The 90,049-nt window shown below is 62.7% G+C and carries 90 protein-coding genes, 1 tRNA gene and 1 other RNA gene (1 of these 92 only partly in view); 54 read left to right on the top strand and 38 right to left on the bottom strand.

Features of this window, described 5'->3' with window-relative positions:
* Positions 1-92: 92 nt before the first annotated feature.
* Positions 93-533 carry a YidB family protein gene (locus tag ACDA63_RS03960; protein ID WP_373661875.1) on the bottom strand — a complete coding sequence of 147 codons (441 nt, stop codon included), beginning with the start codon at positions 531-533 and terminating at the stop codon, positions 93-95.
* A gap of 161 nt (positions 534-694) precedes the next feature.
* On the opposite strand from ACDA63_RS03960, the gene rpiA reads away from it, so the two are divergent.
* On the top strand, positions 695-1,357 hold the full coding sequence (gene rpiA / locus ACDA63_RS03955) for a ribose-5-phosphate isomerase RpiA (protein ID WP_373661874.1): 663 nt from the start codon (positions 695-697) through the stop codon (positions 1,355-1,357).
* A 90-nt stretch (positions 1,358-1,447) separates the two neighbouring features.
* Complete coding sequence (gene phoU / locus ACDA63_RS03950; protein ID WP_373661873.1) at positions 1,448-2,158, top strand: phosphate signaling complex protein PhoU; 711 nt, start codon at positions 1,448-1,450, stop codon at positions 2,156-2,158.
* An 85-nt stretch (positions 2,159-2,243) separates the two neighbouring features.
* Here phoU and ACDA63_RS03945 read toward each other — a convergent pair whose 3' ends face one another.
* A complete protein-coding gene (locus ACDA63_RS03945; protein ID WP_373661872.1) occupies positions 2,244-5,339 on the bottom strand; it encodes a PAS domain S-box protein in 3,096 nt (1,031 codons plus the stop codon).
* Positions 5,340-5,873: 534 nt separating this feature from the next.
* Between ACDA63_RS03945 and ACDA63_RS03940 the strand changes: the two genes are divergently transcribed.
* From ACDA63_RS03940 to ACDA63_RS03925, 4 genes are all read left to right on the top strand, one after another.
* The gene (locus tag ACDA63_RS03940; protein WP_373661871.1) at positions 5,874-7,784 is read left to right on the top strand and encodes an ABC transporter substrate-binding protein; all 1,911 of its coding nucleotides are present in this window, start codon (positions 5,874-5,876) and stop codon (positions 7,782-7,784) included.
* Between the two features lie 184 nt (positions 7,785-7,968).
* A complete protein-coding gene (locus tag ACDA63_RS03935; protein WP_373661870.1) occupies positions 7,969-8,961 on the top strand; it encodes an ABC transporter permease in 993 nt (330 codons plus the stop codon).
* Between the two features lie 7 nt (positions 8,962-8,968).
* Complete coding sequence (locus ACDA63_RS03930; protein ID WP_373661869.1) at positions 8,969-10,120, top strand: ABC transporter permease; 1,152 nt, start codon at positions 8,969-8,971, stop codon at positions 10,118-10,120.
* A 22-nt stretch (positions 10,121-10,142) separates the two neighbouring features.
* Positions 10,143-11,906: an ABC transporter ATP-binding protein gene (locus ACDA63_RS03925; RefSeq protein WP_373661868.1), complete on the top strand. Its 1,764-nt coding sequence runs from the start codon at positions 10,143-10,145 to the stop codon at positions 11,904-11,906.
* A 72-nt stretch (positions 11,907-11,978) separates the two neighbouring features.
* On the opposite strand, the gene ACDA63_RS03920 is transcribed toward ACDA63_RS03925, so the two are convergent.
* From ACDA63_RS03920 to rpsU, 5 genes are all read right to left on the bottom strand, one after another.
* Positions 11,979-13,628 carry an ATP-binding domain-containing protein gene (locus tag ACDA63_RS03920; RefSeq protein ID WP_373661867.1) on the bottom strand — a complete coding sequence of 550 codons (1,650 nt, stop codon included), beginning with the start codon at positions 13,626-13,628 and terminating at the stop codon, positions 11,979-11,981.
* Between the two features lie 551 nt (positions 13,629-14,179).
* Positions 14,180-16,159 (bottom strand): RNA polymerase sigma factor RpoD, encoded by a 1,980-nt coding sequence (gene rpoD, locus ACDA63_RS03915; protein WP_373661866.1) that lies wholly within the window; start codon positions 16,157-16,159, stop codon positions 14,180-14,182.
* Between the two features lie 78 nt (positions 16,160-16,237).
* Positions 16,238-18,004 carry a DNA primase gene (gene dnaG / locus ACDA63_RS03910; protein ID WP_373661865.1) on the bottom strand — a complete coding sequence of 589 codons (1,767 nt, stop codon included), beginning with the start codon at positions 18,002-18,004 and terminating at the stop codon, positions 16,238-16,240.
* A gap of 87 nt (positions 18,005-18,091) precedes the next feature.
* The gene (locus tag ACDA63_RS03905; RefSeq protein WP_373661864.1) at positions 18,092-18,538 is read right to left on the bottom strand and encodes a GatB/YqeY domain-containing protein; all 447 of its coding nucleotides are present in this window, start codon (positions 18,536-18,538) and stop codon (positions 18,092-18,094) included.
* Between the two features lie 128 nt (positions 18,539-18,666).
* Positions 18,667-18,879, bottom strand: coding sequence for a 30S ribosomal protein S21 (rpsU, locus tag ACDA63_RS03900; RefSeq protein WP_373661863.1), 213 nt, complete (start codon positions 18,877-18,879; stop codon positions 18,667-18,669).
* A gap of 136 nt (positions 18,880-19,015) precedes the next feature.
* Between rpsU and tsaD the strand changes: the two genes are divergently transcribed.
* Complete coding sequence (gene tsaD, locus ACDA63_RS03895; protein ID WP_373661881.1) at positions 19,016-20,041, top strand: tRNA (adenosine(37)-N6)-threonylcarbamoyltransferase complex transferase subunit TsaD; 1,026 nt, start codon at positions 19,016-19,018, stop codon at positions 20,039-20,041.
* On the opposite strand, the gene plsY is transcribed toward tsaD, so the two are convergent.
* Positions 20,031-20,666, bottom strand: coding sequence for a glycerol-3-phosphate 1-O-acyltransferase PlsY (gene plsY / locus ACDA63_RS03890; protein ID WP_373661862.1), 636 nt, complete (start codon positions 20,664-20,666; stop codon positions 20,031-20,033). The two genes, tsaD and plsY, sit on opposite strands and share 11 nt — an antisense overlap.
* A 53-nt stretch (positions 20,667-20,719) precedes the next feature.
* Between plsY and ACDA63_RS03885 the strand changes: the two genes are divergently transcribed.
* Positions 20,720-21,109, top strand: a complete 390-nt coding sequence (locus ACDA63_RS03885) for a dihydroneopterin aldolase (RefSeq protein WP_373661861.1) — start codon at positions 20,720-20,722, stop codon at positions 21,107-21,109.
* Between the two features lie 169 nt (positions 21,110-21,278).
* Here the strand turns inward: ACDA63_RS03885 and ACDA63_RS03880 are convergent, their stop codons facing one another.
* The 6 genes from ACDA63_RS03880 to ACDA63_RS03855 form a co-directional block, all read right to left on the bottom strand.
* The gene (locus tag ACDA63_RS03880; protein WP_373661860.1) at positions 21,279-21,635 is read right to left on the bottom strand and encodes an H-NS family nucleoid-associated regulatory protein; all 357 of its coding nucleotides are present in this window, start codon (positions 21,633-21,635) and stop codon (positions 21,279-21,281) included.
* A gap of 182 nt (positions 21,636-21,817) precedes the next feature.
* Positions 21,818-22,717 carry a site-specific tyrosine recombinase XerD gene (gene xerD, locus ACDA63_RS03875; protein WP_373661859.1) on the bottom strand — a complete coding sequence of 300 codons (900 nt, stop codon included), beginning with the start codon at positions 22,715-22,717 and terminating at the stop codon, positions 21,818-21,820.
* Entirely contained in the window at positions 22,714-23,208 is a 495-nt protein-coding gene (locus tag ACDA63_RS03870; protein ID WP_373661858.1) for a methylated-DNA--[protein]-cysteine S-methyltransferase, read from the bottom strand. The genes xerD and ACDA63_RS03870 overlap by 4 nt, the downstream gene beginning before the upstream one ends.
* Before the next feature lie 7 nt (positions 23,209-23,215).
* Positions 23,216-23,794, bottom strand: coding sequence for a chalcone isomerase family protein (locus ACDA63_RS03865; protein WP_373661857.1), 579 nt, complete (start codon positions 23,792-23,794; stop codon positions 23,216-23,218).
* 106 nt (positions 23,795-23,900) lie between these two features.
* Positions 23,901-24,110, bottom strand: coding sequence for a hypothetical protein (locus tag ACDA63_RS03860; RefSeq protein ID WP_373661856.1), 210 nt, complete (start codon positions 24,108-24,110; stop codon positions 23,901-23,903).
* On the bottom strand, positions 24,107-25,384 hold the full coding sequence (locus ACDA63_RS03855) for a glutamate-5-semialdehyde dehydrogenase (protein WP_373661855.1): 1,278 nt from the start codon (positions 25,382-25,384) through the stop codon (positions 24,107-24,109). The genes ACDA63_RS03860 and ACDA63_RS03855 overlap by 4 nt, the downstream gene beginning before the upstream one ends.
* A 206-nt stretch (positions 25,385-25,590) precedes the next feature.
* Between ACDA63_RS03855 and ACDA63_RS03850 the strand changes: the two genes are divergently transcribed.
* Positions 25,591-26,841 carry an MFS transporter gene (locus ACDA63_RS03850; protein ID WP_373661854.1) on the top strand — a complete coding sequence of 417 codons (1,251 nt, stop codon included), beginning with the start codon at positions 25,591-25,593 and terminating at the stop codon, positions 26,839-26,841.
* Here ACDA63_RS03850 and ACDA63_RS03845 read toward each other — a convergent pair.
* Positions 26,826-27,314: a dihydrofolate reductase gene (locus tag ACDA63_RS03845; protein WP_373661853.1), complete on the bottom strand. Its 489-nt coding sequence runs from the start codon at positions 27,312-27,314 to the stop codon at positions 26,826-26,828. The genes ACDA63_RS03850 and ACDA63_RS03845 overlap by 16 nt on opposite strands.
* Positions 27,311-28,105, bottom strand: coding sequence for a thymidylate synthase (locus ACDA63_RS03840; RefSeq protein ID WP_373661852.1), 795 nt, complete (start codon positions 28,103-28,105; stop codon positions 27,311-27,313). The genes ACDA63_RS03845 and ACDA63_RS03840 overlap by 4 nt, the downstream gene beginning before the upstream one ends.
* Before the next feature lie 131 nt (positions 28,106-28,236).
* Between ACDA63_RS03840 and ACDA63_RS03835 the strand changes: the two genes are divergently transcribed.
* The 18 genes from ACDA63_RS03835 (at position 28,237) to ACDA63_RS03750 (ending at position 46,123) form a co-directional block, all read left to right on the top strand.
* Positions 28,237-29,202 (top strand): acetyl-CoA carboxylase carboxyltransferase subunit alpha, encoded by a 966-nt coding sequence (locus tag ACDA63_RS03835; RefSeq protein ID WP_373661851.1) that lies wholly within the window; start codon positions 28,237-28,239, stop codon positions 29,200-29,202.
* A gap of 16 nt (positions 29,203-29,218) precedes the next feature.
* Positions 29,219-30,613 (top strand): tRNA lysidine(34) synthetase TilS, encoded by a 1,395-nt coding sequence (gene tilS / locus ACDA63_RS03830; protein ID WP_373661850.1) that lies wholly within the window; start codon positions 29,219-29,221, stop codon positions 30,611-30,613.
* Positions 30,614-30,703: 90 nt separating this feature from the next.
* On the top strand, positions 30,704-31,129 hold the full coding sequence (gene ndk / locus ACDA63_RS03825) for a nucleoside-diphosphate kinase (protein WP_373661848.1): 426 nt from the start codon (positions 30,704-30,706) through the stop codon (positions 31,127-31,129).
* A 46-nt stretch (positions 31,130-31,175) separates the two neighbouring features.
* Positions 31,176-32,267: a 23S rRNA (adenine(2503)-C(2))-methyltransferase RlmN gene (gene rlmN / locus ACDA63_RS03820; RefSeq protein ID WP_373661847.1), complete on the top strand. Its 1,092-nt coding sequence runs from the start codon at positions 31,176-31,178 to the stop codon at positions 32,265-32,267.
* Complete coding sequence (gene pilW, locus ACDA63_RS03815; protein WP_373661846.1) at positions 32,264-33,058, top strand: type IV pilus biogenesis/stability protein PilW; 795 nt, start codon at positions 32,264-32,266, stop codon at positions 33,056-33,058. Before rlmN ends, pilW begins: the two co-directional genes overlap by 4 nt.
* Complete coding sequence (locus tag ACDA63_RS03810) at positions 33,055-33,987, top strand: helix-turn-helix domain-containing protein (RefSeq protein WP_373661845.1); 933 nt, start codon at positions 33,055-33,057, stop codon at positions 33,985-33,987. The genes pilW and ACDA63_RS03810 overlap by 4 nt, the downstream gene beginning before the upstream one ends.
* An 8-nt stretch (positions 33,988-33,995) precedes the next feature.
* On the top strand, positions 33,996-35,255 hold the full coding sequence (gene ispG, locus ACDA63_RS03805; RefSeq protein ID WP_373661844.1) for a flavodoxin-dependent (E)-4-hydroxy-3-methylbut-2-enyl-diphosphate synthase: 1,260 nt from the start codon (positions 33,996-33,998) through the stop codon (positions 35,253-35,255).
* 43 nt (positions 35,256-35,298) lie between these two features.
* On the top strand, positions 35,299-36,582 hold the full coding sequence (gene hisS, locus ACDA63_RS03800; protein WP_373661843.1) for a histidine--tRNA ligase: 1,284 nt from the start codon (positions 35,299-35,301) through the stop codon (positions 36,580-36,582).
* A 34-nt stretch (positions 36,583-36,616) separates the two neighbouring features.
* Positions 36,617-37,261, top strand: a complete 645-nt coding sequence (locus ACDA63_RS03795) for a YfgM family protein (RefSeq protein ID WP_373661842.1) — start codon at positions 36,617-36,619, stop codon at positions 37,259-37,261.
* Positions 37,262-37,263: 2 nt separating this feature from the next.
* A complete protein-coding gene (gene bamB, locus ACDA63_RS03790) occupies positions 37,264-38,403 on the top strand; it encodes an outer membrane protein assembly factor BamB (protein WP_373661841.1) in 1,140 nt (379 codons plus the stop codon).
* Between the two features lie 25 nt (positions 38,404-38,428).
* Positions 38,429-39,754, top strand: coding sequence for a ribosome biogenesis GTPase Der (gene der, locus ACDA63_RS03785; RefSeq protein ID WP_373661840.1), 1,326 nt, complete (start codon positions 38,429-38,431; stop codon positions 39,752-39,754).
* 115 nt (positions 39,755-39,869) lie between these two features.
* On the top strand, positions 39,870-40,118 hold the full coding sequence (hfq, locus tag ACDA63_RS03780; protein WP_373661839.1) for an RNA chaperone Hfq: 249 nt from the start codon (positions 39,870-39,872) through the stop codon (positions 40,116-40,118).
* Positions 40,119-40,174: 56 nt separating this feature from the next.
* Positions 40,175-41,314, top strand: a complete 1,140-nt coding sequence (hflX, locus tag ACDA63_RS03775) for a GTPase HflX (RefSeq protein WP_373661838.1) — start codon at positions 40,175-40,177, stop codon at positions 41,312-41,314.
* Positions 41,315-41,328: 14 nt separating this feature from the next.
* Complete coding sequence (hflK, locus tag ACDA63_RS03770; protein WP_373661880.1) at positions 41,329-42,555, top strand: FtsH protease activity modulator HflK; 1,227 nt, start codon at positions 41,329-41,331, stop codon at positions 42,553-42,555.
* A gap of 11 nt (positions 42,556-42,566) precedes the next feature.
* Entirely contained in the window at positions 42,567-43,451 is an 885-nt protein-coding gene (gene hflC / locus ACDA63_RS03765) for a protease modulator HflC (protein WP_373661837.1), read from the top strand.
* A 1-nt stretch (position 43,452) separates the two neighbouring features.
* Positions 43,453-43,638 carry a DUF2065 domain-containing protein gene (locus ACDA63_RS03760; RefSeq protein WP_373661836.1) on the top strand — a complete coding sequence of 62 codons (186 nt, stop codon included), beginning with the start codon at positions 43,453-43,455 and terminating at the stop codon, positions 43,636-43,638.
* Positions 43,639-43,647: 9 nt separating this feature from the next.
* On the top strand, positions 43,648-44,802 hold the full coding sequence (locus tag ACDA63_RS03755; RefSeq protein ID WP_373661835.1) for an ATP phosphoribosyltransferase regulatory subunit: 1,155 nt from the start codon (positions 43,648-43,650) through the stop codon (positions 44,800-44,802).
* 16 nt (positions 44,803-44,818) lie between these two features.
* Positions 44,819-46,123, top strand: a complete 1,305-nt coding sequence (locus tag ACDA63_RS03750; protein WP_373661834.1) for an adenylosuccinate synthase — start codon at positions 44,819-44,821, stop codon at positions 46,121-46,123.
* A 336-nt stretch (positions 46,124-46,459) separates the two neighbouring features.
* Here ACDA63_RS03750 and ACDA63_RS03745 read toward each other — a convergent pair.
* Positions 46,460-46,544, bottom strand: a tRNA-Leu gene (locus tag ACDA63_RS03745).
* Between the two features lie 56 nt (positions 46,545-46,600).
* Between ACDA63_RS03745 and rnr the strand changes: the two genes are divergently transcribed.
* The 5 genes from rnr (at position 46,601) to ACDA63_RS03720 (ending at position 54,142) form a co-directional block, all read left to right on the top strand.
* Positions 46,601-49,210, top strand: coding sequence for a ribonuclease R (gene rnr, locus ACDA63_RS03740; RefSeq protein WP_373661833.1), 2,610 nt, complete (start codon positions 46,601-46,603; stop codon positions 49,208-49,210).
* Positions 49,203-49,940 (top strand): 23S rRNA (guanosine(2251)-2'-O)-methyltransferase RlmB, encoded by a 738-nt coding sequence (gene rlmB, locus ACDA63_RS03735; protein WP_373661832.1) that lies wholly within the window; start codon positions 49,203-49,205, stop codon positions 49,938-49,940. Before rnr ends, rlmB begins: the two co-directional genes overlap by 8 nt.
* A 119-nt stretch (positions 49,941-50,059) precedes the next feature.
* Complete coding sequence (locus tag ACDA63_RS03730) at positions 50,060-52,546, top strand: hypothetical protein (protein ID WP_373661831.1); 2,487 nt, start codon at positions 50,060-50,062, stop codon at positions 52,544-52,546.
* A 151-nt stretch (positions 52,547-52,697) separates the two neighbouring features.
* A complete protein-coding gene (locus ACDA63_RS03725) occupies positions 52,698-53,525 on the top strand; it encodes a sensor histidine kinase (RefSeq protein ID WP_373661829.1) in 828 nt (275 codons plus the stop codon).
* Complete coding sequence (locus tag ACDA63_RS03720) at positions 53,522-54,142, top strand: response regulator transcription factor (RefSeq protein ID WP_373661828.1); 621 nt, start codon at positions 53,522-53,524, stop codon at positions 54,140-54,142. Before ACDA63_RS03725 ends, ACDA63_RS03720 begins: the two co-directional genes overlap by 4 nt.
* Positions 54,143-54,153: 11 nt before the next feature.
* On the opposite strand, the gene ACDA63_RS03715 is transcribed toward ACDA63_RS03720, so the two are convergent.
* Both ACDA63_RS03715 and ACDA63_RS03710 read right to left on the bottom strand, forming a co-directional pair.
* Positions 54,154-55,692 (bottom strand): MFS transporter, encoded by a 1,539-nt coding sequence (locus ACDA63_RS03715; RefSeq protein WP_373661827.1) that lies wholly within the window; start codon positions 55,690-55,692, stop codon positions 54,154-54,156.
* 11 nt (positions 55,693-55,703) lie between these two features.
* Entirely contained in the window at positions 55,704-56,198 is a 495-nt protein-coding gene (locus ACDA63_RS03710; protein WP_373661826.1) for a MarR family winged helix-turn-helix transcriptional regulator, read from the bottom strand.
* Positions 56,199-56,629: 431 nt separating this feature from the next.
* On the opposite strand from ACDA63_RS03710, the gene ffs reads away from it, so the two are divergent.
* An RNA gene (gene ffs / locus ACDA63_RS03705) (signal recognition particle sRNA small type) lies at positions 56,630-56,727 on the top strand.
* A gap of 17 nt (positions 56,728-56,744) precedes the next feature.
* On the opposite strand, the gene ACDA63_RS03700 is transcribed toward ffs, so the two are convergent.
* Positions 56,745-58,475, bottom strand: coding sequence for an NAD-binding protein (locus tag ACDA63_RS03700; RefSeq protein WP_373661825.1), 1,731 nt, complete (start codon positions 58,473-58,475; stop codon positions 56,745-56,747).
* 6 nt (positions 58,476-58,481) lie between these two features.
* Positions 58,482-58,865: a DUF6394 family protein gene (locus ACDA63_RS03695; RefSeq protein ID WP_373661824.1), complete on the bottom strand. Its 384-nt coding sequence runs from the start codon at positions 58,863-58,865 to the stop codon at positions 58,482-58,484.
* Positions 58,866-59,042: 177 nt separating this feature from the next.
* Here ACDA63_RS03695 and dnaX point away from each other — a divergent pair, with 177 nt between their 5' ends.
* From dnaX to recR, 3 genes are read left to right on the top strand one after another with little or no spacing between them, the layout of a single operon-like run.
* Entirely contained in the window at positions 59,043-60,824 is a 1,782-nt protein-coding gene (dnaX, locus tag ACDA63_RS03690; RefSeq protein WP_373661823.1) for a DNA polymerase III subunit gamma/tau, read from the top strand.
* A gap of 12 nt (positions 60,825-60,836) precedes the next feature.
* On the top strand, positions 60,837-61,160 hold the full coding sequence (locus ACDA63_RS03685; RefSeq protein ID WP_373661822.1) for a YbaB/EbfC family nucleoid-associated protein: 324 nt from the start codon (positions 60,837-60,839) through the stop codon (positions 61,158-61,160).
* 50 nt (positions 61,161-61,210) lie between these two features.
* Positions 61,211-61,798 carry a recombination mediator RecR gene (gene recR / locus ACDA63_RS03680; protein ID WP_373661821.1) on the top strand — a complete coding sequence of 196 codons (588 nt, stop codon included), beginning with the start codon at positions 61,211-61,213 and terminating at the stop codon, positions 61,796-61,798.
* 5 nt (positions 61,799-61,803) lie between these two features.
* Here recR and ACDA63_RS03675 read toward each other — a convergent pair whose 3' ends face one another.
* The 3 genes from ACDA63_RS03675 to ACDA63_RS03665 all read right to left on the bottom strand — a co-directional run bounded on the left by ACDA63_RS03675 (position 61,804) and on the right by ACDA63_RS03665 (position 63,990).
* Positions 61,804-62,301 carry a MaoC/PaaZ C-terminal domain-containing protein gene (locus ACDA63_RS03675; RefSeq protein WP_373661820.1) on the bottom strand — a complete coding sequence of 166 codons (498 nt, stop codon included), beginning with the start codon at positions 62,299-62,301 and terminating at the stop codon, positions 61,804-61,806.
* On the bottom strand, positions 62,301-63,068 hold the full coding sequence (fabI, locus tag ACDA63_RS03670; protein ID WP_373661819.1) for an enoyl-ACP reductase FabI: 768 nt from the start codon (positions 63,066-63,068) through the stop codon (positions 62,301-62,303). The genes ACDA63_RS03675 and fabI overlap by 1 nt, the downstream gene beginning before the upstream one ends.
* Positions 63,069-63,219: 151 nt before the next feature.
* Positions 63,220-63,990, bottom strand: coding sequence for an HAD-IIA family hydrolase (locus ACDA63_RS03665; protein WP_373661818.1), 771 nt, complete (start codon positions 63,988-63,990; stop codon positions 63,220-63,222).
* A gap of 204 nt (positions 63,991-64,194) precedes the next feature.
* Between ACDA63_RS03665 and petA the strand changes: the two genes are divergently transcribed.
* From petA to ACDA63_RS03640, 5 genes are all read left to right on the top strand, one after another.
* The gene (petA, locus tag ACDA63_RS03660; RefSeq protein WP_373661817.1) at positions 64,195-64,830 is read left to right on the top strand and encodes a ubiquinol-cytochrome c reductase iron-sulfur subunit; all 636 of its coding nucleotides are present in this window, start codon (positions 64,195-64,197) and stop codon (positions 64,828-64,830) included.
* A gap of 3 nt (positions 64,831-64,833) precedes the next feature.
* On the top strand, positions 64,834-66,228 hold the full coding sequence (locus ACDA63_RS03655; RefSeq protein ID WP_373661816.1) for a cytochrome bc complex cytochrome b subunit: 1,395 nt from the start codon (positions 64,834-64,836) through the stop codon (positions 66,226-66,228).
* Positions 66,228-66,998, top strand: a complete 771-nt coding sequence (locus tag ACDA63_RS03650; RefSeq protein WP_373661815.1) for a cytochrome c1 — start codon at positions 66,228-66,230, stop codon at positions 66,996-66,998. The genes ACDA63_RS03655 and ACDA63_RS03650 overlap by 1 nt, the downstream gene beginning before the upstream one ends.
* Positions 66,999-67,102: 104 nt before the next feature.
* Positions 67,103-67,699 (top strand): glutathione S-transferase N-terminal domain-containing protein, encoded by a 597-nt coding sequence (locus ACDA63_RS03645; RefSeq protein WP_373661814.1) that lies wholly within the window; start codon positions 67,103-67,105, stop codon positions 67,697-67,699.
* A gap of 103 nt (positions 67,700-67,802) precedes the next feature.
* Entirely contained in the window at positions 67,803-68,261 is a 459-nt protein-coding gene (locus ACDA63_RS03640) for a ClpXP protease specificity-enhancing factor (RefSeq protein ID WP_373661813.1), read from the top strand.
* A 49-nt stretch (positions 68,262-68,310) separates the two neighbouring features.
* Here the strand turns inward: ACDA63_RS03640 and ACDA63_RS03635 are convergent, their stop codons facing one another.
* On the bottom strand, positions 68,311-69,522 hold the full coding sequence (locus ACDA63_RS03635; RefSeq protein ID WP_373661812.1) for a glycosyltransferase: 1,212 nt from the start codon (positions 69,520-69,522) through the stop codon (positions 68,311-68,313).
* 122 nt (positions 69,523-69,644) lie between these two features.
* Here ACDA63_RS03635 and ACDA63_RS03630 point away from each other — a divergent pair, with 122 nt between their 5' ends.
* A complete protein-coding gene (locus tag ACDA63_RS03630; protein WP_373661811.1) occupies positions 69,645-69,914 on the top strand; it encodes a DUF4212 domain-containing protein in 270 nt (89 codons plus the stop codon).
* 8 nt (positions 69,915-69,922) lie between these two features.
* On the opposite strand, the gene ACDA63_RS03625 is transcribed toward ACDA63_RS03630, so the two are convergent.
* The 5 genes from ACDA63_RS03625 to flgM form a co-directional block, all read right to left on the bottom strand.
* Positions 69,923-71,317 (bottom strand): sigma-54-dependent transcriptional regulator, encoded by a 1,395-nt coding sequence (locus ACDA63_RS03625; protein WP_373661810.1) that lies wholly within the window; start codon positions 71,315-71,317, stop codon positions 69,923-69,925.
* Positions 71,314-72,852, bottom strand: coding sequence for a PAS domain-containing sensor histidine kinase (locus ACDA63_RS03620; RefSeq protein WP_373661809.1), 1,539 nt, complete (start codon positions 72,850-72,852; stop codon positions 71,314-71,316). Before ACDA63_RS03620 ends, ACDA63_RS03625 begins: the two co-directional genes overlap by 4 nt.
* Positions 72,849-73,103 carry a PP0621 family protein gene (locus ACDA63_RS03615; protein WP_373661808.1) on the bottom strand — a complete coding sequence of 85 codons (255 nt, stop codon included), beginning with the start codon at positions 73,101-73,103 and terminating at the stop codon, positions 72,849-72,851. The genes ACDA63_RS03620 and ACDA63_RS03615 overlap by 4 nt, the downstream gene beginning before the upstream one ends.
* A gap of 78 nt (positions 73,104-73,181) precedes the next feature.
* Complete coding sequence (locus ACDA63_RS03610; RefSeq protein ID WP_373661807.1) at positions 73,182-73,655, bottom strand: flagella synthesis protein FlgN; 474 nt, start codon at positions 73,653-73,655, stop codon at positions 73,182-73,184.
* Positions 73,655-73,972 carry a flagellar biosynthesis anti-sigma factor FlgM gene (gene flgM, locus ACDA63_RS03605; protein ID WP_373661806.1) on the bottom strand — a complete coding sequence of 106 codons (318 nt, stop codon included), beginning with the start codon at positions 73,970-73,972 and terminating at the stop codon, positions 73,655-73,657. The genes ACDA63_RS03610 and flgM overlap by 1 nt, the downstream gene beginning before the upstream one ends.
* Before the next feature lie 162 nt (positions 73,973-74,134).
* On the opposite strand from flgM, the gene ACDA63_RS03600 reads away from it, so the two are divergent.
* The gene (locus ACDA63_RS03600; protein ID WP_373661805.1) at positions 74,135-75,109 is read left to right on the top strand and encodes an asparaginase; all 975 of its coding nucleotides are present in this window, start codon (positions 74,135-74,137) and stop codon (positions 75,107-75,109) included.
* A 50-nt stretch (positions 75,110-75,159) separates the two neighbouring features.
* On the opposite strand, the gene ACDA63_RS03595 is transcribed toward ACDA63_RS03600, so the two are convergent.
* Both ACDA63_RS03595 and flgA read right to left on the bottom strand, forming a co-directional pair.
* Positions 75,160-75,612: a DUF2127 domain-containing protein gene (locus ACDA63_RS03595; RefSeq protein ID WP_373661804.1), complete on the bottom strand. Its 453-nt coding sequence runs from the start codon at positions 75,610-75,612 to the stop codon at positions 75,160-75,162.
* Positions 75,613-75,682: 70 nt separating this feature from the next.
* Positions 75,683-76,366 carry a flagellar basal body P-ring formation chaperone FlgA gene (flgA, locus tag ACDA63_RS03590; protein ID WP_373661803.1) on the bottom strand — a complete coding sequence of 228 codons (684 nt, stop codon included), beginning with the start codon at positions 76,364-76,366 and terminating at the stop codon, positions 75,683-75,685.
* 305 nt (positions 76,367-76,671) lie between these two features.
* Between flgA and flgB the strand changes: the two genes are divergently transcribed.
* From flgB to flgJ, 9 genes are all read left to right on the top strand, one after another.
* Positions 76,672-77,070: a flagellar basal body rod protein FlgB gene (gene flgB, locus ACDA63_RS03585; RefSeq protein WP_373661802.1), complete on the top strand. Its 399-nt coding sequence runs from the start codon at positions 76,672-76,674 to the stop codon at positions 77,068-77,070.
* Positions 77,071-77,086: 16 nt separating this feature from the next.
* Positions 77,087-77,494, top strand: coding sequence for a flagellar basal body rod protein FlgC (gene flgC / locus ACDA63_RS03580; RefSeq protein ID WP_373661801.1), 408 nt, complete (start codon positions 77,087-77,089; stop codon positions 77,492-77,494).
* A gap of 33 nt (positions 77,495-77,527) precedes the next feature.
* The gene (locus tag ACDA63_RS03575) at positions 77,528-78,229 is read left to right on the top strand and encodes a flagellar hook assembly protein FlgD (protein WP_373661800.1); all 702 of its coding nucleotides are present in this window, start codon (positions 77,528-77,530) and stop codon (positions 78,227-78,229) included.
* Positions 78,230-78,239: 10 nt separating this feature from the next.
* Positions 78,240-79,463: a flagellar hook protein FlgE gene (flgE, locus tag ACDA63_RS03570; protein ID WP_373661799.1), complete on the top strand. Its 1,224-nt coding sequence runs from the start codon at positions 78,240-78,242 to the stop codon at positions 79,461-79,463.
* A gap of 22 nt (positions 79,464-79,485) precedes the next feature.
* Positions 79,486-80,229: a flagellar basal-body rod protein FlgF gene (gene flgF, locus ACDA63_RS03565; protein ID WP_373661798.1), complete on the top strand. Its 744-nt coding sequence runs from the start codon at positions 79,486-79,488 to the stop codon at positions 80,227-80,229.
* A gap of 134 nt (positions 80,230-80,363) precedes the next feature.
* Positions 80,364-81,146, top strand: coding sequence for a flagellar basal-body rod protein FlgG (gene flgG, locus ACDA63_RS03560; protein WP_373661797.1), 783 nt, complete (start codon positions 80,364-80,366; stop codon positions 81,144-81,146).
* 10 nt (positions 81,147-81,156) lie between these two features.
* Positions 81,157-81,822, top strand: coding sequence for a flagellar basal body L-ring protein FlgH (locus ACDA63_RS03555; RefSeq protein ID WP_373661796.1), 666 nt, complete (start codon positions 81,157-81,159; stop codon positions 81,820-81,822).
* Between the two features lie 350 nt (positions 81,823-82,172).
* Positions 82,173-83,327: a flagellar basal body P-ring protein FlgI gene (locus ACDA63_RS03550; RefSeq protein ID WP_373661795.1), complete on the top strand. Its 1,155-nt coding sequence runs from the start codon at positions 82,173-82,175 to the stop codon at positions 83,325-83,327.
* A gap of 13 nt (positions 83,328-83,340) precedes the next feature.
* Positions 83,341-84,237 (top strand): flagellar assembly peptidoglycan hydrolase FlgJ, encoded by an 897-nt coding sequence (gene flgJ, locus ACDA63_RS03545; RefSeq protein ID WP_373661794.1) that lies wholly within the window; start codon positions 83,341-83,343, stop codon positions 84,235-84,237.
* A gap of 45 nt (positions 84,238-84,282) precedes the next feature.
* Here the strand turns inward: flgJ and ACDA63_RS03540 are convergent, their stop codons facing one another.
* Positions 84,283-84,642, bottom strand: a complete 360-nt coding sequence (locus ACDA63_RS03540; RefSeq protein WP_373661793.1) for a hypothetical protein — start codon at positions 84,640-84,642, stop codon at positions 84,283-84,285.
* Between ACDA63_RS03540 and ACDA63_RS03535 the strand changes: the two genes are divergently transcribed.
* A complete protein-coding gene (locus tag ACDA63_RS03535) occupies positions 84,629-85,531 on the top strand; it encodes a ParB/Srx family N-terminal domain-containing protein (protein WP_373661792.1) in 903 nt (300 codons plus the stop codon). The two genes, ACDA63_RS03540 and ACDA63_RS03535, sit on opposite strands and share 14 nt — an antisense overlap.
* A gap of 112 nt (positions 85,532-85,643) precedes the next feature.
* On the opposite strand, the gene bioB is transcribed toward ACDA63_RS03535, so the two are convergent.
* Positions 85,644-86,645, bottom strand: a complete 1,002-nt coding sequence (gene bioB / locus ACDA63_RS03530) for a biotin synthase BioB (protein ID WP_373661791.1) — start codon at positions 86,643-86,645, stop codon at positions 85,644-85,646.
* Positions 86,646-86,787: 142 nt separating this feature from the next.
* Between bioB and ACDA63_RS03525 the strand changes: the two genes are divergently transcribed.
* The gene (locus ACDA63_RS03525; RefSeq protein WP_373661879.1) at positions 86,788-87,504 is read left to right on the top strand and encodes a ComF family protein; all 717 of its coding nucleotides are present in this window, start codon (positions 86,788-86,790) and stop codon (positions 87,502-87,504) included.
* 48 nt (positions 87,505-87,552) lie between these two features.
* On the opposite strand, the gene ACDA63_RS03520 is transcribed toward ACDA63_RS03525, so the two are convergent.
* The 4 genes from ACDA63_RS03520 to ACDA63_RS03505 all read right to left on the bottom strand — a co-directional run.
* On the bottom strand, positions 87,553-88,215 hold the full coding sequence (locus ACDA63_RS03520) for a BON domain-containing protein (protein ID WP_373661790.1): 663 nt from the start codon (positions 88,213-88,215) through the stop codon (positions 87,553-87,555).
* Positions 88,212-88,805: a phosphoheptose isomerase gene (locus ACDA63_RS03515; RefSeq protein ID WP_373661789.1), complete on the bottom strand. Its 594-nt coding sequence runs from the start codon at positions 88,803-88,805 to the stop codon at positions 88,212-88,214. Before ACDA63_RS03515 ends, ACDA63_RS03520 begins: the two co-directional genes overlap by 4 nt.
* Positions 88,806-88,863: 58 nt before the next feature.
* On the bottom strand, positions 88,864-89,823 hold the full coding sequence (gene argC, locus ACDA63_RS03510) for an N-acetyl-gamma-glutamyl-phosphate reductase (RefSeq protein ID WP_373661788.1): 960 nt from the start codon (positions 89,821-89,823) through the stop codon (positions 88,864-88,866).
* 135 nt (positions 89,824-89,958) lie between these two features.
* Positions 89,959-90,049, bottom strand: the 3' end of a protein-coding gene (locus tag ACDA63_RS03505; protein ID WP_373661787.1) for an SDR family oxidoreductase. Its footprint extends 683 nt past the window's final position; only the last 91 of its 774 coding nucleotides appear in the window; its start codon lies off the right edge, out of view; the stop codon is at positions 89,959-89,961.

The following is a 90,049-nucleotide window of genomic DNA, read 5'->3' as shown; positions in this document are numbered from 1 at the left end:
GAGCCTACGGCTACCGCGACGAGGAATACTTCTTCCTAAAAATCAAGGCGGCGTTCCCCGGTATTCCTCGTTGAACCTTTTTCTTTGCGCCGTCAGGCGCGATTGCCGAACATGCCCTGCAGCATGCTCAGCCCCTGCGCGAGGACGTCTTCGCCCTCGGGGGCATTGCCGCTGGGCGTCGCGTGATCGATGAGGGCCGGCAGCGCCGAAGCGAGTCCGCTGGCAACCGCGTCGGTACTCAGGCCGAACCGGCCGGCCAGGTCGGACAGTGTGTCCTGCCCCAGCGCGTTGGCCAGGTGGGCGGGTGAGACGGACTCATTTGCGCCGGTGCCGACCCACGACGCAGCCTGCGAACCAAGGCCGCCCGCCTGCAGCTTGCTCAGCAGGCCGGATAGACCTCCCGACTGCGTCAGCAGCAACATCGCGATTTGCAGGATGGGGCTGGCGCCTTGCTGCCCGTCGTTGCCCTGCTGTTGTTGGCCACCAAGCACGCTGCCCAGTACGCTGGCGCCGAGTTGATCAAGCAGTCCCATAATTTCCTCCAGAGATATGTGGGTGTTCAGATGCGTATTCCGCACTGAGGACGCCACTTTGAAGGCGAATCCGCGTCGATGTCTTGATCGAGATGCGTCAGTCTGGCGCTCGTCCTCTAGAATGCTCGATATAGTCCATATCCCCACAAAAGCGAGTTTTCATGGATCAGAACGAACTCAAGCGCGCCGTGGCCCAGGCCGCGCTGGCCTACGTGCCGGAAGGGCAGATCATCGGGGTTGGTACGGGTTCGACCGCCAATTTCTTCATCGAGGGTCTGGCCAGCATCCGCGATCGCATTCGCGGCGCTGTGGCCAGTTCGGAAGCCAGCGCGCAGCGCTTGCGCGTGCACGGCATTCCGCTGTTCGACCTTAACGATGTCGAAGGGCTGTCCGTGTATGTCGACGGTGCCGATGAAGTCGACGGCGGCCTGTGCATGATCAAAGGGGGCGGCGCCGCCCTGACGCGCGAGAAGATCGTTGCCGCAGCATCCAGCAAGTTCGTGTGCATCTGCGATGCGTCCAAGCGCGTCGACGTGCTGGGGCGCTTTCCGCTGCCGGTGGAAGTCATTCCGATGGCGCGCGAATTGGTCGCACGTGGGCTGGCCGAATTGGGTGGCCGCCCCAAGGTTCGCGAAGGTGTCATCACCGACAATGGCAACGTCATCATCGATGTGCATGGCTTGTCGATCACTGCGCCGGCCGAACTGGAGGCGCGCATCAATAATATGCCGGGCGTGGTGACCAACGGCATCTTCGCTCTGCGCCCTGCCGATGTATTGTTGCTGGGCAGCGAGAGTGGGGTCCAGACCCTGTCACTGCGCTGAAATATTGCCTTCATGTAAGACGGGCACACTGGCAGCATTGCCAATACCTCGCCTCGCGCGAAAGCCATGGAAAATTCCGGAGCACTACAAATGAGCGAACATACTGTCCGCCAGTACGACATCGAGCTGGATAACATCCGCACTCGCGTGCTGCAGATGGGTGGCTACGTCGAACAGCAGGTCGTCCAGGCGCTCGAAGGCCTGCTCGAGGGCGACCTCAACGTGATCGACCGTGTGATCGGCAACGATCACCGCGTCAATGAACTCGAGGTCGAGCTCGACGAAGCGATCGCGCAGATCATCGCCAAGCGTCAGCCGGCGGCAGGCGACCTTCGCTCGATTCTGTCTGTGTCGAAGGTCGTGACCGACCTGGAGCGCATCGGCGACGAGGCCAAGAAAATCAGCAAGGTTGCCAAGCTGGTGTACGAGACGGCGGCCGTCGCGGCCACCCCGCGCGTTCAACTGCGCCACATCGGAGGTCTGGCGATCGACCTGCTGCGCCGTTCGCTGGACGCGTTTGCCCGCCTGGACATCGATTCTGCCGGCGAAGTCTGCAAGCTCGATAAGGAGGTCGATGCCGAATTCAAGGCGGTGATGCGTCAGCTCATCACGTTCATGATGGAAGATCCGCGCACGATATCGCGCGGCATCGATCTGCTGTTCGCCGCCAAAGCCATGGAGCGCGTCGGTGACCACGCCAAGAACATCGCCGAATATGTGATCTTCCAGGTTCGCGGCCGCGACGTCCGGCACGTCGGCCTCGAAGAGCTGCAGCGCGAGATTGCCAGCCCGAAGGCCTGAACTGCCACATGGAGGCAAGCCCGCCGTCGTACGGTCGGCTGCCAAGCAAAAGAAAGCGCCCGGTTTGTGCCGGGCGTTTTTTTTGTTACGTGCCTGAGCTGTTCGCGATCTCGGTCCGGAGCGCCTGTGTGAGCAGGCTGAGTCGTTCAAGCAGCGCCGAGACGAGTGTTTCCAGCGACTCCGCTTCGTGGGCCTTTGCCGCGCGCTCGAGTGCGATGGCCGCAGCTACCGTGCTACGGGCGCCGAAGTTGCCGACCGCGCCTTTCGCGGTGTGTGCGGTAGCGTAGAGCGTGTCGAAATCCGTTTCCGCCAATGCTTTGCGAAGGGTCTTTTCGATGCGTTCGCTGTCCGTGACGAATACCCCGGCGACCTCATGCATGAGGCGCACGTCGCCACCAATCTGTTGCAGCATCCATTCGCGGTCGAATGGTCTGTCGTCCGTCGTTGGCTCATGCGCATGATTCGCTGACATGATCGGTGTCCGCACCGCGCGCGGCACGACACGCGCCAACTCATCCGCGAGTTGCGCGACGAGGATCGGTTTGGCCAGATAACCGTCCATGCCGGCGTCGAGGCAACGCTCGCGGTCGCCGTGCATTGCATGGGCGGTCATGGCAATGATCGGCATGTGAGCCATGCCTTCGTCGTGCTCCAGTTCGCGGATGGCAAGAGTGGCTTCGATGCCGCTCATGATGGGCATCTGCACGTCCATGAGGATGGCGTCGAAGGCCGGGCCGGTACGTCGGGCATCGAGCGCGTCGCGCCCATTGCCGACAATCGTGACTTCGTGCCCGAGCTTGGCGAGCATGCGTTGCGCCAGGGTCTGGTTGACCGGATTGTCCTCCGCCAGCAGGAGCGAGAGCGACACACTTGGCCCTGCGCTGACGGCGGTGTGTGGTGCCGTCTCGGCGGCGACCGAAGAGCCGGTTGCGGTGACGAAACGGGCCGTGAAGTAGAACGTGCTGCCCTGGCCGGGTTCGCTTTCCACCCAGATACGCCCGCCCATCGCACTGACCAATCGTGCGCAGATTGCCAGCCCCAGGCCCGTGCCGCCGAAGCGGCGCGTCGTGGAGCTGTCTGCCTGCGAAAACGCATCGAAAATGATGGTCTGCTTTTCGATCGGAATGCCGATGCCGGTGTCGCTGACGGCAAAGCGCAGTAGTACGTTGTCAGCGCGGTGCTCGAGCATTTCCACCGAAAGATGAACTTCGCCGTGCTCGGTGAACTTAAGCGCGTTGGCGAGCAGGTTGAGCAATACCTGGCGCAGGCGATAGGGGTCGCCACTGATGAGGGGCGGGATCTCGGGCGCGACGCTCAGGTCCATGTCCAGATGCTTTTCCTGGGCGCGAGCCCGCAAGGTATGGACCGTGGCGGTGCAACTGTCTTCAAGATTGAACGGCAGTTGCTCGAAGTGCATGTGGCCGGCTTCGATCTTCGAGAAGTCCAGCACGTCGTTGATGATCGCCAGCAATGCCTCGGCGGAGCTATGCACCAGCGACAGATACTCGCGCTGCTCGGTGGTGAGATCGGTGTCCAGTGTCAGGTGCGTCATGCCGATGATTGCGTTCATCGGGGTGCGGATTTCGTGGCTCATGTTGGCCAGGAAATCGCTCTTGGCCTGGTTGGCCAGTTCGGCCGTCTCCTTGGCCTGCAAGAGTTCTTGCACAAAGCGCTTGCGTTCCGAGATATCCGTGATGCACCCGAGGATGCCCGCTGCGCGGCCGTCGGCCTGGAAGAACAATGACTTCTGGTATAGCGCGTCGATTTCCACGCCCGTATGTGTGGCGATGTGCGATTCAAACGACTGCATGCCACCGGTGGCAAGCAGAGCCATATCCTTGTCGTGATGTTGGCGCGCGACCAGCGGGTCGACGAAGAGCTCGGCGGTGGTCCGGCCGAGCCAGTCGTCGCGCTTGACGTTGAAGAAGCGCTCGTAGGCCCGGTTGAAGGCGATGTATCGGCCAGCCAGGTCTTTCACGTAGATCGGATTGGGAATGGCCTCGATCAGCGATTCCATGAAGTGCAACTGATCGTGCAGCGCACTTTCGGCCTGCTTGCGGACGGTGATGTCGGTGACCGACCCCATGTAGCCCTGAAGATTGCCGCTCTCGTCGTGACGCGCACGCGCGAAGACCTCCAGCCAGCGGATGCTGCCGTCCTTGGTGCGGAAGCGGAAATGCTCGCGCAACTGCTCGACTTCGCCATGCATGAGCGGTCGGAAAGCGCGCACGATCCGGGCGTGCTCGTCCGCCGGGACGAAGTCGAAGGCGTGCTGCCCGATGCCTTCGTCCACTTCGTATTGCGTGATGTCTTTCCAGGCCGGGTTGAGGTAGGTCCAGCGGCCGTCACGGTCGGTCTCAAATACCAGTTCAGACAGAGACTCCACCACCGTCCGGAAGTGAGCCTCGGACCGGGCTAGCGCAGTCTGCTGTTCATACAAGCGCGCCGATGTCTTATTGAGCGCCTGGGCGAGCGCATCGATCTCGCGCGTCCCCGAGTCTGTAGTCAGCACGTCGCCGTAGCTGAATTCCAGGTGTTCGGCAAAACGGGTGGCGCTTCGCAAGCGTTTCATCGGGCGTCGCGCGAAGAGAAACACAGCCAGCGTTGCCACCGCCGAGGCCATCAGGCTGACCAGGATGCTGTCCAGCAAGAGCTTGTGGCGTGCAACTTCGAGCGTCTCGGTATTGAAGCGGCCACGCAACCAGCCCAGATCAGCGCCCGGCCCGATCGGTGCCCATACTTCGAGCATTCCGGGCCGACGGTGAGTGATGGCTTCGATGCCATAAGCCTGTGCGGGCGGGTCCAGTTCCGTTGCAGCAGAATCTGGCGGCGAGAGCAGGGGGCCGTTCTGTTCCCGTTCCAGTTGCGCAAGTACATGGCCGGTCGGCGTGACTACTGCCACTGCGCTAACGTCGGAGAAGACATCGGCCTTGCGCAGGATCTCTTCGATCTGAGGGATATCCCGAATCCGCAGGGCCGGCGTGACAGCCGCTCCCATGCCGGTGCTGAGCGCCTGTGCCTGGAACTGAAGACGTTGCTCGACGCGCTCTGCCTGGTAGTGCGTCGTATAGAGCGCGAAGCAAATGCTCGAGAACGTGAACAGCAGGCCGAACAGTACGGCGAGCTGGGAATGGAGCCGTCCGGGAAGGAGGCACCGCAGAAAGTGAAGTCGATGACTCATTGTCTCGGTTGCACGGCTCGAAAAGTGTTTACTCTGCGGGTTATCCAGAATCCGATATACTGGCGCTCGCCGCTCTTTGCAACACGGCGCCGCGCCTTCTCAAGCCGCTAGCGTTACCCATCCTTCATGGTGCCGGGCTCGGCGAATCCTGTATCTAAAGAAGACGACCTAGACACACAAATTTGCAGGTTTCGCCCCAGACAGCATTTTGCTGCTCTGCACATCGCTTTTTCCGACAGTTCTACCAATACTTACTTGCCGCGCGTTGTGCGGGATTTTCAGAATTGACTTTGCTCAACAGAACATTGACCTGCAATGTCGAAACTGTCGCCCGGAATTTTTCTTACAGGGCGAAAGCCTTGCGGCTCGGGGGTTTCGGCCTTCCGATTAGTCGCTTGTATGATCGCATAATGCACTTGTATGATGGCGGCGCCGAGTAGTACTATCGGCTCAGCTATTCTGGTTTACCTGTACAAGCCGGATGTGACCGGTAAGTCGTTGCCAGAAGTCGTAGTTCATCCCTAGGAGGACAAGATGAGGTTTTACTCTCGCAAGTTTGCGGTGACAGCAGCGTCAGTTGCCGTCGCAGCAATGCTGCCGGCAATCGCTGCTGCGTTCACGCAAGCGCCGATGCTGGATCAGAACAAGCAGCTGCCGCCGGTTGACCAGCGCCTGCCGGAGAAGCCGCTGGTTATCAAGCCGATCGCCAGCAACGGCGTGTACGGCGGGACGCTTCGCACGGTCATGCGCGGCAACGCCGACGGCAACGGCATTCTGCGCACGATCGGCCCGCAAGGCCTGACGCACTGGACGCAAGACATTCAGGGCGTCGAGCCGTACGTTGCCGAGAGCTACACGGTGAGCCCGGACGCTGCGGAATACACCTTCAAGCTGCGCAAGGGCATGAAGTGGTCGGACGGTACGCCGTTTACCGCCGACGACATCGTCTTCGCGATGAACGACGTTGTGCTGAACAAGGAAATGTTCCCGCAGACGCCGAGCGCCTACCTCGTCGGCGGCAAGGCTCCGAAGGTCACGAAGGTTGACGACTACACCGTCAAGTTCGAATTCCCGGCTGCCAACCTGTCCTTCCCGGAAACGCTGGCGACCCCGCTGGGCCAACATCCGACGCTGTACCAGAAGAAGTACTGCTCGCAATTCCATCCGGCGTACAACAAGAACGTCCAGGCCGAATTCGCCAAGGCCAACGTGAAGGATTGGCCGTCGCTGATGCGCGCCAAGTGCTCTGACATCGAGCTGCCCTCGCGCTGGAGCACCACTGAGCGTCCGTCGATCGATCCGTGGCTGATCAAGGAGCCGTACGGCGGCGCCGTGACCCGCGTGGTCATGGAACGCAACCCGTACTACTGGCAGGTCGACCCGGCCGGCAAGCAACTGCCGTACATCGACCGTATTCAGTACGCAGTCGTGTCCGACCTGCAGGCCATCATCCTGGCGGCAACCAATGGTCAATATGACATCGAAGCCCGCCTGCTGGGCAGCGACGTGACCAGCCGTCCGCTGCTGCTGAAGAACCAGCAGAAGGGTGGCTACAAGGTGTTCGGCCAGACCAGCGCGAACGCTAACGCCGCCGGCCTGTGGCTGAACCAGACCACCAAGAACGACAAGCTGCGCAAGCTGATGGTCCAGCACGACTTCCGCCAGGCGCTGTCGCTGGCCATGGATCGTGAAGAGATCAACAAGGTGGCCTGGCTGGGTCAAGCTGCTCCGTGGCAGAGCGGTCCGTTCAAGGAATCGAAGTGGTACAACGAAAAGCTGGCCACTCAGTACCTGAAGCTGGACCTCGCGCAAGCCAACCAGATCCTGGATCGCCTGGGCCTGACCAAGCGTGACGCCGATGGCTATCGCACGTATCCGGACGGCGGCCGCGTGTCGCTCGACGCGATCGTGATGATCGACCGTCAAGCCATGGTGCAAACGCTCGAACTGATCCGCCGTCAATGGCAAAAGGCCGGTATCGAGCTGGTGATCAAGGGTTCGGAACGCTCGCTGTTCTACAACCGCGCGACCGCCAATGAGTACGACATCTCGATCGACGTCTTCCCGGGCGGTCTGGATGCCACGCTCAATCCGCGTACCTACGTTGCGGTCCACCCGCTGGAGTCCCGCATGAGCCTGGAATGGGCCAAGTGGTACCTGTCGGGCGGCAAGCAAGGCATCGAGCCGAACGAAAGCATGAAGAAGCGCATGGCCCTGTACGACCAGTTCGTCGCGGCCAAGACCCAGTCGCAAGCGCTGAGCCTCTTCAAGCAGATCCTGCAGATCTCTGCGGACGAGTTCGAAGTCATCGGCACGGTCCGTCCGGCTGTGATCTCCTCGCTGCGCAGCCTCAAGCTGCAGAACGTCAACGAGAAGATGCCGTTCGGCTGGCCGTATGCCACGCCGAGCCTGTCGCTGCCGCAGCAGTGGTACTTCACCAAGTAATGCCGAAAGCCTAGCTGTTTGAGGCGCCGTCCCCGGAGCGATCCGGGGACGGGTTGCGGGGGACGCAGTAAGTTAAGTCCCGGAATCGCTGTGGCGAGCTGCCGCAGTCGTTACAACCATTCCGGGACTTAATTGGGTCACCGTCAGGTTTTTTATCAGCTTTAATCTTAGCGAGAGCTTAATCGTGCTTTCTTTCATATTCAGGCGCTTTCTGTCGGCCATTCCATTCTTCATCCTGGTATCGCTGACGGTATTTGTGATCATCCAGTTGCCCCCGGGCGACTACGTCGACAGCTGGGCGGCCCAGATGTCGGCCTCGGGCTCCACCGTTGATGCGGTGATGATGGCCAACGAGCGCGCTCGTCTCGGCCTCGATCAGCCGATGATCGTCCAGTATGTTCGCTGGATCTCGGACATCGTCCTGCATGGCGACTTTGGCCGTTCCTTTACCTGGAACCAGGCCGTCTCCGAACTGATCGGCGAAAGCATGGGCTACACCGTTCTGATGACGGTCGGTTCGCTTTTCCTGTCGTGGATGATTGCGCTGCCCATCGGCGTCTATTCCGCCGTCAAGCGTTATTCGGTCGGTGACTACGCTTTCACCTTCATCAGCTTTGTGGGCCTGGCGATTCCGCCGTTCCTGCTGGCGCTGATCCTGATGTACCTGGTGAAGGAGTACACCGGCCAGGTCCTCTCGGGTCTGTTCTCCGAAGAGTTCCAAGGCCAGAACGTGCCCTGGTCGTTCGCCAAGTTCTTCGATCTGTGCAAGCACTTGGTCATCCCCGTGATCATCATCGGTATCTCGGCGTCCGCCAGCCTGATCCGGATCATGCGCGCCAACCTGATCGACCAGCTCTCGCAGCCGTACGTCGTGACCGCGCGCGCCAAGGGCCTGACCGAGAGCCGTCTTCTCTTCAAATACCCGGTGCGCGTGGCGCTGAACCCCTTCGTCAGTACGCTGGGTTCGGTTCTGCCAACGCTGGTGAACGGCGGTACGACGGTGTCGATCGTGCTGTCGATGCCGACCGCGGGCCAGATGCTCTACAACGCACTGCTCGTGCAGGATATTTATTTGTCTGGCGCCTTGCTGCTGTTGATCTGTCTGCTGACCGTGGTCGGTACGCTGATCTCCGACATTCTGCTGGCCATTCTTGACCCCCGCATTCGGATGGATTGATTGAAAAATGAGTGAGACGACAGCTACGACCGCTCAGGTCAATATGAGCAACCTGCGCGGTGGCATTGAGTACGCCTCGCAGTGGAAGCTGATGTGGTATCGCTTCAAGAAGCACCGCCTGGCCCTCATCAGCGCCATCGTTGTGTTGCTCGTGTACATGGTGACGATGTTCGCCGAGTTCTTTGCCCCGACCAATCCAGAAGGGCAAGCGGACGATCCGGCATCCGACATGCGCACGGCCGACTTCGCGGCACACCCGCCGCAGATGCTGCACCTGTGGGACAACGGTTCGTTCCGCCCGCACGTGATCCTGAAGAAGCAGGACCGCGATCCGGAAACGCTCGAACTGAAGTTCGTGCCGTTCAAAAAGGTCGACGTCGGCTTCTTCGTGCGCGGTTCCCAGTCCTACAGACTGCTCGGCATCGAATCGAATCTGCACTTCTTCGGTCCGAAGAACCCGAATGATCGTATGTTCCTGTTGGGCGCCGACGAGTCGGGTCGTGACCTGCTGACGCGTATTCTGTTCGGTGGCCGCTTCACGATGGCGCTGGGTCTGTTCGGCGTGTTCCTGAGCATGGTGCTGGGGATCATCTTCGGCGGTATCTCGGGCTACTACGGCGGCAAGATCGACTGGGCCATCCAGCGTATTGTGGAGTTCATCATCTCGTTGCCGACCATTCCTATCTGGATGGGGATGGCCGCAGCCCTGCCGAAGAACTGGCCGCCGCACATCCAGTACTTCGCCATCACCGTGATCATTTCGCTGATCGGCTGGACCTCCTTGGCGCGCGTGGTGCGCGGTCGCTTCCTGGCGATGCGTACTGAAGTGTTCGTGGTGGCAGCCAAACTGGACGGCTGCAGCGAAGGTCGCGTGATCTTCCGTCACATGCTGCCGTCGCTGGCGAGCCACATCATCGCAGCCGTGACGCTGGCGATCCCGAACATGATCATTGCGGAAACGTCGCTCAGCTTCCTCGGCCTGGGTCTGCAACCGCCGGCGATGAGCTGGGGCGTGCTGCTGCAAAGCGCGCAGAAGATCAATGTGCTCGACAGCATGCCGTGGCTGCTGCTGCCCGGTGCGGCGGTGGTGATTTCCGTGCTGGCGCTGAACTTCATGGGTGATGGCCTGCGTGACGCTGCCGACCCGTACGCCCACTGATCCATTACGCAGAGTCTAGAAAATGGTTGATAACGTGAATACCGTCGCAGCGCCGAACGCCAGCGACATCATCCTGGATGTGCGTAATCTCCAGACGCACTTCGGTACGGGCGACCGCGCCGTGCGCGCAGTCGATGACGTCAGCTTCCGCATGCAGCGCGGCAAGACGCTGTGTATCGTCGGTGAGTCCGGCTCCGGCAAGACCGTGGCCGCTCGCTCGATCCTGCAGATCGTCGACTTTCCGGGCCGCATCATGGGCGGTCAGATGCTCTACAACCCGGGCGAAAAAGGCACGGGCGTGGTCGATCTGGCCAAGCTGCATCCGCGTGGCAAGGAAATCCGCTCCATTCGCGGTCACCAGATCGCGATGATCTTCCAGGAGCCGATGACTTCGCTGTCGCCGATCCACACGATCGGCAATCAGATCACCGAAGCCATCCTGCTGCACCAGAAGGTGGATCACGCCGAAGCACGCGCACGCGCCATCGAACTGTTGCGCCGCGTCGAGATCCCCAACCCGGCCGTCGCGATCGACAAGTACACGTTCGAATATTCGGGCGGTATGCGTCAGCGCGCGATGATCGCCATGGCGCTGGCCTGCAACCCGAACATCCTGATTGCCGACGAACCGACGACGGCGTTGGACGTGACGACGCAGGCCGAAATCCTGGCGCTCATCAAGGAACTGCAACAGGCGTACGGCATGTCGGTTCTGTTCATCACGCACGACATGGGTGTGGTGGCGGAAATCGCCGACGAAATCGGCGTGATGCGCAACGGCAAAATGCTCGAATTCGGGCCGGCGGAGCAGATTTTCTACAACGCGCAGAACGAGTACACCGGCCAGTTGATCGATTCCGTACGCAAGCTCGAAACCTCGGCGCGCAAGGCTCGCAAGAGCACCGTGACGACGACCAAGCTGCTGGAAGTCCGCAACCTGTCCAAGGTCTATCCGGGCCGTAAGTCCTTCATCAAGGGCACGACCAGCGCTCCGTTCAAGGCGCTCGACAACGTGTCGATCGACCTGTACGAAGGCGAAAACCTGGGCGTGGTGGGCGAATCCGGTTCGGGCAAGACGACGCTGGGCAACTGCATCATCCGCGTGCTGTCGACGTCGGGCGGCGAAATGCACTACAACGCCTCGTCGGGTCAGGTCATTGACCTGGCCAAGTCCAGCAAGCACGAAATGCAGCATATCCACCGTGAAATGCGCATGGTCTTCCAGGATCCGTTCGCTTCGCTGAACCCGCGCATGACGATCGGCCAGATTGTTGGCGAGCCGCTGCTGGTCAACGGCCAGCTCAAGGGCAGAGCGCTGCGTGATCGCGTGGCTGAACTGCTGGCCATGGTGGGTATGCCGTCGCTCGCGATGGACCGCTACCCGCACGCGTTCTCGGGCGGTCAGCGTCAGCGCATCGGCGTGGCACGTGCCCTGGCACTGAACCCGCGACTGATCATCGCCGACGAGCCGACCTCCGCACTGGACGTGACGCTGCGTTCGCAAGTTCTGGATCTGCTGCTGGACCTGCAGGAGAAGCTCAAGCTCTCCTTCATCTTCATCAGCCACGACATCGGCGTGATCCGTTACTTCTGCGACCGCGTGGCCGTGATGTACAAGGGCCAGGTGGTAGAAACCGGCCCGGCAGACAAGATCTGCTCGAACCCGGAGCACCCGTACACGAAGGCGCTGATCTCGGCCGTGCCGGGTACGCACCCGCGTGACAAGCGCATCGTCAATCGTCACCGCTACATCGTCGACGGCAAGAACGCGCTGGCAGGTTCTTGATCTGCTTCTGCTGCAATGAAAAAGGGCTGCGAGAAATCGCAGCCCTTTTTTGTGCCCGGCGGTTTCGTATATTCACGCCATGTGTTGTGCGTGCTGTGCCAGGGCTTGGTGCGAGTGTTCGGACATGACAAGCACCAGCTTCTGCGTGGCACGGGTGGCGCCGACAAAGAGCTTGTGAAGGCTGATCTCGTCGGTGGTGTCGAATTCGATCTCGGTCAGGATGACGCACGGACAGCTCTGGCCTTTGAAGCGATAGACCGTCTCCAGCAGCAGCTCACCATCGCTGAATATGGGACTCCCGAGCATGTCGTACTGACCGGTGAATTTCTTCAGGCGATTGGATCCCAATTGCTCGAGGGCCATCAGCGCTGACTTGTCGCGGCCCTTGAAACTGATGATCGCGATCATGTCGCGACGAAAGCCGGCACCCAGGCATTCGGTGACTGCGCGTCGCGTCGCTTCCGAGAGGCCCGTTTCATCAGTGTAAGTCTTCACGCTCATGCCGCCGCTGCGCAGCGGACTGCCACTGTGCGTAATGTGAGTCAAGCCAAGCAACTCAGTGATTTGCGACAGCATGTCGCCCGGCGTACGGTAGTTCGTGTCGGATCGGATGCGTACCCAATCTGCCAATGCCACGCTTTCGCGCTTGTAGAGTCTCTGCATCGGGTCTTCGAGCCACCAGGCCCGGCCTTCCGGCCGCAGCAAGCGAATCAGGTTGTCGAACCACGCAGGTTCAAAATCCTGCCCCTCGTCGACGATCAGCTCGTCGAACTGCCACGCGGAAAGATCCGCCTCTGCAGGGAAGGGCGCTCCGATCCGGTCGAAAGAGTCGGCTGATGAGTAGTCGGGCGTCACACCCAGGCTCCGCGTCACCCTGCTGCAAAGGTGGTGATACGTCGCCACGGTGGCCTCTGGCGGCACGATGGTGGCAATGTGGTCGGCCAATGGCCGGTTGTAGCAGACGTAGAGTACGCGTCGGCCGGCACGGACACCGTCTTCCAGTGCCGCAAGCGCCAACTGTGTCTTACCGGAGCCTGCAGTGCCGACGACGTGCAGCCGATGCGGCATGCATTCGATTTGCCGGGCCCAGTGCGCTAGTCCGCCTGATAGACGCGTGTAGAGCTGGTCAGCCTGGTTGACGAAGGCGCGCACGTCCGGGGCTAGGGATAGTTCGTTGCTGAAGAAACGGCACACCTTTGTGACCGCATCCGGGGATTCGAAATCGGCCGGCAGCAACTGCTGTATCGCGTGGCAGAGCATTTCGCGTCTGGGGGCGTCGACGATCCGCTCCGGCAGGACGCCAACCGTTCCCGGGTCGCGGATCGTGTAGTCAGGGCAGTAGAGCAGGGCGTCTATGCGAACAGAACGCCCCGGCGCGAGCTCGCGCGAGAGGCGTTGTCGAAGTGCATCCGCGGCTTGCGCCATATTGGACACAAGCGATCTGGTGGACTTGTCGAACGGGCCGGGCCCGTTCGCCGGTACTTCGCGCAAGAACCCGTTTTTCTGCTCGATGAGCAGAACATCTCCCGCTGGCGATACAACGACAAAGTCGACGTCTCCCACCATCAACGAGCCCTGCTGGAGGCGAGTCCAGTGCACGCCGTGGAAGACGGTGAACGACGCGGGCAGGTTTTTCTCGAATAGACTCAGCGTTTCGATCTCTCTCGCCGCCGCGCCAACGGCGGTCAGTTCTCGCCAGCCGTCAGGAATGATTCGCGCCACTGCTTCTCTCCGCAATGGATTGGGATGGGGAATCTTATGACATCGTGGCGCGGGAGTGCATTGATCGGCACCCGCTCGGCGCGCGTGCAACAAAAAAGCCGCATCCCCAAGCGAGGATGCGGCTCTTATGCGGCGCCCAAGCGCCGTTGTCTGGTGGGCCCCCCGAGAGTCGAACTCGGCACCAACGGATTCCGGTTTGTGTGACTTTCGCCACTCCCTGGACTATGCCTTCACCATAGCGTGTGCCTTAGGTGGGTGCCGTCTAGTCTCTACACCTTCAACGGCGCGGATGCGCCGAAGCTTGGCTCGGCGTTGCCCTATGCCGGAGAGGCACTTAGGTTTCGCCGAATTTGACACCATCCCGTGCATCGTTTCCGTATGCACGGCACTCTTTGCGGGCATTTGCGACGGATCGCGTCGTGCCCTGCGAATGAGTCCGCTGCTCTAACCAGGCATGAGCTAGAGGCCCTGGAACTGCTTCATGACAAGGGCATGCTGCTGCCTCGTCATGAAAAGCCCGGATCGGCGAACCGGTCCGGGCGGGAAGTGTATCAGCCTTCGCCGTCGAGGAAGCTGCGCAGCTTCTCGGAGCGCGACGGATGGCGGAGCTTGCGCAATGCCTTGGCTTCGATCTGGCGAATACGCTCACGCGTGACGTCGAACTGTTTGCCGACTTCTTCCAACGTGTGGTCGGTATTCATCTCGATACCGAAGCGCATGCGCAGGACCTTGGCTTCACGCGGCGTGAGCGAATCGAGGATCTCGGCGGTGACTCCCTTGAGCGACGAATACATCGCGGCGTCCGCCGGAGCCAGCGTGGCGGTGTCTTCGATGAAGTCGCCCAGGTGCGAATCGTCGTCGTCGCCGATGGGTGTTTCCATCGAGATCGGCTCCTTGGAGATCTTCAGGATCTTGCGGATCTTGTCTTCCGGCATCTCCATCTTGATCGCCAACGTTGCCGGATCCGGCTCTTGCCCCGTCTCTTGCAGGATCTGGCGGGAGATGCGGTTCATCTTGTTGATCGTCTCGATCATGTGAACCGGGATACGGATCGTGCGTGCCTGGTCGGCGATCGAGCGCGTGATGGCCTGGCGGATCCACCACGTGGCGTACGTCGAGAACTTATAGCCACGACGGTATTCGAACTTGTCCACCGCCTTCATCAGGCCGATGTTGCCTTCCTGGATCAGGTCGAGGAACTGCAGGCCGCGGTTGGTGTACTTCTTCGCGATCGAGATCACCAGACGCAGGTTGGCTTCGGTCATCTCACGCTTGGCGCGGCGCATTTTCGCTTCGCCGGTGGACATCTGCTTGTTGATGTCCTTGAGGTCCTTGAGCGAAATCTGGATGCGTTCCTGCAGGTCGATCAGCTTCTGCTGCTCTTCCAGCACTGCCGGCTGCATGCGGATCAGCGTTGCCACGTAAGGTGCGCCGGTAGCGATCTCGCCCTTGAGCCAATCGAGGTTGGTTTCGTTGCCCGGGAAGGTCTTGATGAAGTGCTGGCGCGCCATGCCGGAGCGATCCACGCACAGCTCGAGAATCTTGCGTTCGTGCTTGCGCACGTCTTCCACCATGTGGCGCACCGAGTCGCACAGGCTTTCGGTGATGCGCGCGGTGAAGCGGATGTTCATCAGTTCGCCGCTGATCTGGTCGTGCAGCTTGATGTACGTCTTGTCGTGCGAGCCCTTCTTGGTCAGCGCGGGGATCATCTTCGTGTACAGGCCACGGATGACCTCGAAGCGCTCCAGCGCGTCGGCCTTGAGTTGCAGCAGTGAGGCGGATACGGCGCCACTGCCGCCATCGTCATCCTCGTCTTCTTCTTCGTCGCCGCTGTCGGATTCGACTTCTTCGTCGTCATCGGATTCGGGCATCGAGGCGGCCGCCTCTTCTTCTTCGACCGCGTTGGGGTCGACCAGGCCGTCGACCAGTTCGTCGATGCGCATCTCATCCTTGCTGACCTTGTCGGCCATGGTCAGGATGTCGGCAATAGTGGTCGGGCAGGCAGAAATCGCGATGACCATGTGCTTGAGGCCATCTTCGATGCGCTTGGCGATCTCGATTTCGCCTTCACGGGTCAGCAGTTCGACGGTACCCATTTCGCGCATGTACATGCGAACCGGGTCGGTCGTGCGGCCGAATTCGGAGTCCACCGACGCAAGCGCTTGTTCGGCTTCTTCTTCGACTTCTTCGTCGACCACGGCCGTCGGCACGCTGTCGGACATCAGCAGGTCTTCGGCAGCCGGAGCTTCGTCGAAGATCTTGATGCCCATGTCATTGAATGTCGAGATGATCGTTTCGATCTGCTCGGCATCGACCATCTCGTCTGGGAGATGGTCATTGACTTCGGCGTACGTGAGATAACCGCGCTCCTTGCCGAGCGCAATCAGCGACTTCAGGCGGGTGCGGCGAATTTCGGCGTCGGCTGCGCTCTCGGAGGGCAGCGGATCGATCGGCAGTTCTTTTTTGTCTTTCGCCCGGACGGCTTTCGCTTTGGGAACGTCTTTGCGAACTGTCTCTTTTGCTTTGGCCATTACAATCCTCGGATCACGGGCAGGAACTCTGATTTCCCCGATCGACAAATCGGGGAAACCGGCAATTTTAGCGTGGACTCAGTCTGCCTGTCCAGACTTAAGCTTCTGTTTTTCCTTGAGAAGCGTTTGCAGCTGCTGTAACTCTTCAGGGTTCGGGCCGCGCGACGCCATGCGTTGGTTCAACTCAGCGATGCGCGTTTCCACGGTGTGCAGACGATGCTTCAACAATAGATCGGACAACACCGTTGTGGCAGTGTCTTCCGTGTAATGATTGTTTTCGAGCGCCGACAGGAGGTCTCCGAATACCGCCTCTACTGGCGTATCGCGGAACCTTTCATAGAACATCGCCAGCGACCGTGCCTCCAGCGCGCCGTCATCGAACGCATCGAGCAGGGCGAGCAGGGCGGACTTCTCCGGGGAGTCCTCCAGGGCAAGCGCTACCTCGAACGGAACGTGCCCGCAGAGATTCGGGTATGCCGCCAGCACGCGCAGCAGCTGTCGCAACGGGCTCACGGGGCCGGTGCGGGGCGCCTGTCTTGGCGCAGCCTTGCGAGGTTTTCCCGATGCCGTCTTGAGCCCGAGCGCAGTCTCTATCTGTCCTTCAGGCAGCCCGCTGTCCTCGGCGAGCGCCCGGATCAATTGCAGGCGCAGCACCGGAGCGGCTACGCGGGGTACGAAGTCTTTTGCTACGTGCACGAGTCGTGCCCGTCCTTCGGCGGTCGTCAGATCATTGTCCTGTCGCAGTTCGCGCATCAGGAACTCGGTCAGTGGCATGGCGTCTTCGACGGCGCGGCGGAATGCCTCCAGGCCGTTTTCGCGCACATAGCTGTCCGGGTCGTGCTCTGGTGGCAAGAACAGAAACCGCACCGTCTTGTCGTCCGAGAGTTGTTCAAGGCTGGCGTCGAGTGCCCGGCGCGCGGCTTTGCGGCCTGCCGTATCGCCGTCGAAGCAGAACACGATGCGTTCGGCCTGGCGGAACAGCTTCTGGATATGCGTGGGCGTCGTGGCCGTGCCGAGCGTGGCGACGGCTGCGCCGAAACCGAACTGCGCCAGTGCTACGACATCCATGTAGCCTTCAACGACGACGACGGTGCTGCTTTCACGGATGGCCTGCCGCGCCTGCCACAGACCGTAGAGTTCGCGACCCTTTTCAAATAGCGGTGTTTCGGGCGAATTCAAGTACTTGGGTTCGCCCGCGCCGATGATGCGTCCGCCGAATCCGATGACATTGCCGCGCTGATCGAGGATCGGGAAGGTGATTCGCTCGCGGAAGCGGTCATAGCGCCGGCCTGCATCGTTCTGGATGACCAGGCCTGCCTCGATGAGTGCCGCGTCGTCATAATGGCCCGGGAACGCGTTGCGCAACGACTGCCAGTCTTCACCGGCATAGCCGATGCCGAATCGTGCCGCGATCTCGCCGGTGAGGCCGCGCTTCTTGAGGTACTCGATGGCTGCGGGGGCGGTCTTGAGCTGGCTGCGATAGAAGCGCGCGGCAGTTGCCATCACCTCGATGAGCGACTGACCGTGCGCATGTGCGGCGTGATCGAAGCGCTCTTCGTCCGGCATTTGCATGCCAACCTGGCTGGCCAGTTCCTTGACGGTGTCGCGGAACGAGGTGCCGCCGTATTCCATCAGGAAGCCGATTGCCGTGCCATGCGCCCCGCAGCCGAAGCAGTGGTAGAACTGCTTGCTCGGGCTGACGGTGAACGAAGGTGATTTCTCGTTGTGGAACGGGCAGCACGCCAGATAGTTCGCTCCTCCCTTTTTGAGTGGTACATAGCGCTCGATCACGTCGACGATGTCGACGCGCGCAAGCAACTGTTCCACGAATGAGGGTGGGATCATCGACTGCGGGTTCGTCCGGTGTGCTTGTTGCGAAGCGGGCCGCCGAGCGGCCCCGATTGCTGAATAACGGTTGGTTTCGTCGCGGGTTTACTTGCTCAGCGCGGCCTTGACCTTGGCGGATACGGCCTGCATGTCAGCGCGCCCAGCCAGCCTGCCTTTGAGCAAGCCCATGACTTTACCCATGTCCGCCGGTCCGGCTGCGCCGGTCTCGGAAACCGCGGCCGTCACGGCGGCGTCGATTTCGCCTTCCGATAGTGCGGCCGGCATATAAGCGGTCAGGACTTCCAGTTCGAGTCGTTCCGCATCGACCAGGTCCTGCCGTTTGGCGGCTTCGTACTGGGCGATCGAGTCGCGGCGCTGCTTGATGAGCTTTTCAACGATGGCGACGACAGCCGTGTCATCGAGCGTAATGCGTTCGTCGACTTCCTTCTGCTTCATTGCAGCGAGGAGCAGGCGGATGGCGCCGAGTCGCGCAGTCTCGCGCGCACGCATCGCCGCCTTCATGTCTTCATTGATCTGTTCTTTGAGCGACATTGCTGGCCTTCGAATTCGGTGGGTGTTTTGCGGCAGCGGGCCGCAAAGCGCAAAAACCCGGATACCTGACGGCTCCGGGTCTTCCTGCTCTCATCAGACCGACGCCACTGGGCGCCGGAAGATGGGAATCAGTACAGCTTGGGCGGCAGCGTTTGGCTGCGCAGACGCTTGTGCAGGCGCTTGACCGCGGCGGCCTTCTTGCGCTTGCGTTCCGACGTCGGCTTTTCGTAGAACTCGCGGGCGCGCAGTTCGGTCAGCAGACCGGCTTTTTCGATCGTGCGCTTGAAGCGGCGAATGGCGACTTCAAACGGCTCGTTTTCCTTGAGGCGTACTCCAGGCATTCCTGTTTTCCTTGCTGGCTCTGAAGAGAGTGAGTCGGCGAATATACACCGCCCTGAGCCGAAAGTGAACGTGTTTATTCGTGCCGACCTTCGTTGGCCTGTCCGGGCGGGCGATCAGTCGCGTACACTACGTGGCATGAATCACCTTGTACTCGGCATCGAATCCTCCTGCGACGAAACCGGCATCGGTCTCTATGACTCCCGCGCAGGGCTGCTTGCCCATACCGTCTTTTCGCAGATCGACATGCATGCAGCCTACGGTGGCGTGGTGCCTGAGCTGGCGTCCCGTGATCATGTGCGCCGCATCATTCCTCTGATCCGTGAGGCTATGGCGAAAGGCGGGCGCAGCCTGTCGCAGATCACCGCGATTGCGTACACCACCGGTCCGGGCCTGGCGGGCGCGCTACTGGTTGGCGCCAGCGTGGCGGAGGCGCTCGCGACGTCGTTGTCGGTGCTGGCCTTGCCCGTGCATCACCTCGAAGGGCATTTGCTGTCGCCGATGCTGGCGACTGAGCCGCCGCATTTCCCGTTCGTCGCGCTATTGGTTTCCGGCGGTCACACGCAAGTGATGCGGGTGGACGGCGTGGGCAAGTACGAATTGCTTGGCGAGAGCGTGGATGACGCCGCCGGCGAAGCTTTTGACAAGACGGCCAAACTGCTTGGGTTGCCGTATCCCGGCGGTCCCGTTCTCGCTCGTCTCGCCGCGCAGGGGGTACCGGGGCGATTCAAGCTGCCGCGTCCGATGATTCACTCCGGCGACCTCAACTTCAGCTTCAGTGGCTTGAAGACCGCCGTCCTGACGGCTGCGCGGCAACCAGGCTTTCTGCCAGATCAGCAGGCCGATCTGGCGGCTGAATTCCAGGAGGCAGTCGTCGATGTGCTGTGTGCAAAAGCGATTGCCGCCATTCGCCAAACCGGCCTCAAGCAGCTCGTGGTCGCTGGCGGCGTGGGAGCGAATGTGCGCCTGCGCGAACGGTTGCGTGACGAAATGGCTCGGCGTGGAGGCCGCGTATATTTCCCCGAACTGGAATTCTGTTCCGATAACGGCGCGATGATTGCCTTTGCGGGCGCCATGCATCTCATGGCTGGAAGGCAGCCAGCCGAGCGGGGTGGTTCATTTGCCGTTCGCCCGCGCTGGCCGCTGGCGGAAGTCAGCGGCTGATCGCTTCTTTTTTCTTGCCCAGCTTGCTCTCCGTGCCATTGAGCAAGCGCCGGATATTTTCGGCGTGCCGCCAGATCAGGACGGCGGCTAGCACGATGGTCGTTCCGACCCAGAGCGGGTCTCCCAAGACAAAGTGCGCCAGCGCAGGGGCGGCGACCGCAGCAGTCAGTGCGGCCGCCGACGAATAGCGGGACATCGCCGCGACCGCAATCCATACTGCCAGAGTCCCCAGGCCCACCAGCCAATGGATGCCGAACAAGACGCCCGCTGCCGTGGCCACGCCTTTGCCTCCTTTGAAGCGCAGGAATACCGAAAACACATGGCCGAGGAACGCCGCGATCGCCATGCCCGCGAGCAGTCGTGGCGAAAGCGCGAAGATGCCATGGGCCACCAGCGCCTTGGCGCCCCAGACCACCAGCCAGCCTTTGCCTGCATCACCCACAAGGGTGAGCAGGGCGGCAAACTTATTGCCGCTGCGCAGTACATTGGTCGCGCCGGGATTGCCGGATCCATATGAGCGCGGGTCCGAAATCCCCAGGGCGAGCGATACGATGACCGCAAAAGGGATGGAGCCGATGAGGTACGCGGCGAGCAAGGCTAGAATGCTGGTCGATGTGGCGGTCATGTTGTTGTAGTGCTGATGCGATGCGGGCGCGCGGCGCCCTGAAAGACAGGGAAATGGATTTTATCTTTGTGGAAGGTCTGCAGGTTGATGCGCGGGTAGGAATTTACCCGCGCGAGCAACTGGCTCCGCAAGCCGTGGAGATCAACCTTACTTTCGGCGTGCCCGAATCGGCAGCGGACCGCGACGACATCTCCGATACCATTGATTACGACAAGGTGGTTTCCCGCATTCGCGCTGTGCTTGCGGAACGGCATTTCAATTTGCTGGAAACACTTGGCGAATTTCTCGTAGGACTGATGTTCGAGGAATTCGGCGCGCCCTGGGTGCGGGTTTCGATCGTCAAGCTTGGTGTGCTGCGGGGCGTGCGGCGAGTTGGTGTCTATATTGAGCGCAGTCGCGAGGGCGTCGGCGTTCCACCTGCCCGCGGAAGCGGCGTCGTTTAGCTGCTTGAGTGATGTCCCGCAGAAAGCGCCCACCGCACCGAGTGTCGCTTTTGTTGTTTTTACAATCGGCTGAAAAAAATCCATCGCGCAGTCAAACGAATAAAGGCCATGAGGCGTACGCCCCATGGCCTTTCTTTTACCGGCCGCAACGATATTGCGACCAGTCGTATTACTTGATCAGCAGATCATCCAGCGTTTTGCCTTGTTCAAGTTGCTGCGAAACCCATTGCGGCTTGCGCCCACGGCCTGTCCAGGTTTGCGCGGCGTCACCCGGGTTGCGGTACTTCGGTGCCACCTTGGTTTTGGCTGCAGTGGCCTTCTTCGCCGTGCCGCGTTTGGCGCGAGGCCCTTCGGCAGCAGCCGGCTTGCCGATCACGTCATTAATGGACAGGCCCAGTTCGGCCGTCATTTTCTGGAATTTCTTGAGGAGATCACGCTTCGTGGTATCGGTGCGGCGGCTGATTTCCGTTTCGATGCGCGATTTGAGGCGCTTGAGTTCGCCAAGGGAGAGCTTGCTGAGTTCCATGTCGTCGGGCCCTTTTTGGATGGAGAGTTTGTCTCGACGTTCGCTGGTGGCCGGTGCGGTAAAGAGAATCGCAGCCGAGCGGACGTTTTATTCTGCCATCGAATATGCAGCCGACGCAAAGGGATTTACATTCGCAAATGAACCGCCATTCTTCGGGCCGGGATACCCTTGTGGTTGAATGCTCATCCGCGCGGGTGATGAACCTGATGCAGTTGTTTCAGGCGCTCGCGTGCAACGTGCGTATAAATCTGCGTGGTAGAAATGTCCGCATGGCCGAGCAAAAGCTGTACTACACGCAAATCGGCCCCATGGTTCAGCAGATGAGTCGCAAAGGCGTGGCGCAGCGTATGGGGCGAGATCAGTTCCTGGCGAATCCCCGCATCGATCGCGTAGCGCTTGATGATGTTCCAGAACATTTGCCGACTCATTGCAGTGCCAAAGCGAGTCAGGAATATCGCCTCGTCAGGCAGTTTAGCCAATGCCGGCCGCCCTTCGGCGAGATAGCGGCGCAGCCAGTCCAGGGCCCATTCGCCCAGCGGAACGAGCCTTTCCTTGCTGCCTTTGCCTATCACGCGGATGACGCCCATCGACATATCGACTTCGAAAATCTTCAGACCGACAAGCTCGGAGACCCGCAGCCCCGTGGCATAAAGGACTTCGATCATCGCTCTGTCGCGCAAGCCGAATACGCTGTTCGTATCCGGTGAATCGAGTAGAGCTTCGATCTGAGATTCGCTGAGGGTTTTCGGGAAACGCTGGGTCGCCATCGGTGGATCGATGTCCAGCGTCGGATCCGAAGCGATGCGGTTTTCAGTCAATTGAACGCGGTAATAGCGGCGCAACGCGGCCAGCACGCGGCGCTGCGTGGCCGGCTTCGAATGGCTGCTCAATTCCGTCAGATATGCGGCGATCGCATTCTTATCGGCATGCTGAATATCGCGCTGTTGCCGGCCAAGCCACTGCGCAAACAGTCGCAGATCGGAGCGATAGGCTTCGAGCGTATTTCGCGCAAGGCCATCCTGCAGCCAGACAGAGTCAACGAAATCATCGATGGCGGAAAGACTTGATTCGAATGCGCTCACAAAGCGCCCTCGTGCATGAGCAGCCAGCGCTTGGTATCGAGCAGCCATCCACTGCTGGCATGCGCGAAGCCGCCAATTCCCGATCGCGATATGACGCGATGGCAGGGCACGACGAGCGGGAACGGGTTGGCGCCGCAGGCCTGCCCGACGGCGCGTGCCACGCTGCCAAGATTTGCCGATATTTCGCCGTACGTGGTGACGGCGCCGCATGGGATGTCTGCGATCGCCTGCCATACGCGTCGCTGAAAGGCGCTTCCCCGCATTGCCAGGGGCAGCGAGAAGGGGCTCGTCGGATCGGTCAGGAATGCTTCGATCTGAACGCAGGCCTTGGCCGCCAGTACGTTATCCGGCGCCCGCAGCGGGGTGTCCGGCGGCAGGAAGGAAATCTCTTCGATGCTCTCGCCGCGGCCAGTGGCAACGCCGATCCGGCAGTGTGGTGCAGCGAGAACCGCATCGAAATGTCGAGAATGTTGGAGATTGGCGGGCGTCACTCCGCCATTATCTGCCCAGCAGGCGTTCTTTCAAATCGTCTTGAGCGGGGGTGTCACCGAGCCAGATATGCAGGAGCGCATCGAAAAAGTCTTTGCCGGCAATATCGGCGCCCTTTTGCACGTTATTGACCGTTACACGAGTGGCAGATCCCGTGAAATCGAGCGAAATTCGTGTTTTCGTCGGGGCTTTACCAATGCTCAGCATGGTGCTCTTGAGCGATTCGATGCGCGGAGCGAGCTTTTCGTATTCCGCCTTGGTCAGATTCTTGTGCAGACCGTCTACGAGCGCGTCGCTCAATTGTTCGGCAGTCAGTTCGCGCAAGGTAACCAGTTCAATGCGACGCGGCCCGAGACCCTGGTAAATGGCCGCCGGCGTATCCGCCTTCTGGGGCAAATACAGACCCATTGCATAGACCTTGAAAACGAGCTTTGTCCGCACACCACCGCCATTGAGCAGCAGTGACGAATCGTTGGCACGTATCTGGTCTTCGAACTGAATGCCTCCAATTTCGGCCGCGTGGGCGGCGGGCGTGGCGATTACTGCGCCAAGCGCCAGTGACATTACGATTGCGCGCCGTGCGTGCATGCCTTCTCTCCTTGTTGTGGTCTAGCCATACGGGTGCGTATGGCGCAGCGTACCAAAAACAAACCCTCCACGCAGGAGGGTTTGTCCCGAGTGCACCGATTGGCCGTCAGGTGGAACAGCTCATCACGCCGAAACCCGCGAGCGCGATCCCGATCCAGCACAGAACGACGCCCGGCGTGCGCATGTATTCATGTGCCCGGTTGGCCGGGACGAGTGTCCAGAACTTGTATTGCGGATAGCGGAAAAAGCCCCAGCCGGCCAGCGCCACGGCGATGCCTGCGAGGACCAGCAGAGCGCCCAATTGTCCGTGGCTCATGCGCGCACCTCTCCGTTGCCAAAGACGACCCATTTCTGGCTCGTCAACCCTTCCAGTCCCACTGGGCCGCGCGCGTGAATCTTGTCGGTCGAAATGCCGATCTCGGCCCCCAGGCCGTACTCAAAGCCATCGGCAAAGCGGGTCGAGGCGTTGATCATGACCGAAGCCGAGTCCACTTCGCGCAGGAAGCGCATGGCGTCCGTGTAGTTCTCGGTGATGATGGCGTCGGTGTGTTGCGAGCTGTAGGTGTTGATGTGCGCGATTGCCGCATCTAGTCCATCAACGACGCGCACAGCGATGATCGGTGCCGTGTATTCGGTGTGCCAGTCTTCTTCCGTCGCTGCCTTCAACAGATTGCTGTCGATGCCGGCTTCGCGAAGGACGGCCAGCGATTCAGGGCAGCCGCGCATTTCGACGGACTTGCCGGCGAGCATGCGGCCAACGTCCGGCAGGAACTGCTTGGCCACCGCGCGTGCCACCAGCAACGACTCGATTGTGTTGCACGTGCCGTAACGCTGGGTCTTAGCGTTCTCGACAATGGGCACGACCTTGGCCGGATCGGCCGCGATATCGATATACACGTGGCAATTGCCGTCCAGATGCTTGATGACCGGCACGCGCGCTTCGCGCGAAATGCGCTCGATCAGGCCCTTGCCGCCACGCGGGACGATCACGTCGACGAATTCCGGCATGGTGATCAACTCGCCTACGGCTGCGCGGTCGGTCGTTTCAATGACTTGCACGCCGGCTTCAGGCAAGCCGGCGGCCGCTAGGCCAGCACGCACGCAGGCTGCGATTGCCTGGTTCGATTGAAGCGCTTCCTTGCCGCCCCGCAGGATTGCGGCGTTGCCACTCTTCAGGCACAGGCCCGCGGCGTCGGCCGTCACGTTCGGACGTGCTTCATAGATGATGCCGATCACGCCCAGCGGCACGCGCATGTGTCCGACCTGGATGCCGGAGGGGCGGCGCTTGACATTGGTGATCTCGCCGATCGGGTCGGACAGGGCAGCAATCTGTTCCAGCCCTTGAGCCATGCTTTCAATGCTCTTCGGGGTCAGCGTCAGCCGGTCGACCATCGCAGGCTCGAGGCCATCGGCACGTGCCTGGGCCAGGTCGCGCGCGTTGGCGTCGAGAAGTTGCGGGGCACGTTGGCGGATAAGTGCGGCCATCTCGACGAGAGCCTTGTTCTTGGCGGCCGTGGAGGCTGCCGCCATCTGGCGCGAGGCGGCCCGGGCCTGGCGCCCGACCTGTTGCATATATTCTTTGATGTCCATGGTGAGGCGAACCGCTCGGTACACGGGTAATCCGCAATTAGACCACTGCTCAGGCAATGGTCCAAGAGGCCCGGGAAAGTCGACTGGCGCAAACGAATGAGCCCGTTTGCTTGACCATTTGGCGTGCGCTGGGGACACTTCGGCTCCGCGCGCCCAACCCGGGCGCGTGTCTTCTTGTGTCCGGCAGTGTTTCTGCCGAACTGATCATGCAACCGCGTTCTTCCCTGCTCGATCGCATCGCTCCGCCAGAAAGTCTTTGGCGCGACGGCAATTTCATGTGCGTCTTTTGGGCGACGACTTTGTCCGTGCTCGGCACCGCGGTCACTCAGATGGCACTGCCGCTCACCGCCATCCAGATGCTCAACGCCTCGGCGTCCGATATGGGTGTGCTGGCGGCCTGCAGGCTGTTGCCGTTCATTCTCGGGCTGCCTGCCGGCGCATGGATCGATCGCTCCCGCAAGCGTCACATGGCGATTGCCTTCGATCTGTTCGCAGCAGGCGGGTTGTTGGTGATTCCGCTCGCCTACGAGTTGGGCATGCTGTCGATGCCGATTCTGTACGTGGTGGCGGCCATGGTATCTACCACCGAAGCCATCGGCGGCTCGGCGCTGCAGGTCTTTGTGACGAAGCTGGTCGGTCGCGAGCGTCTGGTGTTGGCCAACAGCCGTCTCTCTGGAGCATCTTCGGCCTCGATGGTGGCTGGGCCCGCCTTGGCCGCGGCGCTGGTGGCATTGGCGGGCGCACCGCTGGCGATCATCGCCGATGCGGCCAGCTTTGTTGTTTCTGCATTCCTGCTGTCGCGTACCCGCTTCGACGAAGTGCCGTCGATTCACAGCGGTGATTTCTGGGCCGAGGTGAAAGAAGGCTTGGTGCTCGTCTGGCGCACGCCGATGCTACGCGCCCTGGTGGCGGTGGTGTTCGTGTGGATTACGCTCGAAGACAGCTTCAAGGCGCTCTACGTGCTCTTTGCCTCGCGCGAATTGGGCTTGCCGGCGGGTGACATTGCCATTCTCAATACGATGGGGGCTTTGGGCGGCCTGCTTGGCGCGGCACTCGCGCATCCGCTGGAGCGGCGCCTGCATATCCGGCGCGCGCTGCCGCTGGGCATTATCGCGGCCGGTTGCGGCTATCTGCTCTATCTGTTGCCGCAGGCCGGTGGCGGTTACACCGCTTGGGCTGCGGGCGCCGCACTATTGGTGGTCGATTGCGGCTCGGCCATCTACGTCGTCAATTATCTGAGCCTGCGCCAACGGGTGACGCCCGATGCGCTGCTGGGCCGCATGGTGACCAGCATGCGTTTCCTGACGATTCTCTTCGCGCCAATCGGCACGATCCTCATCGGTCACGCGGGTGACGTATTCGGGCTGGTCGCGACCTTCACCGGGATCGGCCTGGCCTGTGTGGCGCTCGGGCTGGCGGCGTTCCGCTGGTTGCCAGGAAATCAGGCTCGTACGTAGTCGACGAAGTCGAATGCGTGTTCGTTGCGATCGTCCGCTGCGTGCGGCTCGCGATGTGTTTCGGCGAACCCGGCAATCGCGGGAAAGTGAGCGTCGCCTTCGACCGCGGCGTGTACTTCGGTGATGTGCAGGGCGTTCGCACGCGGCAAGGCTGCGACATAAAGCTGGGCACCGCCAATGACGAACACCTGCGGCACGTCACCGGCGGCGCGCAGCGCTTCATCGAGCGAATGCACGACTGTCGCGCCTTCGAGCTGCAGGCCGTCCTGGCGCGTGATGACGATGTTGTGGCGACCCGGTAGCGGGCGCCCAAGCGAATCCCACGTCTTGCGCCCCATGACGATCGGGTGCCCGAGCGTGAGCGCCTTGAACCGTTTGAGGTCGTCCGACAGTCGCCATGGCAGCGCGTTGTCGCGGCCGATGACGCCGTTGTCGGCCACTGCGGCAATCAACGCAATGCGGGGAGCGCTCATACCGCCACCGGTGCCGGGATATGCGGATGCGGGTCGTAGCCTTCGATGGCGAAGTCTTCGAACTTGAACGAAAAGATGTCGCGAACGTCAGGGTTCATGACCAGGCGCGGCAGCGGGCGTGCTTCGCGCGACAGTTGCAGTTGGGCCTGGTCGAGGTGATTCAGATAGAGGTGTGCGTCACCCAGCGTGTGCACGAAGTCGCCAGCCTTCAGTCCGCAAACCTGGGCGATCATGTGCGTGAGCAGGGCGTAGCTCGCAATATTGAAAGGCACACCGAGGAAGATGTCCGCACTGCGCTGGTAGAGCTGGCATGACAGCTTGCCGTCGGCCACGTAGAACTGGAACAGTGCGTGGCAAGGCGGCAGTGCCATCTTGTCGACCTCCGCCGGGTTCCAGGCGCTGACGATATGCCGACGTGAGTCGGGGTTCTTCTTGAGGCCTTCGACCAATTGCGTGATCTGGTCAACCACGCGGCCGTTGCCGCCTTCCCAGCGGCGCCATTGCTTGCCATAGACCGGGCCCAGTTCGCCACTCTCATCCGCCCATTCGTCCCAGATCGAGACCCCGTTGTCCTTGAGGTACTTGATGTTGGTGTCGCCCTGCAGGAACCACAACAACTCGTGGATGATCGAGCGCTGGTGCAGCTTTTTGGTCGTGACCATCGGAAAACCTTCCGCGAGGTCGAAGCGCATCTGCCAGCCGAACACGGACAACGTGCCGGTGCCGGTGCGGTCGGCCTTGCGATGCCCGTGCTCGAGCACGTGGCGCATGAGTTCGTGGTACTGACGCATGGGGATGAAAAGAGGTCGGCCGGAAGCGGGGCGGTCATTGTACCGGCCGCACATCGCATCGTGTTGCGTTGCCTCCGACCTGACGACGGGATCGGGTACAATCCGCGTTTTGTTTCGTTTCCCGGCGACCTGTGAAGACCACTTTCCTCGATTTTGAGCAGCCGATCGCCGATCTTGAGACCAAGATAGAAGAACTCCGGTTCGTTCAGGATGATTCTGCTGTCGATATCTCCGAAGAGATCGCGCGCCTTGAAGTCAAGCGCCAGGCGCTCACCAAGGACATCTACGGCAAGCTGACCCCGTGGCAGATCGCGCAAGTCGCACGCCACCCGCAGCGGCCGTACACGCTGGATTACGTTCAGCACATCTTTACCGATTTCGAAGAGCTCCACGGCGATCGCGCTTTTGCGGACGACAAAGCCATCGTCGGCGGTCTGGCGCGCTTCAACGGCCAGAGCTGCGTGGTGATCGGCCACCAGAAGGGGCGCGACACCAAGGAAAAAATCCGCCGCAATTTCGGCATGCCGCGCCCCGAGGGCTATCGCAAGGCGCTTCGTCTGATGCGTCTAGCCGAGAAATTCAGCGTTCCGGTCTTTACGTTCGTCGACACGCCGGGCGCCTATCCCGGCATCGATGCCGAAGAGCGCGGCCAGTCGGAAGCCATCGGCCGCAATCTTGCCGTGATGGCCGAACTGCGTGTGCCGGTCATCACCACCATCATCGGCGAAGGCGGCTCGGGTGGTGCGCTGGCAATTGCCGTGGCCGACCAGGTGCTGATGATGCAGTTCTCCACCTATTCGGTGATCTCGCCTGAAGGGTGCGCGTCGATTCTGTGGAAGAGCGCCGACAAGGCTGCCGAAGCGGCCGAGACCATGGGTATCACCTCTGCTCGCCTCAAGTCGCTGGGTTTGATCGACAAGATCGTCAATGAGCCGGTGGGTGGTGCTCACCGCGATCATCGTGCCGTGTCGCAGACGCTCAAGCGCGCTCTGCAGGATGCACTACGCGGCCTGTCCGACCTGTCGACGGACGCGCTTCTCGAAAAGCGCTACGAGCGCCTGATGAGCTACGGCAAGTTCAAGGAAGTCGCAGCCTGACATCCGCGCCGGCGATGTGCCGGCGCGTTTCTCTCAAGACGGGCGTCTGCACTGGCGCCCACTGATCGCGGAGCTTCGAGTGCCGGCGGTCGATTCCATTCCTGACCTGTTGTTGGGTCGCCTGACCGCGCGAGCCGAGGCTTTGCCGGCGCGCGGGCGGCGCCTGCTCGTCGGCCTCAGCGGCGGGCTCGATTCCACCGTGCTGCTGCATCTGCTTGCGCGGATCCACCTCGACGCAGGCTTTGCCCTGGAGGCTGCCCACGTCCACCACGGTCTGAATCCTCGTGCGGACGAATGGCTCGCGCACTGTCGCCATGTCTGTGCGGCACTCGGTGTGCGTCTGCATGAATGCCGCGTAACGGTGACCGCATCCGGCAAGGGGCTGGAGGCGGCCGCGCGCGAAGCGCGTCACTCGGCGCTGGCGGCAATATCGTCCGACTGGATCGTGCTGGCGCACCATCGCGGCGATCAGGCCGAGACGCTGCTGCATCGCCTGGTGCGCGGAGCGGGCGTACATGGGGCTGGCGCCATGCGTGAGCGCGACGCGGAGCGCCGTCTGTGGCGTCCGTTGCTTGATGAGTCTCGGACGGCATTGCTCGTCTGGGCGCAGGCGCAGGGGCTGAGCTGGATCGAAGATGACAGCAATGCGGATGTCACCTTTACGCGCAACCGGCTACGTCACGAAATCCTGCCTTTGCTGGAGACTCATTTCGGAAGCGTCGAAGGCAATCTGGCTCGTGCTGCCCGCCATTTTGGCGAAGGGGCGCAGCTCCTTGATGATCTGGCGGCGATCGATGCCGATGCAGTAATGCCGTCCAAGCCCGGCTCGCGCGGGCGTTTGCGCGCTTTGTCGGCCTCGCGTGCGAGGAACCTCTTGCGTCACCTGCTTGCGTTGGCAGGCGCACGGATGCCGGATTCGGCGCGCCTGGACGACGCGCTGCGTCAATTGCATGGCGATGCCGCCGTGCGGGTGCCTATGGATGCTGTATGGCTGTGCGCCTACCGCGATCGCGTGTGGCTCGAGCAGAACGCTGCGGTCGAGCAGCCGGTTGTCTGGCAGGGCGAGCCTCTGCTGGCCTGGGGTGATGGCCAGGTTCGCTTCCTGAGAGTCGCGACTGGCGGGCTGGCGCTGGCCCCCGGCTGTTTGCTCGGACTGTCGGACGGGCATGACCGGCTGCGACTTCATGTGGGCGGCCCGTCCCGTCCGTTTCGTCTGTTGTGTCAGGAGGTCGGAATCCCTCCGTGGTGGCGGGCCCGGTTGCCGGTTTTGCGGGACGCTGCGGGTGTTCCGATCTGGATTGGCGGGGTCGGCGCGAACGTCGACAGCGCCGCAGCGGAGGGTTGTTCCGGGTGGTCCGTGCGCTGGGAGCCTTCGCGCAATGCGCATGATGCGCTGTGCCTTGACTCGTAACGCTATTTCTTACCGGACCGGGGGTGGTCCTGATAAAATAACAGGTTAATTTTTATACCAACCAACCCCAAAGTCCCTGGAGAAACTCTTATGGCAATCGAACGTACGCTGTCGATCATCAAGCCCGACGCCGTCGCCAAGAACGTGATCGGCAAGATCTACCAGCGTTTCGAAGACGCCGGCCTGAAGGTCGTGGCCGCCCGCATGGCGTACCTGTCCGAGCAGGAAGCCGGCCAGTTCTATGCTGTCCACAAGGAGCGTCCCTTCTACAAGGACCTGGTCAGCTTCATGACCTCCGGCCCGGTGATGATCCAGGTACTCGAAGGTGAAAACGCCATCGCCAAGAACCGCGAGCTGATGGGCGCAACCGATCCCAAGAAGGCCGACAAGGGTACCATTCGCGCCGATTTCGCCGACAGCATCGACGCCAACGCCGTGCACGGTTCCGATGCGCCTGAAACCGCGGCCGTGGAAGTCGCCTTTTTCTTCCCGGCGATGAACGTTTTCAGCCGCTAAGACAGGACAGGGGCGGGCACCGTCGGGCGACGCCCCGCAGAAGCACATGCAGAACCTTCTCGATCTCGATGCCAGCAGTCTGACCGCGTGGTTCGCCGAAATGGGCGAGAAGCCCTTCCGCGCGCGCCAGGTGCTGCGTTGGGTGCATCGGTTCGGCGAGTCCGATTTCGATGCCATGACCGACGTGGCCAAATCCTTGCGCGCGCAGCTCAAGGACACGGCCTGCGTGGTCTCGCCCACGCCAGTGCGTGACTCGGTCTCGTCCGATGGCACCCGCAAGTGGTTGTTGGACGTCGGCAATGGCAATGCGGTGGAAACGGTGTTTATCCCCGAGACCAACCGCGGCACCCTGTGCGTTTCGTCGCAGGCGGGGTGTGCGCTCGATTGCGCCTTCTGTTCGACAGGCAAGCAGGGTTTTAATCGCAACCTGAGCGCAGCCGAGATCATCGGCCAGTTGTGGCTTGCCAACCGTTTGCTCGGCGCCGACAAGGCGGGTGAGCGCGTGGTGAGCAATGTCGTCATGATGGGCATGGGCGAGCCGCTGGCCAACTTCGACAACGTCGTCGCCGCGCTCAACCTCATGCTCGACGACAACGCCTATGGCCTGTCGCGTCGCCGGGTGACCGTATCGACGTCCGGCATCGTGCCGGCTATCGACCGCCTGCGCGAGGCCTGCCCGGTGGCGCTGGCGGTGTCGCTGCATGCACCCAACGACGCGCTGCGCGACGTGCTGGTGCCCATCAACAAGAAATACCCGCTGAAAGAGCTGCTGGCGGCCTGCAACCGTTACCTGGAGCGGGCGCCGCGCGATTTCATCACTTTCGAATACGTCATGCTCGACGGTGTGAACGATTCAGAGGCGCACGCCCGCCAATTGGTGGATATCGCCCACCAGGTGCCGTGCAAGTACAACCTCATTCCGTTCAATCCGTTCCCCAACTCGGGCTTTCGTCGCTCGAGTACGCCTGCTATCCGCCGTTTCGCGCAGATCCTGATGGACGCCGGTATCGTCACTACCATCCGCAAGACACGCGGGGATGACGTGGACGCCGCCTGCGGACAGTTGGCCGGCCAGGTGCAGGACAAGACCCGCAGAACCCGAAACCGAGTGGTACCGATCAGCGAGGTGCGTGAATGAGGAAGTTGGTGATTGCCGGGTGCGCAGTGTTGCTCTCAGCCTGCGCGACGAACAATCCTGTCGGGCCGTCGACCCAATCCATGGCGCGGCCCGAGTCCGACCAGGCAAGTACTTCGGACGCCCGCTCGAAAGCCAAGATCCACGTCGAACTGGGCACGGCATATCTGGAAGGCGCCCGTTTCTCCGTGGCGCTCGATGAGGCCCGGACCGCTCTGGCGTATGACAACAGTTACGCGCCGGCTCACTTGCTGCTGGCGTCGGTTTTCAGCTATCTCGAGCAATACGATCAGGCCTTGCCTGAGTTCGAAACGGCTTCGCGCCTGGCGCCGGGTGACCCCGAAGTCAATAACTCCTACGGTTGGTTCCTGTGCTCTCGCGGACGGGAGAGCGAAGGCCTGCAGCGCCTGCTGCAGGCCGCGCGCAATCCTTACTACAACACGCCGGGCAAGGCCTATACCAATGCCGGGCTCTGCTATGTGCGGATGAAGGATGACGCCAGCGCCGAGGCGCAATTCACCCGCGCCTATCAGCTGGATCAAGGCAATCGCGTCGCGTTGTTCCAGTTGGCGTCCATTTCTTACCGGGCTGGCAAGTACGAGGGGGCCAAGCAGTGGCTGGCGATCCTTCAGCGTCAGATGCCTGCCAGCACGCCGGAAACCCTTTGGCTGGGCCTGCGTATCGAGCGCAAGCTGGGCAATCGCCCCGCCGAATCCACCTATGCCATGCAGTTGCGCCGCGATTTCGCGACCTCCGACGAATACCAGGCTTTCATGCAAGGGAAATACGAGTGACGGATCGTCTTGCCGATACCCATCCCGAAGGGGGGGCGATGGCCGATGGGCAAGTCGTGCCCGAGGCGGCTGCGACTGAGGTGCCTGTGTGGCGCAGTCTGGCTGAAGCACGCGAGGCGCGTGGCTGGTCCGTGCAGGAGGTGGCGAGCCATCTGAAGCTGACCGTACGACAGGTCCACGCGATGGAAGAGGGCGCCATCGAGCAGCTTCCGGGGCTGGCCTTTGCACGAGGCTTCGTACGCAACTACGCGCGGCTGCTTGATCTGGACCCGGCGCGCTATCTTGATGCGCTCGAGCCGATGCAGGCTGCGCCGCAGTCGCTCGAGTCTCCCATGGAAGACCTGGGCCGTCTGCCCGGCGGCAGCGCGATCGGACGCTATCCGGCGCTGCCGGCCGCCGCGCTGACCTTGGCGCTGTTGGTGCTCGTGGTATGCGGTTGGTACTTCGGCTGGTTCGAACCGCGCGAAGAGGCTTCACTGGCAGACGTCGTGGCTCAGTCCGAGGCGCGTGCCAACATGGAAGCCGAGGCTTCGGCTGCGCTGGCGTCGGCTCCGATCGTCGCCAGCGTTGAGTCGGCCCCCGTAGCCGCTCCTGTTGCGAGCGCGCCGGTGGTTGCGCAATCCGTGCCCGTGGTGGTCGCCCAGTCCGCACCTCAGGCTGCGGCTTCGGCCCCCTTGGCAGCGGGCGAGCAGCGCGTGCGCTTCAATTTTTCGGGCGAGTCCTGGGTCGAGGTTCGCGACGGCGGCGGCAAGGTGATTTTTTCGCGCCTGAATCCAGCTGGTTCGGAGACCGAAGTCCAGGGCGCCGGGCCGTTGTCGGTTACCGTCGGCAATGCAGCGCAAGTGAAGGCGACCGTTAATGGCAAGGCGTTCGATATCCAGCCTTTCATTGCAGCCGGCAAGACCGTGGCTCGTTTCAAATTGCAGTAGGCCGCATCATGGATCAGAAAACCAACTCCGCTCCCCAGGCCGCAGGCGCCAGTGCCCGCCGTGCGACGCGTCAGGTCGCCATCGGCAAGGTGCGTGTTGGCGGAGAGGCGCCGATCGTCGTTCAGTCGATGACCAACACCGATACGGCCGATCACATCGCCACGGCCGTTCAGGTGGCCCAGCTGGCTCGTGCCGGATCGGAGATGGTGCGCATCACCGTCAACAATGATGAGTCGGCCAAGGCGGTGCCCAAGATCCGAGAGCAACTGCTGAAGATGAATGTGGATGTTCCCTTGATCGGAGACTTCCACTACAACGGGCATACCTTGCTGGCTGATAATCCGGCCTGTGCCGAGGTGCTCGACAAGTACCGCATCAATCCCGGCAACGTTGGCAAGGGCGCTAAGCGAGGCACGCAGTTCGCGCAGATCGTCGAAATGGCGTGTCGTTACGACAAGCCGGTGCGTATCGGTGTGAACTGGGGCAGCCTTGATCAGGCCGTGCTGGCTCGGATGATGGACGACAACGCGCGCCGTGCGGAGCCCTGGGATGCCGGCGCAGTGATGCGCGAAGCGCTGGTCGTGTCGGCGCTGGAGTCCGCTGCTCAGGCAGAGGATGTCGGCCTGACAGCCGACCGCATCATCCTGTCATGCAAGGTTTCGAGCGTGCAGGATTTGATCGCCACCTATCGTGAACTGTCGCGTCGCAGCGAATACCCGCTGCATCTGGGTTTGACCGAAGCTGGCATGGGCAGCAAGGGCATCGTGGCATCGACCGCGGCGCTGGCCGTGCTGTTGCAGGAAGGTATCGGCGACACCATTCGCATATCGCTCACGCCGGAACCCAACGGCAGTCGCGCGCAGGAAGTCGTCGTCGCACAAGAGATCCTGCAGAGCATGGGCTTGCGCGCCTTCACGCCGATGGTGACCGCATGCCCCGGCTGTGGGCGCACTACCAGCACGTTCTTCCAGGAACTGGCGCAATCGGTGCAGAGCTATGTTCGCGACATGATGCCGACTTGGCGCACCCAGTACGACGGCGTCGAAAATCTCACGCTCGCCGTGATGGGGTGCGTGGTGAACGGCCCGGGCGAAAGCAAGCACGCCAATATCGGCATCTCGTTGCCGGGAACGGGCGAAACGCCTGCAGCGCCTGTATTCATCGACGGCGAGAAGGCCATGACCTTGCGTGGCGACAACATAGCCGAGGAGTTCCGCGGCATTCTCGACAATTACGTCGCAACCAAGTACGTCCGCAAGGCAAGCTAAGAAGACGAGGCGCAGCCGTCCCCTCGGCGGCGCACAACAACATATGGCACAACAGAAACTGCAAGGCATTCGCGGCATGAACGACCTGCTCCCCGATGAGGCGGAGCGCTGGGAGGCGTTTGAAGAGATCGTCCGCGACTGGCTCAAGAGCTACGGCTACCGACCGATCCGCACCCCCATCCTCGAACCGACGGCGCTGTTCGTCCGCGGAGTGGGCGAGCATACGGATATCGTCGAGAAGGAAATGTACTCCTTCGAAGACCGCCTCAACGGCGAACAACTGACCATGCGCCCCGAAGGGACTGCTGCCTGCGTGCGCGCGGTCACCGAGCACAATCTGCTGTACGGTGCTTCGCAGCGCCTGTATTACATGGGCCCGATGTTCCGCCACGAGCGCCCGCAGAAAGGTCGCTACCGCCAATTTCATCAAGTGGGCGTGGAAGCGCTGGGTTTTTCCGGGCCGGATGTCGACGCCGAACTCATCGTCATGTGCCGGCGTCTGTGGGACGATCTCGGACTCGAAGACGTCACGCTCGAGATCAACTCACTCGGCGACGCCGCTGAGCGCGCACAGCACCGTCAAGCGCTGATCGCTTACCTGGAGCAACACCAGGACGTGCTGGACGACGACGGCAAGCGCCGCCTGCACAGCAATCCGCTGCGCGTGCTGGATTCCAAGAACCCTGCCATGCAGGAAGTGATCGAAGCCGCCCCGAAGCTGATGGACTTCCTCGGTGAAGAATCGCTCGAGCATTTCGAAGGCGTCACCGCACTGCTGCGTGAGGCAGCCGTGCCGTACCGCATAAACCCACGGCTTGTCCGGGGGCTGGACTATTACAACCGCACGGTTTTCGAGTGGGTCACCACGCGCCTCGGAGCTCAGGCTACCATCTGTGCCGGCGGCCGCTATGACTCGCTGATCGAGAGCCTCGGCGGCAAGCCTGCGCCCGCAGCGGGTTTCGCCATGGGCATGGAGCGCGTCATGATGATGTGGATGGACGGGCAGGAGTCCGGCCCTGTTTCGCGTCTGGACGCCTATGTCGTGTACCAGGGCGACGCAGCGCAGCGGCTCGGTTTCCGTCTCGGCGAAGAGCTGCGTGCGGCGGGATTCTCGGTAGTGTTCCACTGCGGCGGCGGCAGCTTCAAGGCGCAGATGAAGAAGGCCGATGCTTCCGGTGCGACCTATGCGATCGTCATCGGAGAAGATGAGGTCGCCACGCAGTCAGTGTCGCTCAAGCCCCTGCGCGAGGGTGGCGAGCAAGAGCGCATCGCGGTCGATGCACTGACTGATGAATTGGCTGAGCGTATCTACGGCTCGGAAGAGTAACCGGATTTTTTAGCAATACGGACAAGAGACGAACATGGCGGCTTACGACCTCGAAGAACAAGAGCAACTTGCCTCGATCAAGGCATGGTGGGAGAAGTGGGGCAACATCATCACCGGCGTGCTGGTGGTGTGCGCCGTGGTCGTCATCGGCTGGCGTGGCTGGGGCATGTACCAGGACAGCCGTGCAGGAGACGCCAGCGTGGCGTTCGCATCGCTGACCGATGCCATCCAGAAGAAAGACGTCAACGCAGTCAAGAGTATTTCAGCCAAGCTCGAGTCGGACTATGCCGGCACGGCCCAGGCGGACCTCGGCGCACTGCTGGCGGCCAAGGCCGCACTGGATGCCAACGACACGGCTGCCGCCAAGGTGCAGTTGCAATTCGTGGTGGACAAATCCAAGGACGCGCTGCTGCGTGACACCGCCCGTCTGCGTCTGGCCGCGCTGCAGGCTGACGAAAAGGCATACGACCTCGCGCTCAAGACGCTCGAAGCCGCGCCGGACCCCGCTTTCCTGGTGCGCTTCCTCGACTTGCGCGGTGACATCCTGGTTGCCAAGGGCGCGCTGACCGATGCCCGGACGACCTACCAGGCGGCCATCGACGAAATCAACAAGAGCACAGAGCAAAGCCCGCTCAAGCAGCTGGTGCAGAACAAGCTCGACGCCCTTGGGGGGGCCTGATCATGCGAGCCTTGCGCAGTGCGATTCTCTTCGCCGCCGTTGTCCCCATGTTGAGCGGCTGTTTCCTGTGGTCCAAGTCGGATAAGGGGCCCCAACCGACGCCGCTGGTCGCATTCCAGCAAAGTGCCGACTTGCGCACCGTCTGGCGCAACAACGTTGGCGATCTGGAAGACACCTTGCTGCGCCCCGCAGTGTCTGGCACGTCGGTCTTCGCAGCAGCCCAGAACGGCAATATCGTCCGCATCGACAACGGGCAGGAAAGCTGGCGCATTCGGGCGCCGAGCAAACTTGTCTCCGGCGTGGGCTCCGATGGCAAAGTCGTCGTCGCGGGCAGCGCCACGGGCCAACTGTTTGCCTTCGGGGCGGACAAAGGCGACCTGCTGTGGCGCATTCCGCTGGCTGGCGAATTGACGTCCGAGCCGCTGGTCGCCGACGGCCTCGTCGTGGTTCGGGTGGGTGACAATCAACTGCTGGCCTACGACACCAAGGACGGCAAGCGCCGTTGGGTGTACCAACGCGCGCAGGCTCCGCTGTCGCTTCGCACCCACACGGGCCTGACGCGTCTGGACGACGCAGTGTTGGCGGGCTTCCCGGGTGGCAAGCTGGTCGCACTGTCCGCGGGTTCTGGTTTCCCGCGTTGGGAGGCCTCGATCACTCAGCCCAAGGGTTCGAATGAACTCGAGCGCATGGTCGACGTCGTCGGCAATCCGGCCATCAGCGGCGAGTCAGCCTGCGTTGCCTCTTTCCAGGGGCGGGTCGGCTGCGTCGTGGCGCGTAGCGGCGTGCTTCAGTGGACGCGCGACATTCCGTCCGTCTCGGGCGTGAGTGCTGACGATCGCTTCGTGTACGTGACGGACGAGTCCGGCGCAGTGTACGCACTGGATGTGCGCACGGGGGCGTCGGCCTGGAAGCAGGACAAGCTCATGTATCGGGGGGTCGGTCGTCCGTTGGCGATTGGCAACCAATTCGTCGCGGTGTCCGATCAGCAGGGCTGGATTCACGTGCTGGATCGTACCGATGGCCATTTCGTGGCGCGCACGCAACTGGATAGCTCAGGCATTTTTGCGCCGCTGGTGAAGTACGCCGACAGCTTCGTCGCACAGACGAAGAACGGCGCGGTTTTCATGCTGTCAGTCCGCTGACGGCTCTGTATCTGGTAATGGTTTTGTGAGACCCACTCTCGTTCTCGTCGGTCGTCCCAACGTCGGCAAATCGACCCTGTTCAACCGGCTGACGCGTACGCGCGACGCCTTGGTGGCCGATCTGCCCGGATTGACGCGCGACCGTCACTACGGCGTTGGCCGAGTGGGCGACAAACCCTATCTGCTCGTCGACACAGGCGGTTTTGAGCCCTTGGCAAAAGAGGGCATCGTGGCCGAAATGGCCCGTCAGGCCGAAGCCGCCATCGCCGAAGCGGACGCGCTTTTGTTCATTGTCGATGGCCGTGCCGGCCTGACGCCCCATGACAAACAGATCGCCGATCGCCTTCGTCGAAGTGGCCGGCCCCTATATCTGGTCGTTAACAAGGCCGAAGGGATGAACCGGCCAGTGGTGGCCGCCGAATTCCATGAGCTCGGGTTCGGCGATCCGTTGGTGATTTCCGCTGCACACGGCGACGGCGTCAAGGCGCTGATGGACCTCGTGCTGGAGCGGTTTCCCCAGACCGAGACCGAGCAGGATGCCTCGCACGGTCCTCGCGTGGCGATCGTCGGCCGCCCGAATGTGGGCAAGTCGACCCTCATCAACGCCTTGCTGGGCGAGGATCGTCTGATTGCTTTCGACATGCCTGGCACGACGCGCGACGCCATCGCAGTGCCGTTCGAGCGAAACGGGCGTGAGTACACACTGATCGACACTGCCGGTCTGCGCCGCAAGGGAAAGGTCTTCGAGGCGATCGAGAAGTTCTCGGTCATCAAGACGCTGCAAGCCGTCGAAGAGGCTAACGTGGTCGTGTTGGTGCTCGACGCGAGCCAGGATATTTCTGATCAGGATGCTCACATCGGCGGGTTCGTGCTCGAAACGGGTCGAGCCCTGGTTGTGGCGGTCAACAAGTGGGACGACGTCGACGAGTATCGTCGCGAGCGCATCAAGGCGGATATCGCCAGGAAGCTACAGTTTCTGTCGTTTGCGCGCTTTCATTACATCTCCGCGCTGCAGGCTACCGGTATTGGCCCCCTGCTCAAGTCGGTGGATGGCGCTTACGGCGCGGCAATGGCCAAGTTGTCGACACCCCGTCTGACACGCGTGCTCCAACTGGCCGTCTCCAAGCAAGTCCCGCCTCGGCACGGTATTTTCCGACCGAAATTGCGTTATGCTCACCAAGGCGGTCAGAATCCGCCTGTGGTGGTGATCCACGGGAACGCCCTGGAGCACGTTCCGGCCTCGTATCAGCGCTATCTGGAACATTCGTTCGTCGAGGCGTTCAAATTGCAGGGCACACCGCTCAGGATTCAATTCAAGAGTACGCGCAACCCCTTCGCAGGCGAAGATTGACGCAGCTCAGCCGACTCTTCGGGGAAATCAAAAGTCGGTCGGGTACAATTGGTAGACTGGCAGCTTTTGCCCGTAGCGCGATAACATACATTCATAACAATACCGAGGGCCAACCATGAGCAATAAAGGCCAGCTTCTGCAAGACCCGTTTCTGAACATCCTGCGCCGCGAACATGTTCCGGTGTCGATCTATCTGGTCAATGGCATCAAATTGCAGGGGCACATCGAGTCGTTCGACCAATACGTCGTCCTGCTCAAGAACACAGTCACCCAGATGGTGTACAAGCACGCCATCTCGACGGTCGTGCCGGCACGTGCCGTGTCCATTCCGCACGAAAACGCTGGCGACGCTGCCAAAGAGTAATTCCCTGTTGTCCTGCATCCGGTGGGCCTCGCGCCCACTTCTCTCTGTCCTGTTCCATGTTTGAGCGTCCGGCCGCCGGCAATCGCGCCGTACTCGTTCAACTGGATTTCGGTGACGGAGGGCTCGCCGAGCGCGTGGCAGAACTCGAGCTCCTGGCTGGCTCCGCCGGAGCCGAGACGCTCGCCGTCGTCCAGGCCAAACGCCAATCGCCAGACCCGGCCCTGTTTGTGGGCAAGGGCAAGGCGCAGGAGATCGCAGATCTCGTCGCAGGTCACAGCGCGGACCTCGTCATCTTTAACCACGAACTGACTGCCGGCCAGCAACGCAATCTTGAACGCGTGCTGCAGAGGCGGGTGGTCGACCGCAATTCCCTCATCCTGGATATCTTCGCCTTGCGTGCCAAGAGCCACGAGGGCAAGTTGCAGGTCGAGCTCGCCCAGCTCGAGCACATGGCCACGCGGCTGGTGCGGGGATGGACTCACCTTGAACGCCAGAAGGGCGGTATCGGTTTGCGTGGTCCGGGTGAAACCCAGCTCGAAACTGACCGCCGGTTGTTGGGCGCGCGCGTCAGGCTCCTGAAAGAGCGCCTTTCGCAACTCGAGAAGCAGCGCCGCGTCAGGCGCCGCCAGCGGGAACGCACCGCGGTGCCCACGGTCTCACTGGTCGGTTACACGAACGCCGGCAAATCAACGCTTTTCAACGCGCTGACAAAGGCGGGCACTTACGCCGCGGACCAGTTGTTCGCGACGCTGGATACGACTTCGCGCCGGGTTTACCTGCGTGAAGCGAATGCCAATATCGTACTGTCCGATACGGTGGGTTTCATCCGGGACCTGCCTCACTCGGTGGTGGCGGCTTTTCATGCCACGCTGGAAGAGACGGCCAGTGCCGATCTGCTGCTGCATGTTGTCGATGCCTCTTCGGCCGACCGCGAAGCGCAGATCGACGTTGTAAACCAAGTGCTGAGGGAAATCGGCGCGGGGGATGTTCCCCAGATCGTCGTCTGGAACAAGATCGATGCGACGCACGGGCAGCCGGGTGTCGAACATGACGCCTATGGTAAGATCGGGCGCGTCCTCGTCAGCGCCCGGACCGGAGCGGGGCTAGATTTGCTCCGTTCGGCCCTGGCAACGCATTTGTTCCCGCCGCCCGAACCTCATTCTGAAGACGATCAGACAGGCTTGATATCAACGTGATCACTGGACTACTCATGTCGCTGAACGATCCACGCTGGGGCAACAATAACCAGGGTGACGACCGTCGAGGTAACGACCCTAGCCCTCCCGACCTCGAAGAAATCTGGCGCGACCTCAATCGCCGCCTCGCGGGTGCATTCAACCGCAAGGGGGGTGGTCAGCGCGGCAATGATGGCGGTGGGCCGCCGCCCGAAACGACCCGTCGACAGTTCGGCGGCGGTATCGGCCTCGTGGTGGCCGTGCTCGTCGTGCTGTGGCTGGCCAGCGGTTTCTATACCGTCGATGCCTCCGAGCGCGGTGTGGTGCTGCGCTTCGGCAAGTTCAGGGAAGTCACCGGCGAGGGCCTGAATTGGCGTTTGCCGTTCCCGCTGGAAACGCACGAACTGGTCAATGTCAGCCAGGTGCGCACTGTTGAAGTGGGATATCGCGGCTCCGAGCGCGCCAAGGATCTGCGCGAAGCGCTGATGCTCACGGACGACGAGAACATCATCAACATCCAGTTCGCCGTGCAATATACGGTGGCCGATCCCGAGGCCTTCCTGTTCAACAACCGCAACCCCGAAGAAGCGGTCAAGCAGGCTGCCGAAACCGCGATGCGCGAGATCGTCGGCAAAAGCCAGATGGACTTTGTCCTCTACCAGGGGCGCGAGGAAGTCGCCAACAGCGCGGCGCGTCTGATCCAGGATATTCTCAATCGCTTCCAGACCGGCATCCAGATCAACAAGGTCACGATGCAGAATGCGCAGCCGCCCGAGCAAGTGCAGGACGCATTCAACGATGCCGTCAAGGCAGGCCAGGACCGCGAACGCCTCAAGAATGAGGGTGAAGCCTACGCCAACGACGTCATTCCGAGAGCGCGGGGCGCTGCAGCGCGCCTGAGGGAAGAAGCCGACGGTTACGCGGCCCGCGTGGTTGCCCGCGCAGAGGGCGATGCGAGCCGCTTCTCGCAGATCCAGGCCGAATACGCCAGGGCACCGGAAGTTACGCGCAACCGCATGTACCTCGATGCCATGCAGCAGATCTTTGCCAACACCAGCAAGATCCTGGTGGACACCAAGGGCAGCGGCAATCTGCTCTATCTGCCGCTGGACAAGATCATCCAGAGCACGGGTGCAACCAACGGTACGCCAGTGCCTGAAAGCACGCCGCCAGCCGCTGCCGCCGAGCCCGCGCCGTCGGCGGCTGCCGCCGCGGGCGTCGATTACCGTAGTCGCGATGCCATGCGCTCGCGCGATCGCTAAGGGGAGCCGTCATGCGTGATCGTTTGCCGCTGATTGCCGGCCTCGTCCTGTTCGTCGTGGTCGTGCTGTCCATGTCTGTCTTTACCGTCGATCAACGCCAATATGCATTGGTGTTCCAGCTCGGCGAAATCAAGCGCGTGATTACCGAGCCCGGCCTCAAGTTCAAGTGGCCGCTTATCCAGAACGTACGTTACTTCGATCGTCGCATCCTGACGCTCGATACGCCGGAACCCGAGTTGTTCCAGACGTCCGAGAAGAAAAACGTACTGGTCGACCTGTTCGTGAAATGGCGCATCGCCGATCCCGGTCTCTACTACCGCAGTTTCGGTGGCGAGGAAGCCAAGGCGCGCAACCGTCTCGAACAGACCGTGACCTCCGGTCTGCGTGAAGAATTCGGTCGCCGCACCGTGCATGAAGTCGTCTCGGGCGAGCGCGCCCAGATCATGGAGCGCATGCGCAAGCGTGCGGAAGATGATGCGAGTCGTTTCGGCATGCAGATCATCGACGTGCGCGTAAAGCGTGTCGATCTGCCTACCGAGGTGAGCGAATCCGTCTTCCGCCGGATGGAAGCCGAGCGCAAGCGCGTTGCCAACGAGCTGCGAGCCACGGGTTCGGCTGAAGCGGAAAAGATCAAGGCCGATGCCGACCGGCAACGCGAAGTGATCATCGCTGAAGCCTATCGGGATGCTCAGCGCGTGCAGGGGCAAGGGGACGCCAAGGCGGCTGCCATCTACGCAGAAGCCTTCGGCAAGGCACCGGATTTCTTCCGGTTCTATCGTAGCCTAGAGGCCTATAAGGCCAGCTTCCGCAACAAGAACGACGTTCTGGTCGTCGACCCGAGCTCCGACTTCTTCAAATATTTCAAGGGAAGCGGCGCCACGCGCGAAGCGAGGTAAAATGCTGCGGTATTTGTTGACCGCCTTCGCGCTCATGCTTGTGCTCGAAGGCATTTTCCCTTTTCTCGCGCCTGCCGCTTGGCGGGAGACCTTTCAGCGACTGACCCGACTGGCAAATGGCCAGGTCCGATTCGTCGGCCTGGCCTCGATGCTCGTCGGCGTCGCGCTGCTGTTTTTCGTCAAGTAATCATTTGTCATGGCTCTGCCGCGCTGGGCGCTGCCCGAACACTTCGAAGATGTGCTGCCCGTCGAGGCCGCCGCGCTAGAAACACTACGGCGCCGCGTACTTGATGAATTCCGCGTCAACGGTTATCAGTTGGTCGTGCCACCGATGGTCGAGCACTTCGACTCGCTCATATCGGGGGCGGGCCGCGACATGGCGGCCAGCACCTTCACTCTGATCGATCAACTCTCTGGCCGTACGCTCGGTCTGCGGGCCGACATCACGCCGCAGGTCACACGCATTGACGCGCATCTGCTCAATCGGCAGGGCGTCACGCGCCTGTGCTATTGCGGTAGCGTGGTGCAGACCGTGCCGCGCGCGCTCAATTCGGCGCGTGAACAGGTCCAGGTTGGCGCGGAACTGTTTGGCCATGCTGGCATTGAAGCCGACGAAGAAATCCTGCGCTTGCTCACGCGCGTGCTGGATCTCGCAGGCATCGCGACCCGTCGCGTTGACCTTGGGCACATCGGGCTTTTCCGTGCGCTGGCCGCCTATGCGGGGCTCGATCAGCAGGGCGAGGAGACACTGTTCGCGATCCTGCAGACGAAGGATGTCCCAGCCCTGCGCGACTTCACCGCCACGATGTCAGCAGAGCCGCGTGCCGCACTTCTGGCGCTGCCCAATCTGTACGGCGACGCCAACGTGCTGGTTCGCGCCATGAGCGAACTGCCCGATATTCCGGGTGTGCGCACGGCGCTCGAAGAATTGCTGCACTTGGCCCGCCGTCTGGCCGATCAGCCGTTGTCCTTCGATCTGGCGGACCTGCGCGGATACCACTATCACACAGGGTTGGTGTTCGCTGCCTACTGTGGCTCGCTCTCTGCGGCAGTGGCATTGGGCGGGCGCTATAACGACGTTGGGCAATCCTTTGGTCGTGCTCGGCCTGCCACCGGGTTCAGCCTGGATTTGCGCGTGCTGGCAGCTACGGTGGGGGTCGCGGCTCAGCAGGGCGCGATCCTGGCGCCACTGGCCGGCGATGAAAATCTCGGCGAAGTCGTTGCGGCGCTGCGTGCCCGTGGCGAAATCGTCATGCTTGAATTGCCAGGCCACGAGGGCGCCTGGCAGGAGGCCGGCTGCGACCGGCGATTGATCATGCAGAATGGCGCGTGGCATGTTGTCCCGCTGTAACGGAGAGTAAGACGCAATGGCGAAGAATGTGGTGGTTGTCGGTACCCAGTGGGGCGACGAAGGCAAAGGCAAGGTCGTCGACTGGCTGACCGATCACGCGCAAGGCGTAGTGCGTTTCCAGGGCGGGCACAATGCCGGCCATACGCTGGTCATCAAGGGCCAGAAGTACGCGCTCAACCTGATTCCGTCGGGCATCATGCGTGACGGCGTGGCGTGCTACATCGGCAACGGCGTGGTGCTGTCGCCCACGCATCTGCTGTCCGAGATCGACAAGCTCGAAGCCGGCGGGATTGAAGTGCAATCGCGCCTGAAGATCTCTGAGGCCTGCCCGCTGATCCTGCCGTTCCATAGCGCGGTCGACGTTGCGCGCGAAGTGGCGCGTGGTGGCGCTGCAATCGGCACGACCGGCAAGGGGATCGGCCCGGCGTATGAAGACAAGGTGGGTCGCCGTGCGCTGCGCGTATTCGACCTGTTCCACATGGGGCAGTTCGAAGACAAGCTGCGCGGCCTGCTCGATTTCCACAACTTCGTACTGACCAGATACCTCAATACCGAGGCAGTCGATTTCGCACGCGTGCTGGCAGAAGTGCAGGCCATTGTGCCGCGCATTCTGCCGCTGGTGGCAGACGTCTCGGCAGCGCTGCATCGTGCCAACAAGGCAGGTCAGAATCTGCTGTTCGAAGGTGCGCAGGGCACGCTGCTGGATATCGACCACGGCACCTATCCGTACGTTACGTCCAGCAATTGCGTGGCGGGGGCTGCCGCTGCAGGCGCAGGTGTCGGTCCCGGCATGCTGCATTACGTGCTGGGCATTACCAAGGCATACACCACGCGCGTTGGCGCGGGGCCGTTCCCGAGCGAACTGCCGATCGAGGAAGAAGGTTCGGTTGGCTACCACCTCTCCACGGTCGGCAAGGAACGTGGCACCGTCACCGGGCGAGTGCGTCGCTGTGGCTGGTTCGATGCGGCTGCGCTGCGTCGTTCCGTGCAGATCAACGGCGTGACGGGGCTGTGCATCACGAAGCTGGATGTTCTGGACGGTATCGAACAGTTGAAGATCTGCACGGGCTACCGTGTCGACGGCAAGTCTGTCGATCTGCTGCCGGTGGGCGCGGAAAGCGTGGCCGCATGCGAGCCGGTATTCGAAACGATGCCAGGCTGGACCGAAAGCACCGTCGGCATCAAGCATTACGATGAACTGCCGGCCAACGCGCGCGCATATCTCAAGCGCCTGGAGGCCCTTTGCGAAACGCCGGTCGACATGATTTCGACCGGTCCGGACCGCGAAGAGACGATCGTTCTGCGCCACCCGTTCAATTGATCGAGAGCCGCATCGCAACCAGACCGACCTTTTTCGTTCAGTTAGGCGTGCCGGCGCACCCATGCCGGCACGGCGATGCGTCTCTTGCGCAATCCGTCTTGTCGGCGAGTCGGCAGACGGTGTTATCTTCCCGTCGCAGCGCAAGCGACTTTTCTGTCTTGATTTTCACGCTGCGCCAGCGCGATCGTGTGCATTGCGCGAGGCGCGCGAAGGCGACTTTCGTGTTGCGGCGGAACGCCGTTACCAGTGCTTTGGCATGGCCGGCAGAAGATGCTTCGAGAACCGAAGCAGGAATAAAAAAAGCCGACCTTCCGGTCGGCTTTCTTAGCGAATTCTTGGTGCCCAGGAGAGGACTCGAACCTCCACACCTTGCGGCACTAGTACCTGAAACTAGCGCGTCTACCAATTTCGCCACCTGGGCACGGCTGCATCGCTGCAACTGAGACGCGCATTATATATTAAGGATTGACTTAGTCAATGCATAAAACAAAAAAACTCCGGACATCTCGCATTCGCAAGGCAGATCCATTCTTCGAACGCGAATCCCAGAAGTACGACAACCCTCTACCCAGTCGCGAGTACATCGAGCAGATTCTCGGCGACGTGGGCCACCCCATGGATATCGACAGTCTGTTTGCGGCGCTCGACATCCGCGACGAAGAACGCGAGCACTTTGCGCGCCGGCTGCGCGCGATGGAACGCGATGGTCAGCTCATGCGCAACCGTCGCGGCGACTACATCATTCCCGACAAGGCCGCACTGATCCGCGGACGGGTCGAGGGGCACCCGGACGGCTATGGTTTCCTGGTGCCGGACGACGGTTCGGATGACATATTCCTCGGTCCGAAGAGCATGCGCGAAGTCATGCACGGCGATCGGGTGCTGGTGCGCGTCGCCGGGCTCGACCATCGTGGCCGCCGTGAAGGCCGTATCGTCGAAGTGCTGGAGCGCGGCAATACACGTGTCGTGGGGCGGATCATCGAGCAACAAGGCGTGACGTATCTCGCGCCGGAAAACCGACGCATCAATCACGACATCCTCCTTGCGCCGATGCCGAACCGCAGCAAGCCCAAGGCGGGCGACGTGGTGACGGTGGAGCTTGTGCAGCAACCCGGGGCGAATGCTCAGCCTATCGGCCGCATCGTCGAGCGTATCGGCAGCTATGCCGATCCCGGCATGGAAATCGAGATCGCGCTGCGCAAGCACGATTTGCCCTTCGAGTTTTCCGCCGAGACCAAGGCCGAAGCGCGCAAGCTGCCCAGCGTCGTTCGCAAGAAAGATCTCGCCGGGCGAGAAGACATCCGTCACCTGCCGCTGGTCACCATTGACGGCGAAACGGCCAAGGACTTTGACGATGCGGTGTACTGCGAACGCGTTGGCAAGGGCTATCGACTGGTGGTCGCGATCGCCGACGTGAGTCACTACGTGGAACCGGGCTCTGCATTGGACGCCGACGCGCTGGCGCGCGGCAATTCGGTGTACTTTCCGCGCCGCGTTATTCCCATGCTGCCGGAGAAGCTCTCCAACGGGTTGTGTTCTCTGAACCCCGAAGTCGACCGTCTGTGCATGGTGTGCGATATGGATATCGGCCCGACGGGCGCGATCCGCAAGTATCGTTTTTACCCGGCGGTGATGTTCTCGCACGCTCGGCTGACCTACACGCAGGTGGCCGCTGCGCTGTACGACAAGGATGCGGATGCCATCGCCAGACTGGGTGCGTTGCTTCCGCACGTCGAAAGCCTCGACGCATTGTTCCGCGTATTGCTGCAGGCGCGTGCCAAGCGCGGCGCGATTGATTTCGAAACGATCGAAACGCGCATGATCTTCAATGACGAAGGCAAGATCGAACGCATCGTGCCGGAGGCACGCAACGATGCCCATCGGCTCATCGAAGAATGCATGCTCGCGGCGAACGTCTGCGCGTCGGACTTCCTTCACAAGAACAAACATCCGGCGCTCTATCGCGTCCACGAAGGGCCAACGCCCGAAAAGCTGGAAAAGCTTCGTGCCTTCCTGGCAGAGTTCGGCCTTGGTCTGGGCGGCGGCGATTCGCCCAAGGCATCCGACTATGCCAAGGTGATCGAGCGTATCAAGACGCGGCCGGACTTCCCGCTCATCCAGACGGTGATGCTGCGTTCGCTGCAGCAGGCAGTTTATAGCCCCGAGAACGTCGGCCACTTCGGGCTGGCCTACGAGGCATACACGCATTTCACTTCGCCGATCCGGCGCTATCCCGACTTGCTCGTACACCGCGCGATCAAGGCCGTCTTGAATCACACCAAGTACCAGCCGGCGTCGGGCCCGGTCGAACTGTTGCAGGACACTCGCCGAAAGAAGGGCAAGCAGCAAGAGCCCGATGTGCCGGGCCGCGCGCGCAAGGATGCGGCCAAGGCCGCGCGCCGCAATATCTGGGACGACATCGGCATGCACTGTTCGATGACGGAGCGCCGGGCCGACGAGGCCAGCCGAGATGTCGAGTCGTGGCTCAAGTGCTATTACATGCAGGATCACGTTGGTGAAGAGTATGCCGGTAGCATTACGGCGGTGGTGCCCTTCGGTATCTTCGTGACGCTCGACGAACTCTTCGTTGAAGGTCTGGTGCACATCTCCGACCTCGGGCGCGATTACTTCCACTACGAAGAATCGCGTCACGAACTGGTCGGCGAGCGCAGCGGTCAGCGCTTCCGCCTGTCGGACCGTGTGGACGTGCAGATCGTGCGTGTCGATCTCGAAACGCGAAAGATCGACTTCCGCCTGATCGAGGCCGAAATGCCGTCCACCCGCCGCGAAGGCAAGACGGCGCGCGACGCAGGCCGCAAGCAGGCCGCAGCAGTAAACGGGAGCGACGACGAAGTCGTCAGTTGGCGTAAACTGGCGGGCTTGCCCGACACGCCGGATCTGGATACGGCCGTCGAGCGCGCAGCGCGCAATGCGCGCAGCAAGGGCAAAGCGGCCGCAGCAGGCAAGGCGCCTGCGCCTGCCGCCAAGAAGGTTGCCGCAAAGAAACCTACCGCCAGGAAACCCGCCGCAAAGGCGACACGAACGATGAACAAGAAGACCAGTAGCAAGAGGAGCAGCCGTGGCTGAAACCCGCTTTATTCACGGCTTTCACGCCGTCGCCGCCGCGCTGCGCAATGATCCGGAGGGCGTGCAGGAAATTTTCGTTGCCGCGCAACGTGCAGATGCCCGCGCCAAGGATCTGTTGGCCAAGGCCGATGCTGCCGGCGTGCGCGTCATGCCCGTCGACAATGCACGGCTGGATGGCATGGCCGGCACGCATCGACACCAGGGTGTCGTGGCGCGCGTGGCTTCGCGCCGCAAGGAAGTCATGATGGCCGACCTGCTCGACACGCTGACCGACAACGCGCTGTTCCTCGTGCTGGATGGGGTGCAGGACCCGCATAATCTCGGAGCCTGTTTGCGCGTTGCCGACGCGGCCGGAGCGGATGCCGTCATCGCGCCGAAGGATCGTGCCGTCGGTCTGAACGCGACGGCGATCAAGGTTGCCAGTGGCGCAGCCGACACCGTGCCCTATGTGACCGTGACCAATCTTGCTCGCACCCTGCGCCAGTTGCAGGAGGCGGGTGTCTGGTGTGCTGGCGCGGCCGGTGAAGCGGAAAAATCGCTCTACGATATCGACCAGAAAGTGCCTTTTGCATGGGTGTTGGGCGCCGAAGGCGACGGGCTGCGTCGTCTCACGCGCGAGACGTGCGATGAACTGGCAAGGATTCCCATGTACGGTTCGGTCGAGAGTCTCAACGTCTCGGTCGCGTCCGGCATCTGTCTGTTCGAAGCGCGCCGCCAGCGTATCGGCTGATCGGCATCGCAGTGAGCCGGCCCTTTCGGATCCGCGTCGTTTCCACTTAACGCAAGGTGGCGATGCCTTGCGAATGTCATGATCTCGTCTATCCTCAGAGATAGAAATCGGAGAGACCAATGACGCGAAACGGCCGGCAGGCGTGGGTGGTTTTCCTCTTCGTTGCGCAATTTTTGTGGGGAACTCTGGCGCTTGCAGTGGCGCCGGAGCCTGCAGGCTGGCCCCGGAATATCAATGCCGGCGGCATGCAGATCGAGGTGTTCCAGCCGCAGCTCGATGCGTGGCGGGACAACCGACTGCAGGCGCATGCGGCGATGGCGGTGACGTTTCCTGGCGACAAGCAGCCCACCTATGGCGTACTGGATCTTGACGCCACGCTTCTCATCGATCGGTCGTCGCGCTCTGTGCGGCTCGATCGCATCAATGGCCTGGAGGCCAAGTTCCCTTCCGCCCCTCAGCGCGAGGCCAATTTCATCGCGACGGCGCGCAATGCCCTGCTGCGTGATGTGTCCGTCATTTCGCTCGACCGGCTCGAAGCCGCCCAGGCGCAGACGCAGGCCGAGCGGAAAGGCCAGGCGCAGCCGGTGCGGAACGATCCGCCCAAGCTGATCTTCTCCGAAGTGCCGGCGTTGCTCGTCTACGTTGACGGCGAGCCACACTGGCAGAAAGTCGGCAGCGCGCCGCTCGAGCGCGTGCTCAACACTCGCGTGCTGCTCATGCGCGACGCGGCAGGTCGGTACTACCTGCACTTCATGGACGGCTATCTCACGGCCGACAAGCTAGAAGGGCCGTGGTCGGTGGCCCAAAAGGCGCCGGCCGGCGCCGCAGCGGCAGAAGCGCTGGCCCGCGAAAACCGACAGATCGACATGCTCGCCGGCCAGCCCGACAAAGCAGGCGGCAAGCCGCCTTCGCTCAAGAGCCTCCCCGGCGGCAAGCCTCCCGTCGTATTCGTCTCCACGGCGCCGGCAGAGTTGGTCGTGACCGACGGCACGCCGAACTACGCGCAACTTGCGGGCACCGATCTTCTGTACGTCACCAACACGACTGCCAACGTCTTCAAGTTCATGGGCAACCAGAAGAGTTACGTGCTGGTGTCCGGCCGCTGGTTCCAGGCGGATTCGCTGGAGGGGCCGTGGACCTATGTCCAGCCGACGAGCCTGCCCGCGGACTTCGCCAAGATTCCGAATGACTCGCCCAAGGAGAACGTGAAAGCCTCGATCCCCGGCACGCAACAGGCGCGCGAAGCCGTGGTGGCTGCGGACATTCCGCAGACAGCAAAGGTCGATCGGACGAAGACCTCCTTCACTTCGGTAGTGGACGGGGCGCCTCAGTTGGGGGCCATTACGGGGACGCCGCTGTCCTATGTCATCAACGCGGCCGACCCCATCATTCGCGTGGATGACCACACCTGGTACGCCTTGCATAACGGCGTGTGGTTCGTCGCGACAGGTGTGGACGGCCCGTGGACCGTGGCGACGAGTGTGCCGGCGGTGATCTATTCGATTCCGGTCAGTTCCTCGCTGCATTACGTGACCTACGTGAAGATCTATGACGTGACGCCGACAGTCGTCGTCGTTGGCTACACCTCCGGGTACTACGGCACGATCGTCACCAGTGACGGCGTGGTGGTGTATGGAACCGGCTACGCCTACACCCCCTGGGTCGGCACGTACTGGTATGGCCCCCCGGTGACCTACGGCGTGGGCGTGAGCATCTGCTGGACGCCGTGGGGCGGCTGGGCTTTCGGTTTTGGTTTTGGATGGGGCTGGGGTTATGCGGGCGTGGGCTGGTGGTATCCACCAGCGCCTTGGTGGGGACCGTACTGGGGTGGCGCCTACTACAACGCCTATGGCGGCGTGACAGCGTGGGGCCCTGGCGGCTGGGCGGGTACGACGGGCAACATCTACAACCGCTGGGGGAACGTTCAAAGTGTCAGCCGCGGCTTTGGAGGGTACGACGCATATACCGGCAACCAGTTCGCAGGGCGCTACGGTACGGCCTACAACTCGCGCACCGGCACCATGGTCGCGGGCCGGCAGGGCGCTGTCGATAACGTCTATACCGGCAACTACGCCTACGGCGGTCGCGGCACTGCCGTCAATGCGCGCACGGGGACGGTCGCTTCCGGTGGTCGCGTCACTATCGGCAATGAGAACACAGGTAATCAGGCAACGATCAATCGGGGCACCATCAGCACACCCGGCGGCACCGTCAACATGGGTGGTGTGCGCACCGACCAGGGCGCGGTGGGGCACGTCAACAACAACTTTTACGGCGCCAAGGACGGGCAGGTCTATAAATACGATCCGAACAACCCGGATCACTGGCAGCCGGTGAACCAGCAGCAGGCGCAGGAGCGTCTGCAGCAAGGTCAGCAGCAACTACAGGAGCGGCGGGCCAACGGTGGTGGCGGCCAGCTTTCGCAAGAGAACATCCAGCAGTTGAACCGCGACCAGAGCGGCCGCAATCTTGGCGAAGCCCGGGCCAATGCATTCCGGCAGAACGGTGCGCAATTCAATCGTCCTTCGCAGGGTTTCAATCGCCCTCTGGGCGGCGCGGGTGGATTCCACCGGCCCATGGGGGGCGGTTTCCATTTCCGTCGCTGATCCGGATGGCATGAGTTGCCCGAAGTGACAGCTGACAGGTGGGCCGCGGCGAGGTCTGATGTGTTCCTGGGACGGCAGCGCTCCGGCGCTGACGCGAGCGAAGTCGGTTCCGTGAGGCAGAGCGATGGCGCAGGACACAGCGGCCGGCCTTATGTTGACGCTGGTGGCATTGATCGCAATTGGAGTGCTGGCGTTCGCGTGGTGGCGCGAACGCCGTCATCGCATGGCCAGCGAGGCCCAGGCGATCCGCTATCGCACCGAGCTAGCACACGCTTCGCGCCTGGTGACGGTGGGGGAGCTGACGGCGTCGATTGCGCATGAGATCCACCAGCCGCTCGGCGCCATCCTGAGTAACGCCGAGGCGGCAGAAATGCTCCTGCAGCGCGCCGCCCCGCCCATCGATGAAGTGCGCCAGATTCTGGCGGATGTGCGTGCTGACGATATGCGGGCCACCAAGGTCATCCGCCAGTTGCGTGCATTGCTCGGCAAGGAACAGTTGGAACTGCGCGGACTGTCGCTCAACGAAATCGTGGTCGAGAGCGTCTCCCTGGTACGGGGCGCCGCGCGCAAGGCCGAACTGCGCATCGCGCTCGAACTGGAAGATGGTCTGCCCGATGTGTTGGGGGACCGCACGCAGTTGCAGCAGGTGCTGCTCAACCTGCTGCTCAATGCCATCGACGCCTGCCATGAAGGCGGCGGCGAGGCAGGTCTGATCATCGTGCGTACGCTCTGCGCAGACAAGAGCGTGGCTTGTGCGGTGCTCGATCGGGGCCAGGGTTTGCGAGGAGAAGCGCGCGAGCGCGCTTTTGAGTCGTTCTACACCACCAAGCCACACGGACTCGGGCTTGGGCTGTCCATCGTCAAGACGATCATTGATCGTCACAACGGCAGCATCTCCATCGAGGATCGCCAGGGTGGCGGCACGGTGGCGACGTTCGTTGTGCCGGCCATTCGCCAGGATCGGAGGAATGCAGCATGAGCGAGGCGATTATCCACGTGGTCGACGACGACGCATCGTTCCGTACCGCGCTGGTAAGACTTCTGCGTACCGAAGGCTACGCTGTGAGGGCCTATGCTTCGGTGGGCGAGGTGCTGATCGAACCCGAGTGCAGCGCCCCCGGGTGTTTCATCCTCGACGTCAACATGCCGGGCCCGACCGGCATCGAATTGCAGATTGCGCTGGCGCGCCGGGCCGATCCGCCGCCCGTGATCTTCCTGTCGGGCTACCTTGATGTGCCGACGACGGTCGCCGCGATGAAGCTGGGCGCCGTAGACTTTCTCACCAAACCCATCGATCGCGCCAAGTTGGTTGCAACGGTTGAGGGCGCGTTGGTTGCTGATCGTGCCGCCCGTGAGCGACGCTCTGGCGAGCGCACGTTTCGGGTGCGGTTCGAATCGCTTTCGGATCGTGATCGCAGCGTATTCGATCGGGTCACCGCCGGCCTGCCCAACCGCGAGATCGCCGAGCAACTGGGCATCGCCGAACGTACCGTCAAGCTGCATCGCGCGCGCGTCATGGAGCGGCTTGGTGCGCGCACCGTTCCCGAACTTGTGCGCATGGCCGATCGGCTGGCGGCGGACGGCTCTGAACGCTGATCTTTCGCTGTTCAGGGCAGTCGTCGCTGTGCCCACACCACGATTGCCGTGAGCAGCGCGAACGCGGCGAGCAGGCGGTAGATGTCCCCGCAGGCGATGAGCAGGGCCTGTCGGTTGAGCGTTGCGCTCAGCTCTGCCAAAGCACCTTGCCACGCCGTCGCCGCATCCATGCCCTGCGCCATCAGCGCGTGCTGCATCTGGCTCATCCATTGCGAGATGGCCGGGTTGTCCGGCTGAACGTGGCTCGCGAGATGGCTGTGCACCGCGAATTGCCGATTGTTGAGCAGCACGGCAGCAAGCGCGCTGGATGATGAGGTCGCCAACTGCCGGATCAGGTTCTTGCTCTGATAACCATGCGGAAAGCCATCGTCGCCGAGCCCGCGAAAAGTCAGGCCGGCGATGGGGATGACGAGCAATACGCCGAACAGTCCTTTCGGAATCAGGCCGAACGCGAGCATGCCGACCGTCGCGTTGGGGGGCAGGTGCGAATACCACAACGCTGTGAATACCATCGTCATGGCGCCACAGATCATCAAGGGCCGCTTGCGAGGAAAGCGCTTGGCTACCTTCAGATAGACCAGGATGGCGCACAGGCTGATGGCCCCGGCGAAACTGTTGAGCCAGCCGGCCACGCGCAGCGGCACGCCGAGCGCCTGTTCGGCGAATACCGGAAACACGTAGCCTGCGAAGTTGGTCAGGGTGTAGTACATGAAGTACAGCACCAGGCCGGTCAGGTACGTCGGGTCATGCAGGGTGCGAACATGCAGCAGCGGTGCGGGATGGTGCCACTGGTGGTAGACAAACCCCCCCAGCATGGACAGGCCTAGCGTTCCCAGCGCGATCAGGTGGATGGGGTGGGCGAAGATGTCGTAGCGCAATTCGCTCAGCATGAATTGCAGCACCACCACTGCCGAGGCAAAGAGAAGCAGCGGAGCGATTTCCCAGGTGCGTTCGTCGTCGCGTGGCTCTGCCTGGGGCAGCAGTGTCGCCGCACCGATCAGGGCGATCACCGCGAATGGCACGGCGCCGTAGAAGATCGTCTGCCAGGTGCCGTGTTCCATCAATTCGGCGGCAAGTCCGGGGGCGAGTGCCGAAGCGCCGAAGATGCCGATCATGAAGTGCTTCACTGCGCGTGGCCGGTCAGCGGGCTTGAACAACAGGTTCACCAGAATCCGGCTGCTCGTGAACAATGCGCCGCCACCGATCCCCTGCACGAAGCGAAATGCGATCAGCATGCCGATGCTCTCGGCGTTGGCGCAGGCCAGCGTACCCGCAAGGAATATCGCCAGCGCGACCGTCAGATAGCGGCGATAGCCGTAATGCGCCGCCAGCCATTGCTGCTTGACGATCATGATCATGCTGCCCATGGCGTAGGCGGCCTGCGCCAGCGCGAACTCGCGTGGCGAAGCGCCGATGCCACCCATGATGTGGGTGGCGCCAAAGACGAACATGAGGTTTTCGAGAAACTCCACGCCCGTCATCAGCGCCAGCAAGGCCATCAAAAGGCGTTGCTTGCTCAGCCGGACCCAGGCATGAAGACGGCGCTGCATGGTGGAGGCTCTTATTGCTCGCCACCCAGATGGCGGTAGAGCTGCCGCAAGTGTTCGATTGTCTGCGTGGTTGCTTTGGTGCCGAGTTCTTCCCATAGGCGTTCGTGCGCACCGTGGACTGCCGGCGTCGCTTGTCTGAAGAGCGCTTCGCCCGTCTGAGTGAGATCGACCGCGAAGCTGCGCCGGTCCTTTAGCACGGGGTTGCGCTGTACCAATCCGCGCGCTTCCAGCCCATCGAGAAGGCGGGTGATCTGCGTGCGGGTGGCGTCGAGTATTTCGCCCAGTTCGGATGGCGTGATGACACGATTCGCTCGCTCTTTGCTGGCCAGTACCGTCATCAGCAAGTACTGGCGCCGTTGGAGCCCATAGGGTGCCAGGGCGGTATCGATGTATTGATCGAGGCGCTGCGCCACGAAAAAGATCAGTCTCGATGCGACAAGCGCGGAGCGCGGAGCGGAAGGGTACTGCTCGAAATAACGCCCGATTCGGTCTTCGAAAGTAGTCATTCGACGCTCCTGGTCAGAAAAGACCGGGTGAAATTATACCGTTTGGAACTAGATTCCGGTGCTTTTTCCCTGCATGGCAGTGTCAGCAAATGTAGTCAGCCCTGATAACAAAAAGGGCACGCCAAGGCGTGCCGGTTCGCATGAATTGATAGGGTTGTGGCGTCAGAAAATGTCGAGCGCCTTGCCGCGCGCTCGCCGCAGGCGCTCGACTGGTGGACCGGTGTGAGAGGCGCGCGACGCGTCCAGGGAATGCCTCTTCGGGCCAGTAGGACGGTCTGCGAGCGAACTGTTACGCAGGGCAAATCGTCATCATAAAAAAGCATCGATATTGCGTTGCGTGATTGTATTAATGAATGAAGTCGCCGCGACGGTGTTTATGCAGACATGAAAGTGGCGGCGGCGGGGCTGCCGTCCGTGATATGCTTCGGCACGGCGGGTCTCCTCGCATTGCAGCGTGGGAATCTGGTCAGGTCCGGAAGGAAGCAGCCATAACCGCTTCCTGCAAGTGCCGGGGGTCAGGCTCGCCGCCTCATTCAGCGGGTACGGTCATATCGGTCGTACCCGCTTCTCATTTCGGGCGTGCAATCGCGCATGCCGCTTTGCCAACTGTCTGAACAACCAGCTCCTGGGCGGCTCGGTGCCCTTGCGCATTGCCTGGGGCGGAGACGGCGAATAGAGGTATTGCCGCTGTAGCTGTTCGGCGTCCCAGTTGCCCGCAAACAGCACTTTGTCACCAGCCTTGAGCACGGTGTCCGGCGATGGCAGCAGGATCTGCTCGCGTCCGCGCAACATCAGCAAGGGCGTGGCAGAAAGGAGTTGCGGGGCGTTGTTTGGGTGCGTCAGGAAGTCCGCGATCATCAGCGGCGGATCGGCGTCGGGTGACAGGGCCTCACGCAGGCCCGGATAGGACGTCATGCAACTGAGCACCCACAGGAACGGCACCGAATCGCCCACCGCCGCTTCCAGCGCCGAGCCCGTGCGCTCAACGAGATCGCCCGTGTTGGACCGCACGGCGTTCAGGAAACGGTTGAGCAGCGGCGACGTGATCAGTTGCCGCACTTCGTGCGAGATGACATCCGCCTGAATGAAGCGAACGTCGGCGCGCGCCGCCTCGATCAGGCTGGCGTTCATGGCGTGCGTCTGACGGATGGCGATGAACAGTTTCGGGTTGATCTGACGCGCGCGGTTGACCGCGGCGAGGTTGATCGGGTCCTGATCGGTGCCGACCAGCAGGCCGACGGCGCGATCGATACCGGCCTCATGCAGCGCCTCGCGGCTATAGGTCCGTCGCAGCAGGTTGGGATGGTCCTTGAGCGCCGGATTGTCGTCGATGGCCGTCCACGTCGCCCCGGCTTTCTCGAGCGCCAGCGAAGCGTAATAGCCGAACCGACCGAACCCGCAGATGATCCAGTGCCCCATTGGCAAGCCAAGGATGTCGGGCCGGGGCGAGCCGGGCAGACCAGTCAGCCACTCTTCGATACGCAGCGTTTCTGGCGAGCCGAGATCGAGCCCGATGTTCGAGGCGAAGCTCTCGAAGGCATTGACCGTCTCGATACGAGGGAACGGGTCCAGGTTTTCCGTGGCAATCGGCGCGGTGACCCGGGCAATGATCCGCAGGCCCGGGTTCAGGATGGTGCCGCTGACGGCGACCGACTGGACGGTTTCGTCGTTGCCGCTGAGCACGACCATTACCTGGCACATGCGGGACGTCACGCCGGCATCGACGAGCACTTCCGGCAGGCGCCCGTCCGCAGCCAGCACGATCGGCGCACGTACGTACTCTTCGAGATCGGCGCGCCCCGCGCGTTCGGGGCGTACCTCCACGATCACCGTTCGCCAACCGATGCGGTCGAGCATGCGGGCCAGCAGCATGCCACTCTGTCCATAGCCGACGATCAGGATGAAGGGCTCTTCCAGCCGTCGTACCCGTGCATTGAACTGGTTACGCGCCATGGCGGCGCGGAACGCCGGGTCGCGCATCATATGCAGAATGCTGCCCACGGCGTAGGCCCAGGTCGTCACCGACAGATAGATCGAGAAGATCACCCACGCCCGCTGTGCTTCGGAAAACGGGTAGGGCACCTCGCCATAGCCGATCGTCGTGGCGGTATAGCTGACGATGTACAGGGCGTGGAAATAGCCCAGCGTCGCCGGGTTGCCGTCGGCATCCACACCCGGCATGTGGGCCAGCCCGAACACTGAGATCGACAGCACCGTGATGATGACGATCAGCGGCCGACGCATGCGTCGCAGGATCAGCATCAGCGTATCGCTCATGGCGGCTTACCGGGACTGGCGCAGCGTTTCGCCGATCAGCAGCACGACGGATATGCCGTTCGCAAGAAGTGCCCCGCTGGCCAGCGAGACGACGACCGACATCGTCGGTCCGTCCATGGCTTGCCCCTGTATGGAAACGTGCCAGCCCCACACCATGCAGGCGGCGGTGATCTGCAGCACGCCCGCCAGGCTGGTGGCCAGGTGCGTGGCGCCCAGGTGGGTGCGGTCGCCGAACTTGAGCACCAGCGTGATCAGGCTGACGACCAGCGTGGCGAAGAGTTCAGTCGGATGGTGATGCGAGACCTCGTCGATGGTGCCGATACAGAAGCCAAAGTTGAGTGTCGAGGTCAGGATGATGAAGAACCCGAAAATCACCTTTTCGAGATTCATGGATGCGTCCCCTTGCTGTTGGAATGTGCTGCCGGCCAGTATAAGTGCGCCCCGGGCTGGCGGCTTGACGCCGATGCTACGCTGCGCTTCGGGGCGTTGTCGCCACGCGAGTCGTGCCACTTTGGTCGATGTTGCGTTGCGCGGCCTGCGCCTCGCCCTCTGATAGAATCGCATGCCATGAGCTATCAGGTCCTTGCCCGCAAGTGGCGCCCCCGGAACTTTGCCACGCTGGTAGGGCAGGAGCACGTCGTGCGTGCCCTGACGCACGCGCTGCAGACCGGACGCCTTCACCATGCGTACCTGTTTACCGGCACTCGCGGCGTCGGCAAGACCACCATCTCGCGCATCCTCGCCAAATCGCTGAATTGCGAAACCGGCGTTACGGCCACTCCGTGCGGCGTATGCACGGCCTGCACCGAGATCGATGCCGGGCGCTTCGTCGATTACATCGAGATGGACGCGGCCTCGAACCGCGGCGTGGACGACATGGCGGCATTGCTCGAAAAGGCCGCCTACGCACCGGCTCGTGGCCGCTACAAGGTCTACATGATCGACGAAGTGCACATGCTCACCGGGCATGCCTTCAACGCCATGCTCAAGACGCTGGAGGAGCCGCCGGAGCACATGAAGTTCATCCTGGCGACGACCGACCCGCAGAAGATTCCCGTCACTGTGCTGTCGCGCTGCCTGCAGTTCAATCTCAAGCAGATGCCGCAGACGCACATCGTCGAGCATCTGACGAACGTTCTGACGAGCGAGAGCGTGCCGTTCGAGCCCGGCGCGCTGCGCCATCTCGCGCGGGGTGCCAACGGTTCGATGCGCGACGCGCTGTCGCTGCTCGACCAAGCGATTGCCCACGGCGCCGGTAAGGTCGAAGAGGCGCAAGTCATCGAAATGCTTGGCACGGTCGGCGACGAGCATCTGTTCGAATTGCTCGATGCGCTCCACGCGCAGGACATTTCGGCATTGCTGAGCGTGGCCGACGCCATGGACGCGCGCAGCCTGTCTTTCGACGTGGCCCTGCAGTCATTGGCCAGCCTGTTGCATCGCATCGCGCTGGCACAGTTCGCGCCGCAAGCCATCATGGACAATTTCGAGCGTGAACAACTGCAGCACTACGGTGCCCTGTTCGACGCCGAATTCCTCCAGCTTGCCTACCAGATCGCGCTGCACTCGCGCGAAGAACTGGCGTTGGCACCCGACGCCTACACGGGTTTCACCATGGCGCTCTTGCGCTTGCACGCGTTCCGGCCGGATGCAGGCGGAGCCGGCAGCGCGCCAGCGCAAGGTCCGGCGGGTGGGGGGCTGGCGAGACCCGTTCCGCCACGGCCGGTGCCTGCTCGCACCGAACAGCCTGCGCCGCGCGCTCAGCCGCGTACGGCCGAACCTGCGGCCGCAATGGAGGCCTCCGCACCACGTGCGTCGTCGCGCCCCTTGCCGTGGGAAGACGAAGCCCCGGCTTCTCCGCCGGCGGTCGAGGATGCCGCCCCTCCTGCCGCCGAAGCGGTGAAGGAAGAAGCGCCCGCCGCACCCGTCGGTGTGTCTGAAGCGCCTCCCGCCGCGTATCACTCGGCGCAGCAGACCGACGACTGGCACGGCATCATCGCGCGCATGTCGCTCGGCGGCATGGTGCGCGAGCTTGCCCAGAACTGTGAGTTGCTGAGCGTGACCGAAGGTGCGGTCCGCTTGCGTCTGGCACCATCGCACAAACATTTGATGGCAATGCCATCATCGGTGACCAAACTTCAGGAAGGGCTTGGCCAATACTTCGGCCGCTCCGTCCGGGCGGTTATCGAAGTCGGCGAAGTCGCCAGCGAGACACCCGCCCAGCGCAATGACGCGGAACGGCGTCAGCGCCATGTCGAGGCGGTGGCCGCCCTCGAAGGCGACCCGTTCGTCCAGGAAATGATTGAGCGCTTCGATGCAACCCTTGTCGAAGCCAGTGTGAAACCTATTTAGGAGTAGACCGACATGATGAAGGGCGGAATCGCCGGCCTGATGAAACAGGCCCAACAGATGCAGGACAACATGAAAAAGGTGCAGGACAGCCTGGCGACCATCGAAGTCGAAGGCCAGTCCGGTGCGGGCGCCGTGAAGGTGCTGATGACCTGCAAGTACGACGTCAAGCGCGTCAACATCGACGAGTCGGTGATGGACGACAAGGAAATGCTGGAAGACCTCGTTGCCGCCGCTCTGAATGATGCGGTTCGCAAGGTCGAGAGCACCACGCAGGAGAAAATGGCTGGCTTCTCCGCCGGCTTGAACCTGCCGCCCGGCTTCAAGCTGCCGTTCTGATTCCTCCGGGGCGGACTTCTCTCCGCCCCTTTTTATTTGCCGACCTTACGATGTCCCTGCTCGAACAACTGACCGATGCCTTGCGCATCCTGCCCGGCGTCGGTCCGAAGTCGGCCCAGCGCATGGTCTATCACCTGCTGCAACGCGATCGCGAAGGCGCCGCGCGGCTGGCGGGCGCATTGACTGCGGCGCTCGGTCAGGTCGGCCATTGTTCGCGCTGCAATACCTTTTCGGAAACCGATGTCTGCGAGCGCTGCGCCAGCCCACAGCGAGACGGTAGCGTGCTATGCGTGGTCGAAATGCCCTCGGACTTGGCCATCATGGAGCAGACCCTCGCCTACAAGGGCCTGTATTACGTGCTGATGGGGCGCATTTCGCCGCTCGATGGCATCGGCCCGCGTGAGCTCAAGCTGGATAAGCTGATCAACCGTGCCACGGATGGCGCGGTCCAGGAAGTCATCGTCGCCACCAACTTCACCAACGAAGGCGAAGCCACTGCGCATTACGTCGGCGAGATGCTGCGCGCGCGCGGGCTCAAAGTGAGCCGGATTGCGCGCGGCGTGCCGGTTGGCGGCGAGCTGGAACACACCGATATTGGCACGTTGGCGCAAGCACTCTTCGAGCGTCGGTCGCTCTAGCCGATTCAGTCCTGCGCTGCGTAAGGTGCGCCGCCGAGGCTCACCGGCGGAGTGGCATGTGCCTCGCGCCGGATCTTCTCGGTCGGCGCGACCACTTCAGCAATGCCCGAGGTCACCACTTCCCCGTTCTGGTTGACGCACTCGCAATCGAAGCGAACGCGCTTCTTCGCGTCCACTTTTTCCGCGCAGCGCAGTGTCACCGTCAGTCTGTCGCCGAAATGCACCGGGCGGCGGAAACGCAATTGCTGCTCCACGTAGATCGTGCCCGGGCCGGGCAACTGTGTGCCCAAGACCGTCGAAACGAGTGAGCCAGTGATCATGCCGTGCGCGATGAGGCCCTTGAATGGCGTGGCGATCGCGTATTCGACGTCGAGATGCGCCGGATTCACATCGCCAGAGAATGCAGCGAACAACTGCACGTCCGCTTCAGTGATCGTGCGCGTGAGCGTTGCCGTTTCGCCCACGGCGATTTCGTCGTAGGTGCGGTTCTCGAGGATCATCATCAGCCTCTGACGATGTTGTAACCGCCGTCGATATGGATCGTCCCGCCCGTCAGCGAGCGTGCTCCGTCACTGACGAGATAGGCGCACAGCGCGCCGACGTCGTCGATGTCCACCAGTCGGTGCAGGGGGGAGCGCTCGATGGCCGTTTCCATGAGCTGGTCAAAATCGCGAATGCCCGATGCCGCGCGGGTCGCCAGTGGGCCCGGCGAGATCGCATGGACGCGGATGCCGCGCGGGCCGAGTTCTGCCGCCATGTAGCGCGAAGCCGATTGGAGCGCGGCCTTGACCGGCCCCATGATGCCGTAGTTCGACACCACTTCATCGGCGCCCTGGTAGCTCATCGTCAGCATGCAGCCGCCGTTGTGCATCAACGGCTCGGCCAGTCGGGCCATGCGCATGAAGGAATGGCAGGAAATGTCCATGGCCCGCATGAAGCCTTCGCGCGAACTATCCACCACGCGGCCGTGCAGGTCGTCCTTGGGAGCGAAGGCAATCGAGTGCACCAGGAAGTCGAGCTTGCCCCACTGGTTCTTGATGGCGTCGAAGACGGCTTCCATTTCGCCTTCGTGCTCGACATCCATCGGCAAGATCAGTTCGGCGCCCACTTCTTCGGCGAGCGGCCGTACGTAGGGTTCGGCCTTGGCGTTGAGGTAGGTGGCCGCAAGCTTCGCGCCTCCGCGCTGGAAGGCCTTGGCACAGCCGTATGCAATGCTGTGGTCGTTGGCGATTCCAACGACCAGCCCGTGTTTGCCCGTGAGATTGAACATACCGTCTTCCTTTATGTGCGCCTGCAACAAAGATAGACGGTAATCCGTAGGATTTCTCTGTTTTGATCAACGAATGCTGCGTTGCAGCGAGAACCCTTGGGCAAGGCCGGCGCGCCTGCGGAACATCCGCGTCGCCGCGCCGGCCAAACGCTTACAGGACGGCCGGATCGATCTCGCCGACGTTGTTGAACACGTAGTCGGGCTTGTAGGGAAAGTGAGCCATGATTTCCGGCGTCGTCACGCCAGACAGCACCAGTGCCGTCTTCATGCCGGCCTCCATGCCGCCGACGATGTCGGTGTCCATGCGATCGCCGATCATCACCGCCTCTTCGGCGTGTACGCCGAGCTTGCGCGTGGCCAGCGTCATCATCAGCGCATTGGGTTTGCCGACGATGTAGGGCTTCTTGCCCGTGGCCGCCGAAATCGCCGCCAGGATCGTCCCCGCAGCCGGCTCATTGCCGCCTTCGATCGGGTCGATCATGTCCGGGTTCGTGCCGATGAACTTGGCGCCGTTGTCGATGAGGCGCACTGCCTTCTTCAATTGGTCAAAATTGAACATGGTGCTCTTGGCGACCACCACGTAGTCGGGGTTTGATTCCGACATCGAAAAGCCCACGTTGTACAAGGCGCTGATCAGGCCGCCGCCGCCCAGCACGTAAGCCGACGCGTGTTCCTTCTGCTGCTTGAGGAACATGGCCGTCGCCATGGCGCTGGTGATGAAGTTGTCCGTGGTGACGCCCTGGATGCCCAGTTGTTCGAGCTTGATTTTCAGATCCAGCGGGGTCTGTTCGGCGTTGTTGGTTAGGAAGAGGAAAGGCGTTTGCGCAGCGAGCAGACGCTGCACGAAATCATTGGCGCCCGGGATCAGTTGTTTGCCCCGGTAAATCACGCCGTCCATATCGCAAATGACGCTTTTGACCATTGTTGTCTGCGGCTTGGTAAGGGTGGAGGAGAAAGTCTAGCGAGTTATGCCAAGAGTTTGACAGGATTCGTCCCAGAATGCGGCCAGATCCAGCAACCAAGCGCCTTTCGGCAGTTTGATCCACCACAAGACTTTAATCGCGCTAGGGTCTTTCGTTATACTTCGCAAGTTTTTGCATTTCGTGACTCTTTTCCGGGGCTTTCAATGAGCGACGACAATAACACTGGGTCGAATACGACCGGCGCCGAAGCCAGTGCCGGTTGTACCGACTGCAGCCGCCGTAACCTGCTGGTTGCCACTGCTGTCGTTGGTGGAGCAGCGGGTGTAGGTGCGGCGGTTCCTTTTGTGGCGAGCTTTACGCCATCCGAACGGGCCAAGGCGGCCGGCGCGCCGGTCGAGGCCGATATCGGCAAGCTGCAGCCGGGCGAAATGATGACCGTGGAGTGGCGCGGCAAGCCCGTCTGGATCATCCGTCGTACCAAGGAGCAACTGGCCGAGCTGGAGAAAGACACCTCTCTGCTTGCCGATCCGGAATCGACTCACGCAGACCAGCCCCCCTACATCAAGGGTGCCTATCGTTCGATCAAGCCTGAATACCTGGTCTGTATCGGTATCTGCACGCACCTGGGCTGCTCGCCGTCGCCCAAGTTCGTCGTGGCCGACCCGGCCATGGGGGGCGACTGGCCGGGAGGTTTCCTGTGCCCGTGCCACGGCTCGACGTTCGACCTGGCCGCCCGCGTATTCAAGAACAAGCCGGCGCCGGACAATCTGCCGATTCCGCCGCATTACTACCTGTCGGATACGCGCATCCTGATTGGCGAAGACGGAAAAGGGGCCTAATCGATGAAGGGCAACGTTCAACAGTATGCCCAGCAGCTTCTTGGCTGGGTCGACGCGCGCTTTCCTGCCTCCAAGCTCTACAAGGAGCACATGGCGGAGTACTACGCGCCCAAGAACTTCAATTTCTGGTACTTCTTCGGCTCGCTCGCGCTGCTGGTGCTGGTCATGCAGATCGTCACCGGCATCTTCCTGGTGATGCACTACAAGCCCGACGCCGCACTCAACGATTCCGGCATCCCGGCGGCCTTCGCCAGCGTCGAATACATCATGCGCGACGTGCCGGGCGGCTGGATCATCCGGTACCTGCACTCGACGGGCGCATCGGCGTTCTTCATCGTGGTGTATCTGCACATGTTCCGCGGGCTGCTGTATGGCTCGTACCGCAAGCCGCGCGAACTGGTCTGGCTGTTTGGCGTGGCGATCTTTCTGTGCCTGATGGCCGAGGCCTTCTTCGGTTACCTGCTGCCATGGGGCCAGATGTCGTTCTGGGGGGCGCAGGTGATCGTGAACCTGTTCTCGGCGATTCCGCTGATCGGGCCCGACCTGTCGCTGTTCATCCGCGGCGACTACGTGGTGTCCGACGCGACGCTGAACCGCTTCTTCAGCTTCCACGTCATCGCCATCCCGCTGGTGCTCGTCGGTCTGGTGGCAGCGCACCTGATCGCGCTGCATGAAGTGGGCTCGAACAACCCTGACGGGGTGGAAATCAAGAAGCACAAGGACGCCAATGGCATCCCGCTGGACGGAATCCCGTTCCATCCGTACTACACCGTCAAGGACATCTTCGGCTCGGTCATCTTCCTGATGGTCTTTGCGCTGATCGTGTTCTTCATGCCGGAAGGGGGGGGCTACTTCCTCGAAGCCAACAACTTCCTGCCCGCCGACCCGCTCAAGACGCCGCCGCACATCGCGCCAGTGTGGTACTTCACGCCGTTCTACTCGATCCTGCGTGCGACCACGTCCGACTTCATCTGGTGGCTGGCGATCCTGGCCATCATCGTGGGGGTGCTGAGCTTCCTGAGCGCAAAGAAAAAGTCCGGCAAGACGGCATCGCTGGTCATTACGGCCGTCGTGGTGGCCGTGCTGTTCCTGCTTGAAGCCAAGGTCTGGGGCGTCGTGCTGATGGGCGGCTCGGTGCTGCTCTTCGCCTTCCTGCCGTGGCTGGACCGCAGTCCCGTCAAGTCGATCCGCTACAAGGGGCCGCTGTTCAAGACGATTCTGGGCGTCTTTGTCGTCGCGTTCATCATCCTCGGCTACCTCGGCATCCAGCCGCCGTCGCCGATCGGTGGGCTGGTTTCGCAGATTTGCTCGATCCTCTACCTCAGTTTCTTCGCCTTCATGCCCTGGTACTCGCGACTGGACAAAACGCGGCCTGAGCCGGAAAGGGTGACCGCCTGATGCGCACTATGACCAAGATCCTGCGTTCGCTGGCGCTGGCCGGCTCCGTCATGCTGGCTCCGCTGGCGGCTCATGCCGAAGGCGAGCTGCATCTGGACAAGGCTCCGCTGCAATTCGACAACGCCTCGCTGCAGAATGGCGCCAAGTTGTTCGTCAACTACTGCCTGAACTGCCATTCGGCGAGCAACTTTCGTTACAACAAACTTGAGCAGATCGGACTCAACGACGACCAAATCAGGGATAATTTGCTGTTCACCGCCGACAAGGTCGGTGAGCAGATGAAGGTGGCCCTGCGCCACGAAGACGGCAAGGCCTGGTTCGGGGCCGCGCCGCCCGACCTGACGCTCATCGCCCGCGCGCGCGCGTCCGAAGCCGGCAGCGGCCCGGACTGGCTGTATACCTACCTGCGCAAGTTCTACCGTGACGACTCGCGTCCGACCGGCTGGAACAACCTGGTCTTCCCCAATGTCGGCATGCCGCATGTGTTGTGGGAGCTCCAGGGCGAGCAGGTACCCAAGATCGTCACCAAGGACGACGGGCATGGCAACCAGACTTCGATCATCGAAGGGCTGGAAATTGCCGTACCGGGCAAGATGTCCAAAGACGAATACGATGAAAACATCGCGGACCTGGTGTCTTTCATAACCTGGATGGGCGAACCCGCACAGGAGACACGCAAGACCATCGGCTGGTTCGTTCTGGCCGTGCTGGCCGTGCTGGCGGTGCTGACCTATCTGTTGAAGCGCGCCTTCTGGAAAGACGTGCATTGACCGGATGTGCCACCGAAATGATGTTGTTAGCCCGTCGCGACAGCGATGCGCCGCCCGCGCGGCGCATTGTTCGCGACAATGAGTATTCCTGGAGTAATTCCGCAATGATGAATCTTTATTCCGGCACCACGGACCCCTTCAGCCACCGTTGCCGGATCGTGCTGTTCGAAAAGGGAATGGACTTTCAGGTGATCGACGTTGACCTGTTCAACAAGCCTGAAGACATCGCCGTCATCAACCCGTACAACCGCGTGCCGGTGCTGGTTGACCGTGACCTGGTGCTCTACGAGTCGAACATCATCAACGAGTACATCGACGAGCGCTTCCCGCATCCGCAACTGATGCCGCCCGATCCGATCATGCGTGCCCGTGCCCGCCAGTTGCTGCACACGCTGGAAAACGAGCTGTTCTCGCATATCGAAGCGCTGGAAAAGAACCAGAAGACGGCCGACAAGGCGCGCGCCCATGTGCGCGACCAGTTGCTCCAACTGGTGCCGATGTTCGTCAAGCAGAAGTACATGCTGGGCGACGAGTTCTCCATGCTCGACGTGGCGATCGCCCCGCTGCTGTGGCGCCTCGAGCACTACGGCATCGACCTGGGCAAGACCGCCGCTCCGCTCATGAAGTACGCCGAGCGCATCTTCACCCGCCAGGGCTTCATCGACGCCCTGACCCCGTCCGAGCGCGCCATGCGCCGCTGACATTGCAGCCGCCGCCTCCGGGTGGCGGTGTCGCGACACGCCGGGCATGTTCCCGGTGTGCGCGGCGTGACACAATGTCCAGACTTTCCCCGCCGATCCGACCATGAGCCAGACGTCCACCAAGCCCTATCTTGTACGTGCGCTCTTCGACTGGTGCGTCGACAACGGATTCACGCCCCACATCGTGGTGGCCGTGGATGCCTCGACGCGCGTGCCCGCGGCTTTCGTCCGCGATGGTCAGATCGTGCTCAACATCGCGCCTTTCGCCACGCACCAACTGTCCATCACCAACGAGGACGTGACCTGCCAGGCGCGTTTCGGCGGCGTCGCGCATTCGCTGTATGTGCCGATGGGTAACATCATCGCCATCTACGCGCGCGAAAACGGGCAAGGCATGGCGTTCGAGCCGGGCGACCATGTCGGCCCGGGCATCGAAATGGCGGGCACCCAGCCTGCGGCCGCTCCGGCGTCCGCGACGAAACACGACGACGAACCGGACCCGTCCGGCGACAAGCCGACGCCCCCGGGCGGTCGTGGCGGCCATCTGCGCGTCATCAAGTAAGCACGCCGTAAGGGCGTTCCAGCGACGTCCATCCTTCGAGCGGGCCTGACTAGCCCGCCCTCAGCACATGTGCGTGTTCGTCGCTGCTCGTGGCGTCGCTCCGGGCAAGCGGCGTCACCATCGATTCATAGAGCTGCGCCATGCGACGCGCCATCTCGTCGGCGCGCCAGCGGTGCGCATACTGTCGAGCCTGCTCGCCCATTTCCTGTCGGAGGACGGGTGACTCGAGCAGTCCGCGCACGCATTCGGCAAAGCCTCGTACGTCGTCCGGCGCGACCATCGCGCCCGGCGCACCTTCCAGAATGTCGCGCGTGCCCATGACGGACAGCGCCACCACCGGCTTGCCCTGCGCCATGGCTTCCAGCAGCACGAGACCCTGCGTCTCGGTGCGCGATGCGAACACGAAAACGTCGGCCGCCCGGTAACAATCGGCCAATTCGTGGCGTCGGTCCAGGTAGCCTAGAAAGCGCACCTGGGCGGTCAGGCCCGCGCTTGTGACCTGTTCGCGCAACGCGCCCAGCGCGGGCCCTTCGCCCGTGACCAGCAGCAGTGCCTCGGGATGCGACGCGCGCAACTTCCCCATCACTTCGATCAGGAAGGCGATGTTTTTCTCGTGGGCCACGCGCCCGACAAAAAGCAGCAGCGGACGATTGGGTTCGATGCGATAACGCGTGCGGAAATCGTCGCCGTCGCCACCGCCGAAGCGATCGTTGGGCAACCCCGTGGGGAGGATGTGCACGGGCCGTTCCACGCCATACGCAGCCAACGTGTCCGCCATAGCGCGCGAAGGAACGATGACGGCATCCAGCGCATTGCATTGCGAACGCGAAAAACGTCGCGCCGCGCCGCGCATCCAGCCTTCCGGCAGGAAAGGCACGTAGTGGTGCAGGTATTCTTCGAAATAGGTGTGGTAAGTCGCCACGGCGGGCACGCCCAGCGTCCGCGCGATTTCCAGTCCGGCGTAGTGCGCCACGAACGGCGTCTGGATGTGGACCAGGTCGAAGCGCTCCGTCCCCTTGCGATGCGCGGCGAGCCATTGCCGGATCGCGCCGCGCTTCATCATGCGATCCTCGGGGTCCATCGGCAGGTAGCGCGATTCGATGCGAATGACGTCGTCGTGATCGTCCTCGGCGGGGTAGGCCGGAGCGAGCAGGGAGGTCCTGACGCCCTGTGCGTGGAGTTCGGCCCTGAAGGTTTCGATGGAGGTCGAAACGCCGTTGATGCGCGGAAAAAAGACGTCCGAGATCATCAGCACGTGCATGGAAGGCGCCCGGGAGGAGATGAATTCCGCCGACTGTAGCGAGCGCCCATGACTGCCATGTTGCAGTGCCCATGAGGGAAAGCCTGCCTTGCCGGCCATGCCCGCCCACCTACCATGCCGGCATGCACACGACCTTGTACTGGATGCGCACGCGGCGCCTCACCATCACCCTGCTGGTGCTTTGGTTTGCCGCGACGTTTACCGTCAGCTTCTTTGCGCGCAGCCTGAACGCGTGGACCTTCCTGGGCTTTCCACTTGGCTTCTACATGAGCGCGCAGGGCGTGCTGATCATCTATCTCATCATCGTGTGGGGCTACGCGCATCGCATGGATGCGCTGGATGACGAAGCCCTCGAAGCCGAATCCGCAGCCGACCGTTCAACGCACTCCTGACCGGGTGATCACTGTTCGCGCTCGTCCTTGTCGCCCTTGAGCCCCAGGCGCTCCATGCGGTAGCGCAACGAGCGGAACGTCACGCCGAGCTGCCGCGCGGCTGCCGTCCGGTTGCCTTCCGTGCGGCCCAGCGCATCGACGATCGCCTGGCGTTCCACGCGATCCAGGTAGTCCTGCAATGCACCGCCCGGTGCGGGGGCCTCGGTGCCCACGCTCTCCTCGTGCGGCGGGTCCAGGCGCAGATCGTCCGCATCGATGCGCGGCCCCGTTGCCAGCGCCAGCGCACGTTCGAGAATGTTCTCCAGCTCGCGCACATTGCCAGGAAAGCCGTAGTGCTCCAGCGCACGCAGCGCTGAAGGCGTCAGCACCGGCGCCTCGAGCCCGGCATCGCGGGCCAGGCGCTGCAGGATCGAGTGCGCCAGCAGCGGCACGTCTTCACGTCGCTCGCGCAATGACGGCATGGGAAGCTCGATCACATTGAGGCGATAGAACAGATCCTGCCGGAAGCGGTTCTGTTCAACGCGCTCGCGCAGGTTCTGGTGCGTGGCGCTGATGATGCGCACGTCGACGGGTTGCTCCTGTGTCTCGCCGATGCGCCGGACGCGGCGCTCCTGGATGACCCGCAGCAACTTCACCTGCATGGCCAGCGGCAGGTCGGCGACCTCGTCGAGAAACAGCGTGCCGCCGTTGGCGGCCTGGAAGAAACCGTCGCGATCCGATTCGGCGCCGGTGAAAGCCCCTTTGCGATAGCCGAAGAACTCCGACTCCATGAGGTTTTCGGGAATCGCACCGCAGTTGACCGCCACGAAAGGCTTGTCAGAACGAGGCCCGAGCACGTGGATCATGCGAGCCGCGCGTTCCTTGCCGCTGCCGGACTCACCCGACACATACACAGGGGCCTGGCTGCGCGCGAGCCGTTCGACCATGCTGCGCACCTGCTGCATGGCGGCCGACTCGCCGATCATCTGTTGCGTGTCGGGCGGCGCCTCGGTTTCCGCGAGGGGAACGTCCAGCGCCGATTTGACCAACGCTCGCAACTGTTCCAGCGATACGGGCTTGGACAGATAGTCGAACGCGCCGGCCTTGAGCGCGGCCACCGCGTTGTCGGTGCTGCCGTGCGCAGTGATGACGGCCACCGGCAAGTCCATGCCGTGCGTGGCAATGTGGCGCACTACCTGCAGGCCGTCGCCATCCGGCAGGCGCATGTCGGTCAAGCACAGCCGGTAGCTTTTCTGCGACAGCAACTCCATCGCTTCGCCGACCGACCCCGCCGTGTCGGCCCCCAGGCCCATGCGCGAGAGCGAAAGTTCGATCAACTCGCGGATGTCATCCTCATCATCGATGACCAGGATGTCTGCCCCGCGGCTGCGGGTGCGGCGGTCGGTGTCGGGTTGTGTCGTCATGCGGCACTCCTGGCGGTGATCCGGAAGAGCGCGCCGATGGTGCTGTCCATCAGGCGCAGATGCGCGTCATTGGCCTCGGCCAGTTCGCGGGCGATATACAGGCCGAGCCCCGTCCCCTTGGGGTCGGAGGTGAAAAATGGTTCAAAGACCTTGTTGCGGTCGGCCGCAGGCACGCCCGGGCCGTCGTCCTGCACCTGGATCGCGATGGCGCCGTCGGCGGCGAAGGCTTCGAGCCGCACCGAATCGGCGTTGCCGCGGCAGTGCCGCAGCGCGTTGCTGACCAGATTGGTCAGGATCTGGTGCAGGTGCACGCGATCGAAGCTCACGCGCAGGGCCGGCTCGCACTCCAGTCGCACACACGCACTGGCTTGCGGCGTGTGCAGTTCCAGCTCATCGACGAACGTGCGCAGGAAGACAGCCAGCTCCAGCGACTCGGTCGTGATGTGATCGCGCCGGCCCAGTTCCAGGACGTCCTTGACCATGCGCTCGATGCGCGCCGCGTTGTCCTGCACGATCCGCAGCAGTCGCAGTTGCAGGTCACCCCGTTTCTCTTCCGCCAGCAGATCCGACGCGTGCGTGATGGACGACAGCGGGTTGCGGATCTCATGCGCGATGTTCGCGGTCAGCCGCCCCAGCGCCGCCAGCTTGATCTGCTGTGCCTGTGCCTGGATGCGATCGAGGTCTTCGAGGTATAGCACGCGGTCGCCGCCGGCTTCTGCCACGCGCAGGCGCAGCGTGCGGCAACTGGCGGGCGAACGGAACGTGGCGCGCTCCAGGCCCTGGTCGTGGCGTGCGGCCAGGTCGGCCAGAATCGGCGAAAAATCCACCAGCAGCGAGCCAGGACGCATGTCGCGGCCGAGCAGGTCGATTGCGCTCGGATTGCGTTGGCGGATCGCACCTTCGCCGTCGATCACCACCACCCCGTCCTGCATGTCTTCGATGATGCGGGCATTCACGCGCATCTGCCGTTCGAGATCCAATCCACGGCGCAGCGCGAGCTCTTCATTGGCCAGGGCGCGGCGGGCCAGCATGCGCGAGAGCAGGGCGACGGCGAAAAAACCCACGCAACTCATGCCCACGCGGGTGAAGTCGGTGATTTGTCCCAGACCGATCAGCACGCGCACCAACTGCTCGAACAGCACCGCGATCGTCGCCAGTGCGGCAAAGCCCAGCACCATGCGGCCCTCGCTGACGAGTCCGGCCGCGGCCACGGTGACCATCATCAGATACGGAATGCCCGTGCGCGCGCCGCCCGACAGGAACATCAGCAGCGTCAGCACGAAGATGTCGGCGGCCACCTGCAGCGCGAGCATCACATTGCTGGCCTGGCGCTCGGCCGGCAGCGCGATGAACGCCACCGCCAGCAGCCAGTAGACGGCGACCAATGCGAAGAAGACGTGCGGCGAGATCTCGCCGAGGGCGAAGATGCTGCCGAAGATGGCGAACGCGCTGGCGAGGACGACGCGGTAGAGGTTGAAGTAGCGGATCGAAACCGACCGCGACGACTCCTGCGGCAGCGCGTCGGCCGGGATCATGAGTGCGAGGCCGGACCCAGGCGTGCGTGTTCCTGCGAACAATAGAAGTGCGATGCCACGGTCGTGCCTTCGCTCTGCGGCACCAGCACACCGCAATGGGCGCAGGGCAGCATGGTTTCGATGCGTGAGGCAGGTTGCTGCGTGGGCGAGGACGACTCGGTCGGTCGGGTTTTCTTTTTGTCGCTCACCAGCAGCTTGCGCCAGTAATAGATGGCGGCCAGCAGGAGCAGGAACAGAAGGATCTTTTGCATGCCGAAATTCGGGTGTCCGAAGCGGCAGAAGTGTAGCGCGGTGGTCGCACCAGCGTCACGTTCGTCCGACGAACTGCGCTAGAAGCTCCCAAAGTGGCGGGAGCCGGGCCGGGTGCGGGCATGCCCGTCCGGGCCATAGACCGTCGGCTGGTCCGACGCCGACATCAGGATCGCCAGGGCCTGGTGGTTGCTCTTGAGCCGCTCGGTGATGCGGATCCCGTTGTCGGCATTCAGCGTCTGGGCCGTTTCGGCCACGGTGACGAAATCGTCCCAGGCGGCGTGTGACGACTCGCCGAGCAAGGTTTCGATGCCTTGCCGGTTGTTCGGCAGGCCTGCCTGCGCCAGCAAGGCGGCGCGGGCAGCGGAAAACTGCTGCAACTGGCGTGCGATCTGCGTCTTGCGCTCGGCCAGCGCGAACAGCGGCTCGACATCGGGCTGGCCGAGCACGTCACGCTCCTGTTCGAGCACCGTGAGAAAATCGCGCATCTGCGCCGTCTCGGCTGCCACCAGCGAACCGAGTCGTGCGCGCAGCATCGCCAGGTCTGCGCTCATCAGGCCGAACGGGGCTGTGCCGCCAGCATCTGGCGCACGCTTTCGATCAGGCCGTCGGCGACCTTTTCGGAGTCGACCGAGAAACGGCCTTCCGAAATGGCTTGCTTGATTTCGCTGACGCGCGCGCTGTCCACCTCGGGCGTCTGGCCGATGGTCGCTTCGATCTTGGCAAGATTGCCGGACAGCGACGACAACTGCACGGTCGTGCCGGCGCTCGCGGCAGGCGCCGGCGCCGCGGCTTCGCGCCCTGCGCGCGCCTTGCCGCTGCTCTCGCTGCTGGTGGTTCCCGTCGTCTTGACGGAGTTATCGATTTTCACGTCGATTCCCTTCTTGTATGTTCGGGCGTAAGCCCGCCCGATATGGTCAGCCATTCCCGGCTGCACAGCTCCTGTAACGGCCGACCGATACAAAACTTTAGAATTCTTCCGACTTGACGCGCTTCGCAATCTCGTGTGCGCGTCCCGCGACCGGACAACCGAATGCCCACACTCCACGTACTCTACACCGGCGGCACCATCGGCAGTGCCGGCCAGCCCCTGCAGCCCATGGCAGGGGAGGACTTCTCCCGTCTGCTCGATGGCGTGCCCGGTTTTGCAGGCGGTCGCCTGGATGGCGGCGAACTGACCTGGACCCTGAGCTGCCTCGAACCGCCACTCGACAGCGCGGACATGGCGCCACCCGACTGGCTGCGCATCGCGCGTGCCACGCTGGAACGCAGCGCGGGCTGCGACGGCGTGGTCGTCCTGCATGGGACCGACACGCTGGCGTGGACGGCTGCCGCATTGTCGTTCCTTCTTGCCGGCATACCAACGCCGGTCGTGCTGACTGGTTCCCAGCGCCCGCTGGCCGCACCCGGCACCGACGCGATCGACAACCTCAGACTCGCCCTGCGCGATGCCGCCAGCGGCCTGCCGGGCGTCCGGGTGGCTTTCGGTGGGCGGGTCTTGCCGGCGGTCGGCGTGCTCAAGATCGATGCGGCGGCGGATGTAGCGTTCGATGCGCCACGAGGGAGTCTGTCATCCGTGGGCGATTGGGCGGATTCGAATCCCGCCGAACGGCTGGCGCGGATCGATCCTTCGGTGCGCGTCGCTTGTCTGCATCTGTACCCCGGTATCGAGCCCGCAACGCTCGACGCCGTACTGGCGCAGCCGGTTGCAGGGCTGGTACTGGCTGCCTACGGCGCGGGTAACGCGCCGAGTGCCCCGGCATTTCTCGCCTCGCTCCGCAAGGCACATGCGCGTGGCGTGACCATCGTTGTCGTGACGCAGGCTTTGCGTGGCGTCGTCCGCTTGGGCGAATACCAGACCGGGGCCGGGCTGGAGGCCGCCGGTGCGGTCAGTGGCGGCGGGATGTCGCCAGTGGCGGCCTGCGCCAAGCTGTGGGTGTTGCGCGCCCAGGGTTATTCGCAAGCCGACACTGAAGCACTCATGCAGCGCAGCCTGGTGGGTGAATGACCGCGCTGGCGCTTAGACGTCGCGCTGGCGCTTAGACGTCGCGCTGGCGCTTAGACGTCGCGCTCGCGCCAGAGCCGGCGCGACAGGTAGATCACGATGAGGATGTTCACCGCCAGCACACTGCCGCGAATCCAGCTTGCGTGGCGGCTCAGCTCATAGATTTCCACCGGAATGAAGGCGCCGGCGCTGAGGACGGCAAACCATTCGGCCCAGCGCCGCGCGAACCATAAGCCGTAGGCCTCGACGAAACGCATGACCGAGTACATCGCCGCGAGCAGCGCCAGCAGCCACAGGTTACCGCTCGATGCACGCGCGGCAGCGTCGATGAAAATGCGCGGGTAGTGGCTGGCCGGGTTGAGATGCGAATGGCGGACGAGGTTTTCCGCCACGGTCTGCAGGTCGGCATGGATCAGCGTCAGCAGACCGAAGCCGGCCGCCAGCACGATGGCGCCCTTGGCGGCCTCGAACAGCGCAATCAGGCGCAGCGTCGGCGAAGACTTCATGGCATGGGCGAACGGATGACTGGCTTCGCACGATAGCAAATGTGGTGGGCGCAGTCGTGGTGCGCGCCCACTATTCCACTGACACGACCACCACGCCGGGCTCACGCGCGATGCCGTTGAGCACGCGATTGCTCGCCAGCTTGACACGCACCACCTGTCCGCGTGCGGCGGTGTTCAAGGCGCGGCCTTCATTGACGACCGAAAATCCTTCGCCCTGAGTGACGATCTTCACCGTCTGCCCGGCCTGTATCGCGGCATCGGTCTTCAAGTAAACCGCGCGCAAGGTCTGCTTGTCCGAGAGCGCCTGCCGTACCGACTGACCCACCGCCTGGTCGACGCGCGTGATCACATCATTGGGCTGCGCCGTAATCTCGCCCCGCACCACGGCCATGTCTTCCGCCGTCAGCACCTGTCCGCCCGACACCGGGCGCGCCATCACCACGTAGGCTCCATCGATCTGCACGCGTGTCGGCACATAGAGGGACGCGTTCGTCCCCTGCGTGCAGCGCACGCCGACCGTCACCGTCTTCCATATGCGCGCGCCGGGCGGCAAAAAGGCCTCCCATACCGTGCACGATTGCGTGGCCGCGCTTTCCACGATGCGGCCGACGTCCACCGACACGCTGCCCTGCACATCGGCCGTCTGGCGGATCACGAACTGTTCGACCGTGCGCCGGATGGCGTCTGTCCCCGTCGTTTGTGCCAGCACAGCCGATGGCAACAGCAGGGCGGCAAGCAGCAGGCGAGGGAACATGGCGGGGAACTCCGGTCTGGCAATGACCGCATTGAACCGTATCGCACGCGCGAGGCATCGCCCGAGCAAAGGCGGTTTGGCGGCTCTTTCTTCGCTTTGCGCGAAGCGCCGGGCCGGCAAGGATTGCCGGCGGCTTGCCGCTCGCATGCCGTACCGATCCCTCTTTAGCCGCCTTTTTTGCCGTCTTATCGGCCGAATGAGGTCGCGGGCGCATCGCTACGATGCTGGCACGGAAGCTGCACTACGTCCGCCGCAAGGTTGCGATGTGCGACATGGGTGGGCGACGAGCCTGGGGAGAGATGAACATGAACAGACTGGACGATGCGCTGCGCTTTCAGCAGACCGCGCTCAACCTGCGCGCCAAGCGCCAGGAACTGCTCGCCTCCAACATCGCCAATGCCGATACGCCCAACTACAAGGCTCGCGACATCGACTTTGCATCGACGCTTGGTCGTGCGCTGCAAGGGCAGACCCAGCCGCTGCAGATGGCGACCACTTCGGCGGCACACATCGGCGGCACGGCGACGGGGGCGGACCCCAATGTCATGTACCGCACCGAAACGCAGTCGAGCCTCGACGGCAACACGGTGGACATGGACGTGGAGCGCGCCAACTTCACCGAAAACGCCACGCAGTACGAGGCCAACGTCACGTTCATCAACAACCTGTTCAAGACAATGGGACAGGCCGTGTCGGGCCAGTAAGCGCAGGAGATACACCATGAGCATGATGAAGGTTTTCCAGATCGCCGGCTCCGCGCTCACCGCCCAATCGGTGCGCCTGAACACCACCGCCAGCAACCTCGCCAACGCCGACAGTGTGGCAGGCCCCGACGGTCAGCCCTATCGCGCCAAGGAAGTCGTCTTCCAGGCCACGCAGATGGGCGACGGCTACTCGCAGGGCGTCAAGGTCAACGGCGTGGTCGAAAGTGCCGCGCCCCTGCGCATGAACTACGACCCGAGCAATCCGGCGGCAGACGCCAACGGTTTCGTGGCCATGCCGAACGTGGACGTGGTGGAGGAGATGACCAACATGATCTCCGCCTCGCGCAACTACCAGAACAACGTCGAAGTGATGAACACCGCCAAGACGCTGATGCAGAAGACGCTGACCATCGGTCAGGGCTGAGCGTCATAACACTACGCACAACGGGAACCCATCATGGCGACTTCCTCTGTCAACAACAACGCCGCCGCGCAGAGCGTCTATGACCAGCTCAACGGCACCAAGAGCTCGACGTCCAGTACGTCCAGCACCAGCAGTTCGTCTGACCGCATCAAGATGGACTTCCTGTCGCTGCTGACGGCGCAGCTCAAGAACCAGGACCCGCTCAATCCGCTCGACAACGCGCAGACCACTTCGCAGCTCGCGCAGATCAGCACGGTCGACGGCATTGAAAAGCTCAACACCCAGTTGTCGACGATGTTCTCGTCCTTCCAGGCCAACGAGACCTATCAGGCAGCAGCGCTTATCGGCCACCAGGTATTGGTCGAAGGCAATCAGCTCAAGCTCACCGAAGGCGTGGCAGTCGGCGGCATCGAAATGCCTGCGGCGGCCGACAAGGCAACCGTCACCGTGTACAACAAGGACGGCACCAAGGTCGCCGAACTGTCGCTGGGCAAGCTTGGCGCAGGCGCCAACGAATTCGTGTGGGACGGCAAGACCGCCGACGGCACGCAGCTCGCAGACGGGACCTACACCATCAAGGTCGCGGCCAGCAACGAAGACGGCACCAAGGTCACGCCGAAATCGCTCGAACTGGCCTCCGTGTTCTCGGTCGGCAAGAAGGCCGACGGCAGCATCGAACTGGAGGTCGGCCGTTTCGGCCAGCTCTCCATGAGCGACATCAAGCGCATTCTCTGAGGTCACGACAATGGCATTCCAGCAAGGTCTTTCCGGACTCAACGCAGCGTCGAAGGCGCTTGACGTCATCAGCAACAACGTCTCGAACGCAAGCAACGTTGGCTTCAAGCAATCCAACGCACAGTTCTCCGACGTGTATGCCGCCGCGCTCAACGGTGCCGCGGCCGGTGTGCAGATCGGTATCGGCACGGCCGTGGCGGCCGTCACGCAGCAATTCACGCAAGGCAACATCACGCCGACCGACAATCCGCTGGATGTCGCGATCAACGGCGCGGGTTTCTTCCGCATGTCGAATGAAGGTTCGCTGGTCTACACGCGCAACGGTCAGTTCGAGATCGACAAGAGCGGCTACATCGTCAACGCGCAGGGCTATAAGCTCACCGGCTACCCGGCCGATGCGCTCGGCAATATCCTGCCGGCCACGCCGCAGCCGCTGTACGTCGACACCGCCGATCTGCTGCCGCAAGAGACGGCCAAGGTCGAGATGGGCCTGAACCTGGATTCGACCAAGGACCCGATCGCCGCGCCCTTCGACGTCAACGACCCGACGACATACAACTCGTCGACCTCGGTCAGCATCTACGACAGCCTGGGCAACTCGCACATCCTGACCATGTACTTCGCCAAAACGGCGAGCGCGACGTGGAACATGTACACGCAGCTCGACGGCGGTGCCACCACCGCCAATGGCACCCTGGCCTTCGACACGGCCGGCCAGCTCACTTCCGGGATGCCGATCACCCTCAACGGGCTGGCCGTCACGACCGGCGCGCAGTCGCCCATGGGTGGCGCCGGCGGCGTGCAGCTCGACATGACGGGCAGCACGCAGTACGGCAGTTCGTTCTCGGTCAATCGCCAGGTGCAGGACGGTTACGCCTCGGGTCGTCTGTCGGGCATCACCATCGGTTCCGACGGCACCGTGCAGGGCCGCTACAGCAACGGCCAGTCGCGCAACCTGGGCCAGATCGTGCTGGCCAATTTCGCCAACGCCAACGGCCTGATCTCGCTGGGCAACAACAACTGGGCCGAATCGCCCGATTCGGGCCAGCCGCTGGTCGGCGCGCCCAATACCGGCAGCATGGGCAAGCTGCAGGCCGGTGCGGTGGAAGAGTCCAACGTCGACCTCACTGCCGAGCTGGTCAACATGATCACGCAGCAGCGCAACTACCAGGCCAACGCCCAGTCCATCAAGACGCAGGACCAGGTGATGCAGACGCTGGTCAACCTGCGCTGACCAAAGCAGATAAGGGGCCGGCATGGACAAGCTCATCTACACCGCCATGAGTGGCGCCAAGGCCACCATGAGCCGGCAGGCGTCGGTGGCCAACAATCTGGCCAACGTGTCGACCACCGGTTTTCGCGCCGAGATGAACCGCTTGCGCGCGGTGCCGGTGCAAAGCGAAGCGCTGCCTTCGCGCGCACACGTCGTCGAAGCCACCGTAGGTGCCGACATGCGCGCCGGCGCCATCATGCAGACCGGCCGCCCGCTCGACATGGCGATCCAGGGGGAGGGCTGGTTTGCCGTACGTGCCGCCGATGGCAGCGAGGCCTATACACGCGACGGCAGTTTTACGGTCGATGCCAACGGCATGCTGCGCACGCGCAGCGGGCAGGAAGTGCTCGACGACGGCGGCAACCCCATCACGCTGCCGCCCGACAACAGCATCGAACTGGGCGGCGACGGCACGCTCACGGCAACACCGCGCGACGGAACGCTCAACGCCGCCAATCCGGTGGCGCGCCTCAAGCTCGTCAATCCCGACCCGGCGACCCTGCAGCGTCGCGACGACGGACTCTTTCGCACGGCGGGCAATCAATCGGCCGCGGCCGACGACAACGTCAAGGCCCTGGGCGGTGCGCTCGAAGGCAGCAACGTCAGCATGGTCGACCAGATGGTGCAGATGATCTCGCTGCAACGTCACTACGAAATGCACACCAAGCTCCTGCAGACGGCGCAGGAAGACGACCGCGCGGCGACGCAGATTCTGTCGCGCACGTAACGCTCGTACACATTCCGCGCGACGCGAGGCGTGGCGCGGCCCGGCGAGGATTGAGCGGAAAACCGCCTCCTAATCGGCGCAATGGAGCGCCGGGGCGGACGCTAATCTGGCACCACTGCAGGAGGACATTCCCCATGATCAGAGCACTGTGGATCGCCCGCACGGGCCTGGATGCGCAGCAGACGCAGCTGGACACCATCTCGAACAACCTGGCCAACGTCAGCACCAACGGCTTCAAGCGTGCGCGCGCCGTGTTCGAAGACATGCTGTACCAGACCTTCCGCCAGGCTGGCGCCAACTCCACCCAGCAGACGACGATCCCGTCGAGCCTGCAACTGGGTACCGGCGTGCGCCCCGTGGCGACCGAGAAGATCCAAACGCAGGGCAACCTGCAACAGACCGGCAATCCGCTGGACGTGGCGATCAATGGCGAAGGCTTCTTCCAGGTGCAACTGCCGGACGGCACCACCGCCTACACGCGTGATGGTTCGTTCCAGAAGGACTCCAACGGACAACTGGTGACCGCCAGCGGCTACGCGCTGCAGCCGGCCATCACCATTCCGGCCGACGCGCTGTCGGTGACCATCGGCAAGGACGGCACGGTGAGCGTGACGCAGCCGGGCCAGACCGCGGCATCGCAGGTCGGCACCATCCAGATCGCCACCTTCATCAACAACGGCGGCCTGCAGAGCATCGGCGAGAACCTGTATCTGGAAACGGCATCCAGCGGTACCCCGACAGCGAGCACGCCGGGCCTGAACGGTGCGGGTGTGCTCAACCAGAGCTACGTCGAAACGTCCAACGTCAACGTGGCCGAAGAGCTCGTCAGCATGATCCAGACGCAACGCGCCTATGAATTGAATTCGCGCGTCGTCCAGACGGCCGATTCGATGCTCGGCCGCCTCACGCAACTGTAAGGAGCGCGCGATGAGCATCCTGCGACGGATGGGCGGGTTCGCGGCGGTGCTGTCGCTGTCCGCCTGCATGACGGTGCCGCCCACCAACATCGAACAACCCATGACCGCGCGCCCCGCGCCGCTGTCGACCGGCCCGAACAACGGCGCCATCTACCAGCAGGTGGCCATCCGCCCGCTGTTCGAAGATCGCCGGGCGCGCATGGTCGGCGACATCATCACAGTGAATCTCGTCGAGAAGACGAGTGCCAGCAAGAACTCCAACGCATCGGCGGGCAAGAGCTCGACGTTGTCCGCGTCGATTCCCAACATTACCGGCGTGCCCGGCAAGTTCCTCGCTGGCATGGGCGTGGATGCGAGTGGCGACAACAGTTTCTCGGGCAAGGGTGCGGCGGCGGCGAAGAACGATTTCACCGGCACCATCACCGTGACGGTGGTGGACGTGTATCCGAACGGCAATCTGGTGGTGGCCGGCGAGAAGCAGGTCGCCATCAACCAGGGCAATGAGTTCATCCGCTTCTCGGGCGTGGTCAACGCGGCCAACGTCACCACGGCCAACACCGTACAGTCGACGCAGGTTGCCGATGCGCGCATCGAATATAAGGCCACGGGCTACATCGACGAAGCGCAGACCATGGGATGGATGCAGCGCTTCTTCATGAACGTGTTGCCGTTCTGAGCGGGCTGCCGATGTTGGCCCATGGATGTTTTCCACGGGGGGCCAGCGTCGTTGGCCGGGAGTCCGCCCCGGCGGGCGGGTCACTTCTTTGTATCGACAAAGAAGTAACCAAGAAAGCGATCCCCGTGACGCCGCCGGCCTTCGGCCGGTCCCCTGCGCTGCGCGGTCGAGAAGGCGGCTGCGGAACTCGGCCCTCTGGGCCTCAGACAGTCCTCGCCGACCCTGCTTCGCAGGGCAACCTTCTCGCCCTGTGCTGCTCGGCGGCGCCGAAGGGGGATCCCACATCGAGCATCTCCAGTGATCGGAGACCGATGCGGCGACAGCAAGACGAATGAGAGATTGGAATTGCCATGACGACTCGATGGAAACGTAATGTGGTATCGATGCTGCGGGCGGCGCGGCTAGCGCGCGTGGCAGGCGTCGTCATGACGTTCGTCGTCCTGTCGTCGGCACCTACTGCGCACGCGGAGCGAATCAAGGATCTTGCGAGCATCGCCGGCGTGCGCACCAACCAGCTCGTCGGCTACAGCCTCGTCGTCGGTCTGGACGGCACAGGCGACCAGACCTCGCAGGCCCCCTTCACGGTGCAAAGCCTGACCAACATGCTCGGCAACCTTGGCGTGACCGTGCCGCAGGGCACCAACATGCAACTCAAGAACGTCGCCGCCGTCATGGTGACGATGTCGCTGCCGCCCTTTGCGCAACCCGGCCAGCAGTTCGACGTCACGGTGTCCTCGCTTGGCAATGCCAAGAGCCTGCGCGGTGGCACGCTGCTGATGACCCCCCTCAAGGGCGTCGATGGTCAGGTGTACGCCATTGCGCAGGGCAACCTCATCGTGGGCGGCGCGGGCGCGCAGGCCGGCGGTTCGAGCGTCACCATCAACCATCTTGCGGCCGGGCGCATTCCCGCTGGTGCAACGGTCGAACGCGCCGTGCCGATGCCGGTGGGCGATGCCGATACGATTTCGTACGAGCTGGCCGCGGCGGATTTTGGTACCGCGCAACGCGTGGTCGATGCCATCAACCGCAGCACCGGTCCCGACACCGCGTGGGCGCTCGATGCGCGCCGCATCCAGGTGCGGGCACCCGCGGCGCCCAATGAACGTGTGGCCTTCCTGGGGCGCGTCGAGAACATCGAGGTGACGCCGTTGATGGGAGCGGCCAAGGTGATCGTCAATTCGCGTTCCGGTTCGGTGGTGATGAACCAGGCCGTGACGATCCAGGAGTGCGCAGTGGCGCACGGCAATCTCTCGGTATCGATCGACACCGAGCAGCAGGTCAGCCAGCCCAATTCCTTCTCGCGCGGCCGCACGGTGGTCACGGAAAGTGCGCAGATCGATCTCAAGCAGGGCAGCGGCAACCTCGTGCGCATGCGCGCCGGCGCCAACCTCGCCGACGTGGTGAAGGCGCTCAACGCCGTCGGAGCTACGCCGCTGGACCTGATCAACATCCTGCAGGCGATGAAGTCGGCTGGTGCATTGCGCGCCGAGCTGGAAGTCATCTGACGAGCGCCGCGCCATGCTTGACCAGATCAACACACTCGACCCGAACAGCCTGACTGCCCTCAAACGCATGTCGAAGGACAATTCGCCGGCGGCGATCAGGAGCGCGGCGCAACAGTTCGAAGCGTTGTTCCTGCAAAACATGCTCAAGTCGATGCGCGATGCCACCGTCACGTCCGACGCGACGGGCAGCGAGACGACACGCTTCTACCAAGGCCTGTACGACCAACAACTGGCCGCGATGATGGCGCAGCGCGGTGGCATCGGACTGGCCGACATGATGGAAAAGCAGATGGGCGCGCAGGCGGCCGCTGCCCAGAACGCCGCCGCAACCAGCACAACGACTGCCGCTAACGTGCCCCTGTCGCTCGATGCGGCTCGCGCGGCCGCCGCGCACGCAGCCTCTGGCGACAAAGTGCCGACCACGCCACAGGCGTTCGTCGACGCAACCTGGCCGCAGGCCGCCAAGGCTGCGCAATCGCTGGGCGTGCCCGCGCACTTTCTCATCGCGCAGGCCGCACTGGAAACGGGTTGGGGCAAGTCGCAGATCCGCAACAAGGACGGCACACCAAGCTACAACCTCTTCAACATCAAGGCGGGCAGCAACTGGACCGGCAAGGTGGTCGAGGCGCGTACCGTCGAATACGAAAACGGCCAGCGCAAAGTGCGTGTAGAGCGCTTTCGTGCCTACGATTCGTATGAGCAGGCGTTTCAGGATTACGCCGATCTCGTCGGCAACTCGCCGCGCTACGCCAAGGTCGCCGGCAAGACCGATGGCCACGCCTTCGCACGCGCATTGCAGGAAGGCGGCTACGCGACCGACCCGTCATATGCGGACAAGCTCGCCCGCGTCATCAACGGCAACGCGCTGCGCCAACGCCTGATGGCTTCGGCCGCATCCGCGCGCGGCTGATAAATCCGCCCTGTCTGCGTCTGTCATATCTCTGTCACGGCGTCGTCATATCGCCTCGGTAGCGTGACGCCCTTTGTTTTGAACAAAGGATGTCGCGATGAAGAGGTTTGCACGTTCGGTTGCCGGCTCGACGCTGGTTGTGATGATGCTGAGCATGCTGACGGCATGCGGCGGTGACGACAACAACAACGACTCCAGCAGCCCGAGCGGTGTGAGTTCGTCGTCGTCCTCTTCCACGTCGTCGCGCAGCTCAAGCTCTACTTCGTCCGTGAGTTCGTCGGCGGCCTCCAGCGCGTCGTCGAGCGCGGCGTCCACGTCGTCTTCAAGCGTCGCGTCGTCGTCTTCGTCTTCCGTTGCGCCGGGTGTGTGGGCCAGTGCAGTGGCGGGCAACGTGCTGGCGGTCAAGCTGTCGGCGCTCAAGCCGACGCAGGGCGGTCTTGGATTCGATCAGGTCTACTACAAGCTCGGCCGCTACGAGGTGGACGTTGCGAAGAAGTTCGATGATTTCTGCGCCGATGAAGGCATGACGGGTGTTGCGACGTGGTCGGCCACGTCCACGCTCAAGGATTCGACGAGCTTTGTCTGCACGGTGACCGATACGACGCTGCGCGACACCTCGGTACTCGGCACGGTCGTGGTCGGCCCGAACGGCGATTCGCTCTACCTCACCGACGGTCACCATGGCCTGTCGACCTACTACGAAGTGCCGGACGGCGGCCCCGACCTGGTGGTGCACGTGCTGGTGCGCAACAACCTTTCGGCGTACTCGGGCTCGGCGTTCTGGACGCAGATGCAGAGCAACAATTATCTGTGGCTCAAGAATGGCAACGATCAGACGATCACCACCGCGCAACTGCCGGCGGGGTTGGGCTTCAGGAACGGCATGACCAACGACGTGTTCCGTTCGCTGGTGTACTTCACGCGTGACGTGGGTTACAGCAAGCCGGCTTCCAGCCCCGATTACCTGGAGTTCTACTGGGCCGAGTGGCTGCGCGGCAACGCGAGCTTCAACCTTGCGAGTTACGACCTCACCAAGCTCAATACCGGCATCACCGATCCGTCGACCGACACCGGCTACCTGGGTGCGGTGTGGAACGCGTCGACCTTGATGTCCAATGCCACCGATCCGATCATCGCCGGCAAGACCGGTACCGATCTGGGCAAGCTCTCGCCCATCAACGGTGGCAAGGCGTACAACAAGGGCACTTTCGGCGATCTGCTGAAGACCATGTCCGACACCAAGCCGGGCAAGATCGCCTACACACTGAACTACAAGTCCGCGCACGGCCTGTAGGCTGGAGCGGTAGAGGAGCGGGCCCGGTCATGTGCCGGGCCTTTTTCGTTAATGTTGGCCAACAAAAAAGCCCGCATCGAGCGGGCTTCTTTTTGAGCGCGTGGCTGACGCGTCAGACAGTTTTCATGCCGAGTCGGCCGAGCAGTGCGTTGTCGCCGTCAACGTCCGGGTTGCCGGTGGTGAGCAGCTTGTCGCCATAGAACATCGAGTTCGCACCGGCGAGGAAGCACAGCGCCTGGGCCTCATCGGTGAGCTCGCGGCGGCCGGCGGACAGGCGCACATAGCTCGTCGGCATGGCGATGCGTGCAGCGGCGATGGTGCGCACGAACTCGAACGGATCGATGCGCGGCATGTCGGCCAGCGGCGTGCCTTCGACGGCGACGAGGCTGTTGATGGGCACCGATTCGGGCGGCGTCTCCATGTTGGCGAGCTGGGCGATCATGGCGGCGCGGCCACGGCGCGATTCGCCCATGCCGATGATGCCGCCGGAGCACACGTTGATGCCGGCATCGCGCACGCGGTCGAGTGTGTCGAAGCGATCGGCCTGCGAGTGCGTGGTGATGATCTCGCCGTACAGTTCGGGAGCGGTGTCGATGTTGTGGTTGTAGTAATCCAGACCCGCGGCCTTGAGCTTTTCGGCCTGGCCGTCGCGCAGCATGCCGAGCGTCACGCAGGTCTCCAGCCCCAGCGCCTTGACCTCGCGGACCATGTCGAGCACGGGTTCGAGATCTTTGTCTTTGGGTCCGCGCCAGGCGGCACCCATGCAAAAGCGGGACGAGCCAGCCTCCTTTGCCTGACGGGCCTTCTCGACGACCTCGTCCAGCGACAGCATCTCTTCCTTCTCGACGCCGGTCTGGTAGCGCTTGGATTGCGAGCAGTAGCCGCAGTCTTCCGAGCAGCCGCCGGTCTTGATCGACAGCAGCGTGCTGCGCTGGACGGCGTTGGGATCGAAGTGTTCGCGGTGCACTTGTTGCGCGCGGAAGATCAGGTCCATCAGCGGCATGTCGAGCAGCGCCTGCACTTCTTCCACCGACCAGCGCTGTGGCGCCTGCGGTTCGGTGGACTTGCGGTGGATCTTGATCTCGCTCGCGGCGACGGGGGGCGTGGTGGTCATGGCACAGCCTTCGATGATGTATTCGTGGAGCCTGCGCGGCGTGCTTGACGCACGGCGGGGCGGGGCAAGCGGGTCGCGGCGCATTATACCCGTCGCGCCGACCACTTCCTCCGCCTGCAAGATGCCTTCTGTCCGGCCGTGCCTGCAATCGCTGATTCCGTGCCTGCACCAAGTCTTTGCGCAGATCTGGCCGGCGCGTTGCCATGTGTGCGGAGCGCGCTCCGGCCTCGCGCCGGTGTGCGAGGCATGCATGGCGGATTTGCCGCAACTGCCGGATCAACGCTGCGCGCTGTGCGGCCTGCCTACACTGCGCGGTGCCACCTGCGGGCGTTGCCTGCATCGCCTGCCGCACTTCGACGCGACGCATGCCGCGTTCGTCTACGCCTTTCCGGTTCGTGAATTGTTGCTGTCGCTGAAGGCGGGGCACGGCTTCGAGCTGGCCGGCTGGTTCGCAACCCGCATGGCGCAGGCGTGGCCGGACGAGCAGGTCGACGCGATCGTCGCCATGCCGCTGCATCCGCGCCGCTTGCGGGAGCGCGGTTTCAACCAGTCCATGGAATTGGCGCGCCGCATCGGACAAGCCGTTGGCGTGCCCGTGTGGATTCGTGCGGTCGACCGTGCGCGCGACACGCCGCACCAGACAGGACTGCGCTTGCGTGGGCGCCGCAATAACTTGCGCGGAGCCTTTGTCTGCACACGCCGCTTCGACGGCCTGCATGTCGTGGTGGTGGACGACGTGATGACCAGCGGCACGTCATGCGATGAACTGGCCCGCACTCTCAAGCGCGCGGGTGCACGCCGGGTGACGTGCTTGGTGACGGCCCGTACCTTGGCCGCAAAGCGAGTGAAGGTTCTGTGAGAACGGCGCGGGCGTGGCTCTGGATGGCCGTGCCCGCGCACAGCGCGATCAGCGCGGGGTGGCCGCTGGCGCGGACTGGTCGCCCGCCGGCGGCGGGGACAGACGCTTGGCCTCTTCGTCGCTGATGATCTGGAAGACCTGCACCACGCGCTCTACACCCTTGGTGGTGCGGGCGACATCCACCGCGATGCTGGCTTCGCGTTGCGTGACCAGGCCCATCAGGAACGCGGTATTGCGCTCGGTGACGACCTTGATGTCATTGGCGGAAATGCCGTCGGTATTGATCAGGCGCGCCTTGAGGTTGGACGTGATCAGCGTGTCGTTGGAGCGCGTCGTCAGCGAAGCCGGCCAGCCCACGGTCAGCTCGTTGAACACCTGCGCGACGTTGGGATAGGCACGCGCCATGCGTTCGGCCTCTGCCTTGCCCGCTTCGTCGGCGGTCTGGCCGGTGAGCAGCACCCAGCGGTTGAACGAGGTCACGACCACGCGGGCGCGGGTGTCGCCGAACTTGCTGCTGATCTGGTTGCCGAGCTTGATTTCGATTTCGTTGTCGGTGACCTGCGTGCCATAGGGGCGGCGGTCGATGGTGGCGGCGACGCCGGTGCCCACGCCGGCAGCGACGATCGGCACGCAGCCTTGCAGGACGAGCACTGCGAGCGAAGCGGTCGCAGCGATGAGCTTGAGGTTCGGGCTGATCAATTGGCGCTTCAAATTTCTTCTCCCATCAACATGCAGTCGATGCCGTCGCACAGGCAGTGGATGGCAAGGACGTGCGTTTCTTCGATGCGCGCCGCGCGGTCGCTCGGCACGCACACATGGACATCGGTGTCACGCAAACGTTGCGCAAGCTCGCCGCCGCCCTTGCCGGTGAGTGCGATCACGCGCATGTCGCGTTCGTGCGCGGCGGTGACCGCCTCGATGATGTTGGGCGATTCGCCGCTGGTGCACAGCACGAGCAACACGTCGTGCGGCTGGCCCAATGCGCGGACCTGCTTGGCGAAGACCTGCGAGAAATCGTGGTCGCACGACAAGGATGTCAGGAGCGCGCTGTCGGCGCCGAGTGCCAGCGCCGCCAGTTCGGGGCGTTCGCGCTCGAAGCGGCCGGACAGGCGCGCGGCAAAGCGCTGCGCATCGGCGGCCGATCCGCCATTGCCGCAGGCGAGGATCTTGCCGTTGCCGAGCAGGCTCTGGACCATCAGGTCGGTGGCTTCCAGGATGGGGCCGGCGAGCAGCTCGGCGGCATCGATCTTGACTTGCACGCTGTCCTGGAAATGCTGCGATATGCGGGCGAAAAGATCCATGAGTCCGTGAGGCGCGCGCAGCGTAGGCGCTGCGCGCGATAGAAGGTTGGGGTGGGGTTCAGGCGGCCAGTCCGCGGGTCTCTTCCAGGCCGAGCATGATGTTCATGCACTGGATGGCGGCTCCGGAAGCGCCCTTGCCAAGGTTGTCGAAGCGCGACGCCAGCAGAATCTGGTCGGCATGGCCAAAGACGAACAGCTCGGCGCGATTGGTGTCGTTGCATGCGGTGGCCGGCAGGAAGCCGTTGTCGAGCGCCGACGGGTCGCCGAAAGGCTGCACGCGCACGAAAACCTCATCCTTGTAGTAATCGGCAAAGTAGTCGTGCAGCGACTGCGGGTCGGTGCGCTTGGCAAGCGTGCGGCTCACGAGCGGCACCGACACCACCAGGCCCTGCGCGAAGTTGCCGACGATGGGTGTGAACAACGGCGCATTCGTCAGGCCGGAGATCGTCTTCATCTCGGGCAGGTGCTTGTGCTGCAGGCCGAGCGCGTAGAAGCGCGGGCTCTTCATGCTGTCGGGCAGTTCTGCGGGCGCTTCGTAGCTGGCGATCATTTCCTTGCCGCCGCCGGTGTAGCCGGTCACCGAATACGTGCTGAAAGGATGGTCGGCGCTCACGATGCCGCCTGCGACCAGCGGGTGCACGAGCAGAATGAAGCCACTCGCGTGGCAGCCCGGCACGGCCACTTTCTGCGCGTTGCGGATACGGTCGCGCTGGCCTGCGTTCAGTTCGGGCAAACCGTAGACCCAGTCGGGATTGGTGCGATGTGCGGTGCTGGCATCGAGAAAACGCGTGCGCGTGTTGCCGGGGGCGAGCAGCGCGACTGATTCTTTCGAAGCGGCGTCCGGCAGGCACAGGAACACCACGTCGGCGCTGTTGATGTACTCGGCCTTGACTGCGGTGTCCTTGCGCTTGTCTTCGGGGATCGTGAGGACTTCGATCTCCTCGCGCTGCGCGAGGCGTTCGTCGATCTTCAGACCGGTGGTGCCGTGGCGGCCGTCGATGAAAACCTTGTACGTCATGGTCGAACCTGTGGGGGCTGTTCGGCGCGAGTGGCCAAACCGGTATTGTAGCGTGCAAAAGAAAAACCCCCGGCGCCTGCGCGCTCGGGGGTTTGTAACCCGATGTGCGGTGCGTGCGTCACACCGCGCAGGGTCTTAGCGGGCCTGCCAGCCGCCGTCGACGTTGACGATCGTGCCGTTCAGGTAGTCCGAAGCTTCGGCTGCCAAGAACACGGCGGTGCCGGCC

This window comes from Uliginosibacterium sp. sgz301328 (assembly GCF_041807905.1).
In the GTDB taxonomy this organism is placed as follows: domain Bacteria; phylum Pseudomonadota; class Gammaproteobacteria; order Burkholderiales; family Rhodocyclaceae; genus JBGVSA01.
The sequence above is the reverse complement of the archived record's forward strand: the minus strand, read 5'-3'. Positions and strand labels throughout refer to the sequence as shown.

Coding starts and splice junctions, on each gene's coding strand:
- ACDA63_RS03960 (WP_373661875.1), bottom strand. CDS start 533: ATGGGACTGCTTGATCAACTCGGCGCCAGCGTACTGGGCAGCGTGCTT.
- rpiA (WP_373661874.1), top strand. CDS start 695: ATGGATCAGAACGAACTCAAGCGCGCCGTGGCCCAGGCCGCGCTGGCC.
- phoU (WP_373661873.1), top strand. CDS start 1,448: ATGAGCGAACATACTGTCCGCCAGTACGACATCGAGCTGGATAACATC.
- ACDA63_RS03945 (WP_373661872.1), bottom strand. CDS start 5,339: ATGAGTCATCGACTTCACTTTCTGCGGTGCCTCCTTCCCGGACGGCTC.
- ACDA63_RS03940 (WP_373661871.1), top strand. CDS start 5,874: ATGAGGTTTTACTCTCGCAAGTTTGCGGTGACAGCAGCGTCAGTTGCC.
- ACDA63_RS03930 (WP_373661869.1), top strand. CDS start 8,969: ATGAGTGAGACGACAGCTACGACCGCTCAGGTCAATATGAGCAACCTG.
- ACDA63_RS03925 (WP_373661868.1), top strand. CDS start 10,143: ATGGTTGATAACGTGAATACCGTCGCAGCGCCGAACGCCAGCGACATC.
- rpoD (WP_373661866.1), bottom strand. CDS start 16,159: ATGGCCAAAGCAAAAGAGACAGTTCGCAAAGACGTTCCCAAAGCGAAA.
- dnaG (WP_373661865.1), bottom strand. CDS start 18,004: ATGATCCCACCCTCATTCGTGGAACAGTTGCTTGCGCGCGTCGACATC.
- ACDA63_RS03905 (WP_373661864.1), bottom strand. CDS start 18,538: ATGTCGCTCAAAGAACAGATCAATGAAGACATGAAGGCGGCGATGCGT.
- rpsU (WP_373661863.1), bottom strand. CDS start 18,879: ATGCCTGGAGTACGCCTCAAGGAAAACGAGCCGTTTGAAGTCGCCATT.
- tsaD (WP_373661881.1), top strand. CDS start 19,016: ATGAATCACCTTGTACTCGGCATCGAATCCTCCTGCGACGAAACCGGC.
- plsY (WP_373661862.1), bottom strand. CDS start 20,666: ATGACCGCCACATCGACCAGCATTCTAGCCTTGCTCGCCGCGTACCTC.
- ACDA63_RS03885 (WP_373661861.1), top strand. CDS start 20,720: ATGGATTTTATCTTTGTGGAAGGTCTGCAGGTTGATGCGCGGGTAGGA.
- ACDA63_RS03880 (WP_373661860.1), bottom strand. CDS start 21,635: ATGGAACTCAGCAAGCTCTCCCTTGGCGAACTCAAGCGCCTCAAATCG.
- ACDA63_RS03865 (WP_373661857.1), bottom strand. CDS start 23,794: ATGCACGCACGGCGCGCAATCGTAATGTCACTGGCGCTTGGCGCAGTA.
- ACDA63_RS03860 (WP_373661856.1), bottom strand. CDS start 24,110: ATGAGCCACGGACAATTGGGCGCTCTGCTGGTCCTCGCAGGCATCGCC.
- ACDA63_RS03855 (WP_373661855.1), bottom strand. CDS start 25,384: ATGGACATCAAAGAATATATGCAACAGGTCGGGCGCCAGGCCCGGGCC.
- ACDA63_RS03850 (WP_373661854.1), top strand. CDS start 25,591: ATGCAACCGCGTTCTTCCCTGCTCGATCGCATCGCTCCGCCAGAAAGT.
- ACDA63_RS03845 (WP_373661853.1), bottom strand. CDS start 27,314: ATGAGCGCTCCCCGCATTGCGTTGATTGCCGCAGTGGCCGACAACGGC.
- ACDA63_RS03840 (WP_373661852.1), bottom strand. CDS start 28,105: ATGCGTCAGTACCACGAACTCATGCGCCACGTGCTCGAGCACGGGCAT.
- ndk (WP_373661848.1), top strand. CDS start 30,704: ATGGCAATCGAACGTACGCTGTCGATCATCAAGCCCGACGCCGTCGCC.
- rlmN (WP_373661847.1), top strand. CDS start 31,176: ATGCAGAACCTTCTCGATCTCGATGCCAGCAGTCTGACCGCGTGGTTC.
- pilW (WP_373661846.1), top strand. CDS start 32,264: ATGAGGAAGTTGGTGATTGCCGGGTGCGCAGTGTTGCTCTCAGCCTGC.
- ispG (WP_373661844.1), top strand. CDS start 33,996: ATGGATCAGAAAACCAACTCCGCTCCCCAGGCCGCAGGCGCCAGTGCC.
- hisS (WP_373661843.1), top strand. CDS start 35,299: ATGGCACAACAGAAACTGCAAGGCATTCGCGGCATGAACGACCTGCTC.
- ACDA63_RS03795 (WP_373661842.1), top strand. CDS start 36,617: ATGGCGGCTTACGACCTCGAAGAACAAGAGCAACTTGCCTCGATCAAG.
- bamB (WP_373661841.1), top strand. CDS start 37,264: ATGCGAGCCTTGCGCAGTGCGATTCTCTTCGCCGCCGTTGTCCCCATG.
- hfq (WP_373661839.1), top strand. CDS start 39,870: ATGAGCAATAAAGGCCAGCTTCTGCAAGACCCGTTTCTGAACATCCTG.
- hflX (WP_373661838.1), top strand. CDS start 40,175: ATGTTTGAGCGTCCGGCCGCCGGCAATCGCGCCGTACTCGTTCAACTG.
- hflK (WP_373661880.1), top strand. CDS start 41,329: ATGTCGCTGAACGATCCACGCTGGGGCAACAATAACCAGGGTGACGAC.
- hflC (WP_373661837.1), top strand. CDS start 42,567: ATGCGTGATCGTTTGCCGCTGATTGCCGGCCTCGTCCTGTTCGTCGTG.
- ACDA63_RS03760 (WP_373661836.1), top strand. CDS start 43,453: ATGCTGCGGTATTTGTTGACCGCCTTCGCGCTCATGCTTGTGCTCGAA.
- ACDA63_RS03755 (WP_373661835.1), top strand. CDS start 43,648: ATGGCTCTGCCGCGCTGGGCGCTGCCCGAACACTTCGAAGATGTGCTG.
- ACDA63_RS03750 (WP_373661834.1), top strand. CDS start 44,819: ATGGCGAAGAATGTGGTGGTTGTCGGTACCCAGTGGGGCGACGAAGGC.
- rnr (WP_373661833.1), top strand. CDS start 46,601: ATGCATAAAACAAAAAAACTCCGGACATCTCGCATTCGCAAGGCAGAT.
- ACDA63_RS03730 (WP_373661831.1), top strand. CDS start 50,060: ATGACGCGAAACGGCCGGCAGGCGTGGGTGGTTTTCCTCTTCGTTGCG.
- ACDA63_RS03725 (WP_373661829.1), top strand. CDS start 52,698: ATGTTGACGCTGGTGGCATTGATCGCAATTGGAGTGCTGGCGTTCGCG.
- ACDA63_RS03720 (WP_373661828.1), top strand. CDS start 53,522: ATGAGCGAGGCGATTATCCACGTGGTCGACGACGACGCATCGTTCCGT.
- ACDA63_RS03715 (WP_373661827.1), bottom strand. CDS start 55,692: ATGCAGCGCCGTCTTCATGCCTGGGTCCGGCTGAGCAAGCAACGCCTT.
- ACDA63_RS03710 (WP_373661826.1), bottom strand. CDS start 56,198: ATGACTACTTTCGAAGACCGAATCGGGCGTTATTTCGAGCAGTACCCT.
- ACDA63_RS03700 (WP_373661825.1), bottom strand. CDS start 58,475: ATGAGCGATACGCTGATGCTGATCCTGCGACGCATGCGTCGGCCGCTG.
- ACDA63_RS03695 (WP_373661824.1), bottom strand. CDS start 58,865: ATGAATCTCGAAAAGGTGATTTTCGGGTTCTTCATCATCCTGACCTCG.
- dnaX (WP_373661823.1), top strand. CDS start 59,043: ATGAGCTATCAGGTCCTTGCCCGCAAGTGGCGCCCCCGGAACTTTGCC.
- ACDA63_RS03685 (WP_373661822.1), top strand. CDS start 60,837: ATGATGAAGGGCGGAATCGCCGGCCTGATGAAACAGGCCCAACAGATG.
- recR (WP_373661821.1), top strand. CDS start 61,211: ATGTCCCTGCTCGAACAACTGACCGATGCCTTGCGCATCCTGCCCGGC.
- ACDA63_RS03675 (WP_373661820.1), bottom strand. CDS start 62,301: ATGATGATCCTCGAGAACCGCACCTACGACGAAATCGCCGTGGGCGAA.
- fabI (WP_373661819.1), bottom strand. CDS start 63,068: ATGTTCAATCTCACGGGCAAACACGGGCTGGTCGTTGGAATCGCCAAC.
- ACDA63_RS03665 (WP_373661818.1), bottom strand. CDS start 63,990: ATGGTCAAAAGCGTCATTTGCGATATGGACGGCGTGATTTACCGGGGC.
- petA (WP_373661817.1), top strand. CDS start 64,195: ATGAGCGACGACAATAACACTGGGTCGAATACGACCGGCGCCGAAGCC.
- ACDA63_RS03655 (WP_373661816.1), top strand. CDS start 64,834: ATGAAGGGCAACGTTCAACAGTATGCCCAGCAGCTTCTTGGCTGGGTC.
- ACDA63_RS03650 (WP_373661815.1), top strand. CDS start 66,228: ATGCGCACTATGACCAAGATCCTGCGTTCGCTGGCGCTGGCCGGCTCC.
- ACDA63_RS03645 (WP_373661814.1), top strand. CDS start 67,103: ATGATGAATCTTTATTCCGGCACCACGGACCCCTTCAGCCACCGTTGC.
- ACDA63_RS03640 (WP_373661813.1), top strand. CDS start 67,803: ATGAGCCAGACGTCCACCAAGCCCTATCTTGTACGTGCGCTCTTCGAC.
- ACDA63_RS03635 (WP_373661812.1), bottom strand. CDS start 69,522: ATGCACGTGCTGATGATCTCGGACGTCTTTTTTCCGCGCATCAACGGC.
- ACDA63_RS03630 (WP_373661811.1), top strand. CDS start 69,645: ATGCACACGACCTTGTACTGGATGCGCACGCGGCGCCTCACCATCACC.
- ACDA63_RS03625 (WP_373661810.1), bottom strand. CDS start 71,317: ATGACGACACAACCCGACACCGACCGCCGCACCCGCAGCCGCGGGGCA.
- ACDA63_RS03620 (WP_373661809.1), bottom strand. CDS start 72,852: ATGATCCCGGCCGACGCGCTGCCGCAGGAGTCGTCGCGGTCGGTTTCG.
- ACDA63_RS03615 (WP_373661808.1), bottom strand. CDS start 73,103: ATGCAAAAGATCCTTCTGTTCCTGCTCCTGCTGGCCGCCATCTATTAC.
- ACDA63_RS03610 (WP_373661807.1), bottom strand. CDS start 73,655: ATGAGCGCAGACCTGGCGATGCTGCGCGCACGACTCGGTTCGCTGGTG.
- ACDA63_RS03600 (WP_373661805.1), top strand. CDS start 74,135: ATGCCCACACTCCACGTACTCTACACCGGCGGCACCATCGGCAGTGCC.
- ACDA63_RS03595 (WP_373661804.1), bottom strand. CDS start 75,612: ATGAAGTCTTCGCCGACGCTGCGCCTGATTGCGCTGTTCGAGGCCGCC.
- flgA (WP_373661803.1), bottom strand. CDS start 76,366: ATGTTCCCTCGCCTGCTGCTTGCCGCCCTGCTGTTGCCATCGGCTGTG.
- flgB (WP_373661802.1), top strand. CDS start 76,672: ATGAACAGACTGGACGATGCGCTGCGCTTTCAGCAGACCGCGCTCAAC.
- flgC (WP_373661801.1), top strand. CDS start 77,087: ATGAGCATGATGAAGGTTTTCCAGATCGCCGGCTCCGCGCTCACCGCC.
- ACDA63_RS03575 (WP_373661800.1), top strand. CDS start 77,528: ATGGCGACTTCCTCTGTCAACAACAACGCCGCCGCGCAGAGCGTCTAT.
- flgE (WP_373661799.1), top strand. CDS start 78,240: ATGGCATTCCAGCAAGGTCTTTCCGGACTCAACGCAGCGTCGAAGGCG.
- flgF (WP_373661798.1), top strand. CDS start 79,486: ATGGACAAGCTCATCTACACCGCCATGAGTGGCGCCAAGGCCACCATG.
- flgG (WP_373661797.1), top strand. CDS start 80,364: ATGATCAGAGCACTGTGGATCGCCCGCACGGGCCTGGATGCGCAGCAG.
- ACDA63_RS03555 (WP_373661796.1), top strand. CDS start 81,157: ATGAGCATCCTGCGACGGATGGGCGGGTTCGCGGCGGTGCTGTCGCTG.
- ACDA63_RS03550 (WP_373661795.1), top strand. CDS start 82,173: ATGACGACTCGATGGAAACGTAATGTGGTATCGATGCTGCGGGCGGCG.
- flgJ (WP_373661794.1), top strand. CDS start 83,341: ATGCTTGACCAGATCAACACACTCGACCCGAACAGCCTGACTGCCCTC.
- bioB (WP_373661791.1), bottom strand. CDS start 86,645: ATGACCACCACGCCCCCCGTCGCCGCGAGCGAGATCAAGATCCACCGC.
- ACDA63_RS03515 (WP_373661789.1), bottom strand. CDS start 88,805: ATGGATCTTTTCGCCCGCATATCGCAGCATTTCCAGGACAGCGTGCAA.
- argC (WP_373661788.1), bottom strand. CDS start 89,823: ATGACGTACAAGGTTTTCATCGACGGCCGCCACGGCACCACCGGTCTG.